Origin of the sequence: Bradyrhizobium sp. STM 3843, from assembly GCF_000239815.1 — a bacterium.
Taxonomy (GTDB): Bacteria; Pseudomonadota; Alphaproteobacteria; order Rhizobiales; family Xanthobacteraceae; genus Bradyrhizobium.
In genome coordinates this window covers 1-111,624 of sequence record NZ_CAFK01000024.1, presented here as the reverse complement: position 1 = coordinate 111,624, position 111,624 = coordinate 1, and the positions used below count along the sequence as shown (strand labels likewise).

The following is a 111,624-nucleotide window of genomic DNA, read 5'->3' as shown; positions in this document are numbered from 1 at the left end:
GCGTCAACCTGTCGGTCGACACCTCCTCGGTCGACATCATGACGATGTGCCGTGAGGTCGGCGCGCTCTATATCGACACCGTGGTCGAGCCCTGGGCCGGCTTCTATTTCGACAAGAAGATGGACGTCGAGAAGCGCTCCAACTACGCGCTGCGCGAGACCCTGCTCGCGGCGCGCCGCAAGAGCCCGGGCGGCACCACCGCGGTCTCCACCTGCGGCGCCAATCCCGGCATGGTGTCCTGGTTCGTCAAGCAGGCGCTGCTCAACATCGCGCGCGACACCGGCACCGAGATCAACGAGCCGAAGAGCCGCGAAGGCTGGGCCCAGCTGATGCAGAAGCTCGGCGTCAAGGGCGTCCACATCGCCGAGCGCGACACCCAGCGCTCCAAGAACCCGAAGCCGATGGACGTGTTCGTCAACACCTGGTCGGTCGAAGGCTTCGTGTCCGAAGGCATGCAGCCGGCCGAGCTCGGCTGGGGCACCAACGAAAAGTGGATGCCGGACAATGGCCGCTGCCATCCCGACGGCTGCGGCGCCGCGATCTATTTGCTGCAGCCCGGCGCCAACACCCGCGTGCGCTCCTGGTGCCCGACGCCGGGCGCGCAATACGGCTTCCTGGTGACCCACAACGAGTCGATCTCGATCGCCGACTATTTCTCCGTCCGCGACGGCGACAAGGTGGTGTACCGCCCGACCTGCCACTACGCCTATCACCCGGCAAATGACGCGGTGCTGTCGTTGCACGAGATCTTCGGCGCCACCGGCAAGATGCAGGAGAAGTGGCACATCCTGGACGAGCACGAGATCGTCGACGGCATCGACGAACTCGGCGTGCTGGTCTACGGCCACGCCAAGAACGCCTATTGGTACGGCTCGCAGCTCTCGATCGAGGAGACGCGCAAGCTCGCGCCCTACCAGAACGCGACCGGCCTGCAGGTCTCGTCAGCGGTGCTCGCGGGCATGGTGTGGGCGCTGGAGAACCCCAACGCCGGCATCGTCGAGGCCGACGAGGTGGACTTCCGCCGCTGCCTGGAAATCCAGACCCCGTATCTCGGCCCGGTGAAGGGCTTCTACACCGACTGGACCCCGCTCACTGACCGCCCCGGCCTGTTCCCGGAGGATATCGACACCAACGATCCGTGGCAGTTCCGGAATATTCTGGTGCGGTAAATTCCCTCCGCCATCGTGCCCCGCGAAGGCGGGGCACCTAGTACGCCGCGGCGGTCATGGGAATCGAGATGCTGGTGTTTACTGGATCCCCCGCCTGCGCGGGGGATGACGGCGGAAATCGAAGCTACTTCTTCTCGATCGGCGGGGCGACCTTCTCGGCCGGGGCCGGCGGCAGGGCCGGCTTGGCGCCCTCCTTCACGGCGGCAGGATCGGGCCGCGCAGGCTCGGGCGCCGGCGTGGTCGGCCGTGTGCCGCCCGGCTTCGATTCGGCCGGCGTTGGGGAGGGCTCGGGCGAGGCTGAGGGCGTCGCCTGCGCCATCTGATCGAGATGATTGGCATGGATCTGGGTTAGCGACAGCGCCGCCATGATGGCGCCGGCAACAAGCAGGCCGACACCCAGCAGCAACTCCCTGCGCAATCTCTGTTTGCTGTTCACTGAGGCCATGGGTCACCCACAAGTTGCTTGCAGGAACCAACGAATGACGGTCGGCGCGGTTCCCAATGGAAGCCGCGCCGTGATGCCTCAGACCTTCAACAGCCCGGCTGCGCCGTTTTCGTCGGAGAAAGCGAGCCAGGTGCCGTTGGCGTTCCAGGCCAGCGCCACGATCGGTGGGGTACCGTTGCGGCGCACCAGGATCTCGGCCCCATCGTGCATCCGCACCATCAGCACCGTGCCGTCCTCATAGCCGGCCGCAAGGATGTCCTGCTTGGGATGGCAGGCCACCGCCGTCACCTTGGCCTGTAGCGGCGCCAGCATCGCCGGCTCCTTGCCCATCGGGCCATCTTTGCCAACGAAGGGCCACATGATCACCATGTCGGCCCCGGAGGTCGCGAGAAACTTGCCGCCGCCGCCCCAGGCCATCGACTTCACCCGCGACGGATATCCGGTCATGCGCATGTGCTTGCCGTCGGCGAGACGCCAGCCATGCAGCGCCGGCTCATGCATCGCGGTGACCAGGAACTTGTTGTCCGGGCTGAAACTGACGGCGAGATGCGAGCCCGCCCAGGCCAGGAACTCCGGCGTGCCCGCCATATTGGGAAACCACAAGGTCGCGCCGTTGTAATGGGCGATCGCGAGCCGCAGGCCCTTGGGCGCGAAGGCGAGGCCGCCGACCGTGGAGGGGACCTCCAGAGACTTCTCCTCGCCCTTGGGCGAGCGGACGAAGGCGGTCTTGCCGACCGACCAAGCCACGCTGCCCTCACCATGCACGGCGACATTGTCGATCCAGCGCCGCTTCGGATCGGTCGCCAGCACCGCCACCTCGCCCTTGCCGTCGACCGCAACGACCTTGCCGTCGTCGCTGCCGATGACCATGCGCGCGCCGTCGGAGACGGCGGAGAGGATTCCGCCGCCGACCGCCTCGACCTTGCTGATCGCGCCTTCGAGATCGACGAAGGCGACGCTCTCCTCGGTGCCGACAAAGACGGCACGGTCGCCGAGATAATGTACGGCGCTCACGGCCATGCCGAGCGCGACCGGCTTCACCCGGTCGGTGACGGAGACGATGGATGCGGCCTCGCCGCCTGGCTCGAACGAACTCATCAGGTCACGATGCAGCGCTCAAAACCCTCGCGAATGGCCGCTTCCGGCAGTTCGCGACCGATGAAGACGACCCGGCTCTCGCGGGGCTCGCCCTCCTTCCACTTCCGCTGATGGTCGCCCTCCAGCATCATATGGACGCCCTGGAAGACGTAGCGATCCTCATCATCCTGGAACGCCAGGATGCCCTTGGAGCGCAGGATCTTCGGTCCTTCCGTCTGCACCAGCTGCTGCAGCCACGGCATGAACTTGGTCGGATCGAGCGGCTTGTCGGTGCGCAACGACAGGGACTGCATGTCCTCGTCGTGATAGTGCTTCAGCCCGTGATCATGATGATGGTGGTGGCCATGGTCATGATCATGGTGGTGATGATCGTGGTCGTGATCGTCCACCTCGAGGAAATCAGGCTCGATCTCCAGGATGCGATCGAGATCGAAGGCGCCGCGCTCGAGCACGTCGGCAATCGCCACCTGGCAACGCTCGGTGCGATGCAGCTGCGCGTAGGGATTGATGCCGCGAATCCGCGCCTCGACCTCGGCAAGCTCCGGCTTCGACACCAGATCGGTCTTGTTGAGCACGATGACGTCGGCGAACGCGATCTGGTTCTTGGCTTCCGGCGCATCCTTCAGGCGGTCGGCCAGCCATTTCGCGTCGGCGACCGTGACCACGGCATCGAGCCGCGCATTCTTCTGCACGTCCTCGTCAACGAAGAAGGTCTGCGCCACCGGCGCCGGATCGGCAAGCCCCGTGGTCTCGACGATGATGGCGTCGAACTTGCCCTTGCGGCGCATCAGGCCGTCGATGATGCGCACGAGGTCGCCGCGCACCGTGCAGCAGATGCAGCCATTGTTCATCTCGAACACTTCTTCGTCGGCGCCGACGATCAGGTCGTTGTCGATGCCGATCTCGCCGAACTCGTTGACGATGACGGCGTACTTCTTGCCATGATCTTCGGAGAGGATGCGGTTGAGAAGCGTGGTCTTGCCGGCGCCGAGATAGCCGGTCAACACCGTCACGGGGACTTTCTGGGAGGTCACGTCAGACATACTCACTCCGCAAAGTGCTCGCATTCAATAGGGATGGCTTGACTCATCGGGCCTCGCGGCCGAGCGCGCCGGTCAGGGCCCTTATATTGTGCCTGACCAAGGCAATGTAAGTGGGTGCCGCGCCGTTTTCCTCGCTCAGAGCATCGGAATACAGCGTCCCGCCGATCGTGGCCCCGGCCTCGGCGGCGATCCGATCGATCAACCGGTCATCATTGAAGTTCTCCAGGAACACCGCCGGAATCCGGTTGCGCTTGATGGTCTCGACGATCCCGGCCATGTCGCGGGCGCTCGGCTCGGTCTCGGTGGAGACCCCGAGCAGCGCGATGAATTGCACCCCGTACGCGTCGGCCAAATAGCCAAACGCATCATGGGTCGCGATCACCTTGCGCCGCTCCGGCGGAATCTTGTCGACCTCCGCGCGCACCTCGCGATCCAAGGCGTCGAGCTCGGTCAGGTAACGGTCGGCGTTGGCCTTGAAGATCGGCGCATCGGCAGGATCAGCAGCGACGAGCGCCTCGCGGATGTTCCTGACATAGATCATCGCGTTCTTGACCGACTGCCAGGCATGGGGATCGGCATCCGCGCCACGCTTGCGCACGGCGATGCCATCAGTGGCGGTGACGATCTTGGCCTTGGCTGCGGAGGCCTGCAGGAGGCGCGGCAGCCAGCCCTCGAGCCCGAGCCCGTTGACGACGAGCAGCTTGGCTTCGCCGACATCCTTCGCATCATGCGGCGTCGGAGTATAGACATGCACGTCGCTGTCGGGCCCGACCAGCGTGATGACATTGACCTTGTTGCCGCCGACCTGACGAACGAAGTCGCCGAGGATCGAGAAGCTCGCGACCACATTGAGGCGCGTCTGCGCACGCGCCGGTGTCGAGCAAAGGCCAAGCAGCGCGAAAATCAGGATAAGGTGGACATTCCGCATGACGGCATCACGCCTCGAGGTGGCGGCCCGGGAACAGCTGCGGCAGCACGCCGCCGACGCGTCCGAACAGCACCGAGCCGAGATAGATGAGCGCCGCGACCAGGATGATCGCGGGGCCTGATGGAATGCGCGTCTGGAACGACAGCACCAGCCCGATATAGCCGGACAAAATCGCGGCCGCCACCGCGATGCAGATCATGGGCGTGATGTCGCGCGACCAGAACCGGGCGATGCCGGCAGGCAGGATCATCAGCCCGACCGCGAGCAAGGTGCCGAGCGCCTGGAAGCCGTTGACGAGATTGACCACGATCAGCCCGAGAAAGATCAGGTGGGCCGGCGCGCCGGCCCGGCTCACCGTGCGCAGGAACAGCGGATCGACGCTCTCGATCACCAGCGGGCGATAGATCACCGCGAGCACGACGAGCGTCAGCGTCGCGTTGGTCGCCACCATCAGCAGCGTCGGATCGTCCATGGCCAGGATGTTGCCGAACAGCACGTGCAGCAGATCGATGTTGGTGCCCTTCACCGAGACGATGGTGACGCCGATCGCGAGCGAGGCCAGATAGAAGGTCGCCAGCGAGGCGTCCTCCTTCAGCCCGGTCGAGCGCGACACCAGCCCTGAGAGCAGCGCCACCGCAAAGCCCGCCACCAGGCCGCCGGCAGTCAGCGCGAACAGGTTCAGCCCCGAGAGCAGAAAGCCGATGGCAGCACCGGGCAGAATCGCATGCGCCATGGCGTCGCCCATCAGGCTCATCCGGCGCAGCATCAGGAACACGCCGATCGGGCCGGCGCCGAGAGACAGCGCGATCACAGCAGCAAGCGCGCGGCGCATGAACGCGAAATCGGAAAACGGCGCGATCAGGACATCTGAAATCATCATGCCGCTCGCGACGGAAGCTGGTCGGGCACGCAGGTCCGGGCCGTCTCGTCGAAAGCCTCGCACATCCGTCGCGCCTGCGCGAGATTGTCGGCGCTCAGCACCTCGGCCGTCGCGCCCCAGGCCACCGGCTCCCGCGCCAGCAGCAGCGTCTGCGGAAAATGCCCGCGTACCATGTCGAGGTCGTGCAGCGCCGCCACCACCGTGCGCCCCTCCTGGTGCCAGTGCTCGACCAGCCGCAACAGGTCGGCCGAGGTGCTGGCGTCCATCGCGTTGAACGGCTCGTCCAGCACGATCACGCGCGCATCCTGCAGCAGCACGCGCGCGAACAGCATGCGCTGCATCTGGCCGCCCGAGAGCGTCCCGATGCTGCGGTTCTCGAAGCCGGTCAGGCCGACGGCTGCGATCGCCTGCGCGATCCGCTTCCGTGCCGCCTTGCCGATGCCGCCGAACGGACCAACGGTTCGCCATAGCCCGGTGCTGGCGAAATCGAACACCGAGATCGGGAAGGAGCGGTCGATATCGGCGATCTGCGGCAGATAGGCGATGCCGCGCCGGTCCAGGCCGCCGGTGCTGATGCTACCCGCCAGCGGCTTGAGCAGGCCGACGAGGCCGCGGAACAGCGTCGACTTGCCGGCCCCGTTGGGACCGACCACCGCGAGCAGGCTGCCCGGGGCAACCTCGCCCGTCAGGTGGTGGACGGCCGGATGGCGGTCGTAGCCGAGCGTCACATCCTGGAATTTCAGCGGCACGGTCATTGGCATCAGCGCATCGCCAGCCAGACGATCACCCATAGCCCGGCACTGGCCGCCATGGCGGCGGCCAAGCGCGCTGCGACCGGCATCCGCAGGATCGACCACGGCGCGGCCTGCGCCGGATGCGGTGCTGCGGGCCCGTGGCTGTGCGGATGCGGGTGGGCGTGGGCATGAAGATCGCGTGAAACCATCAGCGGATGTTATATTATAACATTGCCGCTGTCCACGGGAGCTGACGGCCCGGCCGGAAAAACGCCGGCCGTCAGGTGAGATACCTGACCAGCGCAAGCGCGGCGAACAGGCCGGCGATCGACAGACCAACGGACCCGACCACATAGAGGGCCGCCAAGCCGACCGCCCCGCGCTCATAGAGCAGTGCCGTGTCGAGCGAAAACGCAGAAAACGTGGTGTAGCCGCCGAGGATGCCGGTCATCAAAAACAATCGCCAGTGCTGGCTGGCATCGCCCTTGAACGCCAGATAACCGGCGATCAGGCCCATTACGATCGATCCCGTGATGTTGATGATGAAGGTGCCGAACGGAAAAGCGGTGCCGAATGCTTTGGCGCTCGCCATGTTCACCGCGTGCCGCAACGAGGCGCCTGTGCCACCGCCGAGAAACACCAGCACATATCCGATGAGCTGCTTCACCTGAACCTCATTTCCATCACGTCGCCGGCCACGCCGAATTTCTCCATCAAAGGCGATCTACCGAGAAAAAATTTGCCGCACGCACGCGTCAGTGACAAGGACCGTTCTCTTCGGGAATTCTCTGTCAGCAAAAAGGGCGGCAAGACTGCCGCCCTTTTCCAGCTCGTGCGCTGTGCGCCGATCAGACCGTCTTGTCGAACAGCTCGTCGACATAATCCCAGTTGATGAGATTTTCGACGAACGCCTTCAGGTAGTCCGGGCGGCGGTTGCGATAGTCGATGTAATAGGAGTGCTCCCAGACGTCGCAGCCGAGGATCGGGGTGGCGCCGTGCACCAGCGGATTCTCGCCGTTCGGGGTCTTGGAAATTTCGAGCTTGCCGTTCTTGACCTGGAGCCAGCACCAGCCGGAGCCGAACTGGCCGACGCCGGCGGCGGCGAAATCGGCCTTGAATTTCTCGAAGCCGCCGAGATCCTCGTTGATCTTCTTCTCCAGACGACCCGGCACTTTGCTGTCGCCGCCGTCCTTCTTCATCCACTGCCAGAAGTGGATGTGGTTGTAGTGCTGGCCGGCATTGTTGAAGACTGCGGCATTCTTGCCGTATGAGCCCTTCACAATCTCCTCGAGGGACTTCCCTTCGAATTCAGTCCCCTTGATCGCATTGTTGCCATTGGTCACATAGGCCTGGTGATGCTTGTCGTGGTGATATTCGAGCGTCTCCTTCGACATATAGGGCGCCAGGGCTTCATAGTCGTAAGGGAGCGGGGGAAGGGTAAAGGTCATGGGGTGGTTTCCGCAACTTGTGGGAAGACGGGATTTAACGGGACCTCCTTATAGAAGGTTCCAAGAGTGTAAAACACTGTGATTTTGGAAAAAACGAGCCGCTTTGATGAGCATTGAGATCGAAGTCCTCAATGGCGACGCCTCCTGGAAGCTGGTCGAGCCGCTTTACAACGCGGTCTGGCCACCTGAGGTGGTGGCAACATTACCCTGGGCCGGTATCAAATTTGCCCATGCCGATCTCCGCGTCGTGGTGCAGGACGAGGCCGGCGATGTCGTCTGCCATGTCGGGCTCTACCGCCGCGTGATCACCTGGAACGGCCAGAAGATGAATGCCGGCGGCATCGGCGGAGTCATCACGCGCGAGGACGTCCGCAATCGCGGGCTCGCGACGCTCGTGCTCAACGCCGCCATCCAGACCTTCAGGCACGAGGACTCCGTCAATTTCGCAATCCTGTTCTGCGAGCCGTATCGTGCACCGTTCTACATGGCGCGCGGCTTCAAGCCATTCGACGGCGATGTCTATGCCGAGCAGCCAGATCGCGGGCGCGTGCGATTCGATGCGATTGGACCTTACGTCCACGACGTCAAGCGCAACGCGCCGACGCGCGGCACGCTCGATCTCTGCGGTCTGCCGTGGTGAGACATGACGAACGAATGACCTGGACACGGTGAGGTTGACGCGCACCTCATCGTGATGAGGTGGCTTTGGACAAACAGTCGCAGCCGGTTGCATGGCCGCAATTTGCTGTTATGGAACCCGTCTCAATTCCAGGGGGTATCATGACCGGCAAGCTGAATGTTCTGGGTCTTTCGATCGCTGCGCTGATGATTGTTGCGCAACCGGCCCTGGCTGCAGACGATCCGACCGGGACCTGGCTGACGCAGGCAGGCGACGCCAAGATCAAGGTCGGCAAATGCGGCGCCAATCTTTGCGGGAATGTGGTGTGGCTGAAGCAGCCGATCGATCCCGGCACCGCCAAGCCCGCAGTCGACGACAAAAATCCGGATCGCGAACTCGCCAAGCGACCGATCATGGGCCTGCAGCTCTTCATCGGCATGCATCCGGACGGCGCCAACAGATGGTCTGGCAAGATCTACAATGCCGATGACGGCCAAAGCTATGACAGCCACATCTCGGTCGCCGATCCCGACGCGCTCAAGGTCGAAGGCTGCGTCGGCGCGCTCTGCGGCGGCGAAACCTGGACGCGGGCGAAATAGGAGGATGACGGCAAGGCACAGCGCGACTACGCTGCCGCCGCAGCAATGATCATGGGGCTTTAGAAGGGGGCCGCAATGAAGGGAGCACGGACCGGCAGGACAGGACGTAGCGGGCTGTTGACCGTCGCCTGCATGAACATGGCCAAGACCGACCTGGGTGTCGAGCTCGACACCCTCACGCGGGCTCTGCAAAAATGCTATGATACGCATTTCCTGCCCGTATGGGGCTTTCCGGTCAGGCTCTACACGACCAAGAAGGCCAAGCCCTCCGACTGGCAGTTGGTGTTCCTCGACGATACCGACGATGCCGGCAGGCTCGGCTATCACAAGCTGACCAAGGGCGGTCAACCGGTGTCGAAAATCTTCGTCAGGACGGTGCTCGCCGCCGGCGAGTCCGTCAGCGTGACGGCATGCCATGAGCTGTTCGAGATGGTCATTGATCCGCTCGCCAACATATGGGCCGATGGCGCTGACGGGATCGAATACGCCTACGAGTTGAGCGATGCCGTCGAGGAGGATCGCTTCAAGGTCGACGGCATCGAGATGTCGAACTTCCTCTACCCGACCTGGTTCGAGCCGCGCAAACACCCGCCTGGCACCAAGTTCGATCACCTCGGCCGGCTCAAGAAGCCGTTCAGCATGTCCAAGGGCGGCTATCTCATCGTCAGGAAGAACGGCAAGGTAACGGAGCAGTTCAGTTCACCGGCGAAAGAGCGTCGGTTCGCGCAGGAGGATCGCGTCGGCCATCGCAGCGAGCATCGCAAGGGCGCGCGGGGCCGATTGATCGTCCCCCGTTCGAAACGCAAGGCGAAATGAGCCCACACGCCATCGGCGCGCTCAGCCGGTGGCTGCCTTCAGCGCGGTCGCGGCCGAGGCATAGCCGCCGCGGGCGCCATCGATGAAATGCACATGGTCAGGACGCAGCGCCGAGGGCGTGAAGCAGGTCATCATCGCCGCGTCCTGCCGGTGCAGCCCGTAGCGCACGATGCCGCATGAGGCGGCGTCAGCGAGCCGCGCGCTCAATGCCCGCGCCAGCTCCTCGGTGCAGTCGAGGATCATGCGCAACGCGTCGTCATATTTGCGGAAGTCGGAGTTCTCCACCACCTGCTTCGTATAGAGCGCCGGCTCGAAACCGCCGATGCGGATGCCGAAGCGCATGATCAGATAGACGAACAGCGTCCGCCCGAGGATGCGAACGCGACGTGCGAAAAGCGGACCGCCGCGCGATGCGCGGACCTCATAATCCAGCCCCTGCGGCGGCCATTTCAAGGCCGGCCCATCCGCCGGCACCGGCCGCCCCGAATCGGGGCTGTGCTCGACCAGCGTGATGATGTCCTCGATCACCTTGCGATACTCGCGCGGATCGGCGTCCTGCGCCGGCAGCACCAGCACCGACAGGATGAGCCCGCGCGCGGACGGGATCTCCTCGAAGCGGCAGGACAGGCCGGAGAGATCGGGCTCGATGCCCGGCGGGGCGGCCTGCACCGCGAATTCGCCGCGCTTCATCGCGGTCTCCGCCCAGCCGAGGCCACCGCCGGAGAACATGGCATAGGATAGATTGGCCGAAGGACCGTAACGCGCCACCCGCACATCCAGGCCGTGGGCGCGGATCGCCGCGACCGGGACCAATGCCACACGCATGGCCAGTCCCAGGTCTTCGCGCACCCAGCTCGCGGTCGCCGCCAGCGCGCCGCGCGCCCGCTCGACATCGTCCGGCCCCACCGCGAAGCTCGCGCCGTCGCCGCCGAACACGAATGGGAATTCCCGCCCCTCCAGGCCGTTGGTCACGGCCGCGATGACCGCCGCGCCGGCCATGTTGACCGCCTTGTAGCGCCTGTCCGCGATCGCCTTGGTCGAATCGACGATATCAGCCACGCCGACGGTCCAATCGTCCGGCAACGGCCGGTACAGCGACGGCTCCATCAACCGGGCAAAGCCGCGGAAGACCGGAATGGAGGCGTAGAAGTCGGCGGCGCTCTTGTTCGACATGGATGGATGATCCGTCTCCATTGCGTCCTCAAAGAGGAATTACGGCCGATGCTGTCAAGCGGGTTCAAGGCATGGGGATTTGAATCAAAACCACCCGACAGCAGATCCGAACTTTTGCGCAGGTGCTTGTCATCGAATTCTTTCCCCGGCCCTGCTAGGCTCGTGCGATGACACAGACCCCGCCCGTCCCGCAACTCTCCGCCCGCGCGCTGCAGATCGCCGACCGCATCAACACCGCGGGCTTCGAGGGCCAGGTGCTGAACGCGACACCGCTCGCCGTCCGCGTCGGATCGAGCGGCATTGCGGTGGTGTTTCGCTATGGCGTCGTCGTCTTCATCGGCATGTCGGCGGCGGAAGAGACCGAGTTTCTCGAGCGCCTGCGGCCGCGGTCGTTCGGGCTGATCGATCCGCCCGAGGAGGAGACCGCCAAGGTCCAGGTCGCGCGCGAGGCGGACGAGCCTATACAGGTGGGCGGCCCGATCGTCGTCAAGGAGTTTTCCGTGGAACGGCTGCTCATCGTCGCCGATGCGCTCGCCAAGAGCGTGGTGCTCGGCCGCGGCGAGCGCGAGGTCGCCAACGTGTTCGATACGATCGAGCCGTTTGCGCGCGAGCTCGCCGTGCAGGGGCGCAGCTCGCGCGGCGGCAAGGCGATGCTGAAGCTGCTCGGCGAGGCGCTGCTGGTGCAGCATCGCGTCTCGGGACGCGTCGCTGTCGGCGAGAAGCCCGACGTATTGTGGGACCGTCCGGACCTGGAGCGGCTCTACGCGCGGCTCGAGGACGAGTATGAGTTGAGCGAGCGCGCCGAGTCACTGAACCGCAAGCTGTCGGTGATCGCGGAGACCGCGACCACGCTCGCGGACATCATCGATACCAAGCGTTCGCTCCGGCTCGAGATCATCGTCGTGATCCTGATCGCCTTCGAGATCATCGTCACCTTCTACGAGGCCTATGCCCGCGGCGGGCATTGACGATCGCGGTCTCTGCCCTGGCAAAATCCTTGGTTGTATTGTCATACGCCGCACGTATCATCAGGGATCGTCTCAACGGCGAACCAGGTGGCAACATGAACGGTCTCGTCAAGGCTTATCGCCGCGCACAAAGGTCCGCGGCCGTCCCGGCGCTCGTGCTCGCCGGCACCATCCTGCTGCTGAACCCCGCGCCGGCCCGCGCGGCCTCGTCCCCCGTGACGCTCTGTACCGCGCTCGACATCTGCTACTGCGTCAATCCCGACTACCGCGATGCGATCACGGCCAATGTGGCACGGGTACGAAAGCTGATCGCGGACAACCGGGCCCAGGGCAAAGCCATCGGCTATCTCAGTGTCCCGCTCTCGCCGGCCGGCGGCGGCGCCTATCTCGTCAATTCCGACATGGCGAAAGCGACCGCCGAGCACGTCGGCAAGCGTTTCGGCGCGCGCACCGTCTATCTGCTCAATCCCGGCGAAGAAGGCAGCGCCGCCATGCAGGGCGCCAGCGGCGCCGACTACATGTACATGTGGACGCAGATCCTCGAAGGCGAGAGAGGCCTCGGCGAGGACTTCGATTTCTTCTACTTCTCCGGCCCTACCGACTTTGCCCGTTATTTCGAGCTGACCGGCACCGCAGATCTCGAAAGACTGGAAGCGTGGTTCGACGACAAGATCGCGACCAACCCGAAATACAAGGATGCGATCGCCAATGGCAGCCTGACCAAGGCCGGCTTCCGCAACTATTATGGCCTGCGTGCGTCGGTCGCATTCAGCTATGGTTCACACGACGAATGGAACATTGCGCGCCTGATCAATGACCGGCGGCGAGGCGCCGCGGACTTCGGCATTGCCAACCAGCTGGCGGTCTTATTCGACGGCCAGCCGGTGTCGCCGGGCGGCTATGAGACGCCGACGGCGTCCGGCGATGTCGGCCGCTGCATCAAATAGGACGCGCCGGCCCGGATAAAGGCGGAGGATCGCGTCGTGACGCTCGCTTACGGATTTACCAAGGCCAGGATCACGTCCGAGCCGCGCCTTACATCCAGCCGGCAGCATCACGAAATCCAGTATCACCTGCATGTCGGCATGCTGATCGATGATGAGGAATGGGATTTCGCCATCAATGTCGGCACCAATGACGCCGACGACCTCCTGAAATACAAGCTGGTCTTCGACTTCCGCCACCCGATCATCCAGACGCTCGCCGCCGGCGAAAGCGGCGTCCATGATCTCACCGGCCAGAGCACCCTGCCCGCCCTCGATTTCCTGCGCAGCGATCTCCTGACCAACACCGGGCGCTGGCGCGACAGCGATGTGATGGACGGCTCCGATGTCGTCGAACCCGTGGCCTCGTTGAAGCGGCTGCTGTCGCGTGCGCAGCAGGACAATCGCGACGTCTATGTGTTCGGCCGCTTCTACATCGATGGCAACGGCATCCACGACGTCCATATGAACCAGGGCTCGACCGGAGGCTACATCCACCATGTCGGCAACGATGCCAACGACCACAACGATATCTGGCAGGATGGCGCTGTCCTGGTCGATGTCGGCGAGCCGGAATGGGCGGCCTATTTCGCCGCCTTCAATCAGCAGCTGGTGCCGACCGACGAGCTCGGCAATCCGCTGCCCGATAGCAGCAGCATTTGATTCCCGTCCAACCGCTCAGTCACTCCAGCGCGCTGACATTCCAGGTCGCATGACGCACACCCGGCAGTTTGGCGAGCTCGGCGATAACGCGGTCGAGATCGCCCGGTTCGACCGCAAGCGGCACCAGCAGCGCCGTGATCTCGACATTGTCCTCGGAGCGATAGGCCACCTCGGTCTCCCGCACCGGATATTTCGCGGTCTCCAGCCGGTCCTCGAGTGCCTCCCGGATTTCCGCTGCGCTCAACGCATCGGTGCTCACAACGATCTCGTAATTGGCTTCCGAGTGCTTCTCGGTGAGCGGAATCCGATCGATGGCATTGACCAGCGGCCGCAGCAGCGTGTTGCCGGACAGCACGAACAGCGTCAGTGCCGCCGATTGCGCAATCAGGTCCGCGCCGGCACAGGCCCCGACCGCGGCGGAGGCCCACAAGGTCGCCGCAGTGTTGAGGCCGCGGATATTCTGGCCCTCTTTCATGATCGCGCCGGCGCCGAGAAAGCCGATGCCGGACACCACATAGGCGATGACGCGCACCGCGCCTTCCGCACCGGTGAGACGGTTGCCGATATCGACAAAGGCTGCGGCCCCGACCGCCACCAGCACGTTGGTGCGCAGGCCCGCGCTGCGCTGCCGATATTGCCGCTCCGCACCGATCAAGGTCCCGAGCACAAAGGCCGTGAACAGGCTGACCAGGGTGTCGAGGAAATCGTACAGCTGGAAGGTTTGCAGGAAGCGCATGCGGGGCCTGTTGCCGTCTCACTCTTGATGATGCGGCAACTCCCTAGCCGCGCCGGCCACCGTGATCAACCTCTTCGCCCCGGCAAGCGCCGGACATCGATGGCGACCGTCAAACATCATTGATCGGAATCAAATCCTGCCCCATCAACCCCATTTAGGCTGCCATGAGCAACAGACAGATGACGCCCGTGTCCGATACCAGAAAGGATCTCAGCCCTGCCGTCCGGGTGGGACATGATGCCGTCAGCGCGGTGAGGCTGTCGCAGGAGCTCACCGCCGATATCGATGCCTGGGCCGAAGCGCATCAGATCACGCGCGCCGATGCCATCCGTCAGCTGCTGGAGATCGGCCTGCGGGCGGCTGCGCCAGCAACGGCTCCACACGAGACCATACCCGACCCGCACGCGATCGACGCGATCGAGCGGATCGCCATCGCGCAGGTCGACCGGATGCTCGATCCTGATCTGCCTGCAGACGAGCGGGAACGCCGGATTCGGCGCCTGATCGAAGGGCCCCCGGAATTCTCCAGGGAGCGGATCGACCTGCCGAAGCCCATCAAGTAATCATCCGCATGACGGATTGCGCTCAGGCGAAGGCACGCAAGTCGGGCCTATCGGACGAAGCTGAGATAGGAAGCCAGCGCCTCGATCTCTTCCGGTCCCAATTGGCTCGCGACCACCGGCATCGGTGAACCTGGCGTCGAATGGTAGCCTTGCCCCCACTGCTCGAGCCGCGATCTCAGATAGGCATAGGAAAGCCCACCCAACCGAGGAATATCGCGCACACCCTCCGCGTTTGGCCCGTGGCAGGCATAGCAGGCGACGATATTGGCCTCCGGAATGCCTTCCATATAGACCGTTCGCCCTCTCGCTGCGGAGGCGCGGTTGCCGTCATTGGCGGGCTTCGGCTCAATCGTCGCAAAATATTGCGCAAGCGCGCGAGCCCGGTCCGGCTGGAGCGCGGCTGTGGCGCCCCACATGTATTGCTTCGAGAACGGCGCATCGCGAATATGATCGTGGAAGTCCCTGATCTGGCTTTCGATGTATTGCGGCCGCTGGCCGGCCAGCCTCGGCGCGACCATATAGCCTTGTCCTGATGTACCGTGGCACCACGTGCAATTGCGAACCTCGTCGTTGTCGCCGGCTCGCACCGGACCGATCGGAGCAAACAGCGCAAGCAGAAACAGAGCGAGCCAAAGATTCGACTGTTTCATGGTGCGGTACCTTCGCGCATCGCAGATCGCTCCTGAGGTCTGCACCTCATGTCGCCGGCCAGGGCCGTCGGTGATGATGGCAACCTCATCGCAGTTCACTGACATAAGCAGCAACCGCTTCGACCTGAGCCCGCGTCAGATTGTGCGCAGTCGGTGCCATAACCGCCGAGGTGTCCACCGCGGTGCCCTGTCCGCGTGCTTTGCTCCAACCGGACAATTGGCCAACCGTATAGGCGTAGAGCTGACCGGCCAGGCGCGGAATCTCGCTGTGCCCCCTGCCGTCGAGGCCATGGCAGGCCGCGCAGGCCGGCACGTTGCTCTCCGGCAACCCGTCCTCATAGATCCGCTTGCCGAGGCCAGACAATGCGCGCGGCGCGCCACCGAGCGGCTTCGGGTCGAGAGCCTGGAAGTGCGCGGCCAAGGCCGATATCATCGACGGGCTCAGCGCGTGGGCCACATTGGCCATAATCGGATTGGTTCGTCGTCGTTCGAGGAAGGCGCGAAGCTGGTTCTCGATATATTGCGGCTGCTGGCCGGCAAGGCGCGGCATCGGAAAATAGCCGTAATAGCCTTGGCCAGATAATCCGTGGCAGGTCTTGCAATATTGCAGCTTGGCTTCGAAGCCGCCCCGCGCAACTGACTCCTGCGTGCGATCCGCGGCCACGGCCGCCGCGGCCAACATCGTGGCTCCCCCGATCAGCCCCAGACGAATGCCCCTCATTGATCCGCCTCTGCGTCAGCACGCCGGATTGGGTCGCCCCTGCAGCTCACAGCCCGGCGCCCCAGATGTGGAAATTCAGCCCCACCTTGACGACGTGGATCGTCTGCCTGACGTCGACAGGTCCCGACAGAACGTTCACGGGATCCGACATCGTCACCGTGCCGTGGCCGAAGCGATAGTAGTCGTATTCGACGTTGGCCGACCAATGGTCCGCAAAGCCCCAATCCACGCCGCCGCCGACAGTCCAGCCGACGCGGTTTTCGGTCCCTCTGAAGGCGAACGGAACCCCGACGAACGAACCCGTGACGTCGTATTTGTCGCCGGCCAATGCCCCGCCGCCCTTGGCATAGAATAACAGATTGTCCGCGGCATAGCCGAAACGCGCCGTCAAGCTCGTCAGAAAGTCGGTCGTCGCCTTCACGCTGGCCGTATCGGGATTGCCGAGCGGCAGAGTAACGGACTTGGTGCTCTTCATCGTAGACCCTGAGGCCGCGCCCTCGATTCCCACGACCAGCGACGAGCTGAACTGATAGTCGCAGCCGATCTGGCCGCCGATCAGGACGCCGCTTGGCGTCGGGCTGACCGTTGTAACGCCCGTCGTGACCGGCGCGCCAGCGAACTGATCCTGCACGAGCTGAACAGGATCGGTGATGTCTTTGGTGGCGAAAGCACCGCCGAGATGCCCGCCGAGATAGCAGCTCGTCCAGTTGAAGCGCGCAGCGAAGCTCGCGGGTTCTTTCAGCGGCAGATCGGCTGCGACGGCGGGCCCTGCGAGAACGGCGGCGAGCGCCGCGATGCTGGGGAGACTGGCTCTTTTCATCGGACGTTCTCCTTGAACTGTGGGCCCCTTACATCGCAAACCAGGCGTGCAGGAATAGCGAATTGTTGTCGTGGGCTCCGACCGTGGTGCCGTTGAACTTGTTGTAGTAGTTGTATTGCAGTCCGATCCTGGCGTTGAACCAAGGCCACAGCGGCGACTTGCTGAGCCCGAAGGGAATGTAGGCGACCTCGGCGGTCCAGCCATCACTGTTCGGTGTCAGTGCCAGGCCGGTGGTTGCATCGATCCCGTAAAGCGTGGGGTCGGCCGTGCCCCAGATGTTGAAATACTGTCCGGTCAACACAATCCGATTGTCGCCGCCGAACGCCACCGAGGCCTGGAGCTTCAAGCTATTGACGAGATTCGTTGGATTGGCGGCCGCGAGCGAAGCAAAGCTTGCATCAAGCCGCTGGAATTCCCGGATATAGCTGCCACGCAAGGTCAGCCAGTAGTCGTCGCCTTGATACTGATACTGGGTATCGAAGCCCAAATCAGTGAATTTGTCGGCCAGTGGCTGCACGGCAGTCGACCAGGTCGCGAAGCTGGTGTCGACCCACGGATGGACTTCGGAATACATGCCGAACGTGCCGACCATCAGTGAATGCCGGCCCCAATGCGGCTCGAGCGCCACGCGCCAATATGGCGCAATACCGCCGATCTGTCCGACCCCGAACGGGTCGGTGCCGAGCGCGTTCTGCTGGCTGAAGCTGAGGGTCTTGTAGCCGGTGACCTCCAGATAGAGCAGGTCGTTGATCATCGTGTAGGCGCCAACGCCGCCAACATGTGCGGCGAAGGCGCCCTCAATCATGGTCTTGGTCGCCGGCGTGTTCGCAAGCGTCGATGCAGCGTAGGGAAAGCCCCAGGCCGGCGTCGTATTCCAGAGATCCTGGACCGTCGGATTGTTGTTAGCGGTGATACCGTAAACCAGATCGAGCGGCCCGAAGCTTGCCGTGCGGGCAAATCGCACGTCAGTGTTGTCCCACGTCCATGTGTGCCCGAAAGGATCACCAAAGCCGCCGGCCGGCACGGCGTTGTAGGTCACCTGCGCGAAAGCACCGATGTCCCTGGTAATGGCGCCGCCCCAGAAAACGCTGAAGGGCGACAGCACGGTGTTGTCGTTCGGGCTGTACGGATCGGTGGGCGGCGGAAGCGGCGCCTGCGTATGCGTAAAGCCGACGATGGCCATCATCGAGATCGGCGGAACATAGGTCTGGCTGTCGTCATGGACAGGCTGCGCCGTTGTGGTCGCCGCATAGCCGCGCAGCTTGTCGTATTCCGCTCGGACGCTCTGCGCCTCATTCGAGGAGAAAGGTGTGGTCTTAAACGGTCCGCCGCCCGCCGTGTAGCCAAGTAGCTTGAACCTTCGACCATACGGCGTCAACGCCGGGAAATCGGTATGGCAGGCGCCACAGGGCTGACCAGTCTGTCGCGCAAAGCTCGGTAACGCGTGGACCGGCGACGCAAAGGCGATAATGAACAGTCCGGCAACGAGCGCGGCTGCGCCGACAGCAAGCCATCTGCAAGCCCGACGATATCGCCCGCTTCGGCCCCGCAAGACTCGCGCTGCGCTCCCCATCCTACACGCTCCACGTGCACGCACCGAAACATGTCCCCTGCCGTGAGCTAACCGCGAGGTACTGAATGCGACTGTTCAAAAGAGAACAGCGAACAGAAATGCTTTCGTGTGATGTCTTTCTGAAACAAGACGGCCGCACGGCTCCGGCTGGGAGGCGTGCTGTCGGACTTCCGCTTTGCTCATCACGACAGCTCCCGGGGCCTGGAATGAGTTTGAGATCATTAGGACGCGCATTGCTGGCGGCGATCGTCATCGGCAGTTTCGCCACCTCCGCTCGCACCGAGGATAGTGGCGGAGGGGCGATTCCAAAGGCGGAGTTAGAGGCCAAGCTCAGCTACTGCAAAACCTGCCACGGCTTGTCGGGACAGGGCTTTCGCGGTGCGTTTCCAATGCCCCGCCTGGCCGGGCAGCAGCCCGACTACTTGATCAACCAGCTGCAAGCTTTCGTCGAGCGCCGCCGCACCAATCCGGTGATGTTCAATGTCGCGCATGTACTGAGCCCGGGGATGGAAAAGGCGCTCGCCGAACGTTTCCAGACTCTCAACCCGAAGCCACTTGGCGGCGGCTCGAAAGAGCTCGCGGGAGAAGGACAGCGCATCTACGAACAAGGAATCCCATCGGCGGAAGTACCGCCCTGCGCATCTTGCCATGGCGCAGATGCGAAAGGCGCCGAAGCCTTTCCGCGGCTCGCCGGCCAGCTTCATGATTACATCATCAGTAAACTCACAAACTGGAGCAAAGAGCGCGGCCAGGACAAGGCGAAGCCCGACAATTCGGACATCATGGCGCCGATCGCGCACAATCTCACGCAGGCGCAAATCAAGGCGGTTGCCGCCTATCTTAGTGACCTGGACTGAAGTCGGCGCTCACATCCGCACTCGTTGTGCGGCGCGACGACTAACGGCCTGCGCCGACTTCGTATGCTCTTGGGAACCGATCGACGAATGCCGGCAGCCGTTGGCGGCGACGCCGACTGACTTCAGGTCAGCTGCCCAGCACCGACAGCAAAAGCGTCGCATAGACTTGAATCCGACCGCGGCTGTCGTAGCTGATGAAGCCGCGCTCACGAAACTTATTCATGAAGGTGCTGACCCGCGATCGCGTCGTGCCGATCATCTCAGCTAGCGTCTCCTGGCTCAGGGACACCGGGACGGGCTTATCGTTGCCCTCACGAAGATCGGCCAGTCGCAGGAGCAACCGTGCCAGCCTCTCCTCGGTCGAATGCAACAGTTGGTCGATCAGGTCGCCTTCGAGGCGATCATTGCGGGAAATCAAATGAGACAGGAAGAACGCCGAAAATGCCGACTCCATATGCAGCAGTGACAGCATCGTGTCACGCGCGATCAAAGTCACCGCGCAGTCCTCAAGCGCGACTATATTCGCGGTCCTGACATTCGCTCCAGCTAGACAAGCCTCGCCAAAGAATTGGCCCTGCTGAAAAATCCCGACGATGGCCTCCTTGCCGACTGCGGACAGGATCGTTGCCTTCACCATGCCTCGCCGGACGTACCCGATGGAATCGCCTGGGTCGCCCTGCGTGAATATCCTCTCATTCTTGAGATAAGTCTCCAGCGTGACGCCGGTGCTCGTCCTTTCGAGGAAAGCTCTGGCATCAATCTCGTGAGTCAGGTTTTTATCAGGCCACGACATGCAGCCACCAAAATATCCAGCACCAAACTCTTGCTTCTCAAGCTCAGCTTTTCTCCGGCACCGCTTTCCTAGTCTCCGGCACCGCTTTCCTAGAAAAATTTTGACATCACACGGCCGGCCAGTATTGCGTTAGATCAATGCAGGCCTCAAGCCGCGCTGCGCTCGGCCACCGCCTCGTAGATGTCGTCCTCCTGCGCGGTATGCATGCGTACCAGGGTCTCGATCGCCTCGATGACGCGCTGGGCATCGCGGATCAGATAGCGGTCGATCTTCTCGGTCGGCAGGTCGTCGGCGATGCGCGCCAGAAGCCGCGCCAGATGCAGGATCTCACGATGGGCCCGGCTCATGGCGGAAAGCCCGTGGCTCTCCTGCAACAACCTCGCGAGCTTGGGATAGATCGCGCCTTCGTCGTCACGTTCGTGCGCGACCACCTGGTCCTGCACCAGCCGATTGGCCTCGGTGATCAGGGCCGTGGCCGCTTCGGCAGCCGCGTCGTCAAGGGCATCGACGATCGATCTCAGCCGGTCGAGGCCGCGGATCAGCGCCTGGTGGTCGTGGCGAAGCTCGCGCCCGACCTCGAGCGTGATATGCGAGGTGCGGCCGCGATAGGCCGGCCACAATGCTCGCAGTGCATTGAGGATGACGGCCACGTCGATCGCCTCCTGGATCAGCGCGGCCGGCACCGGCCGCAGCCAGCCGAGCGCCGCCGCGCCCATCGCGAGCAACGACAGGCTCATCCCGATGACGATGCTTTGCAGCGCGATGCGCCGCGCGCGCTGGGCGATCAGGATCGCCTCGCCGACCCGGTCGAGCCGGTCGGCGAGAATCACGACGTCGGCGGCTTCCGACGAGGCGCTGGCCCCGCGCGCGCCGAGCGCAATACCGACATCGGCGGCCGCGAGCGCCGGCGCATCATTGATGCCGTCGCCGACCATGATGGTCGGATGCAGGCGCTGTTCGGTCCTGACGGCCTCGACCTTGTCGGCCGGCACGCGGTCGGCGAGCACGGCGTCGAGATCCAGCGCCGCGCCGATCGCCTGCGCTGCTGCAGCGCGGTCACCGGTCACCATCACCATCCGCGCGACGCCTGCCTCGCGCAGCAGGCGAATGGCGCGTGGCGTATCGGCACGCAATTCGTCGGCGAGCAATAGCGCGCCGACCGGACGATGCTCGACCGCGACAAAGACGATCAGCGCCGAGCGCCAGGAGGCGCGACGGATCGCGCGGGCCGCCCACGGCGGCGCGCTTCCGCTGGCCAGGATCAGGTCGCGAGAGCCTGCGCCGATGCGCCGGCCCTCGATCAGCCCGTCGAGCCCCGAGCCCAGCGTCTCCCGCACCTGCTCCGGCACCTTGAGCCTGAAGCCACGCGCGAGGCCTGCCTGCACGATGGCATGCGCCACTACGTGATGCGAGGCCTGCTCGAGCGAGGCGCCGAGCAGCAGCACGGCATCGGCATCTTCGCCGGGCGCGGCTTCGACCGACAACAAGCGCGCGCCGCCGACCGTCAGCGTCCCAGTCTTGTCGAACAGCACGGTGTGCGCACGCGCGAGCGCCTCCAGCTTGCCGCCGCCCTTGACCAGGATGCCGCGGCGCGCGGCCTGGGCCACTCCGGCGATGAAGGCGACGGGCGCCGCGAGAATCAACGGGCATGGCGTTGCCGCGACAAGCACCGCGAGGCTGCGGGTCAGATCACCCGAGGCGAACCAGGCCAAGGCGGCAATCGCGAGGCTCACGGGCAGGAAGATCAGCGCATAACGGTCCGCCATCCGCACGAACGGCGCCTTCGCGGTCTGTGCCGCCGTCACCAGCTTGACGATGCCGGCATATGTGCTTTCGCCGGCGGTCGCGGTCACCGACAGGTCGAAGGTCTCGCCAGCGTTCAACGAGCCGGACAGGATCGCGGTGCCGCGCGGCTTGGTCACCGGGATCGGCTCGCCGGTCAGCGCCGATTCGTCGACAACAGCAACGGCCGATTCGATGATGCCGTCCACCGGCACGATCTCACCGGCGCGCACCATCAGGCGATCACCGATTGCGACATCGCCGACCGGCACATCCTCGATGTGATCGTCGGTCCGGCGATGCGCCTCGTGCGGGGCGCGGTCGACCAGCGCGCGCAGATCATGTTCGGCGCGCGCGACCGCAATGTCCTCCAGCACATTGCCGCCGGCATACATCAACGCCACCACGGCCCCGGCCAGCGGCTGTCGCAGCACGATCGCCGCGGTCATCGACACCAGGGCGATGGCGTCGACGCCGATCCGGCCGGCAAGAACATCCTTGATGATCGATACGACCAGGCCGGCGATCACCGGCACCGTTGCGAGCGTGAAGGCGAGATCGGCGAGTTCGGGGCGGCCCAGCGCGTGAGCGATACCGCCCGCGGCCAGCCCAGCGACCGCGATTGCAACGAGTGTCCACCGCAGAAGGCGCTCGACCATGACCGGCAGGTTCCGTGAAGATGACCTGCACTATCGCTGCGGAAGGCCGCCTCAGGCTTGACCGAAATCAACGGTTGAGATGCGGTTTCTGCGAACCGGACGCAGCTGAGTCAGGCGGTGTTCCCGGCGTCGACCGTGAGCACCGTGCCGGTGATGTTACGACCACCCTCGCCGAACAGATATTCGACCATCGCCGCGACATCCTCGGCCTCGGCGAGCCGGCGCAGCGCGCTGCGGCCGGCGATGCGCTGGCGCTGCGCGTCGTCCATGCTCTGCGTCAGCTCGGTTGCGATGAAGCCGGGCGCGACCGCGTTCACGGTGATGCCGAGCTTGCCGACCTCGCGCGCCAGCGAGCGGGTGAAGCCGTTGGCGGCCGCCTTGGTCGCCCCGTAGACGGAGAGGCCATTGTAGCCGGTGCCGGCGATGATCGAGGAGATATTGACGATGCGCCCCTCGCCCGCCGCCATCATGTGACGGACGACATATTTCGTCAGGATCATCGGAGCCAGCACGTTGAGCCGCACCAGCGCCTCGATCTCGGAATTGTGCATGGTCGCGAGCAGGCCCTCGGTGCCGAGACCGGCATTGTTGACGAGGCCATGGATCGGACCGAACTCATCGCGGACCGATTTGACGAAGGCCGGGATCGCCTCGACCGCGCTCAGATCGCAGGCGCGGAAATGAATGCCGCCGCTGCTGGCGCTAAACTCGGCGATCGCGGCGTTGAGCTCGGCGCTGTCGCGGCGCGCCACCGCGATGACGTCATAGCCGGCGCCCGCCAGGCGGCGCGCGATCGCAAGCCCGATGCCGCGGCTGCCTCCGGTGACCAGGACATTACGCATCGGTACGCGCCAGCTTGCCGGCCGCGGTCACATCGAGCGCCGGCACGAAGCGGATCATCGCCGGCACCTTGTGCGGCGCCAGGCTGGCCCGGCACGCGGCCACGATCTCATCGCGAAGGCCAGCCGCGTGGCTGTCGTCGCAGCCTTCGGTCAGAACCACGTCGGCGACGACGATGCCGCCGGTGATCGGGCTCTTGCGCGATTTGGCTCGCGCCATCCGCACCTCCGGATGGCGGTTGATGACCGCCTCGATCTCCTCGGGATGAACCTTGAGGCCGCCGACATTGATAATGCCGTTGCGGCGGCCGACGAAGTAGTAGCGGTCGCCGCGCAGCTCGACCATGTCGCCGGTATCGACGAAGCCATCCGCGTCGGTGAGAGCGGCGGCATTGCGGCCGACATAGGCCTGCGCGGCGCGCTTGGAGCGGATGCGCAACGAGCCGTCGACCACCTTCATGTCGACCCCATCGCGCCCTGGACCTTCCCCTGCACCGAGAAGACCAGCCGGAAAACCTTCGCGGCCGTCGTTGACGGCGAAGCCGACGCCGGCTTCGGTCGAGGCATAGGCATGGCCGATCGAGGCGTTTGGAAACGCCAGCGCCAGGCCGTCGAGCACGGCCTGGTCGGCGATCTCGCCGGACAGCCGCACATAACGCGGCGCAAAGCCGCTGGCCGCGCCGCTCATCAGCAGCTTGCGCCAATGCGACGGCGTGCCGGACATATGGGTGACGCCGCGCGCCTTCAACCGCGCAACATGATCGGCGAGCATCTCGTCCGGATCGGACAGCACCATGGAGCCGCCGCCGACGATCGCGCGCAGGAAGATCTGCAGGCCGCCATAGCGGCGGATATCGTAGAACGTGGCCCAGACCGGCGACGCACCCGGCGCCGGTCTGTCGCCGATGATCGCCCCGCACAGGCCTTCGAGGGTGTGGCGGACAATCTTCGGCACGCCCGACGTGCCCGAGGTCAGCATCAGCCATTCGGTCGCACGCGTCGTTTGCCCGCGGCACTCCACCTCTCGCGGCAGCCCGACTGCAAGCACGCGGTCGACGCCGCAATCCGCAAAGCGCTCCGGCTGGTCGGTCACGACAGTATCGATCTCGGCATCGGAGATGACACTCGCGAGGTATTCCGGCTTGAGGTCGGGCGGACACAGCAGCATGCGCCGTGCGACCCCATCGATCTCGATCATCGCAAGGCCTGCGAGCAGCTGGCCGGAGGTGGCGAGCAGCACCGCGCGCCCATCGAGCTCATTGCTTCGGCCGGCAAGGCAACTCTGAACGGTGAGATCGGAAAGCCGCAACAGATGCCGCGGATCGGAGATCGTGCGCCCCGTCAGTTCGGGACCGAGATGGTCGCGGAGCGCGAAGACCTCACGCGGGGACATTCTCATAGGCCCTGATGAAATCGCCCACGGTGTGCGGGAACACCGCATCTTCGGCGAGCGTGAACGGGTCCACGCCGAGATCGTCCTCCAGGCGCGCCACCAGGATCGCGAAGGCGAGCGAATCGAAGCCGGTTTCGTTGAGCGTCAGATCATCGGCGAGCGGCGGCAGCTTGACCTTCTGCTCCTCGGCAATCTGCTTCATCGCCGCGATGATCCTTAACCGTGCCGACATGAACGAACCCGCCTTTTCGCTAAATTTGCTGAAGCGGATGATAAAACGAAAAAGTGAAGGAAGGCGGAGCTCGACGCGATCTTTCCTCGCATTGGTAAATGCATTGCGGTCAGTATGAGTAAAATCCCGCTCGCCTACAGACGGATCGCGCCGGAAGCGATCCGCGCATAGGTGGCCGCGTCGAGCGGATGGTAGATTCCCGTCGCAGCGTCCCTGACAAACAGCGGATCGCGCAACGTCCCGGGATCGAACCCGTCCTGCATCAATTGCTGCTTCTTCTGCTTGAAGGTTTCGGTCGCATCGAGCGAGGCCGCGATGCGCAAGGCGACCGGCTGCGCATAGGCCGGCAGGCGGCGCGCCAGCTCGATCGCGAAGACCGCGAGATCGAAACGCTGATCGATCACCAGCGCGGCCATTCCGGCACGGCCATCCGCGCCCGGCACGGCCACGCCATAGGTGGCGGCTTCGACGACGCCGGGACATTGCAGGATCGCGGCATTGACTTCGCCGGTCGCGACATTCTCACCCTTCCAGCGGAACGTATCGCCGACGCGGTCGACGAAATAGAAGAAGCCCTGCTCGTCCTGCCGCATCAGGTCGCCGGTGCGAAACCAGGCGTCGCCGCGCGCAAAGACGTCGCGCAGGATCTTGTTCTCGGTCTCGCCTGCGTCGGTATAGCCTTCGAAACGGCCGCCGCCGGAATCGGCGGTGCCGATGCGCCCGATCGCCTCGCCGACTTCGCCGCGCGCACAAGCCACGCAATGCCCGTCCGCGCCGCGCATGACGCCGCCTGCCTCTTGATCGATCCGGACGATCGCAGCCGGGAAACGATGCGCAAGCAGTGATGGCACGCGGCCGATCGATCCCGCTTTGCCCTCGACATTGTAGAGCGAGAAATTGCCTTCGGTTGCGGCGTAGAATTCGAGGATCTGCGGGATCGCAAAGCGTGCCTGAAACGCCTCCCAGACATCGCCGCGCAGCCCGTTGCCGCAGGCGAGCCGCAGACGATGCGCGCGATCGAGCTGCGACGGCCCTGCCTTCAACAGATAGCGGCAGAGCTCGCCGATATATTGGAACAGCGTGCAATCGTGCCGAACGATGTCGGGCCAGAAGTTTCGCACCGAGAACTTCTCGACCAGCACGGCACTGGCCCCGGCGCGCAGCATGCTGCAGGGGGCGACGATGCCGCCGACGGAATGATAGACCGGCAGGCAATCGTAGAGCCGGTCGTCCGCCGTGGCGCCGGTCAGCCCGGCGAACCAGCCGCCCCAATTGAGGATGCGGCGATGGCTGATGCTCGCGGCCTTCGGCAGGCCGGTCGTGCCGGAGGTGTAGATCAAGAGCGCGCGGTCGTTGATGGTGACCTCGCGCCGCTCGGCCGGAGACAGCGCGCCGCCCTCGATCCGCGCGAGCGCAGCAGTGATATCGGTCGCATCCTGCCGGCTGCCATGGGTCCAGACCTCTGGCGCGGCCCGGAGCAGCGGTGCGGCCTCCTGATAGGCTGCGGCGAACGCGTCCGCGACGATCACATGCTTAGGGCTCGCCACATCGATGCAATGCGCGAGCGACGCTCCGACCAGGTTGGTATTGATCAACGCGACCACGCCACCGATGCGGCTGATGCCGAGCCACGCCGCCAGATAATCCGGGCGGCTGGGCATCATCAGGCAGACCGTCTCGCCCGGGGCGATGCCGGCAGCGAGCGCCCAGCGTGCATATTGGTTAATGCGCCTCGCAAGCTCGCGATAGCTGAAGCTCTCGCACGCGGAGATCAGCGCCGGCCGCTCCGGTGCCGCGAGCGCCCAATCGTCGATGACGTCGGCGAACAGCCGCGCCGGTTGCGCTTCAATCCGCGCGGTCAGCTCAATCGCGTTGAGCCAGGCCTTCGCCGCCGAGGGCTTTCCGCCCAGCCGCGGCCGGTCTGCCGACCGATCCAAGAGCCCAGAATTCATTGCCGACCACCGCCTGTCTCGGCTCCATATAAGCGGTCCGGCCTGCGCAGCCGTTAACCGGCAGGGTTAATCCAGACCGAGTCCACCGCACATGTTCCGATATGGGTCTTTTACGAAGTTGAGGGAAAATCGCGTGTAGGATGTAGATCGGCGAAACCTGCCAATGTGAAGGCTGGCATGCCCAAGGGATCGGTGACGGGATCGGTAACGGAAGCCGTCAAGGATGTGACACTGACCAGACGCGCCTGGCTGCGCTCTGCAGGCTGGTCCGCATTGGCCGTGAGTCCGCTCGCGCGCACGGTCGCGGCATGGGCGCAATCCTATCCGTCTCGACCGGTCACCTGGGTCATCCCCTTCGCGCCGGGCGGCGCGACCGACCAATTGTCGACCGGGCTTTGCGAGCGGCTGACGGCGCGGCTCGGCCAGCCGTTCGCGCTGCAACACCGGCCGGGCGCCGGCGGCAACGTCGCAACCCGCAGCGTGATCGAGGCCGCGCCGGACGGCTACACGATCCTGGCAACATCGACCGCCAATGTCATCGGGGCCTCGTTCGATCCGTCGCTGCCGTTCGATGTGACCAAAGATCTCACGCCGGTTGCCGGCATGGCCCGCACACCGCTGCTGCTGCTGGTCAACAATGACCTGCCGGTCCGTAACCTCAGCGAATTCGTCGGCTATGCTAAAGCCAATCCAGACAAGCTCAGCGTGACGACGGCCGGCCCCGGCACCGTCCAGCACCTCTCAGCAGAGCTATTCCGAAGCAAGGCCGGCATCAAATGGAACATCGTCCATTACCGCGGCTCGACTCCCGCTTTGGTCGACGTCGCCTCAGGCCACGTCCATGCCGCGTTCGACAACATCCCGTCCGCATTGGAGATGGTGAAGGCCGGCAAGCTCCGTGCAATTGCAGTGACCACCCAGACCCGATCGGACACTCTGCCCGACTTGCCGCAGATCACAGACATCCTACCCGGCTTCGATACGTCCGGCTTCTATGGGGTGGCAGTGCCACGTGGCACGCCCCGCCCCATCGTCGAGCTTCTCAACCGCGAGATCAATGCCGCCTTGTCTGATCCCGCGATCCGGGAACGCTATGCCGCGCTGGGCGCGATCCCGCTGACGGGCAATGTCAGCGAGTACGACGCATTGTTCGCGGCCGAAATCGCCCGCTGGCGCAAGATCGTCGCGCTGCTGGACGTCCACAAGACCGATTAGCCCGCAACGCCGTAGAGCACGAGCCGGTTGAGCCTCGCCGTGAAGGCGGCTGGATCCTCCGGCAGTTCGCCATCGAGAATCTGAGCCTGCTCCAGCAGCAGGAACGCCATGTCGTCGACCTTGGCCTTGTCGGCAGCGGCCTTGGCGATCGCCACCACCAGCGGGTGCCGCAGATTGATCTCGAGGATCGGCTTCGACCGCGCGCCGCGCGCCTGCTGCGACAGGATGCGCTCCAGCTCGCGATCCGGACCATGACTGCCGGCGACGAGGCAGGAGGCGCTCGTGGTCAGCCGGGTCGAGACCTTCACGTCAGTGACGCGCTCGCCGAGGCTCGCCTTGATCAGCGCGATGGTCTCGGCCTCGTCGGCGGCCGGCTTGGACTCATCCTCGGCCTTCTCCTCCGTGAGCGGAATCAGGTCAAAGTCGATGTCACCCTGGCTCAGCGACTTCAGCGGCTTGCCGTCATAGTCGAGTCGCGACGAGGTCCAGAAGGCGTCGACGGGGTCGGTCAACAGCAGCACCTCGATGCCACGCGCCTTGGCGGCCTCCAGCCGCGGATTGGATTTCAGTCGCTCGACGCTGTCGCCGACCAGGAAATAGATCTCGGTCTGGTTCGGTTTGAAGTCGGCGACGTATTGCTTCAACGACCGCCGCTCGCCCGCGGTAGTCGTGAAGCGTGACAGCGCCAGCAGCTTGTCGCGACGCTCGTAGTCCTCATAGAGGCCTTCCTTGATGACGGCGCCGAACGCGTCCCAGATCTTATCAAAGTTGTCGGCATCCTTCTCCGCAAGCTGCTCCAGCTCGCTGATGACGCGGCCGGTCACGGCTTTGCGGATTTGCGCCAGTTGCGGGTTGTTCTGCAGCATCTCGCGGGAGATGTTGAGCGGCAGATCCTCGCTGTCGATCACGCCGCGGATGAAGCGCAGGTAGGCCGGCAGCAGATCGGCATCGTCGGTGATGAAGACGCGCCGCACATACAGCTTCACCTTGCCCTTGCGTGCCGGCTCGAACAGGTCGAACGGCTTGGTCGAGGGCGCGAACAGCAGAACGGCATAGGAATAGCGGCCTTCGGCACGATAATGCAGGGTCATCGCCGGCTCGTCGAACGCGTTCGCGATCGACTTGTAGGCCTGCTTGTAGTCCTCGGCGGTCAGCTCGGACTTCGAGCGCTGCCACAGCGCGCTGGCGGAATTGATCTGGCGCGGCTCGCCTTCCTCGGGCACGAGCAGAATGGGAAACTGGATGTTGTCGGAATAGGCGGTGACGATCCGCTCGATCTCGTAGGCCTCGAGATATTTCTTGGCGTCATCCTTGAGGTGCAGCACGATCTCGGTGCCGCGGGTCACGCGCTTGGCGTCCTCCTCGGAGGCCGGCGCGATCTCGAAGCCGGCGCCGCCCGACGACGTCCAGGTCCACACCTCGTCGGTTCCGGCGCGACGGCTGATCACGACGATGCGGTCTGCAACCATGAACGCCGAATAGAACCCGACGCCGAACTGACCGATCAGCCCGGCGCCGTCTTTGGCCTCGGCGAGCCGCGAGACGAAGGCCTTGGTTCCGGAGCGGGCGATGGTGCCGAGATGCTCGACCAGCTCCTCCTTATCCATGCCGATGCCGGTATCGGCGACGGTCAGGGTGTCGGCGGCCTTGTTCGGGATGATGCGGATCTTCGGGGCCTCGCCGTCGCCGATCAGCTCGGGCTTCGCGATCGCCTCGTAGCGCAGCTTGTCGCAGGCGTCGGAGGCGTTGGAAATCAGCTCGCGCAGAAAAATCTCGGTCTCGGAATAGACCGAGTGCACCATCAGATGCAGCAGCTCGGAAACCTCGGCTTGAAAGCGGTGGGACACGGCGGCGGTGTCGGTCATCGTCATGCGTCTGCCCATGGATTGGAAGGTGCCGTCGATATAGCGCGACAACCATCGAGATCAAGCCTCGGGACCCACCCGCTCAGGCGAGACGACCGCGTGGAAATCAACCTGGCCAAGGATGTCTTCCGCGGCCGTCGCCTCCCGCGGGCTTCTCAGACAAGGCCTGGTACTCTGGAGACATGCCAGAAGCCTCCCTGCCGCCGGGCCGACCAGAAGACCATAGGTCAGCAGGAACTGCATCATCGCCGTCGCCCGGCTTGCCAAGCCCAGTGCGGCACCGAGCAGGAGCGCGCCCGAAGCGTCACTAGCCGCGGCCCGAACCGGTCGGTCAAGGCTTCCCAGCCGGAACTCGCCGTGCGCCCATGATCAGGCGGTGGAGGCCTTCTTTCGAGAGACGACAGCCTGCTTTCGCAGTTTTTGATCTGGATCAATGACTGACCTTGGCGCCTCTGGGCATCTTGTCCGATGGTCCGCCCCTCGCTCGACGCGCCTAATTAGTTGCATATGCAACAAATAACTTTCGCACTGCCGGTTTCATTGTGACAACATCATAATGTCACGCAAGCTTCACCGAACCGGCTTACGCCTCGCGCCGCACTTCACAACGGCACGGGGATTCGCATGGCGAGCTTCAACAAGACCCTGCAGACGCAACGCTTCGACGACTATCGCTACTATCATCAGAGCCGGATCAATCAGACGCTGCACCTGATCAGCGCCGTGATCTTCCTGGTCACCTACGCGCTCCTGTTCAAGGACCCGGCGCTGGCCGGCCTGATCGGATGGCTCGCGATGTTGACCCGACAGACCGGTCATTTCTTCTTCGAGCCGAACGGCTACGACGCGGTCAACGACGTGACCAACGAGTACAAGGAATCCGTCAAGGTCGGTTACAACCAGAAGCGCAAGATCGTGCTGCTGCTGGTGTGGGGCATGGTCCCGGTCATGCTGTTCTTCTTCCCGACCCTGTTCGGCCTGTTCGCCGAGCCCACCAGCCGGATGGACTTCGTCCGTCATGTCGGACTGCTCTGGCTCGCGGTCGGGATCGGCGGTGGCCTGTTCCGGGTGATCCAGCTATTCGCAATCAAGGACGTCCCGACCGGGGTGATCTGGGCGCTCAAGGTGCTGAGCGACCCGTTCCACAACATCGCGCTCTATTGGAAGTCACCTCTGGCGCTCGCCCGCGGCGAACTGATCGATCCGACCATCAAGGACGCCTCGCACTGGGGCGCGGCCGATGACGAGGTCGAAGCCGAGGAAGCGGCGCACCTGACCTGAGGGCACATTCATACCGCTTCCGCCGCCACCGGCGGCGGGAGTGGTGGCCCGCCTGAAAGCATCACTCTAGCATGGAACAACTCTCAATGTCTGCCGTTGCGGCTTAGTGCTGGTGGGCATCAGGAGCTTCTCCCCATGTGTGACTACAGCTTGCATACCGTTTCGTCCCGCGATGCCGAACTTTCGGACGTGCTGGTCTCCTGCCGCTTCCCAGGCACCGAGACCCGCGGCTTCTGCAGCAAAGAAGATCCTTTGACCGCGGTGTGCCTGCGTCCGGGTACCGAGCTCGCCTTCGAGGACGACGTTCGCATCAAGGGCCTGTTCTTCCGCCGCAAGGTCGGCGCGCAGCTGGCCCGTTTCCGCAAGGTCGACACCAACAAGCCGACCGAACATCACGACGCGCTGGAATTCGCCAACGGCCGGATCGTCAAGCTCACCGACCTCGCCACTGGCCAGCGCGCCCGCGTGCTGCAGCTGCCGGCCGAGCCGGCGACCAAGCGGACCGCCGCACCGATCACGATCGAGCTGCGTGCGACGCAGCCTTGAATGCCAAATGACGGCGCAAGCGTCAGGCGCGCGCCCATGATGGTGGCGCCTGGCGCGCGGCCCTGGCCGCTGCAACGCCGCAAAATGAATGGTTGGCGCGCCACGACGACAAGGACTGCCGCCGAATGCGGACGATCGCAGGCCACGTTCCCGCATCCGACGTCGCAGGGCCGTTCGCCGGCTGGACGCGTGAGCAGAAACACGTCGTCACGGCGAGCTTTCTGGGCTGGACGCTCGACGCGTTCGACTTCTTTCTGCTCGTCTTCGTGCTCAAGGACATTGCGGCCGAATTTCACACCGAGGTCTCTGACGTCAGCTTTGCCATCCTGCTGACGCTCGCGATGCGGCCGATCGGAGCGCTGCTGTTCGGCCGCGCCGCCGACCGGTGGGGGCGCCGGCCGGCCTTGATGGTCAACGTGCTGCTCTATTCGCTCCTCGAATTTGCCTCCGGCTTCGCGCCAAGCCTGACCGCGCTGCTCGTGCTGCGGGCGCTCTACGGCATCGCAATGGGCGGCGAATGGGGCGTGGGCGCCTCGCTCGCGATGGAATCGATCCCGCCGCACGCACGGGGTTTCGTGTCCGGCCTTTTGCAGTCCGGCTATCCAACCGGCTACTTCCTGGCCTCGATCGTCTATGGGCTCCTGTTTGCCGTGATCGGCTGGCGCGGCATGTTCATGATCGGCGTGATTCCGGCGCTGCTCGTGTTCTACATCCGTCGCAACGTGCCGGAATCCCCTGCTTTCGAGCGAAGCCGTACCGCAGAACGCACGAATGTGCTGCAGCTGCTGCGCCAGCACTGGCGCCTCGGCCTCTATGCCGTGGTGCTGATGACCGCGTTCAATTTCTTCAGCCACGGCACCCAGGACATCTATCCGACCTTCCTGGAGCTGCAGCACAAGCTTTCGGCGCATGAGGTCAGCCTGGTCGCGATCATCTATAATCTCGGCGCCATCTGCGGCGGATTGCTGTTCGGCGCGCTGTCCGAACGGTATGGCCGGCGCCGCTGCATCGTCATCGCGGCCATCCTGTCGCTGCCCGTCATTCCGCTCTGGGCCTATGGCGGCAGCATCGCACTGCTCGCGACCGGCGCCTTCCTGATGCAGTTCATGGTGCAGGGCGCCTGGGGCGTGATCCCGGTGCATCTGAACGAGCTGTCGCCATCCGACGCCCGCGGCACCTTCCCCGGCTTCGTCTACCAGCTCGGCAATCTCATCGCCTCGGTGAACGCGCCGCTGCAGGCCGGCATCGCGGCGCATTACGGCGGCAACTATGCGTTCGCACTCGCCGGCGTGGCTGCGGTGGTCGCGATCGTGATTGCGGTGCTCACGGCACTGGGGCGCGAGGCGCGCGGTATCAGGTTCGTGGATTGAGCAGCCGCTAGCGATTCCGCGTGCGATCCTGCTATTTCTCCCGCGTCTGTCACGCCCGGGGGATTGCAATGTGACCATCGCCACCATCTGCACCGCTTTGCTCGGCCTGCTGCTGTTCGGGCTTGGCCTCAATGTTTCGATCACGCGCAAGCGCCACGCCAAGGGCATCGGCCACGACACGGGGCCGACCGACCCGGTGCATCGGGCCGTGCGGGCGCACGGCAATACCGCGGAATATGCACCGTTCTTCGCAGTGCTGTTCCTGTGGTACGCCGCACATGGCGCACCTGCCTGGATCAACGCCGTGATCGTCGTTGCCACCGCTGCGCGTCTGCTGATCGTGGCGGGGCTGTTGTGGGGCGGGCCGCTGAATCAGGCCAACCCGCTGCGGGCCATCGGGGCGCTGTTCACCTACATTTGCGGACTCGTGCTCGCCGCCGCGCTCGTGGTGTGAGAGTACTGTTTCTCGACAGGAGCGGCATCAGACCAGAGGCTGGTCGCGACGCCTGCATCAGCCGGCTGGCCCCGCAGAAAAATCGCGACCGACGGCGCGAGCTCCGCTGTTGCAGCTCGATCTGCTTCAGCACGCAGGCCTGCAGGCGGCCTGCTGCTGTCTTGTCTTCACCACATCCCTCGGTTTAGTATCCTTTCGATTTCAGCGATTTATTGAGCCCGATGCGGCGCGAATGCTGCATCGCCAGCGCCCTTTCGACGTCACGTCGCGTGCCTTCGTGGCGGCCGCGCGCGACAATTGCCGGACAGTGCAATGGGTGTCTTGCAGCAGCATACCATTCTTTCGGTGGTCGGAATTGCCTTTGCGATCGCGGCGGTCGCCTGGTTGCAGCCGGTCACCGCTGGCGGCACCACCTTCGTCGTGGTCTGCGTGGTTCTGGTCGTCAACGCGTTTGGCGCCCTGTTCATCCGGCTTGCCGCATTGCTTCCTTCAGGACCGGCGCCACGCGCCGGACAGCTTCACGCCGGCCGTCGCAAAACCAAGGGGCGCGGCTGATGGGCAGACTCGCACAATTGGTCCTCGGCTGCTCCGTGCTGCTGCTTCTGGCAGCGCCGCGCCCCGGCCAGGCGCTGACCTGCGCGCCCGACGAGGAAGAGATATCCGGCACATGCGTGAAGCGCGCCTCTCCCTCGAGGCCTGCAGAGCTGCGCCCGCGTTTCGAGCATGAGTATCGTCCTCCTCCCATCGGCAATGCCATACGCGAAACCGGCGGCTCGATCGGGCATCTGCTACCTTTTGACGCCGGGGGCGCTGCATCACACACCACGGGCACGCTGACCGACGTTGGGCATCTGGTCCCGGTGCGCGCCTATCTGCGCAGCGCCGATATTCCGCCGCCCTCGATCGGCGCCTATGGCGTGGTCGCTTTCCGCGCGCGGCCGACGCCCGCAACCCGCAGCCGCCTGCTGATGGCCTGCACGTCCTTCGTCGCCTCCATCCCACCGCAAGCGTTGATCCCGAGCAGCGTTGCCGTCAGCGACCAGATGCTGACCATATGGCCGCTGGACAATCCGGCCGCGGCGGAGGCCGTCAGGGACGACTGCAACTTCGCGATCGACCATTACGACCTGTTTGGCGGCGACTCCGCGATCGCCGATGCCGAGAAGCAGGGCGCGACCTTCGGCGAAGACGGCCCGTTCCTGATCGGCTGGTCACCGTCGAACACGCGGGGCGTTCCGGACAAGCTGGTGCTGGTCGTCGACATGTCGCGTTACAACAGCCAGGACAGTTTCGATCACGCCTTCCTGTTCTGGAAGCAGAAGATCGTCGAGGATCCGGCGCTGTGGCGCAGCGGCTTTTCAGTGGAAGGCATCCGGCTCGCGGTGCGCGACTTCGCCGACGGCTATGGCGACACGATCCTGAAGGCCGCGGTCTCGCTCTGGAAGAAATAGCCGGACGGCAAACCGTGCCCGCGGGAATCACCACGACAGCGAGTGCGGTTCGGGTCAGGACACCGGCCAGGTCAGGCCAGCGGTTCGCCGAGCGTGTGCATCAGCCGGTTGGCCCAGCCGAAGATCGCGGCCGACAGCACCAGATCGAGTTGCTCCAGCTCGCTGAGCCCGACGTCCTTCAACTTGGCGGCATCATCGGCGCTGGCCTCGATCGGTGTCGTCGACAGCTTGGCGGCGAAGTCGAACAGCGCCTGGTGGCGCGGCTCTAGCCTTGCATTGCGCTCGTCGGCAAAGATCGCATCGACCACGTCGGTGCGCTTGGTCAGATTGAGAAAGCGCGAGGTGTGCACCGCGGTACAATAGATGCAGCGGTTGACGACCGAAGCAGCGGTCGCGCCGAGCTCGCGCTCCGCGGAGGCAAGGCCGTCCTTGCCGTACATGATCAGGTTGAACAGCGGCGAACGAACATCGAGCGATTCCGGATCGTGCGCCAGCGTCAGAACATAGGCCGAAACGCCCTTGTTGGACGGCGTGATCTTCATGGCCGCGCGCTGCTCCGGCGTGGCCGTCTCGAAATCGACCGGGGTCACGTAAGGCGACCATTCGGGAACCTCAGCCGTGAATTCGTGAACCGGCTTTTTCATCGCCCCTCGACCTCCTTCAAGAACGTCAAGCCGGCGATCACGCGCAGCTGGTAGTTCACGAAAGCCGCGAGCTCGGAGAGCCGGACGATGTCGGGCTCGCTCACGCCAGCCGCTTTCAACGCCTCGATGTCGCCGCGGGTGGCCTGCCGCGGTGCCAGCGTCAGCATGTCAGCGTGACGGGCCATCGCGTCCCGCCGCGGATCGCCGATTGAGCCGCCGGGATGCGCCAGCGGCGCGACCTCGGCATCCCCGCCATGCGCGAGGTAGCCTTCGTAATGCGCCACCAGCGCAGCGTTGCCGACGTGACGGCACATCCGCGCCGCCAGCGCCGCCCGCAGCGCGTGGCTCAGACCACCGGGCTCGCGCGGCACCAGCACGGCATCATGCGCCGCCTCGCTCAGGCGCAGCACCTCGGCGCGCACCTTGAGCGCCGCCCCGAGCTTGGAGTCCGGCGGCACGCCGGCAAGCTTTTCGATCAGCGTCGTCATGCATCTCCTCGCGAATGGCAGGGGTTGTCCGCATCCTGCACCGAGATGGTCAGCGGCTCGCCTGTCTGCAGGAAGGCCGTCAGCGCGGCTTCGTAAGGCGCGGGATCCAGCCCGCGCCCCGCGAGCCAACCCGGCTCGTAGTAGCTCTGGCGATAGCGCTCGCCGGAGTCGCAGATCAGCGTCACCAGCGATCCGCTCTGGCCGGCGCGGCGCATCTCCGCCGCCAGCCGGCACAGCGCCAGGAAATTGGTCCCGGTCGAGCCGCCGACCGCGCGCGGCAGCCGCCGCGTCAGCACGTTCATCGCCGCGATCGAGGCCGCATCCGGCACCTTCATCATGCGATCGACCACGCCCGGCACGAAGGACGGTTCGCAGCGCGGCCGCCCCACCCCTTCGATCAGCGACGGCCGCTCGCACACCCGCGCGCAATCGCCGCTGCAGAAGGCATCGAAGAAGGCCGAATGCTCGACATCGGCGACACACAGCCGGGTCGGATAGCGGCGGTAGCGCAGATAGCGCCCGATGGTTGCCGAGGTGCCGCCGGTGCCGGCGCCCATCACGATCCACTCCGGCACCGGGTGGCGCTCGCCGGCGAGCTGATTGAAGATCGACTCGGCGATGTTGTTGTTGCCGCGCCAGTCGGTCGCGCGTTCGGCGAAGGTGAACTGATCCATGTAGTGGCCGCCGAGGCGCTCGGCGAGCGCGGCCGCCTCGGCGTAGAGCGCGTGCCCATCGTCGATCAGGTGGCAGTTGCCGCCATAGTGCGCGATCGCCGCGATCTTCTCGGCCGAGGTGGTGCGCGGCATCACCGCGTAGAACGGCACGCCGATCATCTGCGCGAAATACGCCTCCGAAACCGCGGTCGAGCCGGACGACGCCTCGACCACCGGCGTCCCCTCGCGGATGTGTCCGTTGCAGAGCGCGTAGAGAAACAGCGAGCGGGCCAGCCGGTGCTTCAGACTGCCGGTCGGATGGGTCGATTCGTCCTTGAGATAAATGTCAATGCCCGCCAGCACCGGCACGATCAGCCGGATCAGATGCGTGTCCGCGGTGCGGCACTGGTCGGCTTCGATCGCCGCCACCGCATCGTCGGCCCAGCCGCGGCGGAAGCTCGGTCCGGCGGCAGCTTGGTGCAAGACGGAAGGGGGTGTCGACATGAGACGCAAGGGACCATAATACAATTTTCGCATCAAGGCTTATCTATCATTCTTCTGATGAATGATCCGGCAGAGGCCGGCTAAACTTTATGCTTCAAGCAAATGAACGCGGGTGCATAATACCTGGTATGCATGATGACGTGATCGACATCCGGCTGCTCGAGGCCTTTGCCGCGGTGATGTCCGCGGGCAGCATCACGGCCGCTGCAAAGCTGCTGGGGCGCTCACAGCCCGTGGTGACGCGGCAGATCCAGGATCTCGAGGCCGACGTCGGCTATCTGCTGTTCTCGCGCAACGGTCCGCGGATCACGCCGACCCCGAAGGGCGTGCTGTTCCACGCCGAAGTCGAGCGGCTGCTGCTCGGGCTGAAGCATGTCCGCGAACGCGCCGCGGCGATCGGCGCCGGCGCCCTGCCCGTGCTGAGTCTCGCCGCGATCCCGGCGCTCGCCGCAGGAATCGTCCCGGTCGCGCTCGCCGCCATCAATGGCGACCTGCTGCCGGGCCATGTTCACGTGCAGTCGCTCTCGGCGGAGAATGTCGCGCAGTCCGTGCTGTCGCAGTCGGTCGATTTCGGCCTGGCCAGCCTGCCGATCCAGCATCCCGGTCTCGACGTGCAATGGGTCTGCGAGGTGCCGTGCGTCGCGTGTCTGGCCGCCGACCATCCGCTTGCGAAGAAGAAAGTGATCCGGCTCAAGGATCTCCGCGGGCGCAGGCTCCTGACCATGGCCAATCCCTACCGGCTGCGGCGTCGCGTCGAGGACGCGCTGGAGCGCGCCGGCGTCAGGCCACAGGAGATGATCGAGACCAACGCCTCGCTGACCGCGGTCGCCATGGCCAAGCAGTCACTCGGCATCGCCATCGTCGAGCCGGTCGCGACCGCGAGCCTCGAGATCGCCGGCGTCGTGACGCGACGGCTCGACGTCGCCATCCCGTTCCTGTTCGCCGCGATTTCGCCAGCCGGACGCGAACTCACCCCGACGCTCGCCGCTCTCAACGATGCGCTGCGCGCAGCCGTGACCTTGATGCCCGGCGCGAGGCTGCACGAGGGGAGCGTCGCCTTCACTGATGCGAGCGACGACACTCCTCAATTCGAGAGAGCCGACCGATGACGATGCTGTCCCCCGACGCCGCGGGCCTCGCCGCGCTGGAAGCCCGCCTGCGCCAGGACCTCTCTTGGCTGGAGTGGCCGGCCAAATCATGGGTGCCGCGCCGCTTGGTCGATGGGCAGGAGGTGACCGACGTCGTAATCGTCGGCGGCGGCATGGCCGGGCTGGTGGCCTCCGCGATGCTCACCCGTTTCGGCGTCGACAATCATGTCGTGCTGGACCGCGCCAAGGCCGGCCAGGAAGGGCCCTGGGTCACCTATGCCCGCATGCTCACACTGCGCTCGCCGAAGGAATTGACCGGCCCCGCGATGGGCCTGCCGGCGCTCACCTTCCGCGCCTTCTATGAGGCGCAATACGGGCGCGAAGCCTGGCGGACGCTCGATCGGGCGCCGCGGACGCTGTGGATGGATTATCTGACCTGGTACCGCAAGATGCTCAATCTGCCGGTCCGCAATGAGGTTGCCGTCGCGCGCATCCAGCCGCGCGGCGATGACCTGCTGGCGCTCGACATCAGCGAGGCCGGTGCAGCGCGGCAGATCCTTGCCCGTCACGTCGTGCTCGCCACCGGGCGCGACGGTCTCGGCGGTCCCTACGTGCCGGAGATCGCTCAGCGGATCGATCGCCGTTTCTGGGCCCACACCGCCGACATGATCGATTTCGCGCAGCTCAAGACCAAGCGCGTCGCCATGGTCGGCGCCGGAGCCTCCGCGATGGACAATGCGGCCGTCGCGCTCGAAGCGGGTGCTGCGCGGCTCGATCTGTTCATCCGCCGCGCCGATATTCCGCGCATCAACAAGTTCACCGGCATCGGCAGCCAGGGCGTGGTGCACGGCTTTGCCGGCCTGCCGGATGAATGGAAATGGCGCTTCCTCGATCACACATTGAACGCGCAGACGCCGCCGCCGCGGCCCTCGGTGCTGCGAGTCTCGGCCTTCCCGCAGGCGCAGTTTCACCTGGCGAGCCCGATCACCGATCTCACTGAGATCGATGATCATGTCGTGGTGACCACGCCGAAGGGCCGTTACGAGATCGACTTCATCATCTTCGGCACCGGCTTCAAGGTCGACCTCGCGCTGCGGCCCGAGCTCGCCGAATTCGCGCCCCACATCCGCTTCTGGCGCGACCGTTTTCCGAGCCCAAAGGGAATGGAGAATGCCGAGCTCGAAACCTCACCCGATCTCGGCGAGGCTTTCGAATTTCTGGAGAAAGTGCCCGGCGCCTGCCCCGCTCTGTCGCGGCTGCACTGCTTCAACTATCCGGCAACGCTCAGCCACGGCAAGCTCTCCGGCGACATTCCCGCGATCAGCGAAGGCGCCGACCGGCTGGCGCGCGGCATCGTGCGGCGGCTGTTTGTTGATGACCGCGAGCGGCATTTCGAGAACCTGAAGGCCTTCGCGACGCCGGAGATCCTCGGCGACGAATGGCGCGATGCCGATGCCCCATCCGCGCCGCAGCCGGCCCCGCTCGACGCTTCAACCTGACCCCGAACCGAACAGGCACGCGCCCATGCAGACGACCAACAAAACGGCCATCGTCGCGGCAATCGCCGGCAATGCGATGGAATGGTACGACTTCACGGTGTTCGCGCTGATGACACCTGTCATTAAGACCCTGTTCTTCCCGGTCGATCCCAAGGTGCCCGGCAGCGAGATCAACGCGCTGCTGCTGACAACAGCGCTGTTCGGCACCGGCTTCTTCATGCGGCCGGTCGGCGGACTCGTGCTCGGCTATTTCGGCGACATCAAGGGACGCAAGGCCGCGATGACGCTCGGCATGGCGCTGATGGCGCTGTCGGTCGCGCTGTTGGCGCTGACGCCGACCTATGCCACGGCCGGCCTCGCCGCGCCGTTCATCGTGCTGATCGCGCGGCTGCTGCAGGGCTTCTCGGTCGGCGGTGAGTTCGGCACCTCGACCGCCTACCTGATCGAGGCCGCGCCGCCCGGCAGCACCGGCTTGTTCGGCTCGTGGCAGATCGGCGGCCAGCTGATCGCCAATGCGCTCGGTGCCACGCTCGGCGCCGGCATCACCCTGGTGTTCACGCCGGAGCAGCTCAATGCCGGCGCCTGGCGCATCCCCTTCATCGTCGGGCTGGCCATCGTGCCGATCCTGTTCGTGATGCGCGCCAAGATCGTCGAGCCGGAGGTGTCGTCCCGCATCAGGGCCGCAACACACAGAGAGGGCTTTGCGGCCGCGCTGAGATATCCGGGGCGCAACTATCTGATCGGCATGGGTATGGTGGTCGCCAGCGCCGTCTCGTTCTACGTCACCTTCGGCTACACCGTCACCTATGCCAAGGAGGTGCTCAAGCTACCCTTGATGCAGAGCTATCTGGTGCAGCTGATCGCCGCGGTGGTGATGATCGTCGTCGTGCCGCTCGCCGGCGCCGTGTCCGACCGCTATCCACGCAAGCCGCTGCTCCTGGTGTCGCTGATCGGTTATTTCGTGCTGCTCTACCCGCTCTATGCCTGGGTGATCGCGGCGCCCTCGATCGGCAAACTGCTGGTCTGCCAGATCGTGATCGGCTGCTTCGGCGCCTTCTTCCTCGGCGTCTACTGCACCGCGCTGGTCGAGCTGTTCCCGGTGCGCATCCGGTCCACCTCGCTTTCCATCGTCAACAACGTCGCGGTGCTGATCTTCGGCGGCTTCGCGCAGTTCTTCGTGACCTGGCTGATCGCGCTGACCGGCTCGCCGCTGGCGCCGATCTTCTATGTCATGATCGGCGTCGGCCTCGGGCTCATCGCCGTGATCGCCATGCGCGGCGATCCGCGCGAGATCATCGTGGAGACGCCCGCGCCCGCAACGCTTCCGCTGCGCACGCCAAACGGCTGAGAGGGCTTGCGATCCCGCCAACGGATCAGAGCACGCGGACTCGGCGCGGCCGCAGCAGAAGCACGACACCGAATGCGGCCAGCACTGCCGCGACGGTTGCGGCCGAGAAGGCCGCGAGCGGACCATAGGACAGGATCAGCTGCGCCACGACCAGATAGAACGAGACGACGCCGACCGCGCCGATGGCATTGCCCCTGACCACCCGCAGCGCATTGTCGCGGCCGCCTTCGAGATGCGCAAACAGAGTGAGCGGCCAGGCGATCACCGGAATCAGCGACACGACGCCTGAGATGTCGGGCCCGAGAATGCGCGCGAAGCTCGTCGTCAACAGCACCATAGCAGCCGCGGTGAGAAGCCGCACCGGCAGGCTGATCGCCGGGCCTCCATCCGCGACCCGCGGCGCCCCAATCTCCTCCTTGGTGAGCCGCAGCAGAATGGCCACCGTGATCAGGACGACGGCAACCGCAAGCACCGGCGACTGCAGCCCAAGCAAGGCCCAGGCAGACGCACAGAAAACGACAAGGCTGAGCATGCAGGCCGATGCGAGCGTGCTGACGCGCGTCAGCACCGCGTAGGCAACATAGCCGGTGAGCACGGCCGCCAGCCCGGCCAGCGAGGCGATCGCCGCACGCTGTGCGAAAGCCGTTCCCTGCTCGACCGCGAGATACACCGAGATCGGCCCGGAGGTCAGCGGCAGGCCCGACAGGAGGCCGCCGATGAACGTCCCCCATTGCCGCGCGGCGAGCGAAATCGCCAGCATCATCAGCGGGGTCACCGCAAGCTTGATGGCGAGCATCATGTCCGCATCCGTCGCACCACCCATCCGGTCCTGCCGACTTCATGACGCGACCTGATGAGCGCGGCAAGGGAATGCGCTCCATCATCAGCGCAACCGCGTCATGCGCGATCGCGCGAGGCCGATCACGGCGCTGATACAAGGCGACCGTGATGACCGCGACGGAGCGCGCGTGCTCGCTCAAGCCAACAGCAGGTCGCCGGGGCCAAAACCGGCTCGCGCCCCACGCTGATATCATTCTTCCTTCAGTCGCAAGTGCTCCACAAAAATCCCTCAGGTTGCAGCTAACGCTTTCTTGTCGCGAGCAACGCGTCGGATGCGGGTCAAGGAGTCCTTGAGATCCCATGAAGCCGCGCAAACGAAGCGTTCACGCCCCATTCAGTGCTCCGTGCCTATGCCATCCCCTTGGCGGAGGGCGACAGTCGCGGGCAGGACGAGAACTTGGATCGGTGGACGATTTCGACAAAATGGCGCTCGTGGTCGACTGGCTCGACGCCTGCAGGAACCGTAAGCTCGACGTCCTGCTAGATCTCTATGATCCGAGCGCCAGCCTCGAATGCCGCTGCGACCGCATCGTCATCAGCGGCCGCGCTGCGCTGTCAGCCTATTGGCAATCGAAGCTGACTGCAGCGGCTCCGGAGGCTTTCGTTCTCGAAGAGATTTCCCCCTTCGGTGAGCGCATCCTGCTCGACTGCTCCGATTTCGAAACCCGCCGCGTGCGCATCGCGTTCACCTTCGACGCACGCGGAAAGATCGCGCACACGGACTGCCGGCCGGCACCGACATAGCTGCATCAGGCTGCCGGGTCAGGCCGCCTCTTGGGCGAGCGGCAGACGGCAGCGCACCACCGTGCGACCACCGTCGCGCAGCAGTGCAAAGCTTCCGTTGAGCGCCCGGACGCGCTCGTCCATGCCGCGCAAGCCGCGGCCGAACGGGCTGTCGGGTGGAAAACCTTCCCCATCATCGGCGACCTCGATCGCAACCTCCGCGCCGGTGATTTCGGCCGCGACATCGATCGCGCCCGCATGCGCATGCCGCAGAACATTGGTCACGCTTTCCTGGATGACGCGGTAGGTGGTCAGCGACAGCAGGCCGTCGATCTCGTTCAAGCTTGCATCGATCCTGCAGCTCAGCTTGAGCCGCGGCGCCTGCGCCTGGACGTTGCCGAGCAGCGCACGGATGCTTTGCTCCAGCCCAAGCTCCTTCACATGGAGCGGGCTCAGTCCTTCGAGAATGCGGCGGCTGACCTGCTGAAGGTTTTCCGCGGCCTGCAGAATGCCGTGGACGGCAGAGGCAGCCTCGGGATCATCGGCGACGCGGTCGGAGAGCGCGGTCGCGTTGGCGCGGATTGCGAACAGCAGCGGCCCGAGCTCATCGTGCAGTTCCTGTCCGAGGTCGTGGCGCTCGTCGTCCTGCACCGAGACCAGCTTTCGGATCAGACCGCGGTTGTCGAGGCTGAGACGCTTGAGCGTGCTGGCGAGCTGGTTGGCCTCCTTGCAGCTCCTGCGGATTTCCGGCGGACCCGCGACCGGGGTCAGCGTATCGTAGTCGCCCTGGCGCATGCGCGTCAGTCCCTCCTGCAGCCGCTCGAGCGGCCGCAACGCCGTGCCGGTGGTGAAATACACGCTCAGCGCCGCGATCAGCATCAGCGCCGACCCCGAGCCGACGATCGCCAGGAACCCGACATATTTCTCGAAGATGTCCGCCGAGAGGTCGGGCGTGAACAAGAGGTCACCGACGTGATCCTTGCCGATAGAGATCGGATAGACGGCACCGAGCTCGGGAATGTCCAAGAGCGCAATGAACCAGCGTGGCACGTGGGAAGGAACGATCATGGCCGGCCGATCGGAGGAATGGCCTACGGATCGAAAGGCGATCGTCTTGCCGGATCCGAGCGCACTGGAGAAGGCGGCGAGCGTCCGCTGCGGCTCGCCCGATGTCGCGAGCGCAGCGTTGAGGGCTGCAGCAACAGCCTGTGTGGCTGCTGCCTGCTGGCCGGTTTCATACTCGAACTGATCGGGCGACACGATCTTCAGCGCAATACCGCCGAGCACCAGGGCCGCCAAGATCATCGCGAGCATCGGCAGGAACAGCCGTGCCCGCAGCGACAAATTTTCCCATGTTCTGGACAATGCCAACTCCCCTGGAAGCGAGTTGTACTTTCAAGTCTCGGCAGGACTCCTATGTTAGCTGGGAACGAGGACACCGTGCAGGATTCACCGAAGCCAGCCATCAGAGTCTTGATCGTCGACGACCATCCGGTGGTCGTGCAGGGCTGCCGTTCGCTGTTCGCATCCGACTGCTCCGTCAAAATCGAAGAGGCCGGCGATGCCAATTCCGGCCATCGCGCCTTTCTGCAGAAGCGGCCTGACGTGACCATCATCGACATCAAGCTGCCGGATCTGTCCGGCTTCGAGCTGATGCGACGGATCCGCAAGGATGATCCGGATGCGAAGATCATCATGTTCAGCATGAACGATGATCCGGCCTTCGTCGTCCGCGCGGTGGAAATGGGAGCGCAAGGTTATGTCTCGAAGGGGGACGACCCGCGCCTGTTCGTGAAGGCTGTCCGCCGCGTCGCCGACGGCGACAAGTTCATCTCGCCTCGTCTTGCCGAGGCCGTGACGTTTTCGGCCGCCGCGGTGAAGGCCAGTCCGTCGACGCAAATGAACGGACGGGAGCTGGAGATCCTCCGCATGCTCGGCCGCGGCGACAAGATCATCGAAATCGCGGACGCGCTCGGCGTTTCCTACAAGACGGTGGCCAACACCACCTCGCTGCTCAAGCAGAAGCTCGGCGCCAAGAACCATTCCGACCTCGTACGTATTGCCGTCGAGATGGAACTGGACTGACCGCCCACGTCGACCGAAGCTGGCGATCGGGCTGGCCGCGCCCGCGACGCGGCCAGCCCGTCGCCGAAGCCGCAGGCGTCGGGGCAATAATGCGACGCCTGCAGCAACGGGTGACGTGGAGTGCCGTTCATTGATGCCCTGCACGGCCGAACCTACCAGCGCGACCAGGCCCAGCCGTCGCTGAGCTGATAGGTCGCAATGCGGCGTTGGCTTTCCCGGACCGCGACACGCGACGGCAGCCGTGCTCGCCGGCGGGAGTGTTCCGGAGCCTTTTGCGGACGCGCTGGCGGAGCCACCGCTTCAGCCTGTCGCGCGGGGACCGGTTTATCCGCCGCGGGCGCCAGCACCGGATCGACCTCGTCATTGGCAGGAAACGCCGCGGCGATCGGCATCGTGGTGTCGAACTTGACCGCTGCCGGCCATTTGTTGTCGCTGTGGATACGGATGATCGTTCGATCGATGTCGCCATCAGCGGTCTGCTGCGCGGGTGTCGGCAGATACCAGTCGGCGACAAACAGCAGCGCCAGCAGAATGCCGCCCGCAAAGAGGAGATAACGAACGAGGGGCATGACCCATCACACGCGCGGAAGCTCATTCCGCGGCGCCTCAACGGCAGGATTTGAAGGAAGGCCGGTGATCATTCCAAGGCGCGGCTGCAACACCTTCGCGGCTGCGACACTTAAAGGATCATCGGAACGAAGGTCTGATCCGTGGCGCAGGGCGGGATGCCGCCCCACGCAGCTCCGAAACGGGCGGTTACCAGCTCACCCATTTGTCGTCGCGCCAATAACCGCGACCTTCATGCTCCCGGAACGTGTACCTCTCCGTCGGCCCCCACCGCCAATTGTCCTCATGGACAATCACGCGCGCCTCGGGCGGATATTCATGGACCTCGTGCGTGTGCCAGCACACGTTTCCGGTACAGACGATCGCTGCAGATGCGCTGATCGCGGAGGCGGCCAGGAAAGCGGCTCCGATCGCGGCGCCGGCTGCGGCCTTTGTTAAGCTTCTCATCTCGTATCTCCTCGCTTCGATGAACGCTGCCCCATCGCAAACGGGGAATGCCCGGACGCGTTCCGACGCGAAGGGAAAAAGTCGGGAAAAGCTGGCAATAGATTCGGGAAGAACAGGAACCACAGGCCGGGTGCCGCGTTGTCCATTCGCTTCAAGACACAATCACGTTCCCGTTGCTCCGGCGCAGACCCACATGCGCCGGAGCTTTTTTTATCGTCCGCCGCTCAAGGCGGGGTGAGGGCAACCGTTGTGATCGGAGCCAGCTCGAATGCACGCGCGGAGCGGTATTCAATGAAACGCTGTGCGGCGACGATCATCCCGATCGCAAAGATCGCCGCGAGCGACGCATTGGCCAGTTGATGCATGACGCCCATCTGGAGACTTCCTTTGCTCAGGTCTCAGCACAAACAGGCCAAGCCATTCGCAGTTCCAGACTTCGGGAAAAACCGGCAAATTCATTTGAACACGATCGAACCCGCGTGAGCGGCCGAGGCCACGATACGAACTAACACCCGCTTGGACGTCAGGCGATGGCAGTGAGATGGCGCCGCACCGAGTGATCGAACTTGGGCTTCGCGTCTGCGGCGATATTGCGGTCCCACCACGCGCCGTAGATGCGATCGAAGGCCAGCGGAGCAACCACGTCGGCGATGCGGCGGACCGCGGCGGTCCCCAGCGGGACATAGTTCGGATAGGAATACATGAAGCTGACATGGCGGCGATTCATCGCCACCATCGCGATGTCCCCGACGAACAACGCGCCTCGTCCATCGGCGGCGGTCTTCCAGTGCAGCACCGTGGCTCCCGGGAAATGACCGCCGGTACGGTACAGGACAATGTCCGGGGAGAGCTGAATGCTGTCGCCCGACCACGCCACGATCGAGGGGCACGGCCGGGTGACAAAGGCACGATCGTCACCATGAAGATAGATCGGCGCGCCGGCAAAGGCCTCGCTCCAATCGGCGACTGCGCCATAGAAATGCGGATGCGAGACTGCGATCGCCTTCAATCCGCCGAGCGAGCGCACATGGCCGATCGCCGCGTCGGTCGCGAGCGGCACGCAATCCCACATCACGCAGCCGTCGCTCTCGCACAGCAACAATGCGCGCTGGCCGATCGCGAAACGTGGCTCGATCTGCAAACCTGGGACACCGAGATCGTCCCGCCAGATCAGCCGGTGCCCCCGCAACATCTCCTCACGACTGAGGAAGCTCTGCCCACTCCAGTTCACGAATTGCCGCTCGTCCTCGCAGATCAGGCAGGCGTCGGGTGGCGCGGCCGTATCGGGGAACTGTGCGCCGCATTGGGAACAGGTCCAGAGGGGCATGGATGATCCGGATCGAAACAGAGGGCAAAGCCGCACCCGCGGCTAACGCCGCCACTCTATCACCGCACGCTTCCGCCACCGAGTCGATCGGAATTCGAATGCGCGGCTCTAGGAACTGGACTTCGCCGGCCCTGTTGGCAGGGTCATCGCGGACGGCGATGCGGGAAGACAGCCATGGGCGCATCGCCCCCCAGTCGAACCGCTTAACAGGAGAGGCGCGCAATGACCGATCCGAATGACGATCGCCCGGCATTCGACCGCCGGCGTGGACGCAATGCCACCGGCTGGATCATCGCCCTCGTCTGCGTGATTGCCGTCGTCGTGGCCGCGATCTACTACACCAACCGGGACAGAACGACCGCCTCCAACCAGAACGGCTCATCGCCGGTGACCACCGGGTCCAGCAAGAGCAGCCCCACCCCGGCGAACAAATAGTCCCTCCCCGATGGGCGGCCGGGGTTCAGATCCTTCTCGACCATGCGCCCCTATGTCGCCGGCCCGTCGGCATATGGACGCATCAGACAGCGATGGCCGCCTGGGTCAACCAGGCGGCCTCGTGTTGCTGGCAAGAGTTTGAAGCGTCCGCCCCCTACCTGCCGGATAACGCGAGCAGATCGAACTTGTAGTTGACGCCCACCAGAACCGTATGCATCTGCGATTTCAGGCTGACGACGTTCGGACCTCCGGCGAGCGCGGCCGCGCCCGTCAGCGGACCCGTCACACGGCCGAAATCCGCATAGTCATATTCGGCGAATGCCGACCAGTGCCGGTCGAACATCCATTCGACGCCGGCTCCGACCGTCCACCCGGTACGATCAAACGACGCAGTCGCCGATTGGCCGGAGCCGTTGTTGACGACCGCGACGCTCGTTCGCGTCCATGCCGCACCGCCCTTCAGATAGGCCAGGATCGCGGGAGTCACGAGATAGCCCGCCCGCACCGTGGCGGTGTAGAGGTTGTTCGCCGTCGTGCTGGTCGCGAGCTGCGGCACCTGGGGGATGGAGCTGAACGAGTTGATCTTGGCAAAATCCGCCATCGCCTGGATGCCGACGACGAAGCGATCCATCTGGTAATCGCAGCCGAGCTGCAAGCCGCCGATCACGTCATCGCCATCGCTGGAGGTCGCCACCGGTGTTTGCAGCAGCAACGGCTGGACCGCCGCAGCGCTAACAGTGTTGCCCTGGGCGGGAGGCGGGTTCGGCTGCTGCGCCTGCCCTCCGCCATTGTTGTTCGGCGGAGGATTGTTCTGCGGCCATCCGGGCTTGTTCGGAGGAACAGGCTGCCAGGCGTGTCCGCCGTGATCGTGCTTCGGCCACTGATCTTTTGCCCATTCGTCTTTGGGCCACTTGTCTTTCTGCCAGCCGTCCTTCTGCCAGTCGTGCTTGTCATAGGCCGGCTGCTGTTGCCAGCTGGAGCTGCCCGACTTGTCGTAGTCGGCGTATTGTCGCGTTTGCGGCCAGCCGTAGCCGCCATGTGCGTCGTGCCCGTCCTGCCGCAGCCACGTCGACCTGTCATACGCGCCATCCGCGTGCTGCTGCTGCCAGTCGTGACCGCCTGACTTGTCATGGTCGCCGTATTGCCCGATGTGTGGCCAGCCGTAGCCCAAGTCCTTGTACGAGTCCTTGTCGTAGGCGTGTTGCTGACCCTGCCACGGCCAGTCATGGTCGGCGTGCTTGTTGTGGTCGTAGTTTGAACCAACCTGTGGCCAACCGTAGCCAGCATCATGGTCGTGGCCATCGTGCTGATCGTAGTGCGACCACTTATGGTCCGGGTATTTATCGTGGTCGTGATGCTTGCCGTCCTTCCACCCGTCATGATCACCGTGCTGGCCGTGACCATGGTGGTGGTAGGGCGGCTTCCATCCACCACCGTTCCCGTTCTGATTGGTCGGCGGCGGCGTGGTCTGCTGGGTCGACCCGCCAGCCGTGTTGGTGGTGGCTGGCTGCTGGGCCGACGCAACATTGGTGTTGCCGCTCTGGCTCAATGTCTGCTGCTGGCGTGACCATCCATAGCCGACGTTGACGCCGGCATGACAGCCGCTCCACCTGTAGGCGAAGACGCTGGTCGACGGCGGGGGAAGTGGGGGAGGCAGGGCGAGATCGGTCGCCCATACTTGATTGGTACTCGCAGCGAAAGAAGATAGGCACAGGCACACGCAAACTACGCGACGCATCGAACTCACAACTCCTGAACACGTGCCGCACGAAACGACGAACGCATCAGGAGCGTCAGATTATGTCGCGAACTAATTCGAAAAATGTCAAACGCGTGGGATGCGATTTGACGAGGCTGACGCAACAACATTCGGTTGTGAGTGTTGCATTGGAGCTGCAGAGTCCCGACGGAAGGAAGTAGTTCGCACTCTCTTCTGCAATGGACGTTGACGACGCATTCGTCAGCTAACGCGCATCTTTCGCGGACATATCCTGAAAGTAGTGCGACGTTGGAGACTTCAAAAAAAGGCCAACACCGGATGCGGCAACCCGCTCGCGCGCGAGCCATACATCTTCAGGTAGAGGACATATCGACTGCGAGGGATCGGAGATGTACGCCGGTGTCGCGGGTCAGGCGCGTCGAGGCATGTCTGAGTTGAGATTTCGATGCGAGGTCTTTGTGACTTGCTCAACGCGTTGCGACGCACATCGACATCGACGGCACGAACCATCTCGCTGCGCGCTGACGACGGCCCGGCTCGGCATTCATCCGGCAAGAATGCGAAGGATGAGTCGCGGCTGACGCATCGGGCCGCGCCCAGCGTAAGCTCACGCCAGCGAGCCCCTCCAACTGCATTATGCCGTGATCGCGACGCGCCCTCGCCGCGCGGTCGCGCGGCTTGTGATCATAGTGCGGCGAAGATGGTGCATTCGTTTGGCCGAGCAGCTTCACGATGACAAACATCGCGCGGGTCTGCGGCGGAGTCCTGCTCCGTCGCAATCAGGCAAGTTCTCGACGGCGGTTGGCGCACCCGCGGCCAGCGCCTGCGACGTCCAGCGCAGCAGCATGTTGGAGAGCGGCTCAAGCGCGCGAGCCGTCAGGTTATCTGCCGGCGTCCGCGGCGCGTCGCACGCTGTCGCGCATCCTCGCCGCTCTGGAGCACGAGGGCCCAGCGACGGCGAGGACTCCACAAGCGCCTGCGCCTCGCCGCCCGTCCGGCTCCCGATCAGCGCGGGCTGGACGCGTCAGCCTTAGTAGAAGGTATGGATGCGGTCGAGATTGGCTTGCTCTAGCCGGCCCGCGCCTGGGCGTCAGCGGCTTTGGCTTGCCCCAGTCATCTATAGGCGATGGGATCAGGTTTGATCACCATCACGCTACAAGTTCTTGTTCTGAGCATGATCTCCGCGCAAACGCGTTCCGCGTTTGTCGCCAGGGAGAACCGCTGCGCACCTTTCCGGATCATGGTCCCAGGTGACGAGCGGCACCGTTCGACGGGCTATTGCTCCGCCGCCAGGCGGACGATCTGGCGGCCGCCATTCATGTCGCGAAGCTGGTTGACGTAGTCCTCGGGACGTGTCCAGCGGACCGGGGTCTTCAAACCCATGAACTCCGCGATGCTGCCGATGAACGACGTGCAATTCGCCGTCTCGGCGTTCCACACCGGCGAGTCCGCCTGCAGTTTCTTGATGTAGGCGAACACCCTCTTGGCGTCGGCTTCGTTCAGGTAGACACGGTAGCTCGCCGTCAGATAGTCCGGGTCGAGATCGCCATAGCTGGCGCCGGTCTCGGACGGCACGAAGGTGAAATAGCCGAGCATGTAGGCCAGCGTGTCGCCGGCCGGCGTGAGCCCCGCCACATCGACCGCGCGCTCACTGGTCTTGCCGTACCAGACGAAAGCGTGGCCCCAGCTCGCGGCAGTGCGCGCTCTGAAGTCGACATAATAAGGCCCTTTGGCCTCGCGCGCGCGCCGTTCAGGCGCACTCGCTTTGGCCTCATGTCGGCTTGGGGCGTGCATCGGCCGCGCGGACGCCGTCTGCACGCCGCAAGACAGCAGCAGCGCTGCAATGGAAATTCCGACCAAGCACGAACGCTGCATGGCAAGCACGCCCCAAGATAGATGATAGTGGGCCAGGAGACTGGCCGGGCTCAGTAAGCGCGGCGAACCACGGGGCCGGCGACAACCGGGCCTTTGCCAATCGGCGCTTTGCCGATGGGGGACTTGCCAATCGGAGCTTTGCCGATTGGCATCTTGCCGACGGCGGCTTGCTCATAAACCGGCTGAGGGTGCGGCAGGTCCGCAGCATGCGCCACGGTTGCCAGCGCGAGCAGGGCGCCCGCGGCAATCACGAATGTCTTCACGCAACATCTCCTCGAGGTTGGACATGGCCCCAGCCCCTCCCCGATACCGTGACCATGCACGGCGGAATGCGTCGAGAGTGGGGCAATCGCGAGTTCGTGGCGTGACACAGCCGGCAAGTGCGACCAATATGTCACACGACGGGTTCCATTTGCGCACTTTATTAGTGCGCTTCATTGGTGCGCTTCGCCCAGGCGGCAGGTGCGCCGCGATGATCAGGGATTGCGCCGGGAAAACGACACGGCGTAGGCGCCGTTCCGAACGTCGATCATCGGATCATCGGACTCCTCGATGCCGTCGGTGAGCTGCCCCGGCAGGAACAAGAGCTTCTTCTGCGCCTCGTCGCTATCGGGCACAGCCTTGTCGATCGTCAGCACGCCGAGCTCGACCAGCTTGCGGTCGTCGGGCCAGGGCTTGGCCGGATCCTTGGTGGAGTCGCCGGCCGCAGCGAGCTGGGCCTTGAAGTGAAACGTCACCGGCCCCTGCTTCAACCGTGCCGGCAGCTCCTGCATCAGGAAGTCCGGCGCCCGCTTCGCAGCCTCAGCCTTGTCCAGATGCACCACCTTGTCGGGCACCATCTGATAACGGATGGCCTGCCGCTCGCCCGCCTTGTTGACGAAGACGAACGCATTGATGCCGAAATAGGCCTCGTCGGCAAAACTGTCCGGCGTGGCGACCGTGCCGAGGGCGGCCGGGACGGTCGGGTGGCTCGCAAAGAACTGCTCGACTTTCGTCGGCTTGGCCGCATCAGGCGGGCTCTCCGCAATCGCCACCAGCAGGTCGCGAAACTCCTCGCTGGTCGACACCGGGAAGAACTTGAGCGAATTGATCACAATGTCGGTGTCGCTGCCGTCAGGCAGATGAAACTTCACCGCCATGCCGTGCGGATTGGCGTCGTCGGAGCCGTCGGGCAAATTCGGCACGCCCGTGGAGTCCGAAAAGCGCACCGTCACCGGAACCTCGGTGCCGCCGAACAAGACCGCCCGGCTCAAGCCGGCGGCGTCCGGAGACGCCTTGAAATGTCCCTCGACCACAACGCCCTTGGCGTGATTGGCGCGGAACCCGGCATGGACTCCGAACACCTTGTTCATCTGGTTGACGAGCTGTTCCTCGAGCGGCGCATCCTGCGCCAGTGCAATGCCGGGCAAGGCCAAGCCAAACCCCACCAGCGCGGCAACGACTTTGCAATTCGTCATTTTGCAATTCGGCATGAGGAGCTCCTCCTGTCACCAGTGCCCAACATAGCACGACAGCTCGGCGACATGAGCGACTTTCGTCTGCGCAACTCTCGGGCGCCTCATGAGCAGGGTCGCCGATCATTCGGCGGCCCCCGTGCCTCACGCGCTGCGCAGCGCGTGAGGCCGGATCGCGCGAGCGACCTACTGACTCTGACTGGAGACGACGCGAGGGCCGGAGCCGGGCGGCAGGCAGGTGAAGGTCACTTCCCTGCCCGGCGTAGCCGCCACCGCGCGCAGTGCGGCGTCCGTCGCTGAACTCCCGTTGGCTGCCGTGAAGATTTGTGACGCCGGGGCGTACAGATAGCTCACGACGGCTCCGTTGGCGACGACGCTCGCCACCAGATCGCACTCGGTCACCTGTCCGCCCAGCGCCAGCGAGGTGAACGGTGCCCCGGCGCGCTGCTCGAGCAAGGTGACGCGGGCCGCGGCGGTGGCGAGGTTGACGTTGCTCAGCGTCACCTGCTGTCCGACGATGGGAGCGAGATCGCTGTCGAACGCCAGCACATATTGCTCCACATCGCGCCGCGTGGCGTCGGGGTTGATCAGCGGGAAGCCGCTGTTGAGCGTCGGATTGAACACCAATGCATTGAAGAAGCTGAAGATGGTGTCGACAGATCCCTCGTTGGTGAAACCGAAGCCGCGGATCTGCGGCCCCATATTGCCGGTATCCCGTCCGTTGAAGAAGTAGACCGCCGGCATGCCGAACATGCCGACCTTGGTGTACATGTTGCGCAGGTGCGGGATCTTGAAGATCTGGTCGATGCCTTCGAAGCTCGCATTGGTGCTGGTGCCGAACTGGCCTTTCGACGGGTCGAGCGCGTGGCAGCCGTTGCAGGTGAAGGCGGACAGACCGAGGACCTTGCCGAGGCCCGGCACGTCGAGACCGTCGGCGGGACGCTGGCCGCTGTAGAACGCCGCGCCCCGGCTTTGCGATGCTGTCAGCGAGTTATCCAAGTTGCGCACCGGATTGGGCGGCAATTGAACCTGCAGCGCGAAGTTGGTAAAGGCCTGCATCTGCGCCGCGGTCGGTGCATTGGCAGTCCCCAGCAGTCCCTGGAACGCGACCTGGAAGTTGTTGAAGGACAGGTTCTCATCGGTCGCATTGACGCCGAAGACGCCGTTGGCGCGGTCGCCACGCCAATGCATCGCGCCCGCATGGGCGAGGCCACGCAGGGTCTGCGTGGTCATCGGCCCTTTCATCGGATGGAACACGTTGACGGCGTTGGTGCCGTTGAGCGGCGTGGTCACGCCGAACAGCAGCTTACCGAGGTCGATCGAGAGCTGGTCGCCAAGATTGACCGGGATCGGGTTCGACGTCACCTTGCCGCTGGGATTGCCGAGATCCCAGGCGAGCTCGTCCTTGTCGCCGAACGTATGACAGCTCGAGCACGACGCCTCGCCGTTGCTTCCGAACGGGCGGGCATCGTAGAGCATCGGCCGGCCCTGGACCACCGAGGCTGGCTCCGGATTGGTCATGGCAACGCTCGCGACTTCGCCGCGCGACCCGAGATTGACGACCTTCACCGCGTTGTCGAAGCGGGTCAGGGCGTAAAGCTGGTTGCGGCTCTGGTCGAGCACGACGCCGCTCGGTCCGCCGCCGCTCAGCGAGATGTAGTTGGCGCTGGCGATGGTCGGATCAAGGCTGTTGCTCTCCAGTGCCGCGGTGTCGAGCACGCCGATCTTGCTGGAGCCGAACGCGGCCACGTAGAGCGTGCGTCCGTCGGCCGAGACCGTCATGCCGGTCGGCGTCGCCAGGCTGTGCTGCGCCTGACTGGGGTCGAAGCCCGAATCTCCCGGCAGCAGGCCGTAGTTGATGTGGCTGTTGAGATGAACGGGCGTAACCGACTGGCCGGAGACCACGGTGATGCGCGACTCCGCGAGGTGGCCGGTCACGGCGTGTCCGGCGCTCCGCGTCGGATCTTCGAAGCGAACCTGGTTCTCTGATTCGGTGTTCGACACATAGAGATGACCGCTGACCGGATTGGCCACCATGTTGAACAGAGTGGTGCCGACATGGGCCACGGCGCCGGTCTGCGTCAGCGCATTGGCATCGATGGCAAACACGTCGGTGTCCGGCAGGCTGAAACGCACCGAGTTGTCCCAGACCCGGTTGAGCTCATCCTGCCAATGACCGGTCGTGTTGTTGAACTTGACGATCTCCGACACTTTTGGCGCGGGCTCCCCTGAGGTGTCCGCGGCCGGGCCGAGGTTGCCGCCGGGGCTGATCGAGAGGTCGATCAGCAAACAACCCTGCCTGGGGTTGAAGCCGTCGCAGATCCGCCCCTCGTTGATCGCCGTGGTCTGGTTGCCGGTCTCGAAACCCGCGACATAGACCGTGTTGCCATCCGGGCTGACCGCGAGCGCGCGCGGCGTGTCGGTGAAGAAGCTCATGATCCGGACCGGCGTTCCTCCCATCGTGGCGCCGAGGTTGTTCGGATCGAACACCCAGACGTCGGCACGGGGGACGCCCGGCGTGGTGAGCTGCGGGTCGCCGGCGCCGGGAACGTTGGCGATCGACGGATCGGTCCGCTGCTGGCCGCGGTGCGCGGTGGTGATGAAGGCAAGCCCCTTGCGCCCGGCAAAAACGATGTCACGCGGCTCGTCGCCGACGAGTAAGGTGCGCACCACGTGAGGGGTGCCGACCAGCGAGACGATGCTGATGCTGTCCGACAAATGGTTGACGACCCAGACCTCGGTGTCGCTGCGGGCGGCCACCGCCACCGGCTCGAGGCCGACCGGGATGTGAGCGGTCTGTGTCAGTGCGCCCACGCCGATCTGGTACGCCTCCAGGGTTCCGTTCGGCGTATTGACCGCGAACAGCGTGCTGCCATCGGGCGATGTCGCCAGTGGCCGGACTTGCCCGCTTTCGAAAGTGATGAAATTCGGCGGCGAGGCCGCGCCGGCAGAGCTCACCAACAACGGCGCCCCCAGCAGCACGCTCGATGTTGCGATCGCCAGCGCAAGGGCCCGTCGCGTCGCGCCGATCAGCGGCCGCAAAGACTGTGTCATGACCTTGATCTCCCTCACCCATTTTTTTGGTTTCGGGGCAGGACCCTGGTCTCGATGATGTTGAAGCAAGTTTCCGCCCCACAACCAGACATAGCAGGCCGAGTCTGATCAGTCACTCACAAAAATGATCACTTGGTTTTTTGAATTCGCACGCGCAGGCCGACGGTCTTCACAAATTCATCATGCATACGGATTGGCGGCTTTGCGGCGCTGCAACGAATGCGCGCCGTCTCTGCGGCAGGCGACGCGGAGAACTATGCGGAAAATCTACGCGGCATCAGGGTCGTGCCCCCACAATCCGGTCGACAGCACGTCGATGAGGCGTTCGATCGCCTCCTGCTCCGGCAGGCCGAGGTGCTGGTTGCCCAGCATGTGCCGCTCGATCACGAAATAATTGTAGAAGAACAGATAGATCGTCGCCAGCACGAAGGCCGGGTCCTGCCCGCACCATCCAGCGCGGCGCTTCGTGCGGTCGAGCACGGGACCCAAGAGATAGCGGAACTGGGCCGGAATGTCATGAAACAGCGCGGCGAAATGCCGGTTCTTGAACTCGATGACGTCGATGAACATCAGCAAAAGGAACGCGGCCTCGTCATAGACGATGGATCGCACTGCGGTGGCGAGCAGCCGCAGGTCACGGCGCGAGAACGGATCCTCGAGCAGCAGGATGACCTGACGCGTGAAGGCGAGCATGCAGGCCTGGTAGTTGCGGACCAGGCTCTCGAAGATCTTCTCCTTCTTGGGATAATAAGTGTAGATCGCCCCCTGCGAGACGCCGGCTCTGTCGGCGATGTCGCGAATGTTGGTGCCGTGGAAGCCCTGGGTGGTGAAAAGCGCGAGCGCGGCGGCCTCGATCGCCAGCTGATTGTCATCGGGCCGGTCGGGAGCGATCTGTGGCAGGAACAGCATCGGCACCTTGATCCTGTCCCTACCCTTGTCCCTGCCTTTGCGGCCCGATTGAGACGACATGGTCGGCGGCGAATGCCATAACCGGCCGCAGAGCAGCCGGATGAACTCGATCCGGTCCCGCGCCGCCTCCTCGAGCAGTTGCGGCCGGGCGCGCGTGTCGTCGGCCTGGCGCAACGCAGCGCCATCGATGCAAGGGAGCCGCGACCACAAGCCGCCGAACAGCAGATCGACAAAGCGCTTGATCGCCAGCTCGTTGCTGACGCCCAGATGCTGGTTGCCGCGCATATGCTTTTCGATCAGGGCGAAATGGAAGAAGTAGTGATAGACGGCAGCCAGCACGAACGCCGGATCGTGTCCGCGCCATCCAGCCCGGCGCTCCGCCGCCGTCAAGGCCGCCCCGACCATCGCCCGCATCCGCGCCGGGAGATTGTCGAATGCGCCCTGGAAATGCTGGAATTTGAATTCGATCACGTCGATCAGGACCAGCAGCAGAATCTCCGGCTCGTCCTGCATCTTGGTCCAGATCGCCGACGCGAACGCCCGCAAATCGCGCTTCGAGAGCGGGTCCTTGAGCCGCCTGACCGTGGTGTCGATGAAGTGGTCGAGCCGTGCGCGGTACTGTCGCGCCAGTTCGCCAAAGATCGCCTCCTTGCTGGGATAAAAAGTGTAGATGGCGGCGGAGGAAACGCCGGCCCGGTCGGCAATCTCGCGGGTGTTGGTGCCGTGAAACCCTTGCGTCGTGAACAGCGCCAGCGCCGCCCGTGCGATGCGTTCGCGCTGGTCGGACGGCGGTGGATGGCTATCTCGGCGGGACCTTGTGCGCTTGTCAGTCATTAAAAATTGTCAGTCATGAAAACGAATGCTCGGTCGTGCCCTGATGCGTCGGGGGCAGTCACACGCGATGCATGCATCATATCCCTACCTATACGCACCATGGATGCGTAACCGCAATGGCGCCGCGCGCTGCCCTATCGAATGGCGGACTACGGTCCGCCGATCTTGCTGCATCACAAGCGCGAGACATCGCCAACTTCACCGTCATTCCGGGGCGATGCGCTAGCATCGAACCCGGAATCTCGAGATTCCGGGTTCAGCCCTCCGCGCAAAATGGCTTTGCCATTTTGTCGCGCGGGCTGCCCCGGAATGACGCTCGTGACGCACTAAGACTCATCCCCCGACGCGCTCACATCGCGACCATCCTGAGACGATCGCTAACGAAAGATATGCCACCATTCGTCTCCATCGCCCCGCTTGCGGTCCGAAGCGGAATGTCACTATGGTAGACGCGCATGACCCGTGTCTTCATCCTCCGCGAGGCCTCGTTCCGGATTTGGGATCCGTTGCACATTCGGCCGGTCCATTGGGTCGGGCGCGATCACCGCGCAGCATAGACTGAGGGAGCATCACCTGTGTCCGAACCGCAAAGCTTCCCCATCGACAAGATTCGCATTCCCGAGAAGATGCGGCACGCGCTCAAACCCGAGATCGTTGAAGAGCTGGCCGAGAGCATTCTGGAGGTCGGACAACGCGAGGCCATTCTCGTCCGCCGTGAAAAGGACCACTTCGTTCTGGTCGAGGGCCTGCATCGGCTGGAAGCCTGCAAGGCGCTCGGCGAAGGTGCGATCATCGGACAGCTGATCTCAGCCGAGGCGGCCCGCCAGAGAGACCTCCCGCCTGCACCCATCGATCCCGAACGCGAGAAGATGGAGCGACTGAAAAAACTCCGACTCGAAAAAGAGGCCGCAGAGAAGCTCGCCAACACGTCAAGAGCTGTCTCAGACGCGGACGCTGCGACGCGCCGGCGCGCGCACGCGGAAACAACGAGCCGGAGCAAACTCACTGCAAACTCGAAACCATCGCGTCAGGAGCGGGGATCACCACCCAGGACATTGTCGGACTGGATCAAGCAACAAGAACGCAGTGGCGGTCGCTATTGACCGTCCACGGCGCGACCGGCCTGTCCCTGTCCTGCCCCTGAGTTTCATTCACAGCAGCCCGTGGGATCGCGCCCGATCATCCGCGCCAGCACGTAACTTATGTTAAAGAACTTGGAGCTAGGGTCACGCTTGCCAGCAACTGACACAAGGCTGACCTCCACGGGCAATGGACGCTTCCTGGTTCGGTTTGCAGGACATGGGACGAGATGTCGCATGTTCCAGCCAGAGCAGGTTACCGATTTGACTGAGTAACGGTCGCCTTCCGACCGTCGCTCCGTATTTGCACGGGCCTCGCATTAATAACAATTAGCATCTGGTTCCATAGGGTTCCACGCAATGGCTGTTGGGCTGCTTGCGTGTGCACCAGGGTATCCCCGTGCGACCGCTCTCCCCGCGCCTTACCGATGCGCCCGTGGAGACTGCTATGTCATCTGCACTACCCGTCCGCCTCAAACTGACGATCGGCATCAAGATCTATGCGTTGATCGGCCTGAGCTTCATCGGCCTGATCGGCCTTGCCGCCTTCAACTCCAGTGAGCTCGCAGCCAGCCTCAAGCAGCAGAAGCAGCTGGAGCTTCAGCATCTCACCGAGCTTGCCCTCAGCATTTTCGCCGAGGAGCACGCCGCCGCACAAAAGGGAACGATCTCGGTCGCGGACGCGCAGAAGCGGGCGCTGGAGCGCGCCTCGCAGCTGCGCTATGGCGGCAACGAGTACTTCTTCGTGACCGACATGACCGCGCGGATGCTGATGCATCCGATCTCGACCAAGCTGATCGGCCAGGATGTCTCTGACATGAAGGATCCGAACGGCAAGAAGCTGTTCGTGGAGATGATCGATGTCGTGCGGCAACATGGCCGCGGCTTCGTCAATTACGACTGGCCGAAGCCGGGCTCCGAGGCGCCGCAGCCCAAACTCACTCATGTCGCGGGTTTCGCGCCCTGGAATTGGCTCGTCGGCACCGGCGTCTACATCGACGATCTCTCGGCACAGACCTGGGCTTCGACCCGGCAGTCCTTGATGGCGGCCGGCCTCGTGCTCCTGATTCTGCTGGTGGTGTCGACGCTGGTCGGACGCGGCATCACCGGACCGCTGCATCGGATGACTGCGGTGATGAAGAGCCTCGCCGGCGGCGATCTCGACGTCGAGGTGCCCGGGGTCGGACGCGGCGATGAAGTCGGCGAGATGGCCGGCGCCGTCGAGGTGTTCAAGAGCAACGCGGTCGCGCGTCACGCGCTGGAGGCGGAGCAGAAGGAAGCCGAGCAGCGGGCGCTGGCCCGCCGCAAGGCCGACATGTACAAGATGGCCGACGACTTCGAGGGCGCCATCGGCGAAATCGTCGAGACGGTCTCGTCGGCCTCGTCCAAGCTGGAAGTGTCGGCGGACACGCTGAGCAAGACGGCGGTGCGCGCCGGCGAGCTCGCGACCGCAGTCGCGGCCGCCTCCGAGGAAGCCTCCACCAACGTGCAGTCCGTCGCCTCCGCCACCGAGGAGATGACCTCCTCGGTCACCGAGATCGGCCGTCAGGTGCACGAATCGGCGCGCATGGCCAATGAAGCCGTCGAGCAGGCGAAGCGGACCAACGAGCGGGTGAGCGAACTCTCGCGCGCAGCGAGCCGCATCGGTGATGTCGTCGAGCTGATCAACAGCATCGCCGGGCAGACCAACCTGCTGGCGCTGAACGCCACCATCGAGGCCGCGCGCGCCGGCGAGGCCGGACGCGGCTTTGCCGTGGTCGCCGCCGAGGTGAAGGCGCTGGCCGAGCAGACGGCCAAGGCCACCGATGAGATCGGCCAGCAGGTGGCCGGCATCCAGACCGCGACGCAGGAGTCGGTGCAGGCGATCAGGCTGATCTCCGGAAGCATCGAGCGGCTGTCGGAAGTCTCTTCCACCATTGCCGCCGCGGTCGAGGAGCAGAATGCCGCGACCAAGGAGATTTCGCGCAACGTCCAGCAGGCTGCGCACGGCACCCAGCAGGTCTCCGTCAACATCACCGACGTCCAGCGCGGCGCCACCGAGACCGGTTCGGCCTCGACCCAGGTGCTGGAAGCGGCCCAGGGGCTGTCGACAGACAGCAACCGGCTGAAGCGCGAGGTGAGCCGCTTCCTGCAATCGGTCCGCGCGGCCTGACAGGCCCGCAACAAAGCCTACTCAACGAATTGCCAAGACCAACAAATCTCAACGAGTTTGAATCCCTGTCATGATGACCTTCCTCGACTTCCAGCCCCGCAACGCGCTCCTGAACCACAGCAGATCGTTTGCACATCGTTCTGCGATCACGCTCGCCCTTTTGGTCGTCACCCCGCTCCATGCCGCACCCGGCGACAATCTCACCGCGGTGCGCGACCTCAGCGGCAAGGTCGGTCCGATCGTCGGGTCGGCCCTCGCCTGCAGCGACATCTCCCGTCCCCGTATCCAAGCCGTCATTGGCAAGTTCCAAGCCGTCATTCGCGACGCCTCGAACAGCCAGGCCGATCGCGATGAGACCACGCGGCTGTTCGACCGCTCCATCGCCGACGGTCGCCAGGCGGTGGCGAACGGGCGCCAGGACTGCCGGCGCGCCGAGCTCCAGCTCGCAGACCTCGAACGATCGATTGGCGCGCCGGTCGCCACGGCCGGCGCGTTGCCGGACGCCGCGACCGGACCGCGCTCCGCCGCTGCAGCCGGCGCGACGAGCGCGACGCCTGCTCAGCCGGTTCGCGGCGTCACGGACCGCGAGATCACGTTCGGGAGCGTCGTGCCACTGTCCGGCGCAAACAAGGAATCCGGTCGCCTGCTCAAAGTCGGCATCGAAGCCGCCTTCAACCGCGCCAACGAAGCCGGCGGCGTCAATGGGCGCATGCTCAAGCTCGTCGTCGCCAACGACGACTATGATCCGAACCGCACGCTCGACGCCATGAAACAGCTCTACGAGAAGGAGCAGGTGTTCGGCTTCATCGGCAATTTCGGGACCGCTACGGCGGCCGTCGCGATCCCCTATTCACTCGAACGCCGGGTGCTGTTCTTCAGCCCCTACACCGGGGCCAACGTCACGCGCCACGATCCGCCGGACCGCTATGTCTTCAACTATCGTCCGAGCTATGCGGAAGAGGCCGATGCGCTGGTGCGCTATCTGGTGAAGCTGCGCCGGGTGCCGCCGCGCCAGATTGCGCTGTTCGCGCAGGACGATTCCTTCGGCGATGCCGGGTTTGCCGGCGTGGCCAAGGCGTATCGCGCGCTCGGCCTCAACGACGCCGCGATCCTGCGCGTCAACTACACCCGCAACACGGTGGATGTGGAGCCCGCGATCAACCAGCTCAAGGCGCAGAAGGTGCCCGTCCGCGCCGTCATCATGGTCGCGACCTCCCGCGCGGCAGCGAAGTTCATCGAAAAGGCGCATGACGCGCTTCCCGGTGCGGCCTTCGTCAATGTGTCGGCCGTCGGCGCCTCGGCATTGGCCAACGAACTCACGCTGCTCGGTCCGCAATACGCAACGGGGGTCATCGTGACCCAGGCCGTTCCCGCCGTCTCCGGCTATTCGAGCCTGGTGCTCGACTACAAGGCCGCGCTGGCGAAACATTTCCCCGGCGAGCCGGCGGACTACACCTCGCTCGAGGGTTACATCGAGGCGAGCATCCTGATTCAAGCCCTGAAGAACGCCGGTCAAGAGCTCAACACCGAGCGATTGATCGATACGCTCGAATCGATGCGCAACATCGATCTCGGTCTCGGAGCCCGGCTCAGTTTCGGCACGGCCGAACATCAGGCCTCGCACAAGATCTGGGGTACGGTGCTCGACGGGACCGGCACCTATCAGCCAATCGAACTGGAATGACCGGGGTCGCCGGCGCAGGCCGACCGACGGCTCCCTACGACGCGCGACCCATCGCGCAAAACTGAAAGCTGCGTAAGGTGGGCAAGGCGCCGCCATCAGGCGGCGCGTGCCCACCACCCCGCACACTCTCTCGCAGCGACGGTCGCCATTGACTGTCCGCCGCACGACCGATCCGACCGGACCTACTACCGAAATTTCGCTCCGCGATACTTGCGAATTTGTCGAGCAGCACCAGTTCAGAAGCGAGCGCCGTACGGCTGTTCTTTATAGTACCTGACTCACGCGCGCGGGCGCTGACTGAGTTTGTAATCCGGTGCAGGCACGCCCATTGGCTTGTAAAAGCATCCGACCATCAGGACCGGGACGCCTCGGCTTGCAATCTCGATTAACCGTCCATTCTGCGGAGAGTCATGCAGCTCCGACGTGACGTGTGCTAGTCCTTTGTTGGTGACCCGAAAGATCGCGACGAGCGCACTCTCCGCTTCATCCCTCGGACCGGGATAGCGGTCCGCCGCATCGTCGACTGTTACCATCTTGAGAGGGACTCCAGATGGTGTGTTGAATTGTTCAATGCCAATGTCGCTTGTGCGACGGCTGCCGACATTGCCGAGACGCCCATCTCTCTTTACGCAAAGGCCTAAGAACTCTAGCAATGCACGGCAGTGCATCAGCCCAGCTTCGATAGCGGGATTGGTGAAGCCCTGCAGAGTACCTTCCACCACCAGCTTGCCGTCAGCATAAAGCTCCATAGGCACCGATCCAAATGTGGAGCTAAGATTAAGCGCCAAATTGAGAGTCTCGATTGCATGCATACGAGCGGGCAGGAGTTCACTCAAAAGCCGATCACGATTCACGATTGATCCTCAAGAAGAGTTGGACAAGTGAGCTGCAGGGATGAGGCAGCCGGTCACGTCGATAAGATTCGACTAGGCGCTAGTCGCGTTTAGGACGCAGCCAGACCGCAAGATCGCTTTGCACACACTCAAATCTGACCTCCCTTTTCGGCTTTTTCGATGTAGCTCTGGATTGCTTTAAGCGTCTTCAGGATGACCGCTATTCGGTAGTCTTCAACGCCTTCTTGGAGCGAGCTATGGACCTCGTCCACGGCCGATAGGATGTCCTGAAGGTCGAATTCGCGCACTTTGAACTTCGTCGAACGTCGCGTTGATCCGCCCAACGCGCTATAAGTCTACATGAACAGGCGATACGGGTAGACGTTTCCCGGTAGATCAGGCACGTTCGCGATGGTCCGAACCAACCTCTGTGAGTACCGTATACTTACAGGTACGGGATCGTACAGCGCGTCGTTGTTCCAGTCCATCTTGGTTAGGGCGAGCGCCTCGTGGGCGGTCAGTTCAAGTGAACCTCTACCGGCGTGTCGGATGAGCTGCAGCGGCTTGGGGATGCTCTTCTTGCCCTGGTAATAGTCGCCTTTGCTCGACACCTGGGGTGCGTTGCCGGCCACCCACACCAGCGCTGAGTTACCTGACCGCACGACTACAGTCCCTCGCGGAACCGGATAGCTCGAAGGCTTGGTTGGCGCGTGATCGCGAAAGCGACGAGGCCTCGCCTCGCGCGGAGGGGGCAAGAAAGCCCGGTCCCCTGGGAGAGCACGGAGCAGCCGTTAAGACCATCGCGCAGGGAAGGCCGGTTGTTCGGCCAATCCTGTGGTGACTGCCGCCTGCTTTTCTTGTTGCAGGCGGGCCATGGGTGCGGCCTGCACCCGGCCTTCCCTGCGCCCTCCTCATTGAAGGGCGCCCATCTGGCAAAGCTCGGACGCGCGATCGCGCCGCGGGGCTGCGAAGTCGCGCCGCCAGACCAGATATCGAGGGAAAAGCGCCTGACATGGCGCGCGCTCGGAATAAAGCTCTTATGGGATTGAGATGCAACGTTTTGGTTGGGCCAAGCAGAGAACCAGGCCAGTTGCTAGGCACCCAATGCGCTGGCGAGAGCGACAAAGCTGTCCGCGTAGACATCGAACCAGGTCTCCGATGCGGTATCAACGGTCCCGCCCGGGCCGAATTCCAATTCGCGCGCCACGAATGCAGTGCGCATCCCGAACGCGCGCGCGGCTTTGAGATCGTATTTGTGGCATGCGACCATCAAGATCTCCCCAGGCTGGTAGCCGAGGTAATCGACTGCGAGCTGGTAAACCGCAGGAGCCGGTTTGTAACTCTGTGCAAGCTCAGCCGTCAGCACAGCGTCAAACGGCAGGCCGGCATGCTTGACCACCGCGACCACCGCGGCCATGCCCGCATTGGAAAGGGTGGCCGTGACGAAGCGCCGTCGCAGTCGCGTCAGCCCTTCGACGCTGTCCGGGAGTTGCGGTGACAGTGCACTTAACTAGAACAGACCGCCGACGTAGAAAGCTCTCCTGCCACTTCCGGCTTGGCTCGACATCGCCCCTGCATCCAAAACATACCCAAACTGCCCGTCGTGCTAGTTTGCCGCACCACGTCGGGCAAATTGCGGCTTGCACCGTCGGGCAAATCAGAACGATCATCTTCGCCGTCTCGCGCTCACTGGAGGGGCGTTTCGCGATCGTCACGGACCGTGGAGCGTGGGATGCGGTGGCCGCATCGGGTCGCAGTGCGCGTTTCGCGTGCGGACGAACGACCCGGTCGCGGACGGTCAAGCCGTGTGGTCTCGACACCCCGACGCTGGTGTCCCGCGCAACGCGCCTTAAAGGCGCGTGATCGCGAAAGCGATGAGGCTTCGCCTCGCGCGGAGGGGGCAAGAAAGCCCGGTCCCCTGGGAGAGCACGGAGCAGCCGTTAAGACCATCGCGCAGGGAAGGCCGGATGTTCGGCCAATCCTGTGGTGACTGCCGCCTGCTTTTCTTGTTGCAGGCGGGCCATGGGTGCGGCCTGCACCCGGCCTTCCCTGCGCCCTCCTCATTGAAGGGCGTCCATCTGGCAAAGCTCGGACGCGCGATCGCGCCGCGAGGCCGCGAAGTCGCGCCGCCAGACCAGAGATCGAGGGAAAAGCGCCCGATGGCGCGCACTCGGAATAAAGCTCGTATGGGATTGAGATGCAACGTTTTGGGTGGACTACGCAGAGAACCCAGCCAGTTGCTAGGCTCGCAATGCGCTGGCGAGAGCGACAAAGCTGTCCGTGTAGACATCGAACCAGGCCTCCGATGCGGTATCAACGTTCCCGCCCGGACCGAATTCCAATTCGCGCGCCACGAATGCAGTGCGCATCCCGAACGCGCGCGCGGCTTTCAGATCGTATTTGTGGCATGCGACCATCAAGATCTCCCCAGGCTGATAGCCGAGGTAATCGACTGCGAGCTGGTAAACCGCAGGAGCCGGTTTGTAACTCTGTGCAAGCTCAGCCGTCAGCACGGCGTCAAACGGCAGGCCGGCATGCTTGACCACCGCGACCACCGCGGCCATGCCCGCATTGGAAAGGGTGGCTGTGACGAAGCGCCGCCGCAGTCGCGTCAGTCCTTCGACACTGTCCGGCCAGGGATCAAGCCGGGTCCAGATTTGGTTGAGCTCATCTCGCTCGGCCGGCGTGAAGGCTGCCGACAGTCCCTGGCGTTCCAGCAGCGTATCCAGAGCTTCGCGATAGATGCGGTCCACACGCAACCATGGTCGGTGACCCGCGATGACGTGGTCGAGTGCTTGGCGGTAGAGATCGCGCCATTCAGAGGACAGGGCAGCCCAATCGATATCCAGGCCCTTGGCCTGGTTCAAGGCATGACCCACGCGCAGGATAGGCTGGTAGAAATCCACGCACGTGCCCTGAACATCGAAGGCGAGCGCACGAACCGCTTCCAGGGCCCGGTCATGTCTCGCAAAAACCCGTTCCGTCACGGCTTCCCTCTCCGTTCATCTCATGCGGCCAGGTGGCCCGGATCGTGCGCCATGGCGCAACATCGGATCGACGACGGGTTGTAGGGATGGAATTCTCCGAAGGGAACAATCGCATCCGCGAAATGGTGACACAGTGTCACGTTGTGACTGCGACCTCCGCCGATTTGTCATCTTTGTGTGTGCGCGGCCTGGTCGCGCATGTCGGTGCACGAGCGGCGGTTGAGAGGTTTGAAGATGAGCAAAGGCGGCACGCGGCGCCGGCGCGCTCTAACCCTCGGCGGGGGGCAGAAATCCGCTCAGCGCTTTCGCTTCGGCCATCAGGGCCTCAATCGCAATCCGGATCGCCTGCTCGTCGAAGCGGGTGCGGATCGAGGACACCGACAGCGCGCCGCGGAGCTTGCCGTGCACATCGATGACCGGCACAGCTGCAGCGGCGACTTCGGGGTCGCGTTCGCCTGCAGACAGATGAAAGCCCCTGGCGCGGATGGCTCGGCTGTCGGGGTCGTCGCCATTGCCGAAAGCGACGAGAACGCGTCCTGCAGCGCCGCGGTCGATCGGAAGCCGCTGGCCCTCCTCGAGATGGTGCCGCACCGACCGTGGCGAGTTGAGCCGGTAGAGGCAGATGCGTTCGTTGCCGTCGGCGATGTAGAACGAGGCGGTCTCGCCGGTCGCATCGACCAGGCGGCGCAAGCATGGCCTGACCACATCGCCGAGATCGAGGCTGCGCTGATACAGCGCGCCGAGCCGCCACAGCTCCTGTCCGGGACGGAACAGGCGATCGGCGCCTCGCACCAGGAATCCCTCGGCTTCGAGCGTCGCGGCCAGCCGCAGCACCGTGCTCTTGTAGAGATCGGTCGCGTCCGCAATCTCGGTCAACGACATCGCTGCACGATCCGAATTGAACGCCTTCAGGATCGCCAGCGCACGCGCCACCGCATCGACACCCGTCTTGGCCAAGCCCGCTTCCCCATGAGTTCTGCTGTACAGAACAAATATTGAAAAGGACGGCCATAGTCCATCAAAAACGATGAAAGCCAATTCTGTAGAACAGAACCCGCTTGACTCGCCTGATCGCTGCTGCCATTGAGTTGCACGTATCAGAATAAGTTCTGCGGGATGAAACAAATGGATGAGCGGCCCCCGCTGGCGGTGGACCTCAGCAATGTGATGATCCGCTTCGGCGACTTCGTTGCTGTGCGGAGCATGGATCTCGCGGTCGGCGAGACCGAGTTCGTTGCGGTCGTTGGACCGACCGGCTGTGGCAAGTCCACCATTCTCAACACGGTCACCGGATTGCTGCGGCCCTCAGCCGGCGATGTCCGCATTTTTGGCAAGGCGCTCGCGGGACTCAACGAGCAGTCCGGCTACATGCTGCAGCAGGACGGCTTGCTGCCGTGGAAGACCGCCGAGGACAATGTCGGGCTCGGCCTCGTCTTTCAGGGCAAGCCGATCACGGACGCGCGCGAGAAGGCGCGCGTCTGGCTCGCCAAGGTCGGGCTCAAGGGCTTCGAGAAGCGCTACCCGCATCAGCTCTCGGGTGGCCAGCGCAAGCGTGTCGCGATGGCCCAGACCCTGATCATGGAGCCGCGGATCGTACTGATGGACGAGCCTTTCTCGGCGCTCGACGTCCACACCCGCCGCCTGATGCATCGCATCCTGCTCGAACTCTGGCAGGCCGACCGGCGCTCGCTGATCTTCATCACGCACGATCTCGACGAGGCCATCACGCTGGCGGACCGGGTGGTGGTGATGTCGGCCGGCCCCGGCAGCCGCATGGTCGGCGACGTCAGGATCTCGCTGCCGCGGCCGCGCGACGTGTCGGCGCTGCAGACCACCGACGAATTCATGGCGCTCTATCGCGAGATCTGGTCGCTGCTCGGAGCCGAAGTGGAGAAGAGCTATGCCACGCAGGCTTAAGATCCTCCTCACCCAGCTCGCGATCGTGCTCGGCGTGATCTGCTTGTGGGAGGCAGGCGTCCGTGCCGGGCTGATCGATTCCTTCTTCTTCCCGGCTCCATCGGCGCTCGCCGCGCGGATCGCCGAATGGGCAAGCAGCCAGGATTTCTGGACGGATGTCGCCACCACGCTGGCGGAAACCGTGCTGTCCTTCATCGCCGGAATCGGCATCGGCACGGTGCTCGGCATCTGGCTGGGCCTAAGCCCGTTTGCCGCTGACGTGGTTCAGCCTTTCATCAAGATGTTCAACGCGATCCCGCGCATCCTGCTCGGGCCGATTTTCGTGATCTGGTTCGGTCTCGGCCTGACCTCCAAGGTCGCGCTGGGCGTGACCTTGGTGCTGTTCGTCGCCTTCTTCAACACCTTCCAGGGTATCCGCGAAGTCAATCCGGTCGTGCTCGCCAATGCCCGGCTGCTGCGGGCATCGCGTGCCTCGCTGCTGCGCCACGTCTATCTGCCCTCGGCCACCACCTGGATCTTGTCGAGCCTGCGCGTCTCGGTCGGCATGGCCGTGATGGGCGCGGTGGTGGCCGAATATCTCGGCTCGTCCGCCGGACTGGGCCACCTGATCGCGCAGGCCGAGGGCGTGCTCGATGCCACCGGCGTGTTTGCCGGAATCGTCGTGCTGTCGGCCTTCGTGGTCGCGCTCGATGCCATCGTCGACCGGATCGAGAAACGCCTCTTGGTCTGGCGGCCGGCCCATGTTCACGAAGCCTGATCGATACCGGGGAGGATAAAAAAGATGCGCGTCGCAACTCGCCTGTTTGCCGCAATGCTGGCCGTCGCCCTATCGGGCGCCGCCGCCCATGCCGCCGAGCCCGAGAAGCCCAAGCTGAAGCTTGCGGTCGGCTCACAGATTCTCAACTACATGCCGCTCGAACTCGGCGTGAAGCTCGGCATGTTCAAGGAGGAAGGGCTCGACGTCACCGTCGAGAATTTCCAGGCGGGTGGCTCCAAGGCACTGCAGGCGCTGATCGGCGGCTCGGTCGACGGCACGGTCGGCTTCTATGACCACACGATCCAGATGCAGGCCCAGGGCAAGGAGATCACCTGCGTCTTCCTGCTCAACGAGACGCCCGGCGTGCTGCTCGGCGTCCGCAAGGATCTCGCCGACCAGGTCAAGACCGGCGCCGATCTCAAGGGCCTCAAGCTCGGAATCACCACGCCCGGCTCGTCGACCGACACGATGGCGCGCTTCTACCTCAAGAAGTCCGGGTTGACGCCGCGCGATGTCAGCATCATCGCGGTCGGCAGCGGTGCTCCCGGCATGGTGGCGCTCGAAGCCAAGACCATCGATGCGCTGGTCTATTTCGATCCCACCGCGACGCTGCTGGCGCGCAAGAACTCCGCCAAGCCGCTGTTCGATGCACGGACGATCGATGGCTCGAAACAGGCGTTCGGCGGCGCCTATCCCAGCGCCTGCCTCTATCTGCCCCAGGCGTTCATCGACAAGAATCCGGAAACCACGCAGCGCATGGTCAATGCGATGCTCAAGACCCATCGCTGGATCCATTCGGTGCCGACCGAACAGCTGGTCGATGCGATCCCGGCCGGCTACAAGACCGACAATCGCGACGTCAACATAGAGATCCTGAACGCCTCCAAGGCCCTGTTCTCGCAAACCGGCCTGATGGATATCGAAGCCGCCAAGGTGCCGCTCGCAGTGCTGAGCGATTACGACCCCAAGATCGCCGCCGCCAAGATCGATCTCACCAAGACCTTCACCAATCGCTTCGTCGAACACGCGGCGCAGCAGCTGAAGTAATCGACCGCGCGCGTCGCGCCACACGCGAGCGCTGCGCGAGAAGGAAGTTCATCATGTCCCTGCCGCTCAACGGCGTCCGTGTCCTCGATCTGTCGAACGTGCTTGCGGGTCCGTTCTGCGGCTATCACCTCGCGCGCCTCGGCGCCGAGGTGATCAAGATCGAGAACCCGAAAGGCGGCGATCTGGCGCGGCGGCTGGGCGCGGATGCCGAGCGCGCCGAGCGACTGCAGGGACTGTCGTTCGTCGCCGTCAATGCCGGCAAGCAGTCGGTCGCGCTCGATCTCAAGTCCGAGGCGGGACGTGATGTCTTCCTGCGCATGGTGGATCAAGCCGACGTGCTGCTGGAAAACTTCCGCCCCAACGTCATGAAGCGGCTGGGTCTCGGTTTCGAGGTGCTGAGCGCGCGCAATCCGCGCCTGGTCTATTGCGCGATCTCAGGCTTCGGCCAAAGCGGGCCATGGGCGGGCCGCCCGGCCTATGACCAGATCGTGCAGGGCCTGTCGGGCGCGATGAGCGTCACCGGCGATGCGCAATCGGCGCCCTTGCGTACGGGGTTTCCGATCTCCGATACCATCGCCGGCCTGACCGCAGGGTTTGCGATCTCATCGGCGCTGGTCGAGCAGCGCCAGACCGGCCGCGGCCGCTTCATTGACGTCTCCCTGCTCGAGGCGACCCTGGCCGCGATGGGCTGGGTGGTCTCCAATCATCTGAATGCAGGCGTCGAGCCGCAGCCGATGGGCAACCAGAACTTCACCGCTGCTCCGTCTGGCACGTTCCGGACAGCGACCGGGCCTTTGAACATTGCCGCCAATGAGCACAAGCAATATCACGCGCTGTGCGACATTATCGGTCGGCCCGATCTCAAGACCGATCCGCGCTTTTCGCGCCGTGACCTGCGCAAGCTCAATCGGAACGCGCTCAATGACGAATTGAACGAGAGTCTGCAGTCGCGCTCCGCCGAAGAGTGGGAGGCGGCATTGAACGACGCCGGCGTGCCGGCCGGGCGCGTGCTCAGCGTTGCCGAGGTGTTGCAAGAGAAGCAGCTGCGCGACCGCCACTTCGTTGAGACCCTGCCGGCGGAGCCGGGGGCTGCGCAGCCGCTGCGGGTGACGCGGCCGGGCTTTCGCCTGGACGAGGACTACCCGGCCCCGTCCCAACCGCCGGTGCTCGGCGCCGATACCGAACGATGGCTGGCGCGGCTCGGCTATTCCTATGCTGATATCGAGGACCTCGTCGCAAGCGGTGTGGCCGGCACACCCAATCATGGCGCCGCTTACTGGTCGGGACTGCGGGCGCCGAGGGGCGGCGCGGAGACATGAGCAGTCGCACGAAAGCCGCATCGCTGCGCGAGGGCCCGCGGCAAGAAAGGAAACGACCATGACGGAGCAGGATGCGCTGGCGCAGGCCGCGCGCTGGTGGCGGACATCGATCTGCGACATCGCACCAGGCCGCATCGCCTATCGCGGCTATCCGATTGAGGAGTTGATCGGCCGAATCTCGTTTCCCGCTATGATCTGGCTGATGCTGCGCGGAGATCTGCCGACGCCCGCCCAGGAACGTCTCCTGCAGGCGGCCCTCGTCGCCTCCGTCGATCATGGCCCTCATGCGCCCTCGATCGCGATCGCGCAGATGGCGGTCAGTTGCGGGCTGCCGCTCAACGGCGCCATGGCGTCGGCGATCAACACGCTCGACGATGTCCATGGTGGCGCCGGCGAGCAGGCGGTGGCGCTCTACGACGATGTGCTACTACGCGCCGAAGCGTTGGAGATCGACGCAGCAGCCGCCGAAGCCATTGACCATTTCACGACGACGCACAGCAAATATCTGCCGGGCTTCGGCCATCGCTTCCATCCCGTCGATCCGCGCGCCGCTCCCTTGCTGGGGCTGGTCGATCAGGCCGTGTCAGACGGTGCCGTCAGCGGCCGCTACGCCGCAGCCGCGCGCGCGATCGAGCGTGTGATGCAGGCGCGCAAGGGCAAGCTGATCCCAATGAATATCGACGGCGCCACCGCCGTCATCTATGGCGAACTCGGCTTCGCACCGCCGCTCGCCCGCGGCATCTTCTGCCTGTCGCGGGCGGTCGGCATTCTCGCCCATGCCTGGGAGCAGACCGGCCGCAAGGATCGAAACAAGGGGCCGATGCCGAAGCAGTTCGGCTACAAATATGAGGGCGAGCCCCGCCGCGGCCTCGACGCGACCTCATCATGATGTATCTCGATGCGCCTCCTCGCCTGATCGAGACACGCCTGTTCTCCACCATGCCTGCGGAGTTCCGAAGGAGCGGCGTCCGCTCGGGCTGGGCGGATGCAAACAAGAGTGGACACCCTGTAGACAGCTTCATCGAGGGGCCGGCCTTCGACCGGGATGGACATCTCTATCTGGTCGACATTCCCTTCGGCCGCATCTTCAAAGTGGCGCCCAACGGGACGTGGTCGCTGGTCATCGAATATGAAGGCTGGCCGAACGGCCTCAAGATCACCGCCGACGGTCGCATCCTAGTCGCCGACTACATGAACGGGCTGATGGAGCTGGATCCGGCGCGCGGCACGATCCGTGCCCTTCTCGGCCACCATAATTCGGAGTCCTTCAAGGGTTGTAACGATCTTCACATCGGATCGGCCGGCGAGATCTTCTTCACCGATCAGGGCCAGACCGGATTGCACGATCCGACCGGCCGGGTGTTCCGGCTGAGCCCGGATGGCCGGCTGGATAAGCTGATCGCGAACGGGCCGAGTCCGAACGGTCTCGTGCTCGATCCCCATGGCGCCGTGCTGTTCGTCGCGATGACGCGCGACAACAGCATCTGGCGCGTCCCCTTGATGCGCGACGGCAGCGTCGCCAAAGTCGGACGCTTCGCCTCCTTCTTCGGCACCAGCGGGCCGGACGGCCTGGCGCGCGACAGCAAGGGGCGTCTGTACGTCGCGCACGCCTCGCTCGGCCATGTCTTCGTGCTGGCGCCGAACGGCGAATGCATCGCGCGCATCAGATCCTGCGCCGGTCCCACCTGCACCAATATCGCCCTCGATGAGGCCGGCAAACGACTGATCGTGACGGAATCATCGACCGGATCGCTGCTGGTGGCGGATTGGCCAGAAGATCTCTAGCACCGCTGCTCTTCTTCGCCATGCTGCCGAAAGAGCTCGAGCAAGCGCTTGCGCATGATCATGCCGGGACGGTCGGACGGCATATGCATCTCGATCTTGCGGCCCATATCGACGATGGCGTCGGGATCAGTCGATTCCAGCATGTCGCGATCTTCGGCGATGATCGCGGCATCCCAGTCGATCAGCTCCTGCGTCGAACAGTCGACCTCGGTGTCGTTGCGGAACAGCAGCTGAACGACCTGGATCTGTCCATCGGAGATCGGCGTCGCGCAGTTGAAGATGATGTGACGGATACCTGAAGGATATTCCATGTCGAGACGACGGCAGAACGGCATGAACCATTTGTTGCGTTGGTGCCGCCTGGTCATCGGCTCCTTCGTGCCGGTGATCCTGTAGGCATTGGGCGGGTTTCGAACCGTGATGATGGTCTCGGCATCGAAGCCGGCATCAGACTCGACGATCTCGTACTTCTCCGGCTTGGGCTGGTTGATGTCGCCGAAGGTCCCCTTGTGAACGAAGGCGAAGTGGGCATTGTCGAAGGAATTTTCCATCAGCCGCAACGCCGCCGTGTTCCATTTGTCATAGAACTGATTGATGCGGCGATAGCCCGGCATATCGTCCTCGGGGATCGAGGGGATGTCGCTCAGGGGCTCATCGAGGGCCACCCAGACATAGCCATAGCGGGCCGTGGCACGGAACGAGCGCGCCTTCGCCTCCGGGACAGGCTGCTCGAACGGAAACTGCGGGATCATCACCAGCTTGCCGTCGCGGTCGTATTCCCAGCCGTGATAGCCGCAGACGATGTTGCCGTTGTTGCACCAACCCTTCGACAGCTTTGCGGTGCGGTGGCAGCACCGATCTTCGAGCGCGGCGGGCTCGCCCTTGGCGTCGAGGAACAGCACGATCGGCTCGCCCAGCAGGGTGAAAGGCTTCGGACCATCCTTGAGATGATCGACCGGCATCAGCGCATACCAGAACCGGCGCAGCACGGGCTGCTTCGTGCTCAACATGACTTGTCCTCCCTGAGCCTATGCGGCCAGGCGCGTGATGACGCGCGCGGCATCGGTTTTGAGCTTTTGCAGGTCGAGCCCAGGGATGCCGCCATCCTCGACGACGATACGGCCGCCGATCAGGAGATAGCGGAGTTTCGGCGAGCCGCCGCAGGTCACCGGCGCAACCAGAGGATCATGCATGCCGAAATGACGGGGTTCATCAAGATTGAAGATGGCGATATCGGCCTGCTGCCCCGGCGCCAGCGTGCCGACGTGGGGCATGCCGAGCACACGGGCGCCGCCCGCGGTTGCCCAGTGCACGACGTCCTCCGCCGTCACGGCGCCCGCACCCTTCACTGCCCGATGGGTGTGCCAGGCGCTGTGCATCTCGCAGAGCATGTCAGCGGCTTCATTGGAGGCAGCCCCGTCGACGCCGAGCGAGACCGCACCGCCGAGGCGCGCCATCGCATCGGCGGGCGCGACACCCGAGCCGAGGCGGCAGTTGGATTGCGGACAATGCGCCATTCCGGTGCCGGTGCTCGCCAGGATCCGCACCTCCTCCTCATCGAGATGCACCAGATGCGCGAACCATACGTCCTCGCCCAGCCAGTCGTGATCGGCCAGCCAATGTACCGGACGCTTGCCGTGGACGGACATGCAGAACTCGACATAGTCGGCCGTTTCCGACAGATGGCTGTGCAGCCGCACCCCCATCCGACGCGCTGCCGCGATCACTTCGCGCAGTTCGCCAGGATCGAGCGACCAGGTCGGCGTGGTCGGCGCCAGCGCAACCCGTGACACGCTATTCGGCGACGAATCGTGGAAGCGCTGCGCGCACGCCTCCACCGACTGCAACATGCGATCGAGCGTTTCAACCGGCATCGCTGCAAATCTGTCCGTATCGACGTGGCGCGCCGTGGTGCCGCCACCGCGGCAAAACACCAGGCGAATGCCAAGACTGCGCGCGACGTCGAAGATCACCTGAGCCGGGTCGAACCGGAAGGTGTCGCTGAAGAGATAATGATGGTCGGCGACCGTCGTCGTGCCCGACAGCAGCAGCTCCACCAGTCCGATCCGGGCCGCGACCGCGAGCGCCTCCTCGTCGAATTTCGACCAGAACCGATAGGGCACCGCGCGCAGCCAGCCGGCCAGCGGCAGGTCGATCCCGGAGCGTACGCCCTTCAAGACGCTCTGGAACAGATGATGATGCGTCGAGACCAGACCGGGATAGACCACGCCGCCCCGCGCATCGAGCCGTTCCTCGCCCGGCTCCGGCGCGAGCGCGCCGATTGCAACGATCACACCGTCACGGATGCGAATCCGGCCAGTGGTCCGCATTGCGGCGCCGGGCAGGCCGGTGAAGATGCCTGCAGCATTGTCGATCAGCATCGCGGTCATGTCTCGGTCCTGGTCTCACTCTCGTGCCAATTCGACAAAGCCAGTTGCGACAGCCCGACCATGGCCGCGAACAACAACACCCCGGTCAGCGTGATCAGGAACAGCGCAGCAAACATGCGGGGAATATCGAGGGAGAACCCCGCATCCAGGATTTCGTAGGCGAGCCCCGACGAACGACCACCAGTGCCCGCAACGAACTCCGCGACCACGGCCCCTATCAGCGCGAGGCCGCTCGATATCCGCAAACCGCCGAAGAAATAGGGCAACGCGCCGGGAATGCGCAGCTTGACCAGCGTCTTGAAACGGCTGGCGCGATTCATCCGAAAGAAGCTCGCAAGTCCGGGGTCAACGCTGCGCAGGCCGAGCGTCGTGTTCGAGATGATCGGAAACAGCGCCACCAGCGTGGCACAGATGGTCAGCGACAGCTGGGTGTTCTTGACCAGGATGATGATGAGCGGTGCGATCGCCACCACTGGCGTCACCTGCAGGAGCACAGCGTAGGGAAACAGGCTGACTTCGATCGCCCGGCTCTGCACGAACATGAAGGCGATCAGCGTGCCGAGAATGACGGCCGCCACGAATGCCTGCAGGGTCACGCGCAAGGTCACAAGCAGCGCACGGAGCAGCGAGGGACCATGTTGCAGGAAGCTGCTAAAAACGTCGCTCGGCTTCGGAAATAGATAGACGGGAACGGCAGCTAGCCGAAAACCGATCTCCCAAACCGCGAACAGCACGACCCCGACCGCAAGCGGGGCTGCGATACACACGAACGTCTCGGATTCGAACAGCGGCTTCACTTTTGCCCTCCCCCGGCCGATTGCAGGGACGCCTCGGCGAGCCACGTCGACAATTCGCGGCAATAGGCTGAAAATTGGGGACTATCGCGAAATCCCTGATCGCGTGGCTGCGGATGATCGATGGTCATGACGCGGAAGATGCGCCCCGGATTGGCGGCCATGACGATGATCCGGGTCGAAAGGAACACGGCTTCGTAAATCGAATGGGTGACGAACACCGTGGTCAGCTTGCGTTCCCACGACAGATTGACGAGATCATCGTCGAGCCTGTTGCGCGTGAACTCGTCGAGTGCGCCGAACGGCTCGTCCATCAACAGGAGATTTGGGTTCGTGACCAGGGCACGGGCGATGGAAACGCGCATTTTCATTCCACCGGAGAGCTGCCTCGGAAAATGCCGGTTGAATGCAGAGAGGCCGACGCGCGCAATGGCATCGGCAACCTTCGGATCCGCGATGGCTCGCGGCATATTGGCGAACTCGAGCGGCAAGCGGACATTGGCCTCGACCCGAGCCCAGGGCATCAAGGTCGGCTCCTGGAACACGAAGGCGAGGCGTCGGCCCTCCTTCCCCACTTGCGCGAAATCGCCGCGCCACCACAACAGCCGGCCATCGGAGGGCTCGATGAGATTGGCGATCAGCTTGAGCAAGGTGCTCTTGCCGCAACCGGATGGACCGATCAGGGTCAGGAATTCGCCCTCGGCGATGGCAAGGTCGATCGGCGCCAGGCCGCGCGCACCGTTGGCAAAAACTTTCTCGGCAGACAGGACCTCGACCGCCGGCGGCCGGTCATCAGCGATCGTCTGCTTTGCCCTCTCGTCGAATGTCTCAACGGGCAACAGCGCCGCCATCTCAGCTTCCCTTATTTCAGACCGATCTTCAGGTTCCTGACGAACCGGTCATCGAACGACTTCTGCCAATCCACCTTCGGATCAAGCAGGCCGCCGGCGACCAGAAAATCGTAGATCTGCTTGTATCGGTCGGCCGTGATGATGCCGACACCGAGCGTTGCGGCGTCGCCGCGGTCGATGGCCTTCATCTGCTTCATTCGCTCGATCGCGAACGCGAGCTGCCCGTCCGTCATCTTCGGGTTGTCGGCCTTGATCAGCGCATTTCCGGGCGCGGGATCCTTCATGTAGTCGTACCAGCCTTCCAGCGAGGCCTTGACGAACCGCTCCACCACGCCGGGCTTTTCAGCGATCATCTTCTCGGTCGTGACGATTGTTGAGCCATAAGGCGGATAGCCGCCATCGGCGAGCAGGAAGAACTTGACCTTCTCGTGTTGCTGCTCGGCCTGATACGGCTCGGACGACGGATAGGCCTGCTGGGCCACCGTCTTGTCGGCGAAGAAGGGCTGCAGATTGAAGGTATAGGGGCGGATCTGGTCGTCGGTATAGCCGTATTTGGTACGCAGCCAGGGCCAGAATGTCGTGCGCGCCGATCCGGCAATCAGGATCGGCTGCCCCTTGAGCGCGCCGAGATCGGCGACGTCGTCATGGGCCATGATGCCCTGCAGGTCGAACTGGAACGAGGAAGCGACTGTCACAAGCGGCAGGTTCTGCTCGCGTCCCTTGAGAACCTGGATGTCGTAGCCCATCATGAAATCGGTATCGCCAGCCAGCAGAAGCTGTGAGCCGTTCACCTGCGGGCCGCCCATCTTGATCGTGACATCCAGGCCGGCCTTCTCGTACAGCCCGGTCGCCTTGGCCTGGTAGAACCCGCCATGTTCGGCTTGCGCGAACCAGCTCGTCAGGAACGTTACCTTGTCGGCAGCCCGCGCCGGCGTGAAAGCGGCGGCCAATGCTGCGCTCGCCAACAGACCGGCTGCGATCATTCTGGACAGAGTTTTCACAGCCATACTTATGCCCTTCTGCATCTCGCCGGCGCCGACCGGCGAGCAGTGTCCTGAGAGACTTCCGAGCTTTTAGGATGCCTAAGCAGACTGTCACCTCAAAGCATTTTAATTCGAGCAATCTGTTGCCTTTCGAGCAACGCCCCTTTCGTGTGCAGTTGACTTCGGCCGACGAGATCGATCGCGCTCCATCGACCCATCCCCTTCGCAACTCCCGGTCCATTAAGCAGAGCCGAACATGGGCTTGGCAGGAACGTATCCAGTATTCCTGCGCATCTTGTTGCCCGCGCAGCGATGCTGATTTCATGGGCAACTGGCTGCCAGAGATAGGCACAAGGTGGCTGCGAGGGCGAAGGGCCTCGTGCCGGTGACCAAGTCGTCACCGGCACCGAGTTCGTCAGAACTTCATGGTGACGCCGGCATAAACCGTCTCTTCCGCGCAGCTGTTGTTGCTGCTTCCTTTGAAAAGACAGCTTGAGCTGCGATTATGATCGAGGCCGAACTTGTTCTGCCAGTAGCGGTACGCAACCCAGAGATCGACGAAGTGGGCGTAGCGCGGTCCCCAGAGTGCCTTGCTCGCATCGAATGTCAGCCGAATGGGCTCCGAGTTCAGCGTCACTACAGTGGGCGTGCTGACGACCGGGTTCTTCTCGTAACCTTTTGGTCCCTGCCAGGCGGCTCGGCCGCTGATCGACCAGAACTGCATGTTCTCCGGCAAGAAGCCTAGATCCATGTAGTAATTGGCTTCGACCGACCAGGTGGGATCGAAACTTCGCTCGCCGTCGGTGAGACAGGTGGCGCCGGCCGCGGGATAAGGAATGCCAGCTCCGAAGAGGCCGCATTGTGCGAAGGCGTTGCGGCTGGAATATTCCCAGTAAGCCAGCGGCGCGACGTTGAAGTAGCCCTTGTAAGGCAGGTCAAAGGCAAACTGCAGACCGGCCACGACGGCGCGTTTGGAGTTCGCCAAGAAGCTGTTTTCCGTGTTTGCGTCCATGCCGACGTCGAAAGAAATGTTGTGGAGCGGCCCGATCGCAAAAGCCTTGGTGTTGAATATCTCGTTCCACCCGAAAGTCGAACGAAACAGACCATAAATTTCAGTCATCCCGGCGCAACTGGCCGGCAAGCCGGATACGCTGCTCACGATGGCGCCGGACGAGTTGGTAAGGCACGGATTGGCCGGATCGTTATGATCCGACTTCATCATGGAGACTGAGAGGAAATTGGTACCATACGCCCAGATGTCGAAATGCGTGAAAGCGTAGACCTGCTTCGCCGTGGTACCGTTGACGCTTCCGTTCGGTCGAACGCTGAAAAGACCAGGATCAGTTGCCTTTGGCATCCACGCATATGTCAGGCGGTCATCGACCACGAGAAAGAACGGAAGATAGGGCGTCTTCTTGACGGACTTGACCGCCAGATCGTCCGCGCGGACAAAGTCATTTGCAGTCAGAGCAATCAGCGACAGAGCCGCCGCAGTCAGGAATCGTCGAAGATCGAACATTGAGTGTGCCCCTGGTTTGACAAGCGGGCGCTCGCAACCGTTCGCAGCGACGGCTTCGTCGCCACGGCTTCCGATCGAGCATTTTACAAGGAGCGTCCCCCGACGACTGCGTCCTCGCCCGTCCTCAAGATGCACAGGCAGGCTGTCGCCTAGAAGCATTTTGATTCGAGCAATGCGTTGCCTTTCAGATCACGCGCGAATATTTGCTGACATGCTGCACCAACATTGCTGATGCACGACAACGTCCGCCGGCGGCGTCGAACACGTAGCTGATCTGTTCGTTAGTAGCAGGCTGCATGGTCAATCGCGTCCACGCGCGCGGCGTGATGCGCTTCGCGAGACGCGGCTAGAACCGGCTCATTTCCCGCGCTACCTTTGCAAGAAAGCGCCTGCGCTTCTCCGCGGTCGCGACGTTCATGTGGTAAAGCGCGTAATAGCGCACGCGCGCCTTGCCGCCGGTGAACCACGGCAGATAGCGCTTGATGATCTTGCGCGGCGGATCGGCCATGCCGATCGCCTGCCAGCGCGGCCGGCCATAGGTCGCGATGCCCGTAATGCGTTCGATGTGTTGCAGCATCGGCTTCGCATGACCTGGATCTGAGAGATCGAGCGCGATGCCCGGGCCGAACATGCGGTCGAACCAGCCTTTGAGCATCGCCGGGGGTCCGAACGACCAGGTCGGAAACTGCACGATCAGCGCGTTCGCCGCCATCAGGCGCGCGGCATAGGCCTCGTTGTTGAGCCGGTTGCGCACGGGATCGTGGTAGTCGCGGCGGCGCTCCGCGTTCAGGACGGGATCAAACCCCTCGGCATAGAGATCGAGCAGATCCACCGTATGCCCGGCCCGGGCGAGCCCGGCGAGCGCCTCGGCTCGAATGGCCGCATGGAAGCCGTCGGCGAGCGGATGGCAATACACGTAAAGTACGCGCATCGCTCATCCCCTCGCGCTAACAAAGCTCCGCATCTTGCCGGGATTGAGCAGGCCGTGTGGATCGACCTCATGCTTGAAGCCGAGTTGGTCCGCATCGGCGCGCTTGTAGCGGCTGCCGTCCTCAATCGTGAACACGTGTGGATTGGCGATGAAGACACCGCGCTCCTCGTGCAGACGGATGATTTCGTTCAGACGGTCCGCATCGGTGAAGCGGATCACCGGCAAGCTGCTGCACGTGACCCGGCCGCCAAAGCGAATGAATTCGAGGTGCTGCAGGGCCTCATCCGGAAACAGCTCGCGCATCTCGGCGACCTTTTCCAGCACACGGTCATGAGGGTAGAGACATTGCAGGTAGGTCACGGAGCGATCGCTCTTCAAGACCTGCAGCGTGGTGTGATTCCAGCAATATTCATAGAGCGGGACCCGGCTCGGGCTGTCATCGGTCGGCGTCTCCAGCGTGATCGTGCCGCGGCCGCCGAGAAGCGACCTGAAACTCTCAAGAGACGGCGCGGCGATCATCGCCATCAGCACGCTCTTACCCTCGGGGCAATGCGGCTTCAGCGCGCCAAAATAGGAGGGCAATGGCCAGGTGATGGGCGAGAGAACCTTCTTCACGATCCCATCGGCGAGAGCAGCCTCGTAACCGAACGCCGCAGCTTCGATGAAATCGTCAAAGGCGACCACGACGTCGATCCAGTTCCACGCCGGCGCCAGCGGCATTTCCAGCGCCGTGATGATGCCGGTGGTGCCATAGGCGCGATTGACCTTCTGTGCGGCGTCGCCACGCAATTCGATCACGCGCGGCTGCTCCTCGAGGGTCACGATCCGCGCTGCCAGAATGTTGCCCGGCTCCCGCAAGCCGCCATAGGTCACGGATCCGATCCCGCCCGACCCGCCCGCGACAAAGCCGCCGATCGTCGCCATGCGCTTGGTCGATGGATGCAGCCGCAGCTCCCACCCCTCGGCCTGCGCTGCGGCATCGATCGCATTCATCTTGGCGCCCGCGCCGACCCGGACGGCGCCCGGCTTGATCCATTCGATGGTTTCAAGCCCCGAGATATCAAGGAGAACACCTCCTTCGAGTGGCACAGCCTGCCCGTAATTGCCGGTCCCTCCTCCACGCACAGTGACCGGCACCCGATGGCGGGCGCAGACGGATGCGATCCGAATCACGTCGTCCTCGTTGCGGGGCAATGCGATCAGATCGGCCGACTTGCCATCGAGCTGCGCATTCAGGATGGGGCTATACCAGAAGAAGTCACGCGACCTCCGGCGCAGGACCTTCTGTTCGGTGACGACCGGAATGTCGCCGAGATCGGCCACAAGCCGGTCCAGCGCATCGACTGCGACATCGCTCATGATCGGTCACACCTGGATGGAGGCTGGGCGAGTTCAGACGCAATGACCTCGGATCTGACCACGAAGCCAAAGCACTGGTTAACATTGTAGATCGTTGCGGCCATGCAGTAGTCGGGCGACGTCGTGGCGGCACAGTCCTCCAGAAGCACGCAATCGTAGCCTCGGAAATTCGCATCCTGCAGGGTGCAGAGCACGCACTGATCGGCGTTCACGCCCGCGAACAGCAGCGTGGTCACGCCGAGATTGCGAAGAATGCTGTCGAGCTCCGTGTCCTGGAATCCGGACATCCGGTACTTCGCGACATGGATGTCGGTGGGCGCGACCGGAAGCTCATCGACAATGGCCGCCGACCAACTGCCCCGCTCCAGCACCTTTGCCCCCGAGCCCGGCAGCGCGTCACCCAGACCAATGCCAACGCCGCTCGGTTTGTAGACATGCAGCAGCGACGGGCTGAGGTTGAGACGGTCGGGCCGATTGCCCCAATTGAGCCAGATGATCGGCACCGAAGAGCCGCGCAGCATCGGAACCAACCGGCGCAACGGCGCGATCGGACGGCGTGCCGGCGCGATATCGACGCCGATGTGCGCCAGCCAACCTTCGGAGTGGCAGAAGTCGTTCTGCATATCGACGACGACGAGCGCAGTGCGGGCAAGGTCGAACGTGATCAGCTTGCCCTGCGCCTGGACCGTGATCGGTCGTGGCAGGACCACTTGCCGCACCAGATTGGCGCGCTCGTCGGAAACCATCCAGCTATTTGATCCGGTCGATCCGAGCGGCAGCAAGCCTTCGTCGTTGACGGCAGGATCGGTCGATACCGCGTCCATGGATCAGAGCCCTTGCAGAACGCGGATATCCTCCGCGTCGAGCTCCACCGGCTCGCCGCTGCGGATCAATTCGGAAAAGCCCTCGTTGGGCGTCATCACGGTAAGCGTGTAGAGCTTGCCTGGTCCCGTATTCTCGATGACGTGCTCGGAGCCGGGATGCAACAAGAGCGAGTCCCCTTTCTTGATCGGCAGAACCTTGCCGTCGCAGCGCGCGACGCCCACCCCGTGCAACACGTGAAAAAACTCGTGCGCGGAAGCATGTTCGTTGGGCGGCGTCGCCCCACCAGGTTGGAAAATCTCGATGACGAAGATGTTGCCGATCCGGTCCGTCACCTGATCGAACAGGACTGCGAAATAGTTGGTGTCCTTCGGCGAAATGCGAAAGGCTTTCGCACGCGTGAGTTCGGCAACGCTGAACGACATATGATGATTTCCTTCGACCGTGCGCGTGTCGTCATCACGCATGTCGCATGCCCCAACGTCACTTCAAAGCGCTTTAATTCGACAGACCCGTTGCCTTTTCGGCAACGAAACGCCATCCTTCGCAATCCATTGGGGGCAAGGATGCTTCACAGCCGGCTGCTGAACTATGTCGATGAGGTCGCCCGTACGGGCTCGATACGCAAGGCCGCGGACCGTCTGAATGTCGCAGCGTCGGCTATCAGTCGCCAAATTCTGGCACTCGAAACCCAGCTCGGAACGCCGATCTTCCAGCGTCTTCCCAAGAAGCTGATCCTCACCGCCGCCGGCGAAGTGCTGATCGGACATGTTCGTCAGACGCTCAAGGAGCTGACCCGCACACAGATCAAGATCGAGGAATTGAAGGGCCTGCGTCGGGGCGAGATCACAGTGGCGATGATGAGCGGTCTCGCCTCGAACCTCGTCCCCAGTACAGTCAAGGAATTTCGAGCTGCCAATCCGAGGGTCAAGCTCAATCTGACGCTGTTCAATACGGGAGCGGAGATCCAGCTCGCCGTTGCCAATGGTGAAGCGGATCTCGGCATCGGATTCGACTTCGGCAAGGACAGCAGCCTGAAAGTCCTGGCCCGAGGCGTCGGTCGGCTCGGCGCAGTCATGGCGCCCAATCACCCGCTGGCCAAGCGAACCAGCATCCGCCTCAGCGATTGCACCGATTACCCGCTGGTCATCGCCGACAGCACCAGTGCGATCCGGCCCTATCTCGATACGGCTTTCGCCCGCGTCGCGATCGACCTGCAGCCGGCGATCGAGACGAACTCGATCGAGATCATGCGGCACGCTGTCATTTTGAACGACGGGATCACGTTTCTGACGCCGTTCGACGTCGAGTCTGAGCGGCGTGCCGGGCGGCTGACCTATGTGACCATTCGAGAGCTCTCCCACGATACTCAGGCGCTGATGCTGATCGGCCATATTCGCGGGACCAGCGCGATCGCGAGCGTGTTGGCAGAGATGCTGAAGGCCATGATCAGGGACGTTGCCGAGTAAATGGCGGCCACCGGTGGCGCGCAGGGTAATGATGGCAGCCGTCTACGGACCACATCGCGTTGCCGAAAGGGCAACACAACAAGCTAAATTAAGCGCTTATCATGCCCGTGCGGATGGCTGACACTGGGACCGTCTGAACGCGTTGGCGCAAGCGTGGGGGGCACCAAGATGCGCAGCGACCCGGCCGGAACGGAAAGCGACTGAGATGAAGCTGAAATCGCACTGGTGGTGGGACCTTTCTACCGAGGACTTCGGTCGCCTCGACATGGAGAAGATCGTCGCTGTCCTGCCGGTCGGCGCCGTCGAGCAACACGGACCACATCTGCCCGTCCGCGTTGACACCGCCATCGTTGACGGCATCATGCAGCACGCAGTTGCGCGGATGGCCGACGACTTTCCGGCGCTCATCCTGCCAACCATGTCTATCGGAAAATCGAACGAGCATTCCGCGTTTCCAGGGACGTTGGCGCTGTCGGCGGAAACGCTCGGGCGCCTTTGGTACGAAGTCTGCGAAAGCGTTCACAGAGCCGGAGTCCGCAAGGTCGTCTTCGTCAATTCGCACGGAGGACAGCCGCAAGTCATGGAGATCGTCTGCCGCGAGCTCCGTGTCAGGCTGGGAATGCTCGCCATCTCCTCGCAATGGTCGCGTTTCACAGACATGTCCGACCTTTTCACCGCGACCGAGCGCAAGCACGGAATCCATGCCGGAGAAATCGAGACCAGCGCGATGCTCTATCTTCATCCCGGTCTGGTCGACATGACCCTTGCGGAGGATTTTCAGTCTCTGTCCCACACCCTGGAGACGGAATGCGAAATCCTGATGCCGGAGAGCCACGCAGTCGGATTCGGTTGGCAAATGCAGGACATCAACCCCAAGGGAGCATGCGGTAATGCGGCCCTCGCAGATGACAAGCGTGGCCAACAAGCGATCGACCGCGCCGCCAATCGCCTGATCAAGCTGATCTCCGAGGTCGATAAGTATCCGCTCTCTCGCATCAGGACGACAGCGGCCTCGGCGCCGCCGATCAAAGATTGAGTCTGCGGCAGGCCGGCGATTCGAACCGTTCGCATCTAAGAGTTCACTTCGACGAAGTCCGAACAGATGTCAGCAAAATCTATCCAGCTCCCGGTCCTTCCGCCTGAGATCGAGACCTTGACGTTGAAGGACGGCGCACGTCTCGATGCGGACGTCTATCGCCCGGCGGCGCCGGGATCCTACCCGGTTCTGCTTCAGCGCCAGGCCTACAGCAGGCGCATCGCCTGCAGCATCTGTTATGCGCATCCTGCCTGGTACGCCGCACACGGCTATATCGTCGTGGTGCAAGACGTCAGGGGACGCGGCACGTCGGAGGGGACATTTCGACCAGGCGAAACCGAAATCGAGGACGGCGCCGAGACGGTTGAATGGGCGGCGCGTCTCGATGGTGCGAACGGCGACGTCGGGATGTACGGCTTTTCCTATCAAGCCTACAACCAACTGCTTGCGGCTGCGGGCGACTGCCCGTCGCTGAAGGCGCTCGCGCCGGCGATGGGCCCTTGGAATCCGGCGCACTGGGCCTACGAGAACGGCGCCCTCCAGATGAAGCACATGATCGGCTGGGGCATTCAGATCACGGCCGAGGCCGCACGACGCGCAGGCGACGACGAGGCGTTCAGTGTCCTTCAGGCCGCCGGAAGCAACCTGCCGTTCAATGGGCCGGTCGCGGCGATGCCACAGCTATTGCAGAAGTACCGGCATTATTCACACGTCATGGACTGGCTCGAAACCCCGGTCGATTCACCGTATTGGCACCGCATTTCGCCCGTGACACATGTCGACGCCATTCGCGCCCGCCATCTGCCGATGCTGTTCGTCGGTGGCTGGTTCGACCCTTTCCTGCCGGCGACAGTCGAGTCCTTCCAAGCTCTCGCAACCAGCAGCGAGGACATCAGACTGATTGTCGGACCCTGGATCCACTTCCCCTGGACGCGAAAGGTGGGCTCGGTCGACTTCGGTCCCGAGGCGCAGCGCAACGTGGACATCGATCACATCCGGTTCTTTGACCGCGTCCTCAAGGGCTCGCCGCGTGAAGCGGAACACCGAAGGATCGAGCTTTTCGACATGGGCCTGAAAACATGGCGCCAATACCAAGACCTACCTAATACCACGCAGGCCCTGTTGCTGGGCGGCACGGGTCGGACATCGATGGACCCTCAGGATGGCTCCCTTGGCCTTCGTCAGGCCTCGGATGACCATGTCGAGCATATCGTTCATGATCCCTGGCGGCCCGCACCGACCACCGGCGGCTACTATGGCGTGCCGACCGGGCCAGTCGACCGCCGGATGACCGATGAACGCGGCGACGTGCTCACCTTCACGACGCAAGCCCTCGAGACTTCGATAGAGATCGTTGGCGAACCCGCGGTCGAACTCGACTTGAGCTGTGATCGCCCCAGCTTTGATCTTTCATGTATTCTTTCGGTCGTGACCTCAGATGACAAAGTCTTCCAGATTTCCAGCGGATATGCGCACTATCGCAAAGCGAGGGCCGGTCGATATCAGCTGAAGTTGGCCACTACGTGCGCGACGCTCAAGAAGGGCGAGCGGCTGCGTCTCTCCATCGCGGGCGCGGACTATCCGGCGTATCCCGTCAATCCGGGAACGGGCGAAGATCCGGTGATGACCCCAAAAACGCATGCCGTCGTGACCACAATTGCGGTCCATCATGGTCCATCACGGGCTTCCCTTCTCCGGCTGCCTGTCGGGTCCGCTTCAGACATCGGTTCCGACAGATATCGGGCCGGCTCTTAGGCATTCGTGTCGGCCCTTGCCGGCGTCTCGAACGTTCGCAGGTGATCGATCGTGCCTGCCGCAGCTTTGACGACAGCGTACAGGCAACAATCGTGAGTATCAGCGTTTCCGCCCGGTCAGCTTGCCCCCGGTACGAAGCGCGCGCGATCCGTCATTCGTCCAGCAGATCCAAGAACTGTTCGACCCTTCGCAAGGCATGCTCGCTGCTCCGTCCGGCAAAGATGATCCGATTGCCGTCGCGCTGCAGCGAGCGTGAATATGACTTCCGGAGCTTCCCCGCGAGCATCGTTGCGGCAATCGCCTCCGGTCCGACATCAAGACGCATGATCCCCCGCTCCCTGCAATTGACCCTGAGCTTGGCGACAGCGAAAAAATTGTTAGCCGCAGGCGGCAACTTGCCGAACCGGCGGTGCGTTTCATCCTCGAGCTCCTCCAACTCCTCATCACTTCGGCACCGAGCAGCTCGAGCATAGATTTCAAGCCTGACCGCCTCCGACTGCACATAGTCCGAGGGAAGCAGCTGGGCGATCGGCAAGTTCAGCTCCGGGACCCAGAGTGCGCACATTCCGTCGCGATCTCCCTCCAGGGCAAGGGTCAGCAGATGGCCGTAGAGAGTCGGACCGAACACCTGCATGTGACCGGACTGTCGATCCGAGAGCATGTCGCCGCCGCCACGGAGGTCGAGATCGCGCGCGCTGATCGCAAAACCCGCGCCCGGGCGATTCAGCTCCTCGAGAACGGCTAGCCGCTTTTCCGAGCGGTCGGAGCCGCCCTCCGTCAGAAAATGCGCAAACGCCCGGATACCGCCGCGCCCCACCCGCCCCCTGAGCTGATGCAGTTGCGCCAAGCCAAATCTTTCCGGCCAGCACACCACGATGGTGTTTGCACGCGGGATGTCGAGCCCGCTTTCCACGATGTTGGTCGCAAGCAATACGTCGGCCTTGGCTTCGACGAATTCCATCAACCTCTCGTCGATCTCATCTGCAGGCAGCTTGCCGTGAATCGTGATGATACGTAGTTCAGGCGCCAGCGAGTGGATATTGGCCAGCATGGGATCCAGATCCTGGATCCGGGGACAAATGACGAAACTCTGACCGTTGCGCCTATGCTCGCGGACCAGGGCAGCGGCGATCGCAATGTCCGAAAGCGGCGCCACCTTGGTGACGACCGGAACACGATGAACCGGCGGAGTTGCGATCACGCTGAGATCCCGCAAGCCGGTCAAGCCGGCTGCAAGTGTGCGGGGGATCGGTGTCGCGCTCATCCAAAGCCGGTGACCGTTCTTGTTGAGACCCGACAGCATGGCTTTTTCGGCCGCCCCGAAATGCTGCTCCTCGTCGATGATGATCAGGCCAAGATCGGCAAACTTCACTTCCTTCGCTGCCAGCGAGAGAGTCCCGACGACAACCTTGAGCTCTCCGCTCCTGAGTCCCTCTCTCACCTGCCGCGCCTCGGCAGCCGACGCGACCCGCGACAGATTTCCGACCTCGATGCCGAGCGGCGCAAAGCGCTTGCGGAACGTTTCGACATGCTGTCGTGCCAGCACCGTCGTCGGCACGACGATCGCAACCTGCTTTCCTGCAAGCACGGCGGCCGCCGCTGCGCGCAATGCCACCTCGGTCTTACCGAAGCCGACATCACCGCAGACGATACGATCCATCGGGTGCCCCGAGGCAAGGTCATCCAGGACGTCGCGGATGGCTTTGGCTTGATCGGGGGTGGTGAAATACGGAAAGCGGGCGACGAACTGTTCATAGCTGGCAGGGCGCGGCACGAGCTTCGCTGCCGGGCGCCGCCGGCGCTTGCTCATCTGCTTGGCGAGCTCCTTGGCGACGACGTGAACCTCGGTCTCGGCAGCAGCTCGCCGCGGCCGCCATGAGCTGCCGTCGGCCTTATCCAGCGAAGTGTCTCCGAGCTCAGCAGCGTACGGCCAGGTCAGGGCCAATTCCGCGAGAGGCACCAGAACGGCGTCGTTTCCGGCAAACACCAACCTGACCATCTCGCGCGCGGAGAGATCTCCCGTGCCCATTGACCGCAAACCGCCAAGGCGGGCCAGCCCGCGTTGCAGGTGGACGACCACGGATCCGAGTTCGGGCAGGTCCACCGCATCGAAGCCTGGCGTCCATGCCCAGTTCGCCGGTTGCGGTTGATGCGCCCTGCTGCCGAGCACGTCGGCAGCAGTGATGACCACGAGCGGCCTCCTTCCGGGAACGACAAAGCCGGCATCGAAGCCGGCCAGCATCGCGGCCTCCCGCCTGCCCTTCGCTGTCGCCTGCGCCCAATCGGGGACGCATTCGGCCTTGACAGCGCTCATCCGGGCCATGAGACGCAAATCTGCGTCCACCGCGGCGACGAACAGCAGACGTGCGTCACCACGCTGGGCTTCCTCGATAAACGCTCGCAGCGCCTTCCGCGGAGAAGCTTCCTTGTAGAACTCCGGCGTCGCCCGATACGGAGCAGTCGGGGGCAGCAGGGCGATCCTCTTCGCCGCTTGATCCCATTCGCGCTGGCTCAAATATGCGCGATCACGCTCGCCAGAGGCGGCCGCATCCTCGATCGTGCTCAGCCAAGTGTCGGCGTTCCTGGGCACAGCGGTGTCGGCAATCCACTTGGCGCGCGCGCAGTAGTCGAAGAGGTCAGCCTTTTTCGGAGCACGGTCCTTGAACGCCAGGCGCTCGGACATTGGATCGATCAGGAGCTCTTTGTGTTCGGAAATCACCTCCTGATCCATCGGGTTGAAGGCTGCGATCCGCCGTATCCTGCCTCCGGAATGCTCGATTCTGAAGGGGCCGAGCGCGCCGGCTGGAAAGATCTCGAACGTATTGCCGTGAAACAGAACGCCACCGGGATAGTCTGGACTGTCGTCCAGATCATATCCGAGAGCACCAAAGCGGACCTGGAGATCGTCTTCGGAATAGACGCCCCCGGTGCGAAGCGGCAAGCCGATTCGAGACCAGTTCGCCGGCAGCGGCAAGCGCTCCATCATTGCTTCCGCCGTGGTGATCAGCAGGATCGACTTCTTCGCGCCGGCGAGACGTCTTAACGTGGAGCTCCGCCTGCCCGCGATATCACGTGACGGCTCAAGCTGATCGAATGGCAGCGTGTTCAAACGCGGGTAGACGAGCACATCACACGTTGGCTCGATGACCTGGATGATGGAACCCAACCGCTCGGCCCGGCGCTCATTCTCGGCGAGAAACACAAGACCGCTGCGGCCCGACGTACGCCACTGGGTCACGAGATGCAGTGCCAACATCCCCAATGGAGATGAGGAGGAAACGCCGATTCGGGCTGGCGCCGCCTTCTTAGGTGCAGCGGAGGCCTTCTTCCGCGGAGCAGCCTTCTTTGGTGACGTGGAGTGCTTTGGTGAAGCGGTCTTTCGCTGCGCTGGGCTGCGAGGGGTACGAAGAACAGAGGGCAAGGGGGTCTCATGCGTGATCTGCAAACGCCAGGGAACCCCCCAGCGAATCTGCCCCGAGCTTTAACGGATTCGGTCGTTCAAAGGGACCCAAACTTCGGGGGGCTTGATCACCGCGTTGGCTTGAGCTCGAAGGTGTCACCAAGCAGCATCAGCAGCGCCACTCGCATCCCCGGAAAGCGGCGCGCAAGCATGAACAATCCGCAGACCGACCGATTGCAGCCGTTCCCCGCAAAAGCAGATCAGCGCATGTGGTATTCCGCCTGGGTTCTTGGTGTCGGCTTCGCGTCTTGCTCGCCATCATGAACGCATTGTCAGGGTGGACCGAAGATGTGCGATGCGCCAACAACGAAGCACACCACTGAGATGGCCTCGCTTGCCGAAGCTGAGACGCTGCTCAACCTGCCCTGCCTGTTTGACCGCGTCATCCTCATGTTGGTTGGAACGCTTTATCCGCCGCTTCTGGCAGATGCCACGCGACGCGTTAGCCACCTGTCGGTTGGCCTTGCGTTCTGCGCGATGAGCGCAGGTGTCGTTCGCCGCGTCGGATTCGTTCCGTGCTCCAGCTGGCTTCGATGGCTGTTCTCCGCTTGCGAACAGGTTCAACGCACGTAGGAGCGTGCGGCACGGGGCCAGGGCTCACGACGTGAGCTCGCTGGATAGCGGTTTGCAATCTCGCTGTCGTCTCCCCGGTTTGACTTGGCGCAATGACCAACAGAGTCACTCACGCCATCTTGTTCCGGAAACATGAACTGAGGGTGGCTCAATGATTAGGACGGTGTTGCTGGCGGCCGCCATCGTTGTCGCCTCTGCAACCTCGGCGCTCGCGCAGGGCACTAGGGTTGTCTCAGCCCAATGTGCGACCGACATTCAGACCTTCTGCGCGGGTAAAGGGCACGGTTCGGGCCAGACCCGGAGCTGTCTGGAGGCCAATCGGGACAAAGTGTCCGCCGATTGCCGTCACGCGCTTGATACGACCGGGCCAGGGCGAGGCAGACGTTCCAACCGATAGGGATCGAGGACCACTCCGGGAGCGCCTGTAGACTTGATCCGAGCATTTGCATCTGGCAGGTCGGCCAGCGGCTGCTCTATTTTCGGCTGGACGCGACTGGAATGCGCAAGGAAGATTGGACCAAGGCGTTTCCGCCGCTGCAGCAGTTGCCGCCTGAGACAGTCGAGCGACTACGCGCCGGGAGCCTGCTCGTCGAACTGCCTGAAGGCAGCCGTATCTTCGGGCCAGGGCAGGCCCCGGAGTCCTTCCTGCTGCTGCTCGCAGGGACGATCCGCGTGCAGCAGACCTCGGAATCCGGCCGTGAGATCGTGCTCTACCGGGTGCACGCCGGCGAGAGCTGTGCGCTGACGACGGCCTGCCTGATGGGCTACGAGGAATATCAGGCTGAGGGGATTGCAGAGACCAAGGTGCGGGCGGTTGCGATTCCACGGCTGCTGTTCGATGATTTGATCGCAACCTCACGCGCATTCCGGCAGTTCGTGTTCACGGCCTTCAGCCGGCGAGTGACCAATCTGTTCCGGGTGATCGAGGAGGTTGCGTTTGAGCGCATCGACGCCAGGCTCGCGCAAAAACTCCTGGCACTCGCTGGGAACAACGCGCAGATCGTCGCCACGCACCAGGAGCTCGCCAACGAGCTCGGTAGCGTCCGCGAGGTGATCAGCCGCCAGTTGAACGAGTTTGCGCGGCGCGGCTGGATCAAGTCACTGCGCGGGACCGTTGAAATCACCGAGAAAGCGGCACTGTCCCGGCTGGCTCAGCACAGTTGATCCGCCAGATATGAACACCTGCCCGCCTCGGTGACTTAGTTACATACGGAAGGCCGGTCGCGCCCTAGGTTTTCGCCCATCACGGAGCAATGGGAGCGCCAAATGGCACAGAATATCGGAAAACTCGACCGGACGATCCGCGTCATCGTCGGGGCGGCCGTCCTCAGCTTGGTCTTCGTCGGACCCAAGACGATGTGGGGCCTGTTGGGGCTGATTCCTCTTGGCACCGCACTGATCGGGTGGTGCCCGCCCTATGCGATGCTGGGAATCAGCACCTGCGGAACGAAATCAAGCTCAGCGACATAGCGATTCGCATCTCGTCTGGCGGTGCGGCCGAAAGACGGCCGCATCGCCGGTTGAACTGCCTGAAGCAAGAAGCGTCCCGACCGCCTCGATCCAACAGTGGAGGAGATAATGTCCTACCCCATCGATACCGGCGTAAAACCGAAGGTGGCGGGCTTCTTCGATCCCGACACCAGCACGATCAGCTATGTCGTGCAGGATCCGCAGTCGGCGTCATGTGCGATCGTCGATCCGGTGATGGACATCGACTATGCGGCCGGCCGGATCAGCTTCAAGTCCGCAGATATTGTAATCGATTATGTCAGAACCAACGGGCTGACGCTCGAATGGCTGATCGAAACGCACGCCCATGCCGATCACCTCTCGGCCTCGCCCTATATCCAGGAGAAGCTTGGCGGAAAGATTGGGATCGGCGACCATATCCTGACCGTCCAGGAGACGTTCGGGAAGGTCTTCAACGAAGGCACGGAATTTCGCCGGGACGGCAGCCAATTCGACCGGCTGTTCAAGGACGGCGAGACTTATACGATCGGCAACATGACCGCTTTTGTGATGCACACGCCAGGACACACGCCCGCTTGCGCGACGCATGTGATCGGCGACGCAGCATTCGTCGGTGATACGCTGTTCATGCCTGATGGTGGGACCGCTCGGGCGGATTTCCCGGGCGGCAACGCGCGGACGCTGTTTCGCTCGATCCGGAGGATCCTGGAGACGCTGCCGCCGGAAACCCGACTGTTCATGTGCCATGACTACGCGCCAGACGGACGGGACGTCCGGTGGGAGACGACGGTGGGCGAAGAGCGGGCCGCGAACATCCACGTCCGCGACGGCGTGACCGAGGACGAGTTCGTCGCCATGCGCGAGGCGCGTGACAAGACGCTTGGAATGCCGCGGCTGATCATTCCCTCGCTTCAGGTCAATATCCGCGCCGGGCACCTGCCCCCGCCCGATGCGAGCGGCAAAACGTTCCTGAAGGTCCCGATCAATGCTCTCTGAGGTGATGCCGGCTTACCCTCAGCGAGCCCCTGCGGCCCGCCACGTCAGGCAACTGCCCGATGCCGCGCGGCTACGACATCGGGCAAAATTAGCGCGTGGATTTCAGGTGACCTGCCCGCCCCGCGCGCGCCAGCCGCTCATCCCGCCGGCGTAGTGGCAGACATCCTGCCGACCAGCGGCAAGCGCGCTCCGCAGCGCCTTGGCCGACCGGCCACCTGCCTGGCAGATCAAGACAACGGACTTGCCTTGCGCAAGCCGCGCAGGATCGAATTGCGATAGAGGATGATTGATCGCGCCAGGAATATGCCCGCTCTTGAACTCATGCGGCTCGCGGACATCGACGATGACACAGCTCCGCTCCTGACGGGCTCGGACCAGTTCGTCGTGCTCGATCACCGGCACGCTCGCCGAGCCCATCAGCTTGTTCAAAAATCCAGACAGCATCGTTTCGACCTTTCTCTTGTGCGGACGCCGACGCCGCGAAACGCCGTCGGCGTGCTCGTCCTGGCCTAGTTCCGCCTTTGCTTGGCCTCAGTGGATTCGACCCAGAGGAAGAACGCGCCGGCCAGAATGGCGAGCGCCGCGAACCAGACCGCATCCGGCACGCCGGTGAGGTCAGGCAGTCGCAACTTGCCGAGCGCCCAGACGTTGAGAATATGCGCCTTGAGCCAGTCGAAGCTCAACGCATAGAGAATGGCACCCGCAATCATTCCTAGCGCGCCGACGGCGGCATGAACGCTGCCGGTCGCAATGGCGCCGAGCGCAGTGCCCGGACAATAGCCATAGACGACCATGCCGATGCCGAACAGCGCCGCGCCGAGCGCGACCGCAAGCATGTTGGCATCCTTGACGTAGTACTTGGTGTTGCCGGTATCGACCAGCAGCAGCACGCCGACGCCTCCGACCACGATCGCGGTGCCCATGACTTTGAGCACGGTGAAATCACGCAGGCGGAATTGATTTTCGATCACATTGCAACTCGTGACTTTGCCACGTTGCAGCAGAAAGCCGAATACAGTCCCCATCAGAAGCGGACCGAGAACGCTTGCCAGTGCGGTCATGATCTCATCCTTTCACGATTTGCGGAACATGATGCGCGACACCAACAGGCCGGTCGCAAACATCACGACGAGGAAGAGCCAACTGGACACCGCAAGCTGCAGACCACCGGAGATGCCGTGCCCGCTGGTGCATCCGCCGGCCAGACGCGCGCCATACATGATGACGATGCCGCCGAGGAAAGCCGCGATGAACCGTTTGAGGACGGACGGTCCGAAGCGCTCCTTCCAGACCTCAGGCACCAACTCCAGCCGCCAGGTTCCCGACAGGATCGCAGACAGGAAGGCACCAAGCGGAATGCCGACCAAAAACCAGACCCCATAGTCCCACTTCAGCGGCATCGACTTCCAATAGCTGTTCGCGGCGACTGCATCGGTACCCATCACCGGAATCGCAAACAGTGAAGCCACGCGCGAATAGGCCGTGGTGACGCCCAGAGGATCTCCAAACGCCGCAAATGCCACCCAGCTCAGAACGCCAATTCCGGCGCCGACCAGATAGGGTGACCAGTTGATCCATCCGGACTTCTTGGTATCGCGGACTATGACGTCCGTCATCATCGTCATAGCAATGTCCTCCCTGCCTCTGGCAGCCTCCTTGCTGCCGTCCCGGCATTATATATTCATATCTTCGAATTTGTGAAGATAATTATGATGCCGCACGGCCGGCGAGATCGCCGGCCTGCTGTGCCGGTTTCCGGGACATGGTCCACCGGTCGACCACGAGATCGGTCATCACCGCCCCGATCCACATTCCGCCCAGCACCAGCCAGGCGGTCAGCGCGAACACGGAAGCTCCGGTGACGCCAGCGCCGACGGCGCAGCCTCCGGCCAGCATCGCACCGAACCCCATCAGCACGGCGCCAACCAGATAGCGCCGCATCCCGCGTCCGTCGAAGAAACCCTCGAGATTCAGCTCATGGGCAAGCGCGGCTGCCGCGAACGACCCGAGAAAGACTCCGGGTATGACGCCGAGATCGAAGTCGGGCCTCAGATGCGGGCTCGCAAGAACCTGCATCAGCAGCTCGGCCGATGGGCCGCTGAAGGTGAGACTCTTCAACGTCACCGGCGCAAAAGAGGCCTGGCCGAGCTGGTAGGTGAAGAGCCAACCCGCAACCACGGCCACACCGGTCGCAACGGCAGCCAGGGTCACACGCAGCCCGATCCGGAACCGCGCGACACCTGCGAGCCCTGCAAGCAGCCAGAGCAGGCTGAAGCCAAGCTTCTCGGGCGTGCCGCCGCCGATCACGCTCATGATGTCGCGGGACGGGCCACCATCGACCAGCCAGAGACTGGTCAGCCACTCCCGTGCTGGCGCAAGCAGGCCACGATAAGCCGATTGTGCCGTCACTGCGAACACGAGCCCCGACAGCAGCGCCCGCAGATTACCGTTGGCCGACAACACCAAGAGCCGGCTCGCGCAACCGCGCGCCAGAATCATGCCGCAGCCGAACATCAGCCCCCCGATCATCGCGCCGGAGATGCTGCCCTGCTGCGCGAGCTGGCGCGCTTCGGAGACATCAAGCAGGCCTGCCGCGACGAACGCCTGGGTGCCGAGCAGCGCCGAGGCGAATGTCAGCAGCCAGACCGTCAGACGTGCTCCGCCCTGCCCGCGCGAGAATTCGATCGTCGCGGCTCGCAAGCAGAACCGGCTGCGCTGCGCGAAGAAGCCGAACAATCCTCCGACCAGAAGCCCGCCCAACAGCGAGACGAGCTCTTCGCCGAGGAGATCGACCGCTTCATTGAGCAAGGGAATGCCTCGTGCTTGCGCTTGCCGGCTACGGGCGCAGGTAGGCGTAGCCGTCCTGCTGCAGCTCCGTCAATCGGACGACGCCGCCCTTCTCGGCGACGATAAACCCATCTGTCAGGTCGTCGAGCTTCACGCCCTGCGCCTTCATGGTGTTGGCACAGGCCTCGAGCGCCGTTCCGCCTTTGATCAGACGAGCCGCGAGCTCCGCGATGTTGGGCTCGATGGAAATCGCGTGGAAAGCACGCAAAGCCGGCCCGTGCACAACCAGTCGGATGTCGGCCTTGCCGGGTCCGCCGGTGCCGTCGATATGGTTCTGGATGTTGCCGAGCACGAACAGCACGCGGTCTTGGTCCGACAAATGGTACGCAACGCGTTGCCGCGGCCGTTCGGGACCGGCCGCCTGGGCCCGGTTGGCGCCCAGCACGCCAACCACGGCCGCAAGGCCCGCGCGCATGATCGATCGTCGTTCCATGACATCCTCCTGACGCGCCGCTCTGACCAAGCTTCCGCCACTCAAGGGCGCACGATAGTCCAGTGCTTTTCCGCCAAATCCATCATAGTGGCAACACCCGTCTCGACCACCGTGACTCCGGGCAGCAGCGGGGGCGAGGCACCTTCCTTGCGAGCAAGCGTCTCGAGCGTGTTGCCGCAGGCAACGAAACTGACGTTCGGCATCGACTTGGCAAAGCCCGTGAGGCGCTCCTTGACCGGCGAGCGGTCGGCCAGCATCATGTCGAGCCCGCCGTTGAAGGCGACGACGACGATGTCGACCTCCTCGCCCTGGCCGGTATAGTGGCGCGAGACATTTGCCGCCACGTCGAGCACGGCATGCATTTTCACCGGGTCATCATCGCTGATCTGAAGCACCAACCTATGCGGTTCGGTCGCCAGAAGCGGTCCAGCGGTAACGATCAAAAGCCCGGCGGAGATGATCGCCGAAATAAGACCCCGACGGCTTTGGGTCCTTCCGGTCACTCGACCCCTCGGGATTTTCCCTCCTTGGCATCCTCTGGCGTGACGTCGACCGCGGTCGCGCGCCCAGTGATCTTGACCGGCGCAATGCAGTCCTTCATGCACGGGTCCTTCTGCCAGAACGCCTTTTCACTGGTGGCGCGGTCGTCCATGATGAAGCCGGCTTCGTTCGGCATCTTGATCGAGGCAAGGTTCTTGTTGTTGAGCTCGAAGTTCTGATCGGTGACGACGTCGTTGAGGTACAAGACGTAGGCGACGAGCGAATAGTAGTCGTCGACACTGAGCGTCTCGGCATTGCCGAACGGCATCGCGTGCCGCACATAGTCGAACACGGTCGACGCATAGGGCCAGTAGGATCCGACCGTCTTGACCGGATTGTCGGCCGTCAAGGATCCCTTGCCGCCCGCGAGCACCGGCCAGCGGCCGTTGCCCTCGCCGAACTCGCCATGGCAGGTCGCGCAATTGTCCATGAACAGCTTCTCGCCCTGAGCCACGGTGCCCTTGCCGACCGGCAATCCCTGTCCGTCAGGACGCACATCGATATCCCAGCCGCGGATCTCCTCCGGTGTCGGCGCCCGACCGATATCGTAGTGCGGAGCCGGTTTCGCTTCGCCCTTCAACTCGGTTGATCCGCCCGCGAACGCGGCAGACCCACTCAAGCAGGCCAGCACAAACGCAACGACAAGCTCAGGCGACTTCAACATTCTCGACCTCACCGTTGGCCTGCACGTGCCAGGTCTGGATGCCATTGTTGTGATAGATGGAGTTGTAGCCGCGCACCTTGCGCAGCTCCGCCTTGGACGGCTGCACATAGCCGGTCTCGTCCTGTGCGCGCGACTGCAGCAGCAGCGGCTGCCCGTTCCAGTCGAACTCGTAGTAGAAGCGGGTCAACGCCTTGTCGAGCACCGGACCGTCGAGCCGCGCCGGCCACCAGTTGCGTCCGCCATCGAGCGACACATCGACCCGCTTGACCTTGCCATTCCCAGACCAGGCGAGACCGGACAAAACGGTGAAGCCCTTGCCGTGCTTGATCGGCGCCTGCGGACTGGGATTGGTGATCACGGATTTCGTATCCATCACCCAGGTGAAGCGCCGCGCCTTTCCGTTTGGCAGCAGGTCGGTGTATTTCGAGGTTTCCTCGCGGGTCTGCCAGGGTTGATCGCCGACCTTGATCCGGCGCAGCCACTTGACCCAGAGATTGCCCTGCCAGCCCGGCACGACGAGCCGCATCGGATAGCCCTGCTCGGGATAGAGCGCTTCGCCATTCATTTTGTAAGCAACGATGCAGTCGTCGAGCGCCTTCTCGATCGGCAGGCTACGATCCATCGCGGCCGAGTCAGCACCCTCGACCAGCAGCCATTTGCCGTTGCTCTTGACGCCGACCTCCTCCAGCAGCGTTCGCAGCGACACGCCGGTGTACTGCACGCAGTGGACCATCCCGTGGGTGAACTGACAGCCGTTCAGCTGAGCCCCGCGCCACTCCATGCCGGAATTTGCCGCGCATTCCATGAAATGGATGCGGTTGACGCGCGGATAACGCTTCAATTCGTCCAGGGTCAAGATCAACGGGCGCTCGACGAGGCCGTGGATCATCAGGCGATGATCGGCCGGATCGATGTCGGCCATGCCGCCATGATGCCGCTCGAAGCACAGGCCGTTGGGCGTGATGATGCCCTCGAGCTCATGCAGCGGCGTGAAACTGACTGAGGATTCACGCGAAGCCGTCAGCCATTCGACGTCGCGCCGGATCACGTCCTTCTCGAATTTCGACGGCTTGCCATAGGGGCGCACGGCGACGCCCTCGCCGAGCGATCGCGTCCACTCCGGCACGTTCGGCGGCTGGTTCGCCGGGTTGCCGCCGGCGCGCGCCGCTGGCGCAAGCGCCGATGCTGCGAGTCCGCCGGCTGCAGCGAGAAAGCCGCGCCGAGATTGGCGAGCAATCGAGGTTGATTGAATCTTGTTGTCCTTGGACATCGTCCTCTAAACTCCGGTGACTTTGACGGCGCGGTTGGGTTCGAGACGAATGGTCTTCTGCCGCTGCAAATAGGAGGACACGACCTCCCAGATCGGCGGCCCCTGCGTGCCTTCATTGACGCTGGCCCAGCCAGCGACCTGATATTCGCGCGACGGATCGATCGCAGCGCCGGTCTTGATCAGCCGCATGTCGGAGATGCGTTGCCCCTGCGGCTTGTTGATATCGATGGCGTAAGACATGCCGCCGATGCGCACCATGTCGCCTCCCTGCTGATAATAGGGATCGACATTGAACAGGTTGTCGGCGACATCCTCGATGATCTCCTTGAGCCGCGCTCCGGTCATGCCCATGCGGTACACGGCGGGATAAGTGATCGCGGTCGCGTTGGTCACATCCTCGAAGGTGATATCCTGGCCCGGCATCACCGTGGTGCCCCAGCGGAAGCCGGGCGATAGCGCGATCTCCGCGTCGCGCTCCTGCAGCAGCGCCTGGCAGATCAGATCGTCGAACGTACCGTTGAAATTGCCGCGGCGATAAAGCAGCGTCTCGGTGCGGCCCAGCGCGCGGCCGAGCTCGGCTGCGAACGGCTTGCGCACCTCGGCGATCTTGGCGGCCATCTGTGCGTCGGGCGTGATGACGTCCGAGAACAGCGGAATCAGCTTGTAGCGGTAAGCCTTGACCTCGCCGTCCCTGACGTCGAGATCGAGCCGCGAGACGAACTTGCCGGACGAGCCGGACGCGATCAGCAGGGTCTTGCCGACCTTGACCGCCTCCGGGAGCGCATCATGCGTGTGGCCGGTGAGGATGACATCGAGGCCCCTCACGCGGCTTGCGAGCTTACGATCGACATCGAAGCCGTTGTGAGAGAGCAGCACCACCAGATCGGCGCCCGCCTTGCGGGCCTTGTCGACCTGCGCCTGCACATCCTCCTCGCGTACGCCGAACGACCAGTTCGGGATCATCCAGCGCGGATTGGCGACAGGCGTATAGGGAAACGCCTGGCCGAGAACTGCGATCTTGGCGCCGCCGCGCTCAATCGTCGTGGACGCCTCGAAGGCAGGCTCGTTCCATTCGGTATCGCGAATGTTGAGGCCAAGGAATGGGAAGCCGAGTGCATCGACGGCCTGCTTGACGCGTTCGGTGCCGTAGGTGAACTCCCAATGTCCGGTCATCGCGTCCGGCTTCAGGAGCGCCATGCAGTCGATCATGTCCTGGCCGCGGGTCTGCAACGACGACCACGAGCCCTGCCAGGTGTCGCCGCCATCAAGCAGCACCACCCGATCACCACGTTCGGCGCGGATTGCCTTGATCACAGTTGCGGCCCGATCGAGCCCACCGATCTGCCCGTAGGTTTTGGCCAGCGCCTCGAAATCCTCCGAGGTCAGCGCGTAGGCGGCCGATGAGCCCGGCGCGACGCCGAACCGCGCTAGAAAATCGCGGCCGGTTATATGCGGCGGCTGGCCTTTGGCATCGCCAACGCCGAGATTGGTCGACGGCTCCCTGAAATAGAGCGGCATCAGCTGGCCATGGATGTCAGTCACATGCACCAGGGTCACGTTGCCGAGCGGCTCGAAAGCCAGGAGCTCCTTCTCAGTCAGCTTCTGCTGGGCGAAAGCCCGCGTCGCAGTGCCGCCGGCTCCGGCCGCCAGCGCGGCGGTCGCAAGCGCAACCTGAACGAACTCGCGACGTGAAATCATCGCTCTCTCCTTACGACCGGGGGTTAGTTGCGGACCGAGGGCGTCTCGACCGGAAGGCCGATGCCGCGCCACGCCACATACAGTTCGAGTGCAAGGAATTCGTCCGACAGCGGCTTGTACGGCACTCCACGGACGTCGAACATGCAGCCTTCGAACCGCTCATGGAGCGGGATCAGCCGCTGGTCGCGCAGCCGGTAGGTGGGAAAGCCGTTGCTCTGGCCCTGGCTCAGGAAATCCGCCCGCAGGAACTTGCCGTTGTTCTGCTCGTGACAGGACGCACAGGCGAGATCCAGCTGCCCGACGCGCGTGTAGTAGATCTGCTTGCCTTTCTCGAACCATGGCGACATCGGGCCGTCGGTCTTCACGGTCACCGGCATGCCGCGCGATTGATTGCGAACAAAGGCCGTCATGTCGGTGAGCTGCTGCGACTTGAAAGCCCAGGGCTCAGCCTTCATGTGCTCGCTGCGGCAGATGTTGATCTGCTGCTCCAGATTGACCGGCTTGTTGAGCTTCTCGCTCCACTTCGGCATTGCCGCGCCGACGCCCTTCATGCTGGTCTCAGCGTCGCCGTGGCAACTCATGCACGATTTGCCCTCACTGCCTTCGACCGTCTTCCACATGTCCGTGGCGCGCTCGATCGCCAGGAATCCCGGATTCTCCAAGTCATCGTCCTGCAGGGCGCGCGTCTCCTTGGAGCGATACTCGTAGCCCGAGATGATGGTCTTGAAGACGTGACCGGGAGGCGCCGGAATGCCTTTGCGCTCGGCCTCCTGGCCCGACGCGGCAAATCCCGACAAGACCAGCGCAACTGCAGTCAGCAGGGCAAGTGAATCATAACGCGCGACCATCCGTCCCTCCCGTGGCATTCGGACGTCAGTGAAATCAGGCTTTGAGCGTGATCTTTTCTTCCGCCGTGATCACCGTGCCGTCGTCATCAGTCCAGGCAAACTTGAACGTGCCGGCTTCGTCGACCCGGGCGTCGAACTGGATGTAGGGGTTGGCGGAGATGGCCGGCTCGAGCGCACAGGCAAACACTGCCTTGCCGTTGAACTCGCAGGTGAACTTGTTGATGATCTTGCGTGGAATCGTCTTGCCCTGCGCATCCTTGCGCTGCCCCGATTCCATCAAATGCGACACCAGGGTCTTGATCTGGATGATCTCGCCCTGCTTGGCTTCCTTCGGAAGCTTGATCCGCGGCCTGTCTGCCATATTGTCCTCCCTGTTTTAGCCGCCGCAGCCGCCGATAGTGACCTTCACGGTCTTGCGCTCGGTGAAGAGCGAACCGTCGCTCATTTTTGCCACCGCGATGACGTTCTGGGTCTGCGCGAGCCGGATGCGAATCGATGCTTCGGCCTTGCCGGACAGCGGCGAGAACATCAGTGTGGCGACGCCGCCATTCGGATTGCCGTCGGCTACGAACAGAACTTCCTTGACGTAATTATCCGCGGTCATCGGGCTGTCGACCGTGAGCGATAGCGGCACGGTGTTGCCGTTCTCCGCGATCTCGGGAAGATCGAGCGAGATCTTGCCGCTTGCCGCCTCCTTGCCGCCGGTGAATTTCTTGATCAGCTCGGCCGCGTCATTACTTGGCTCGGCATCTGCGGTCATCGGCATCAGCGTCAGGGCGACGAGACCGCCGCCAAGAAGAAACGCCTGTCGTCTGTTGATTGCGCCCATGCATCCTCCTCAAAAGGCGGTTATTTCAACGTCTCGAGAAACGCGACCACATCCTCGACCTGCGCAGCAGTGAGGATCGACTTGCCGACAAATTCCGGCCTGACCCGGTTGAGCCCCTCGTTCCGGAAGAACGCAGGCATGACAGTGTCGGCGAATATCAGCTTGGGATTGGCAACGATCAGGCGCAGCTGCGCCTCGCTGTAGCGCCCAGCCACCCCATCGAGCGAAGGACCGACCTCGCCATGAAATTCTTCAGATTTCAGGCTCGATACCTGATGACAGGCGAGACAGTTGCCGAGCGTCCGGTTGAGAAACACTTTTTGCCCGGCTTCGGCGCTGCCGGGCGCGCCCGTCAGTGACTTGGGCAGCGCGCCATCGACGACGTCGAGCTTGATGGGCTCTTCGGCCTGCGCCGCAACGGCGAGCAGCAGGCACCCCAAAACGGCCGCAAGCGGGCTCCGCATGTTTCCACCCTGATGCGAGGCTTCCCTCGCCCTGATCGATGGGCTTACGACCCATCATATTCACAAATTATGATATGAGAATGAATCGGCTGTCAAGACGATTTGTGTGCGGCGATGCCGTCAACCTCTCGACGCGGAAAGATATTCGAGAAACGTGCCGTGCTGATAAGCCTGCTCGCGCACGAAGCGGAACATCGCGAGGAAATGCCTCGGCTTCAGATAGCCGGGCGCACGTGCCACCTCGCGCGCCATCGGCTCTTTCTGCGCGAGGCCGTCGGACGAGGACGGAAAGAACTGGAACGTCGGCGTGAAGCGAATCGCGTATTTTTCGGCGAGCTCCTTTTCGCTCGCTTCCTTGCCATCGAAGTCGACGACCTTCCTTGAGCCGATCAGATTCAGCTGCAGCACCTGGAAATTGGCGCGGATGTAGCTCGCGATCTCCTGATCGGCGAAATTGACGAGGTGCGTTTCGCGACAATACGGGCAGCCCCGCAGCTCCCACATGATGGCGAGCCGCTTGCCTTCGGTCGCGGCGGTCTCGAGATCATCGCGCAGATCGAGAAAGCTGCTCAGGAACCATGGCTCATGATAGAGCCCGTCATCGCCGAGCACAGGCTCGGCTTTCGCCGGCAGTTGGGCCGCAGCAGCGATGACCGCGGGCGCCAGCGCGACAAACGCCCGGCGCGTCATTCTCGTCTGCGAAGCTGCCGATACATTCATCCGCTTTACCGAAGCCACGACCTTACGCTACATAATATTCAAATATTAAAATGTGAAAAGGACATTCGATGCTGCATCGCGCCATCATCCTTGCCTTGCTCCTCTGGGCTGGTTGGGGCTCGTGCATCAATGCCGCTGAGACGCCGGACCCGGCCGGGACCATGCAAACGGTCATGGCCAGCCTTCGCGCTGCAGCGAGCTATGCGCGCACCAGCAATCTCGCGCTGGCGCAGGTCGAGCTTGGTGACGCAAGAGGTGCTTGGGACAGTTGGCTCGGCAGTTTCTCCGATCGGCCTGCACCCTACCCGTCTTCGGCCTTGCACGGCCTGCTGATTGCCGGAAAAGACAATCTCGCGCGGGCAAGTGACGCGCTCCGTGCCGGCGACAGCTCGGGTGCAACATCCGAAATTCTGGCATTGCGCCGATCCATTCGAGAACTGAGGCGCGAGGCAGGACTGTTCGAGCTGAACGACTGCGTGTTCGATCTGGCGGCGCCGATGGAGCGGCTACGATCTGCGGCCGTGCGGTTCGGCGAGGCAAAGGCCGGCGCTGAAGAGGTTAAGACTGCTGGCGTGGCTTTGCGCAATCACCTGCAGCGCTGCAACGGCCTTGCCTCGCCCGAGATCGCCAGCGAGGCCGAATTCCGCCGGTTGATGGACGGCGCGATCTCGAGCGCCGGCGAGATCGGCAGTGCGGCGACAGCGGGAGATGCCGGCCTCGTCCATCGCTACCAGATCGAGCTGCAGTCCTTCGTCAACCTGCTCGACTTTCGCTTCGGCTGATCAGCCGATGGTCGAGAGCGCCGGAAACTGCTCGAAGATCCATTCCGAGATGCGCGGGATCACGCCAGATAGAAACGCGATTCCGGTCAGGACCAGGAAGCCGCCCATCGTCTTTTCGATCAGCGCGAGGTGCGGGCGCAGGCCCTTGAGCACGGTCATGAACTGTCCGGTAAAGGCTGCCGCGATCAGGAATGGAACGCCGGTACCGATCGAATAGGCCGACAGCAACAGGGCTCCCTTGCCCACCGTTGCCTCGGCTCCGGCCATCATCAAGACAGCCGCAAGAACCGGTCCCGCACAGGGGCTCCAGCCGAAGGCGAACGCCAGCCCCATGACGAACGCCCCGAGCAGCCCGGCCGGCTTCTGCGCAAGCTGAACCGTGGCACTCCGATACAGGAGCGGGATCTTCAGTAGCCCGAGAAAGTGCAGACCCATGGCGACGATCACAGCGCCGGCGATGACCCCGAGCTGAGCGAGATGGCTGGAAATGAAGCGGCCGAATACCGACGCTGTGGCCCCAAGTCCGACGAAAACCAGCGAGAAGCCGGCGACGAAGCACAGCGCCGAACGGATGGTCTGCCGCCGATGGCTGGCGCTGAGTTCGCCGCCTGCCTCGACCGACACGCCCGCCATATAGAAGAGAAAGGGCGGGACCAGTGGCAGGATGCAGGGTGAAAGGAAAGACAGAAGGCCCGCCAGGAACGCGGCCCCGATCGTCACATCCAGATCCATGTCCTTACAGCCCTCCCCTGGTACATATTCGAATTTAATGATAGATAGAGGACCAAGTCCAGGGTGGTCCGATGCTCCACAAAGTTCTTCGATTTGCCGTTGCCGCACTGGCCGCGTTCTGGCTGCCGGCCCAAGCCTTTGCCGCAGAGCTCGTGATGTTCGAGCGCGCCGGCTGCACCTGGTGCGCACGCTTCGACGCCGAGATTGCGCCGGTCTACGCCAAGACGGACGAAGGGCGGGCCTTGCCGCTGCGCCGGGTCGACCGCGACAAGCCGCTTCCGGACGATCTCGCGGCGATCGACCCGGGCGCGTTCACGCCGACCTTCGTGGTCGTCGACCAGGGTCGGGAAATCGGTCGAATCAGAGGATATCCGGGCGACACTTTTTTCTTTGGGCTTCTCGGCCGTATACTGATCGCCGCGCCAGCGCTTCAGGCCCGCTCTTGAAGGGAAATTAGGAGATCACGACCCCATGCCGCTTCCGAAGCTCAAGGACATCGAAACCTCTGCCGAACTTGAGCAGATGATCGAAAAGGCGCGGGAAGCCAGCGAGATGCTCAAGGCGCTGTCGCACGAATCGCGCCTGTTGCTGCTCTGCATCCTCGCGGAGGGAGAGAAGTCGGTCACTGAACTCGAGCAGTTCCTCGGCGAACGGCAGTCGACGGTCTCGCAGCAATTGGCCCGCCTGCGGCTGGACCGGCTGGTGACGACGCGGCGGGACGGCAAGACGATCTACTACAGCCTGGCGAGCGACGATGTCCGCAAGATCCTCACCGCCATCTACGACGTGTATTGCGAACCGGTGCGCAAGCGAAAGCGCTAATATAACCCGGATGCGACGCTGGATTCCTTGCCGCGGGTGGCGCAGAATGGCGGAAGACAAGCAAGGACATCCGGGGGAATGTTCAGCCAATCTGCCATGATGTTCGCCTGTGGCCTTATTGCCGGTGGCGTGCTTGGCGTCGCAGGACGCGCGGGACGCTTCTGCACGCTGGCGATGCTGGAAGATGCCTTCTTCGGCTCGGATACGCGCCGGCTCAAATCATTCACGTTGGCGGCAGCCGTTGCGCTGGTCGGAACCCAGCTTCTCTCCGCTTTCGGCTTCGTCGACCTTGCTCGTTCGATCTATCTCATCCCATCCATTCCGCTTGGCGGCGCCATCCTCGGCGGCCTTCTGTTCGGCATCGGCATGGCGCTGGTCGGCACCTGCGGCTTCGGAACGCTGGTCCGGATCGGCGGCGGCGACCTGCGCGCCGTCGTGGTCTTCCTTGTGCTCGGAATTTCTGCGCTGGCAGCGATGCGCGGCCTGACCGGCTACCTGCGTCTCGCGCTGACCGAACCACTGTCGTTGCGCCTGCCTGAAGGCATGACCCAGGCGGCGGATTCGCTCTTGTCATTTGGGCTGGGCCGGCTGGCGCAGCCGATCGCAGTTACCGTTGCGGCTGTCGCGCTCACGGCCTGGTCGCTCGCGGATGGGCAACTTGTGAAGTCGCCACGGCTGTTGCTTGCGGGACTCGGCGTCGGGCTTGCGGTCGTATTCGGCTGGTTCGCCACGGGCTGGCTCGGCAACGATGATTTCGACCCGGCGCGTCTTGCCTCTTTGACCTTCGTCGCTCCGCTCGGCAACACGGTACTTTATATCGCCACCATGTCGGGCGCCCACGCCGATTTCTCGATCGGCTCGGTGGCCGGCGTGATCCTCGGCTCCTTTCTCTCGGCGATATTTTCGCGGCGCTTCCGTTGGGAAGCCTGCGACGACGCGCGTGAGTTGAAGCGCCACATGACCGGCGCGCTGTTGATGGGGACTGGCGGAATCATGTCGATGGGCTGCACCATCGGTCAGGGCCTCTCCGCATTTTCCACGCTGGCCGTCTCAGCCCCGATCACGATGCTCGCGATCGCTTGTGGCGCGCGCGTCGGCCTCGAATACACCATGACGGGTGAGTGGCGGCCGGCGCTGCGCAATCTGCTGAGCGTGCACTCCTGGTCGACCAAATAGGTAGGACGCGGCAAATTGGCGTACTCTTCCTCAGCAGAGGGTGACGAGCCTTCGCCCAGCTCTGGAGGGAAGCCAACGGGGAGCTGCCGACCGACCGCTCCAAGCGAGATCGTCAGGTCGATGATTGCCGGAGTCTGCGGCAGCATGGCCCACCTGCTGCTGATGTCCTTCAAATCCTGGTCGGGACTGCTTCCCTCGTTCCAGCCCTATGAAAATCTGCAAGCCACGCTCCACCAGATCACGGGAAGCTCGGTCGATCCGATCGTGCCCTGGGCTCTGTCTTTCCTGAACGGTTCAACCATCGTCGGCGTGGTCTTCGGTCAGCTCTATCGATGGCTGCCGGGCTCCTCCGGCGAAACCAAAGGCGCGGTTTACGGCGTCCTCGGTTGGCTCATCATGGGAATCCTGTTCTTCCCTATGATCGGTCTCGGCGTCTTCGCCACTGCCACGGGGCTCGGCATCGCTCCCGCCCTGTTCTCGCTTGCCATGCTACTCACCTATAGTGTGGTTCTCGGCAGCGTCTATGGTGCGCTCGATCGCGCCGGCCGCTGAATGGCCTTCTCACTCTACCACGTCGATCGGGACGCGCGCTGCATCATGCAGCTCTCACGCCCTCGATGAACCTTCTCACTTCCAGCTTCAGTCGGGCGCTGTCGCCTGCCAGTGACTTCGCGGCCGACAATACCTCGGCGGCCGCAGAGCCGGTCTCGACGGCGCCGCGCTGCACGTCGGTCACGTTGGAGGACACCTGCTGGGTGCCCGAGGCCGCATGCTGAACGTTGCGCGAGATCTCCTGGGTGGCCGCGCCCTGCTGTTCAACCGCCGCAGCAATGGTCGATGAAATCTCCGAAAGCTTCTCGATTGTCGTGCCGATCTCCCGGATGGCGCCGACCGACTGCTGGGTCGCGGCCTGAATGCCGGAAATCTGCTGACCGATCTCGCCGGTGGCCTTTGCCGTCTGCTCCGCCAACGCCTTGACTTCCGACGCCACCACGGCAAAGCCGCGCCCGGCATCCCCGGCACGGGCCGCCTCGATGGTGGCGTTGAGGGCAAGCAGGTTGGTCTGCCCGGCAATGGTGTTGATCAGCTCCACGACGTCGCCGATCCGTGCCGCCGCCTTCGACAGTTCACCGACTTGATCGTTGGTCTTGCGCGCCTGCGCGACCGCCTCGTTCGCCATCCGGGCTGAGTCTTGGACCTGGCGGCTGATCTCTGTGACCGATGCGGACAGCTCCTCGGTCGCGGAAGCGACGGATTGCACGTTGGCAGACGCTTCCTCGGAGGCAGATGTCACCGCAGTCGCCAGCTTCTGCGCGCGATTTGCTGTGTTGCTCAGGCCGTCGGCGTGACCTTCAAGCCCGTTCGATGCCGTCGAAACCGTCTCGACGATCTCTGCAACCACGCTTTCGAAGCGCCTGGTCATGTCATCCAACCGCTTGGCGCGCTCGATCTTCACCCGCGCATCCGTCGCCGCCTCGTCATCGGCTGCCTTCTTGGCGATCAGCGCAGTCTTGAAGACTTGCAACGCATCCGCCATCGTGCCGATCTCCGTCCGTTCGCCACGATGCGGGATCTCAGTCGCGAGATCACCCTGGCCCAGCGCCTGCATCGGCCGCAGAATGGAGGCGATGGATAGAGTGATGTCGCGGACGAACCAGAAGCCGACGACGATGCCGGCCACGACCGCTGTCACGATAATCGCGGACACCATGGTGAATGACTGCGCATAGCCCTGCGCAGCGTTCCGGGTCTCGGCTTCCGCACCTTGATTGTTGAGGTCGATCGCCTTCTTGAGATAGCCGTCAGATTCATTGGCTACGCTGCGGACGGTCTTACGAAACTGTTCGCTTGCCGCGCGCGCCGCGTCGGCGCCTCCCTTCCGGGAGATGTCGAGCACATCGGCCGTCGCCCTGACATATTCGTCCCAGCTTTTCGACCAGTTCTCGAACAGCGATCGCTCCTCGGCAGACGAGATCAGGACAGAATAGGCTTGGCGCGCGTCCGCAATGGAGCCCAGCGTGGCTTTCATGTTCTTTTCGAGCATTGCCCGCTCGTCTGGGCTCTCAGCCGTCATATAGGCGCGGAGCTGCGCTCGGTTGAGATTGATGTCCGACCGCAACTCACCGAGAACGCGGACGCTCGGCAGCCAGCTGTTGGCGATCTGCTCGGTGTGCGCGTTGATCACCTGCATGCCGTGGACCGCCATCGCGCCAAGCAGCGCCATGGCCACCAGCAGCAGCAAAATGACCGCCACCATCTTTCCGCGAATTGAGAGCTGCGACATCAATTTAGCCCAATGGGGTTTATGAGCGACTGCTTGCTACAGCTGGCCCGGATCCGACACTAGCCATCAAAGCTCGCCGAATGGTTAAGATCCAGTACCATACCACCGGTCGTTGCTGTGTCCGGCTTCGACGCAAAGATGTCAGCTGTTCAATGATCTCCGAAATACACGGATTTCGTTCAGGTGTTAGCACAACGATTTTCGACTTCTTCCGACCTGTTACGAGCGTTTCGCGCGGACGCGTCAGGCAGGCGCGTGCTCGCGACGGCCTGTGATCGGCTCCGCCAGCATGCGACGACAACACCTGTGGTCCATGCGGAAGTTCGTGCTCGGCCCGCGGGCCATGCGAGCGCACATGTCGACGTCAGGATCGCGGGGCAACATCGGCATTCAATGCACGCTCTTAACTCCACAGAGGTGTCAGCGCGGCAAGATATCGTGCTCTTCCGCATCCGCTTCGATCCACCAAACGTCTCTCTGACGACAGCAGACGGGCGCGCGGTGCGAACGGCGGATTAGGCTCCGCCAATCCGACCTACGCGCTGTCCGTAAGTCCCCGACACGACACGCGGCGACGGCGTCGAGCGGGCGTGCCTGAACGATCCCGGCATGGTCCGCTTCCCGTGCCGTTACGCGCCTGCGGAATCGCGCAAGGAGCGGAACTGGCGAGATCAGAACTCGTTCAGAATAGACGCTCGTCCTTGCCCGGGGCATCGGACCAGGATTGCACCGTTTCGTCCCTGCCACTATCCTTGGGGCCGGACATGCGCTGGCCCGCATCCAACAGGAGCGCCCCATGCCGACCGCGAGCTTGGCTCCCCTGGACGAGACCATCGGAATCGCGGAGCTGACGCGCGATCCCTATCCGATCTATCAGCGCCTGAGACGCGAAGCGCCCGTGTTGCGGGTCAAGTCCGTGGGCCGGACGTTCCTCACCAAAGCGGCTGATACCAAATACGTGAAGGACAATGCGGCGCTGTTCTCGTCCAACGACCCGAACACGCCGATGAAGCGGGCCTTCCTCGCGCATACGCTGATGCGCAAGGACCACGACGAGCACCGGGCCGAGCGCATGGCGATGATGCCGGCCCTGATGCCGAAGACGATCGAATCCGTCTGGGAGCCGCTCTATACAACATTCGCCGCAGCGTATCTCGACCGGCTGCCGCGCGGCGAGATCGTCGATCTGTTTCCCGCCCTCGCCGGACCGCTGGCCGCGCGCATCCTCGCGCATGTGATGGGCGTTCCGGACGCTGATGATGCGGACATGCAGCGCTGGTCGCAGACCCTGATCGACGGCGCCGGAAATTTTGGCTGGACGCCGGGACCGTTCGATGCGACCGACGTCGCCAATGCCGAAATGGACCGATGCATCCGCGCCAACGCCGGGCGCGTGCGGCGTGAGCCGGATTCGTCCGCGCTCTCCTTCATGGTGAACGCGAAGAACCCGATTCCGGAAAGCCAGATCATCGCCAACATCAAGATCGCGATCGGCGGCGGCATCAACGAGCCGCGCGACGCCCTTCTGACGATCCTCCATGGCCTCCTGACCAATCCGGAGCAGCTTGCCGTCGTGCGCGAACAGAACAAGTGGCGCTCCGCCTTCGAGGAAGGGGTGCGATGGGTGGCGCCGATCCAGGCGAGCTCACGCCTCGTGATGGAGGACACCGAGATTCGCGGCTGCCTGATCCCGAAGGGCGACACCGTGATGACGATCCAGGCCTCGGCGAACCGC

The 111,624-nt window shown here is 63.6% G+C and carries 114 protein-coding genes (1 of these 114 only partly in view); 45 read left to right on the top strand and 69 right to left on the bottom strand.

Annotation, left to right across the window (positions count from 1 at the left end; all coding sequences use genetic code 11):
- Window positions 1-1,169, top strand: the 3' portion of a protein-coding gene (locus BRAS3843_RS04145) for a homospermidine synthase (RefSeq protein ID WP_008967473.1). Its footprint begins 256 nt before the window's first position; only the last 1,169 of its 1,425 coding nucleotides appear in the window; the start codon falls outside the window, past its left edge; its stop codon occupies window positions 1,167-1,169.
- A 124-nt stretch (window positions 1,170-1,293) separates the two neighbouring features.
- Here the strand turns inward: BRAS3843_RS04145 and BRAS3843_RS04140 are convergent, their stop codons facing one another.
- The 9 genes from BRAS3843_RS04140 to BRAS3843_RS04100 all read right to left on the bottom strand — a co-directional run bounded on the left by BRAS3843_RS04140 (window position 1,294) and on the right by BRAS3843_RS04100 (window position 7,745).
- A complete protein-coding gene (locus BRAS3843_RS04140; RefSeq protein ID WP_008967472.1) occupies window positions 1,294-1,614 on the bottom strand; it encodes a hypothetical protein in 321 nt (106 codons plus the stop codon).
- Window positions 1,615-1,692: 78 nt separating this feature from the next.
- Complete coding sequence (locus BRAS3843_RS04135; protein WP_008967471.1) at window positions 1,693-2,712, bottom strand: WD40 repeat domain-containing protein; 1,020 nt, start codon at window positions 2,710-2,712, stop codon at window positions 1,693-1,695.
- Window positions 2,712-3,755 (bottom strand): GTP-binding protein, encoded by a 1,044-nt coding sequence (locus tag BRAS3843_RS04130; protein WP_035980768.1) that lies wholly within the window; start codon window positions 3,753-3,755, stop codon window positions 2,712-2,714. Before BRAS3843_RS04130 ends, BRAS3843_RS04135 begins: the two co-directional genes overlap by 1 nt.
- Before the next feature lie 43 nt (window positions 3,756-3,798).
- The gene (locus BRAS3843_RS04125; RefSeq protein ID WP_008967469.1) at window positions 3,799-4,683 is read right to left on the bottom strand and encodes a metal ABC transporter substrate-binding protein; all 885 of its coding nucleotides are present in this window, start codon (window positions 4,681-4,683) and stop codon (window positions 3,799-3,801) included.
- Window positions 4,684-4,690: 7 nt separating this feature from the next.
- Window positions 4,691-5,560 (bottom strand): metal ABC transporter permease, encoded by an 870-nt coding sequence (locus BRAS3843_RS04120; RefSeq protein WP_035980792.1) that lies wholly within the window; start codon window positions 5,558-5,560, stop codon window positions 4,691-4,693.
- Complete coding sequence (locus BRAS3843_RS04115) at window positions 5,560-6,318, bottom strand: ABC transporter ATP-binding protein (protein WP_008967467.1); 759 nt, start codon at window positions 6,316-6,318, stop codon at window positions 5,560-5,562. The genes BRAS3843_RS04120 and BRAS3843_RS04115 overlap by 1 nt, the downstream gene beginning before the upstream one ends.
- A 5-nt stretch (window positions 6,319-6,323) precedes the next feature.
- Complete coding sequence (locus BRAS3843_RS04110) at window positions 6,324-6,506, bottom strand: hypothetical protein (protein ID WP_035980766.1); 183 nt, start codon at window positions 6,504-6,506, stop codon at window positions 6,324-6,326.
- Between the two features lie 71 nt (window positions 6,507-6,577).
- Window positions 6,578-6,964, bottom strand: a complete 387-nt coding sequence (crcB, locus tag BRAS3843_RS04105; protein ID WP_008967466.1) for a fluoride efflux transporter CrcB — start codon at window positions 6,962-6,964, stop codon at window positions 6,578-6,580.
- A gap of 181 nt (window positions 6,965-7,145) precedes the next feature.
- Window positions 7,146-7,745 (bottom strand): superoxide dismutase, encoded by a 600-nt coding sequence (locus tag BRAS3843_RS04100; protein WP_008967465.1) that lies wholly within the window; start codon window positions 7,743-7,745, stop codon window positions 7,146-7,148.
- A gap of 106 nt (window positions 7,746-7,851) precedes the next feature.
- Here BRAS3843_RS04100 and BRAS3843_RS04095 point away from each other — a divergent pair, with 106 nt between their 5' ends.
- The 3 genes from BRAS3843_RS04095 to BRAS3843_RS04085 all read left to right on the top strand — a co-directional run bounded on the left by BRAS3843_RS04095 (window position 7,852) and on the right by BRAS3843_RS04085 (window position 9,779).
- The gene (locus BRAS3843_RS04095; RefSeq protein WP_008967464.1) at window positions 7,852-8,385 is read left to right on the top strand and encodes a GNAT family N-acetyltransferase; all 534 of its coding nucleotides are present in this window, start codon (window positions 7,852-7,854) and stop codon (window positions 8,383-8,385) included.
- Window positions 8,386-8,525: 140 nt separating this feature from the next.
- On the top strand, window positions 8,526-8,963 hold the full coding sequence (locus BRAS3843_RS04090; protein WP_008967463.1) for a DUF2147 domain-containing protein: 438 nt from the start codon (window positions 8,526-8,528) through the stop codon (window positions 8,961-8,963).
- A gap of 75 nt (window positions 8,964-9,038) precedes the next feature.
- Window positions 9,039-9,779, top strand: coding sequence for a hypothetical protein (locus BRAS3843_RS04085; protein ID WP_008967462.1), 741 nt, complete (start codon window positions 9,039-9,041; stop codon window positions 9,777-9,779).
- Window positions 9,780-9,800: 21 nt separating this feature from the next.
- On the opposite strand, the gene BRAS3843_RS04080 is transcribed toward BRAS3843_RS04085, so the two are convergent.
- The gene (locus BRAS3843_RS04080; RefSeq protein ID WP_008967461.1) at window positions 9,801-10,952 is read right to left on the bottom strand and encodes a DUF3095 domain-containing protein; all 1,152 of its coding nucleotides are present in this window, start codon (window positions 10,950-10,952) and stop codon (window positions 9,801-9,803) included.
- Between the two features lie 167 nt (window positions 10,953-11,119).
- Between BRAS3843_RS04080 and BRAS3843_RS04075 the strand changes: the two genes are divergently transcribed.
- From BRAS3843_RS04075 to BRAS3843_RS04065, 3 genes are all read left to right on the top strand, one after another.
- Window positions 11,120-11,920 (top strand): RMD1 family protein, encoded by an 801-nt coding sequence (locus tag BRAS3843_RS04075; RefSeq protein WP_008967459.1) that lies wholly within the window; start codon window positions 11,120-11,122, stop codon window positions 11,918-11,920.
- Window positions 11,921-12,015: 95 nt separating this feature from the next.
- Window positions 12,016-12,867 (top strand): hypothetical protein, encoded by an 852-nt coding sequence (locus tag BRAS3843_RS04070; protein WP_244425113.1) that lies wholly within the window; start codon window positions 12,016-12,018, stop codon window positions 12,865-12,867.
- A gap of 36 nt (window positions 12,868-12,903) precedes the next feature.
- Window positions 12,904-13,566: a DUF2278 family protein gene (locus tag BRAS3843_RS04065; RefSeq protein ID WP_008967457.1), complete on the top strand. Its 663-nt coding sequence runs from the start codon at window positions 12,904-12,906 to the stop codon at window positions 13,564-13,566.
- 19 nt (window positions 13,567-13,585) lie between these two features.
- Here the strand turns inward: BRAS3843_RS04065 and BRAS3843_RS04060 are convergent, their stop codons facing one another.
- Entirely contained in the window at window positions 13,586-14,302 is a 717-nt protein-coding gene (locus tag BRAS3843_RS04060; RefSeq protein ID WP_008967456.1) for an MgtC/SapB family protein, read from the bottom strand.
- 179 nt (window positions 14,303-14,481) lie between these two features.
- On the opposite strand from BRAS3843_RS04060, the gene BRAS3843_RS04055 reads away from it, so the two are divergent.
- A complete protein-coding gene (locus BRAS3843_RS04055; RefSeq protein WP_008967455.1) occupies window positions 14,482-14,865 on the top strand; it encodes a hypothetical protein in 384 nt (127 codons plus the stop codon).
- A 47-nt stretch (window positions 14,866-14,912) separates the two neighbouring features.
- On the opposite strand, the gene BRAS3843_RS04050 is transcribed toward BRAS3843_RS04055, so the two are convergent.
- From BRAS3843_RS04050 to BRAS3843_RS04035, 4 genes are all read right to left on the bottom strand, one after another.
- Window positions 14,913-15,515, bottom strand: a complete 603-nt coding sequence (locus BRAS3843_RS04050) for a c-type cytochrome (protein WP_008967454.1) — start codon at window positions 15,513-15,515, stop codon at window positions 14,913-14,915.
- An 85-nt stretch (window positions 15,516-15,600) separates the two neighbouring features.
- The gene (locus BRAS3843_RS04045) at window positions 15,601-16,236 is read right to left on the bottom strand and encodes a c-type cytochrome (RefSeq protein ID WP_244425112.1); all 636 of its coding nucleotides are present in this window, start codon (window positions 16,234-16,236) and stop codon (window positions 15,601-15,603) included.
- 46 nt (window positions 16,237-16,282) lie between these two features.
- On the bottom strand, window positions 16,283-17,056 hold the full coding sequence (locus BRAS3843_RS04040) for an outer membrane beta-barrel protein (RefSeq protein WP_008967452.1): 774 nt from the start codon (window positions 17,054-17,056) through the stop codon (window positions 16,283-16,285).
- A 28-nt stretch (window positions 17,057-17,084) separates the two neighbouring features.
- The gene (locus tag BRAS3843_RS04035) at window positions 17,085-18,434 is read right to left on the bottom strand and encodes a cytochrome C (RefSeq protein ID WP_244425111.1); all 1,350 of its coding nucleotides are present in this window, start codon (window positions 18,432-18,434) and stop codon (window positions 17,085-17,087) included.
- Window positions 18,435-18,835: 401 nt separating this feature from the next.
- On the opposite strand from BRAS3843_RS04035, the gene BRAS3843_RS04030 reads away from it, so the two are divergent.
- Window positions 18,836-19,486: a c-type cytochrome gene (locus tag BRAS3843_RS04030; protein WP_085966906.1), complete on the top strand. Its 651-nt coding sequence runs from the start codon at window positions 18,836-18,838 to the stop codon at window positions 19,484-19,486.
- A 127-nt stretch (window positions 19,487-19,613) separates the two neighbouring features.
- On the opposite strand, the gene BRAS3843_RS04025 is transcribed toward BRAS3843_RS04030, so the two are convergent.
- The 6 genes from BRAS3843_RS04025 to BRAS3843_RS04000 form a co-directional block, all read right to left on the bottom strand.
- Window positions 19,614-20,279, bottom strand: a complete 666-nt coding sequence (locus BRAS3843_RS04025) for a Crp/Fnr family transcriptional regulator (RefSeq protein ID WP_008967449.1) — start codon at window positions 20,277-20,279, stop codon at window positions 19,614-19,616.
- A 146-nt stretch (window positions 20,280-20,425) separates the two neighbouring features.
- On the bottom strand, window positions 20,426-22,720 hold the full coding sequence (locus BRAS3843_RS04020; protein ID WP_008967448.1) for a heavy metal translocating P-type ATPase: 2,295 nt from the start codon (window positions 22,718-22,720) through the stop codon (window positions 20,426-20,428).
- Window positions 22,721-22,830: 110 nt separating this feature from the next.
- Entirely contained in the window at window positions 22,831-23,562 is a 732-nt protein-coding gene (locus BRAS3843_RS04015) for an SDR family NAD(P)-dependent oxidoreductase (RefSeq protein WP_008967447.1), read from the bottom strand.
- The gene (locus BRAS3843_RS04010) at window positions 23,555-24,952 is read right to left on the bottom strand and encodes a fatty acid--CoA ligase family protein (protein WP_008967446.1); all 1,398 of its coding nucleotides are present in this window, start codon (window positions 24,950-24,952) and stop codon (window positions 23,555-23,557) included. The genes BRAS3843_RS04015 and BRAS3843_RS04010 overlap by 8 nt, the downstream gene beginning before the upstream one ends.
- On the bottom strand, window positions 24,939-25,184 hold the full coding sequence (locus BRAS3843_RS04005) for an acyl carrier protein (protein WP_008967445.1): 246 nt from the start codon (window positions 25,182-25,184) through the stop codon (window positions 24,939-24,941). The genes BRAS3843_RS04010 and BRAS3843_RS04005 overlap by 14 nt, the downstream gene beginning before the upstream one ends.
- A gap of 134 nt (window positions 25,185-25,318) precedes the next feature.
- Window positions 25,319-27,136 (bottom strand): long-chain-acyl-CoA synthetase, encoded by a 1,818-nt coding sequence (locus BRAS3843_RS04000; protein ID WP_008967444.1) that lies wholly within the window; start codon window positions 27,134-27,136, stop codon window positions 25,319-25,321.
- Window positions 27,137-27,313: 177 nt separating this feature from the next.
- Between BRAS3843_RS04000 and BRAS3843_RS03995 the strand changes: the two genes are divergently transcribed.
- Window positions 27,314-28,351 carry a tripartite tricarboxylate transporter substrate binding protein gene (locus BRAS3843_RS03995; RefSeq protein ID WP_008967442.1) on the top strand — a complete coding sequence of 346 codons (1,038 nt, stop codon included), beginning with the start codon at window positions 27,314-27,316 and terminating at the stop codon, window positions 28,349-28,351.
- On the opposite strand, the gene htpG is transcribed toward BRAS3843_RS03995, so the two are convergent.
- On the bottom strand, window positions 28,348-30,222 hold the full coding sequence (gene htpG, locus BRAS3843_RS03990) for a molecular chaperone HtpG (protein WP_035980786.1): 1,875 nt from the start codon (window positions 30,220-30,222) through the stop codon (window positions 28,348-28,350). The genes BRAS3843_RS03995 and htpG overlap by 4 nt on opposite strands.
- 618 nt (window positions 30,223-30,840) lie before the next feature.
- Between htpG and BRAS3843_RS03980 the strand changes: the two genes are divergently transcribed.
- From BRAS3843_RS03980 to BRAS3843_RS03955, 6 genes are all read left to right on the top strand, one after another.
- The gene (locus BRAS3843_RS03980) at window positions 30,841-31,497 is read left to right on the top strand and encodes an Mpo1-like protein (RefSeq protein ID WP_008967439.1); all 657 of its coding nucleotides are present in this window, start codon (window positions 30,841-30,843) and stop codon (window positions 31,495-31,497) included.
- A gap of 135 nt (window positions 31,498-31,632) precedes the next feature.
- Window positions 31,633-32,043: a hypothetical protein gene (locus BRAS3843_RS03975; protein ID WP_008967438.1), complete on the top strand. Its 411-nt coding sequence runs from the start codon at window positions 31,633-31,635 to the stop codon at window positions 32,041-32,043.
- A 125-nt stretch (window positions 32,044-32,168) separates the two neighbouring features.
- Entirely contained in the window at window positions 32,169-33,413 is a 1,245-nt protein-coding gene (locus BRAS3843_RS03970; protein WP_008967437.1) for an MFS transporter, read from the top strand.
- Between the two features lie 70 nt (window positions 33,414-33,483).
- A complete protein-coding gene (locus BRAS3843_RS03965; RefSeq protein WP_008967436.1) occupies window positions 33,484-33,867 on the top strand; it encodes an MAPEG family protein in 384 nt (127 codons plus the stop codon).
- A 312-nt stretch (window positions 33,868-34,179) separates the two neighbouring features.
- Window positions 34,180-34,422, top strand: a complete 243-nt coding sequence (locus tag BRAS3843_RS03960) for a hypothetical protein (protein ID WP_008967434.1) — start codon at window positions 34,180-34,182, stop codon at window positions 34,420-34,422.
- The gene (locus BRAS3843_RS03955; RefSeq protein WP_008967433.1) at window positions 34,422-35,318 is read left to right on the top strand and encodes a hypothetical protein; all 897 of its coding nucleotides are present in this window, start codon (window positions 34,422-34,424) and stop codon (window positions 35,316-35,318) included. Before BRAS3843_RS03960 ends, BRAS3843_RS03955 begins: the two co-directional genes overlap by 1 nt.
- A 71-nt stretch (window positions 35,319-35,389) precedes the next feature.
- Here the strand turns inward: BRAS3843_RS03955 and BRAS3843_RS03950 are convergent, their stop codons facing one another.
- The 3 genes from BRAS3843_RS03950 to BRAS3843_RS03940 are packed head-to-tail and all read right to left on the bottom strand — an operon-like array spanning window position 35,390 to window position 37,607.
- A complete protein-coding gene (locus tag BRAS3843_RS03950) occupies window positions 35,390-35,962 on the bottom strand; it encodes a peroxidase-related enzyme (RefSeq protein WP_008967432.1) in 573 nt (190 codons plus the stop codon).
- Window positions 35,959-36,450 (bottom strand): hypothetical protein, encoded by a 492-nt coding sequence (locus BRAS3843_RS03945; protein ID WP_008967431.1) that lies wholly within the window; start codon window positions 36,448-36,450, stop codon window positions 35,959-35,961. Before BRAS3843_RS03945 ends, BRAS3843_RS03950 begins: the two co-directional genes overlap by 4 nt.
- Window positions 36,447-37,607 (bottom strand): PLP-dependent cysteine synthase family protein, encoded by a 1,161-nt coding sequence (locus BRAS3843_RS03940; RefSeq protein ID WP_008967430.1) that lies wholly within the window; start codon window positions 37,605-37,607, stop codon window positions 36,447-36,449. Before BRAS3843_RS03940 ends, BRAS3843_RS03945 begins: the two co-directional genes overlap by 4 nt.
- 128 nt (window positions 37,608-37,735) lie before the next feature.
- Here BRAS3843_RS03940 and BRAS3843_RS03935 point away from each other — a divergent pair, with 128 nt between their 5' ends.
- From BRAS3843_RS03935 to BRAS3843_RS03925, 3 genes are read left to right on the top strand one after another with little or no spacing between them, the layout of a single operon-like run.
- Complete coding sequence (locus BRAS3843_RS03935; protein WP_008967429.1) at window positions 37,736-38,716, top strand: LysR family transcriptional regulator; 981 nt, start codon at window positions 37,736-37,738, stop codon at window positions 38,714-38,716.
- Window positions 38,713-40,194, top strand: coding sequence for an NAD(P)/FAD-dependent oxidoreductase (locus tag BRAS3843_RS03930; protein WP_008967428.1), 1,482 nt, complete (start codon window positions 38,713-38,715; stop codon window positions 40,192-40,194). The genes BRAS3843_RS03935 and BRAS3843_RS03930 overlap by 4 nt, the downstream gene beginning before the upstream one ends.
- Window positions 40,195-40,219: 25 nt before the next feature.
- Complete coding sequence (locus BRAS3843_RS03925; RefSeq protein WP_050886348.1) at window positions 40,220-41,542, top strand: MFS transporter; 1,323 nt, start codon at window positions 40,220-40,222, stop codon at window positions 41,540-41,542.
- Between the two features lie 25 nt (window positions 41,543-41,567).
- Here the strand turns inward: BRAS3843_RS03925 and BRAS3843_RS03920 are convergent, their stop codons facing one another.
- Window positions 41,568-42,341 carry a hypothetical protein gene (locus BRAS3843_RS03920; RefSeq protein WP_139024718.1) on the bottom strand — a complete coding sequence of 258 codons (774 nt, stop codon included), beginning with the start codon at window positions 42,339-42,341 and terminating at the stop codon, window positions 41,568-41,570.
- Window positions 42,342-42,787: 446 nt separating this feature from the next.
- Here BRAS3843_RS03920 and BRAS3843_RS03915 point away from each other — a divergent pair, with 446 nt between their 5' ends.
- Entirely contained in the window at window positions 42,788-43,126 is a 339-nt protein-coding gene (locus tag BRAS3843_RS03915; RefSeq protein ID WP_008967425.1) for a hypothetical protein, read from the top strand.
- Between the two features lie 18 nt (window positions 43,127-43,144).
- On the opposite strand, the gene BRAS3843_RS03910 is transcribed toward BRAS3843_RS03915, so the two are convergent.
- Entirely contained in the window at window positions 43,145-44,470 is a 1,326-nt protein-coding gene (locus BRAS3843_RS03910; protein ID WP_008967424.1) for a histidine kinase, read from the bottom strand.
- Window positions 44,471-44,545: 75 nt separating this feature from the next.
- On the opposite strand from BRAS3843_RS03910, the gene BRAS3843_RS03905 reads away from it, so the two are divergent.
- Window positions 44,546-45,190 carry a response regulator transcription factor gene (locus BRAS3843_RS03905; RefSeq protein WP_008967423.1) on the top strand — a complete coding sequence of 215 codons (645 nt, stop codon included), beginning with the start codon at window positions 44,546-44,548 and terminating at the stop codon, window positions 45,188-45,190.
- A 152-nt stretch (window positions 45,191-45,342) separates the two neighbouring features.
- On the opposite strand, the gene BRAS3843_RS38765 is transcribed toward BRAS3843_RS03905, so the two are convergent.
- The 4 genes from BRAS3843_RS38765 to BRAS3843_RS03890 all read right to left on the bottom strand — a co-directional run bounded on the left by BRAS3843_RS38765 (window position 45,343) and on the right by BRAS3843_RS03890 (window position 47,531).
- Window positions 45,343-45,759 carry a hypothetical protein gene (locus BRAS3843_RS38765; RefSeq protein ID WP_008967422.1) on the bottom strand — a complete coding sequence of 139 codons (417 nt, stop codon included), beginning with the start codon at window positions 45,757-45,759 and terminating at the stop codon, window positions 45,343-45,345.
- Between the two features lie 187 nt (window positions 45,760-45,946).
- The gene (locus BRAS3843_RS03895) at window positions 45,947-46,204 is read right to left on the bottom strand and encodes a hypothetical protein (protein ID WP_008967421.1); all 258 of its coding nucleotides are present in this window, start codon (window positions 46,202-46,204) and stop codon (window positions 45,947-45,949) included.
- 224 nt (window positions 46,205-46,428) lie between these two features.
- A complete protein-coding gene (locus BRAS3843_RS41310; RefSeq protein WP_175361080.1) occupies window positions 46,429-46,578 on the bottom strand; it encodes a hypothetical protein in 150 nt (49 codons plus the stop codon).
- A 149-nt stretch (window positions 46,579-46,727) separates the two neighbouring features.
- On the bottom strand, window positions 46,728-47,531 hold the full coding sequence (locus BRAS3843_RS03890; protein WP_008967420.1) for a hypothetical protein: 804 nt from the start codon (window positions 47,529-47,531) through the stop codon (window positions 46,728-46,730).
- 222 nt (window positions 47,532-47,753) lie between these two features.
- Between BRAS3843_RS03890 and BRAS3843_RS03885 the strand changes: the two genes are divergently transcribed.
- Window positions 47,754-47,966, top strand: a complete 213-nt coding sequence (locus BRAS3843_RS03885) for a hypothetical protein (RefSeq protein ID WP_008967419.1) — start codon at window positions 47,754-47,756, stop codon at window positions 47,964-47,966.
- Between the two features lie 154 nt (window positions 47,967-48,120).
- Here the strand turns inward: BRAS3843_RS03885 and BRAS3843_RS03880 are convergent, their stop codons facing one another.
- The 6 genes from BRAS3843_RS03880 to BRAS3843_RS38760 form a co-directional block, all read right to left on the bottom strand.
- Window positions 48,121-49,515, bottom strand: a complete 1,395-nt coding sequence (locus BRAS3843_RS03880; protein WP_050886346.1) for an outer membrane beta-barrel protein — start codon at window positions 49,513-49,515, stop codon at window positions 48,121-48,123.
- A 1,446-nt stretch (window positions 49,516-50,961) separates the two neighbouring features.
- The gene (locus BRAS3843_RS03870; protein WP_008967415.1) at window positions 50,962-51,561 is read right to left on the bottom strand and encodes a hypothetical protein; all 600 of its coding nucleotides are present in this window, start codon (window positions 51,559-51,561) and stop codon (window positions 50,962-50,964) included.
- 50 nt (window positions 51,562-51,611) lie between these two features.
- Window positions 51,612-51,824: a hypothetical protein gene (locus tag BRAS3843_RS03865; protein WP_008967414.1), complete on the bottom strand. Its 213-nt coding sequence runs from the start codon at window positions 51,822-51,824 to the stop codon at window positions 51,612-51,614.
- 213 nt (window positions 51,825-52,037) lie between these two features.
- Complete coding sequence (locus BRAS3843_RS03860) at window positions 52,038-53,018, bottom strand: catalase family peroxidase (protein WP_035980758.1); 981 nt, start codon at window positions 53,016-53,018, stop codon at window positions 52,038-52,040.
- 183 nt (window positions 53,019-53,201) lie between these two features.
- Entirely contained in the window at window positions 53,202-56,069 is a 2,868-nt protein-coding gene (locus BRAS3843_RS03855; RefSeq protein WP_008967412.1) for a hypothetical protein, read from the bottom strand.
- 267 nt (window positions 56,070-56,336) lie between these two features.
- Window positions 56,337-57,812 carry a TetR/AcrR family transcriptional regulator gene (locus BRAS3843_RS38760; protein ID WP_008967411.1) on the bottom strand — a complete coding sequence of 492 codons (1,476 nt, stop codon included), beginning with the start codon at window positions 57,810-57,812 and terminating at the stop codon, window positions 56,337-56,339.
- Window positions 57,813-58,387: 575 nt separating this feature from the next.
- On the opposite strand from BRAS3843_RS38760, the gene BRAS3843_RS03845 reads away from it, so the two are divergent.
- From BRAS3843_RS03845 to BRAS3843_RS03835, 3 genes are all read left to right on the top strand, one after another.
- Window positions 58,388-58,915, top strand: coding sequence for a ParB N-terminal domain-containing protein (locus tag BRAS3843_RS03845; RefSeq protein ID WP_008967410.1), 528 nt, complete (start codon window positions 58,388-58,390; stop codon window positions 58,913-58,915).
- 424 nt (window positions 58,916-59,339) lie between these two features.
- Window positions 59,340-61,043 (top strand): cache domain-containing protein, encoded by a 1,704-nt coding sequence (locus BRAS3843_RS03840; RefSeq protein WP_008967409.1) that lies wholly within the window; start codon window positions 59,340-59,342, stop codon window positions 61,041-61,043.
- Window positions 61,044-61,113: 70 nt separating this feature from the next.
- A complete protein-coding gene (locus BRAS3843_RS03835; protein WP_008967408.1) occupies window positions 61,114-62,727 on the top strand; it encodes an ABC transporter substrate-binding protein in 1,614 nt (537 codons plus the stop codon).
- A gap of 278 nt (window positions 62,728-63,005) precedes the next feature.
- Here BRAS3843_RS03835 and BRAS3843_RS03830 read toward each other — a convergent pair whose 3' ends face one another.
- The 5 genes from BRAS3843_RS03830 to BRAS3843_RS03810 all read right to left on the bottom strand — a co-directional run bounded on the left by BRAS3843_RS03830 (window position 63,006) and on the right by BRAS3843_RS03810 (window position 67,504).
- Window positions 63,006-63,476 carry a hypothetical protein gene (locus BRAS3843_RS03830; protein ID WP_008967407.1) on the bottom strand — a complete coding sequence of 157 codons (471 nt, stop codon included), beginning with the start codon at window positions 63,474-63,476 and terminating at the stop codon, window positions 63,006-63,008.
- Window positions 63,477-63,709: 233 nt separating this feature from the next.
- The gene (locus tag BRAS3843_RS41305) at window positions 63,710-63,868 is read right to left on the bottom strand and encodes a hypothetical protein (protein ID WP_008967406.1); all 159 of its coding nucleotides are present in this window, start codon (window positions 63,866-63,868) and stop codon (window positions 63,710-63,712) included.
- Between the two features lie 785 nt (window positions 63,869-64,653).
- Complete coding sequence (locus tag BRAS3843_RS03820; protein WP_083841306.1) at window positions 64,654-65,061, bottom strand: HAD-IA family hydrolase; 408 nt, start codon at window positions 65,059-65,061, stop codon at window positions 64,654-64,656.
- Window positions 65,062-65,800: 739 nt separating this feature from the next.
- Complete coding sequence (locus tag BRAS3843_RS03815; protein ID WP_008967403.1) at window positions 65,801-66,547, bottom strand: haloacid dehalogenase type II; 747 nt, start codon at window positions 66,545-66,547, stop codon at window positions 65,801-65,803.
- A 267-nt stretch (window positions 66,548-66,814) separates the two neighbouring features.
- Complete coding sequence (locus tag BRAS3843_RS03810; protein WP_008967402.1) at window positions 66,815-67,504, bottom strand: IclR family transcriptional regulator; 690 nt, start codon at window positions 67,502-67,504, stop codon at window positions 66,815-66,817.
- A gap of 168 nt (window positions 67,505-67,672) precedes the next feature.
- Between BRAS3843_RS03810 and BRAS3843_RS03805 the strand changes: the two genes are divergently transcribed.
- Genes BRAS3843_RS03805 through BRAS3843_RS03780 form a run of 6 tightly spaced genes read left to right on the top strand, consistent with a single transcriptional unit; the run spans window position 67,673 to window position 73,372 of the window.
- The gene (locus BRAS3843_RS03805) at window positions 67,673-68,464 is read left to right on the top strand and encodes an ABC transporter ATP-binding protein (protein WP_008967401.1); all 792 of its coding nucleotides are present in this window, start codon (window positions 67,673-67,675) and stop codon (window positions 68,462-68,464) included.
- Window positions 68,448-69,221, top strand: a complete 774-nt coding sequence (locus BRAS3843_RS03800) for an ABC transporter permease (protein ID WP_008967400.1) — start codon at window positions 68,448-68,450, stop codon at window positions 69,219-69,221. Before BRAS3843_RS03805 ends, BRAS3843_RS03800 begins: the two co-directional genes overlap by 17 nt.
- Before the next feature lie 24 nt (window positions 69,222-69,245).
- On the top strand, window positions 69,246-70,268 hold the full coding sequence (locus BRAS3843_RS03795) for an ABC transporter substrate-binding protein (protein WP_008967399.1): 1,023 nt from the start codon (window positions 69,246-69,248) through the stop codon (window positions 70,266-70,268).
- A gap of 53 nt (window positions 70,269-70,321) precedes the next feature.
- Window positions 70,322-71,587 (top strand): CoA transferase, encoded by a 1,266-nt coding sequence (locus BRAS3843_RS03790; RefSeq protein WP_008967398.1) that lies wholly within the window; start codon window positions 70,322-70,324, stop codon window positions 71,585-71,587.
- Between the two features lie 58 nt (window positions 71,588-71,645).
- Window positions 71,646-72,476 carry a citryl-CoA lyase gene (locus tag BRAS3843_RS03785; protein WP_008967397.1) on the top strand — a complete coding sequence of 277 codons (831 nt, stop codon included), beginning with the start codon at window positions 71,646-71,648 and terminating at the stop codon, window positions 72,474-72,476.
- Entirely contained in the window at window positions 72,476-73,372 is an 897-nt protein-coding gene (locus BRAS3843_RS03780) for an SMP-30/gluconolactonase/LRE family protein (RefSeq protein ID WP_035980753.1), read from the top strand. The genes BRAS3843_RS03785 and BRAS3843_RS03780 overlap by 1 nt, the downstream gene beginning before the upstream one ends.
- On the opposite strand, the gene BRAS3843_RS03775 is transcribed toward BRAS3843_RS03780, so the two are convergent.
- The 10 genes from BRAS3843_RS03775 to BRAS3843_RS03730 form a co-directional block, all read right to left on the bottom strand.
- Window positions 73,369-74,382 (bottom strand): aromatic ring-hydroxylating dioxygenase subunit alpha, encoded by a 1,014-nt coding sequence (locus BRAS3843_RS03775; RefSeq protein WP_008967395.1) that lies wholly within the window; start codon window positions 74,380-74,382, stop codon window positions 73,369-73,371. The genes BRAS3843_RS03780 and BRAS3843_RS03775 overlap by 4 nt on opposite strands.
- 18 nt (window positions 74,383-74,400) lie before the next feature.
- A complete protein-coding gene (locus BRAS3843_RS03770) occupies window positions 74,401-75,762 on the bottom strand; it encodes an amidohydrolase family protein (RefSeq protein WP_008967394.1) in 1,362 nt (453 codons plus the stop codon).
- Complete coding sequence (locus tag BRAS3843_RS03765) at window positions 75,759-76,559, bottom strand: ABC transporter permease (RefSeq protein ID WP_008967393.1); 801 nt, start codon at window positions 76,557-76,559, stop codon at window positions 75,759-75,761. Before BRAS3843_RS03765 ends, BRAS3843_RS03770 begins: the two co-directional genes overlap by 4 nt.
- Window positions 76,556-77,407 carry an ABC transporter ATP-binding protein gene (locus tag BRAS3843_RS03760; RefSeq protein ID WP_008967392.1) on the bottom strand — a complete coding sequence of 284 codons (852 nt, stop codon included), beginning with the start codon at window positions 77,405-77,407 and terminating at the stop codon, window positions 76,556-76,558. The genes BRAS3843_RS03765 and BRAS3843_RS03760 overlap by 4 nt, the downstream gene beginning before the upstream one ends.
- An 11-nt stretch (window positions 77,408-77,418) precedes the next feature.
- Window positions 77,419-78,414, bottom strand: a complete 996-nt coding sequence (locus tag BRAS3843_RS03755; RefSeq protein ID WP_008967391.1) for an ABC transporter substrate-binding protein — start codon at window positions 78,412-78,414, stop codon at window positions 77,419-77,421.
- Between the two features lie 391 nt (window positions 78,415-78,805).
- Window positions 78,806-79,909 carry a hypothetical protein gene (locus BRAS3843_RS03750; RefSeq protein ID WP_008967390.1) on the bottom strand — a complete coding sequence of 368 codons (1,104 nt, stop codon included), beginning with the start codon at window positions 79,907-79,909 and terminating at the stop codon, window positions 78,806-78,808.
- Between the two features lie 346 nt (window positions 79,910-80,255).
- Window positions 80,256-80,840, bottom strand: coding sequence for an NAD(P)H-dependent oxidoreductase (locus BRAS3843_RS03745; RefSeq protein WP_008967389.1), 585 nt, complete (start codon window positions 80,838-80,840; stop codon window positions 80,256-80,258).
- Between the two features lie 3 nt (window positions 80,841-80,843).
- The gene (locus BRAS3843_RS03740; protein WP_008967388.1) at window positions 80,844-82,199 is read right to left on the bottom strand and encodes an FAD-binding oxidoreductase; all 1,356 of its coding nucleotides are present in this window, start codon (window positions 82,197-82,199) and stop codon (window positions 80,844-80,846) included.
- Window positions 82,196-83,023 (bottom strand): cysteine hydrolase family protein, encoded by an 828-nt coding sequence (locus tag BRAS3843_RS03735; RefSeq protein ID WP_008967387.1) that lies wholly within the window; start codon window positions 83,021-83,023, stop codon window positions 82,196-82,198. Before BRAS3843_RS03735 ends, BRAS3843_RS03740 begins: the two co-directional genes overlap by 4 nt.
- A 3-nt stretch (window positions 83,024-83,026) precedes the next feature.
- Window positions 83,027-83,356: a cupin domain-containing protein gene (locus tag BRAS3843_RS03730; RefSeq protein ID WP_244425110.1), complete on the bottom strand. Its 330-nt coding sequence runs from the start codon at window positions 83,354-83,356 to the stop codon at window positions 83,027-83,029.
- On the opposite strand from BRAS3843_RS03730, the gene BRAS3843_RS03725 reads away from it, so the two are divergent.
- The 3 genes from BRAS3843_RS03725 to BRAS3843_RS03715 all read left to right on the top strand — a co-directional run bounded on the left by BRAS3843_RS03725 (window position 83,258) and on the right by BRAS3843_RS03715 (window position 87,281).
- Entirely contained in the window at window positions 83,258-84,490 is a 1,233-nt protein-coding gene (locus BRAS3843_RS03725) for a LysR family transcriptional regulator (protein WP_244425109.1), read from the top strand. The two genes, BRAS3843_RS03730 and BRAS3843_RS03725, sit on opposite strands and share 99 nt — an antisense overlap.
- 205 nt (window positions 84,491-84,695) lie before the next feature.
- Window positions 84,696-85,526 carry a creatininase family protein gene (locus BRAS3843_RS03720; RefSeq protein ID WP_008967384.1) on the top strand — a complete coding sequence of 277 codons (831 nt, stop codon included), beginning with the start codon at window positions 84,696-84,698 and terminating at the stop codon, window positions 85,524-85,526.
- A 117-nt stretch (window positions 85,527-85,643) separates the two neighbouring features.
- Window positions 85,644-87,281, top strand: a complete 1,638-nt coding sequence (locus BRAS3843_RS03715) for a CocE/NonD family hydrolase (RefSeq protein WP_175361079.1) — start codon at window positions 85,644-85,646, stop codon at window positions 87,279-87,281.
- A 151-nt stretch (window positions 87,282-87,432) separates the two neighbouring features.
- Here the strand turns inward: BRAS3843_RS03715 and BRAS3843_RS03710 are convergent, their stop codons facing one another.
- Window positions 87,433-90,537, bottom strand: a complete 3,105-nt coding sequence (locus BRAS3843_RS03710; RefSeq protein ID WP_008967381.1) for a DEAD/DEAH box helicase — start codon at window positions 90,535-90,537, stop codon at window positions 87,433-87,435.
- 528 nt (window positions 90,538-91,065) lie between these two features.
- Between BRAS3843_RS03710 and BRAS3843_RS03705 the strand changes: the two genes are divergently transcribed.
- The 5 genes from BRAS3843_RS03705 to BRAS3843_RS03690 all read left to right on the top strand — a co-directional run bounded on the left by BRAS3843_RS03705 (window position 91,066) and on the right by BRAS3843_RS03690 (window position 93,780).
- Complete coding sequence (locus BRAS3843_RS03705) at window positions 91,066-91,314, top strand: cyd operon YbgE family protein (protein WP_008967380.1); 249 nt, start codon at window positions 91,066-91,068, stop codon at window positions 91,312-91,314.
- Window positions 91,315-91,465: 151 nt separating this feature from the next.
- Window positions 91,466-91,711, top strand: a complete 246-nt coding sequence (locus BRAS3843_RS39335; RefSeq protein WP_008967379.1) for a cysteine rich repeat-containing protein — start codon at window positions 91,466-91,468, stop codon at window positions 91,709-91,711.
- A 101-nt stretch (window positions 91,712-91,812) separates the two neighbouring features.
- The gene (locus tag BRAS3843_RS03700; protein WP_008967378.1) at window positions 91,813-92,478 is read left to right on the top strand and encodes a Crp/Fnr family transcriptional regulator; all 666 of its coding nucleotides are present in this window, start codon (window positions 91,813-91,815) and stop codon (window positions 92,476-92,478) included.
- 102 nt (window positions 92,479-92,580) lie between these two features.
- Complete coding sequence (locus BRAS3843_RS03695; RefSeq protein WP_008967377.1) at window positions 92,581-92,784, top strand: DUF2892 domain-containing protein; 204 nt, start codon at window positions 92,581-92,583, stop codon at window positions 92,782-92,784.
- A 108-nt stretch (window positions 92,785-92,892) separates the two neighbouring features.
- Entirely contained in the window at window positions 92,893-93,780 is an 888-nt protein-coding gene (locus BRAS3843_RS03690) for an MBL fold metallo-hydrolase (RefSeq protein ID WP_008967376.1), read from the top strand.
- Window positions 93,781-93,882: 102 nt separating this feature from the next.
- Here the strand turns inward: BRAS3843_RS03690 and BRAS3843_RS03685 are convergent, their stop codons facing one another.
- From BRAS3843_RS03685 to BRAS3843_RS03620, 14 genes are all read right to left on the bottom strand, one after another.
- Complete coding sequence (locus BRAS3843_RS03685) at window positions 93,883-94,224, bottom strand: rhodanese-like domain-containing protein (protein WP_008967375.1); 342 nt, start codon at window positions 94,222-94,224, stop codon at window positions 93,883-93,885.
- 65 nt (window positions 94,225-94,289) lie between these two features.
- Window positions 94,290-94,841, bottom strand: coding sequence for a YeeE/YedE thiosulfate transporter family protein (locus BRAS3843_RS03680; protein ID WP_008967374.1), 552 nt, complete (start codon window positions 94,839-94,841; stop codon window positions 94,290-94,292).
- A 12-nt stretch (window positions 94,842-94,853) separates the two neighbouring features.
- The gene (locus BRAS3843_RS03675) at window positions 94,854-95,396 is read right to left on the bottom strand and encodes a YeeE/YedE thiosulfate transporter family protein (RefSeq protein ID WP_008967373.1); all 543 of its coding nucleotides are present in this window, start codon (window positions 95,394-95,396) and stop codon (window positions 94,854-94,856) included.
- 91 nt (window positions 95,397-95,487) lie between these two features.
- Complete coding sequence (locus BRAS3843_RS03670; protein WP_008967372.1) at window positions 95,488-96,588, bottom strand: YeeE/YedE family protein; 1,101 nt, start codon at window positions 96,586-96,588, stop codon at window positions 95,488-95,490.
- A gap of 28 nt (window positions 96,589-96,616) precedes the next feature.
- The gene (locus tag BRAS3843_RS03665; RefSeq protein WP_035980749.1) at window positions 96,617-97,060 is read right to left on the bottom strand and encodes a DsrE family protein; all 444 of its coding nucleotides are present in this window, start codon (window positions 97,058-97,060) and stop codon (window positions 96,617-96,619) included.
- Between the two features lie 41 nt (window positions 97,061-97,101).
- Window positions 97,102-97,521 carry a hypothetical protein gene (locus tag BRAS3843_RS03660; protein ID WP_085966908.1) on the bottom strand — a complete coding sequence of 140 codons (420 nt, stop codon included), beginning with the start codon at window positions 97,519-97,521 and terminating at the stop codon, window positions 97,102-97,104.
- Between the two features lie 38 nt (window positions 97,522-97,559).
- Entirely contained in the window at window positions 97,560-98,309 is a 750-nt protein-coding gene (locus BRAS3843_RS03655; protein WP_008967369.1) for a cytochrome c, read from the bottom strand.
- Window positions 98,248-99,534 carry a sulfite dehydrogenase gene (gene soxC, locus BRAS3843_RS03650; protein ID WP_008967368.1) on the bottom strand — a complete coding sequence of 429 codons (1,287 nt, stop codon included), beginning with the start codon at window positions 99,532-99,534 and terminating at the stop codon, window positions 98,248-98,250. Before soxC ends, BRAS3843_RS03655 begins: the two co-directional genes overlap by 62 nt.
- Before the next feature lie 6 nt (window positions 99,535-99,540).
- On the bottom strand, window positions 99,541-101,232 hold the full coding sequence (gene soxB, locus BRAS3843_RS03645; RefSeq protein ID WP_008967367.1) for a thiosulfohydrolase SoxB: 1,692 nt from the start codon (window positions 101,230-101,232) through the stop codon (window positions 99,541-99,543).
- A gap of 23 nt (window positions 101,233-101,255) precedes the next feature.
- Window positions 101,256-102,080: a sulfur oxidation c-type cytochrome SoxA gene (soxA, locus tag BRAS3843_RS03640; protein WP_008967366.1), complete on the bottom strand. Its 825-nt coding sequence runs from the start codon at window positions 102,078-102,080 to the stop codon at window positions 101,256-101,258.
- A gap of 34 nt (window positions 102,081-102,114) precedes the next feature.
- Window positions 102,115-102,441 (bottom strand): thiosulfate oxidation carrier complex protein SoxZ, encoded by a 327-nt coding sequence (gene soxZ / locus BRAS3843_RS03635; RefSeq protein WP_008967365.1) that lies wholly within the window; start codon window positions 102,439-102,441, stop codon window positions 102,115-102,117.
- Window positions 102,442-102,456: 15 nt separating this feature from the next.
- On the bottom strand, window positions 102,457-102,909 hold the full coding sequence (soxY, locus tag BRAS3843_RS03630; protein WP_008967364.1) for a thiosulfate oxidation carrier protein SoxY: 453 nt from the start codon (window positions 102,907-102,909) through the stop codon (window positions 102,457-102,459).
- 20 nt (window positions 102,910-102,929) lie between these two features.
- The gene (soxX, locus tag BRAS3843_RS03625; protein ID WP_008967363.1) at window positions 102,930-103,373 is read right to left on the bottom strand and encodes a sulfur oxidation c-type cytochrome SoxX; all 444 of its coding nucleotides are present in this window, start codon (window positions 103,371-103,373) and stop codon (window positions 102,930-102,932) included.
- A 120-nt stretch (window positions 103,374-103,493) separates the two neighbouring features.
- Entirely contained in the window at window positions 103,494-104,063 is a 570-nt protein-coding gene (locus BRAS3843_RS03620; RefSeq protein WP_008967362.1) for a thioredoxin family protein, read from the bottom strand.
- Between the two features lie 203 nt (window positions 104,064-104,266).
- On the opposite strand from BRAS3843_RS03620, the gene BRAS3843_RS03615 reads away from it, so the two are divergent.
- Window positions 104,267-104,875 (top strand): hypothetical protein, encoded by a 609-nt coding sequence (locus BRAS3843_RS03615; protein ID WP_347379565.1) that lies wholly within the window; start codon window positions 104,267-104,269, stop codon window positions 104,873-104,875.
- Here the strand turns inward: BRAS3843_RS03615 and BRAS3843_RS03610 are convergent, their stop codons facing one another.
- Window positions 104,876-105,607: a cytochrome c biogenesis protein CcdA gene (locus tag BRAS3843_RS03610; protein ID WP_008967360.1), complete on the bottom strand. Its 732-nt coding sequence runs from the start codon at window positions 105,605-105,607 to the stop codon at window positions 104,876-104,878.
- 71 nt (window positions 105,608-105,678) lie between these two features.
- Here BRAS3843_RS03610 and BRAS3843_RS03605 point away from each other — a divergent pair, with 71 nt between their 5' ends.
- The 4 genes from BRAS3843_RS03605 (at window position 105,679) to BRAS3843_RS03590 (ending at window position 108,157) form a co-directional block, all read left to right on the top strand.
- Window positions 105,679-106,053 carry a thioredoxin gene (locus tag BRAS3843_RS03605; protein WP_008967359.1) on the top strand — a complete coding sequence of 125 codons (375 nt, stop codon included), beginning with the start codon at window positions 105,679-105,681 and terminating at the stop codon, window positions 106,051-106,053.
- A 25-nt stretch (window positions 106,054-106,078) separates the two neighbouring features.
- Entirely contained in the window at window positions 106,079-106,429 is a 351-nt protein-coding gene (locus BRAS3843_RS03600) for a metalloregulator ArsR/SmtB family transcription factor (RefSeq protein ID WP_008967358.1), read from the top strand.
- A gap of 78 nt (window positions 106,430-106,507) precedes the next feature.
- On the top strand, window positions 106,508-107,605 hold the full coding sequence (locus tag BRAS3843_RS03595) for a YeeE/YedE family protein (protein WP_008967357.1): 1,098 nt from the start codon (window positions 106,508-106,510) through the stop codon (window positions 107,603-107,605).
- Between the two features lie 108 nt (window positions 107,606-107,713).
- A complete protein-coding gene (locus BRAS3843_RS03590; protein ID WP_035980769.1) occupies window positions 107,714-108,157 on the top strand; it encodes a DUF6789 family protein in 444 nt (147 codons plus the stop codon).
- Window positions 108,158-108,200: 43 nt separating this feature from the next.
- Here BRAS3843_RS03590 and BRAS3843_RS03585 read toward each other — a convergent pair whose 3' ends face one another.
- Entirely contained in the window at window positions 108,201-109,889 is a 1,689-nt protein-coding gene (locus tag BRAS3843_RS03585; RefSeq protein WP_008967355.1) for a methyl-accepting chemotaxis protein, read from the bottom strand.
- A gap of 796 nt (window positions 109,890-110,685) precedes the next feature.
- Here BRAS3843_RS03585 and BRAS3843_RS03580 point away from each other — a divergent pair.
- Window positions 110,686-111,624: cytochrome P450 (locus BRAS3843_RS03580; protein ID WP_035980745.1), on the top strand; the 939-nt coding region annotated here is incomplete at its 3' end.

Excerpts from the sequence above, each read along its gene's own strand:
- BRAS3843_RS04140 (WP_008967472.1), bottom strand. The coding sequence starts at position 1,614 with ATGGCCTCAGTGAACAGCAAACAGAGATTGCGCAGGGAGTTGCTGCTG.
- BRAS3843_RS04135 (WP_008967471.1), bottom strand. The coding sequence starts at position 2,712 with ATGAGTTCGTTCGAGCCAGGCGGCGAGGCCGCATCCATCGTCTCCGTC.
- BRAS3843_RS04130 (WP_035980768.1), bottom strand. The coding sequence starts at position 3,755 with ATGTCTGACGTGACCTCCCAGAAAGTCCCCGTGACGGTGTTGACCGGC.
- BRAS3843_RS04125 (WP_008967469.1), bottom strand. The coding sequence starts at position 4,683 with ATGCGGAATGTCCACCTTATCCTGATTTTCGCGCTGCTTGGCCTTTGC.
- BRAS3843_RS04120 (WP_035980792.1), bottom strand. The coding sequence starts at position 5,560 with ATGATTTCAGATGTCCTGATCGCGCCGTTTTCCGATTTCGCGTTCATG.
- BRAS3843_RS04115 (WP_008967467.1), bottom strand. The coding sequence starts at position 6,318 with ATGACCGTGCCGCTGAAATTCCAGGATGTGACGCTCGGCTACGACCGC.
- BRAS3843_RS04110 (WP_035980766.1), bottom strand. The coding sequence starts at position 6,506 with ATGGTTTCACGCGATCTTCATGCCCACGCCCACCCGCATCCGCACAGC.
- BRAS3843_RS04100 (WP_008967465.1), bottom strand. The coding sequence starts at position 7,745 with ATGACCTTTACCCTTCCCCCGCTCCCTTACGACTATGAAGCCCTGGCG.
- BRAS3843_RS04095 (WP_008967464.1), top strand. The coding sequence starts at position 7,852 with ATGAGCATTGAGATCGAAGTCCTCAATGGCGACGCCTCCTGGAAGCTG.
- BRAS3843_RS04090 (WP_008967463.1), top strand. The coding sequence starts at position 8,526 with ATGACCGGCAAGCTGAATGTTCTGGGTCTTTCGATCGCTGCGCTGATG.
- BRAS3843_RS04085 (WP_008967462.1), top strand. The coding sequence starts at position 9,039 with ATGAAGGGAGCACGGACCGGCAGGACAGGACGTAGCGGGCTGTTGACC.
- BRAS3843_RS04080 (WP_008967461.1), bottom strand. The coding sequence starts at position 10,952 with ATGTCGAACAAGAGCGCCGCCGACTTCTACGCCTCCATTCCGGTCTTC.
- BRAS3843_RS04075 (WP_008967459.1), top strand. The coding sequence starts at position 11,120 with ATGACACAGACCCCGCCCGTCCCGCAACTCTCCGCCCGCGCGCTGCAG.
- BRAS3843_RS04070 (WP_244425113.1), top strand. The coding sequence starts at position 12,016 with ATGAACGGTCTCGTCAAGGCTTATCGCCGCGCACAAAGGTCCGCGGCC.
- BRAS3843_RS04060 (WP_008967456.1), bottom strand. The coding sequence starts at position 14,302 with ATGCGCTTCCTGCAAACCTTCCAGCTGTACGATTTCCTCGACACCCTG.
- BRAS3843_RS04055 (WP_008967455.1), top strand. The coding sequence starts at position 14,482 with ATGACGCCCGTGTCCGATACCAGAAAGGATCTCAGCCCTGCCGTCCGG.
- BRAS3843_RS04050 (WP_008967454.1), bottom strand. The coding sequence starts at position 15,515 with ATGAAACAGTCGAATCTTTGGCTCGCTCTGTTTCTGCTTGCGCTGTTT.
- BRAS3843_RS04045 (WP_244425112.1), bottom strand. The coding sequence starts at position 16,236 with ATGAGGGGCATTCGTCTGGGGCTGATCGGGGGAGCCACGATGTTGGCC.
- BRAS3843_RS04040 (WP_008967452.1), bottom strand. The coding sequence starts at position 17,056 with ATGAAAAGAGCCAGTCTCCCCAGCATCGCGGCGCTCGCCGCCGTTCTC.
- BRAS3843_RS04030 (WP_085966906.1), top strand. The coding sequence starts at position 18,836 with ATGAGTTTGAGATCATTAGGACGCGCATTGCTGGCGGCGATCGTCATC.
- BRAS3843_RS04025 (WP_008967449.1), bottom strand. The coding sequence starts at position 20,279 with ATGTCGTGGCCTGATAAAAACCTGACTCACGAGATTGATGCCAGAGCT.
- BRAS3843_RS04020 (WP_008967448.1), bottom strand. The coding sequence starts at position 22,720 with ATGGTCGAGCGCCTTCTGCGGTGGACACTCGTTGCAATCGCGGTCGCT.
- BRAS3843_RS04015 (WP_008967447.1), bottom strand. The coding sequence starts at position 23,562 with ATGCGTAATGTCCTGGTCACCGGAGGCAGCCGCGGCATCGGGCTTGCG.
- BRAS3843_RS04010 (WP_008967446.1), bottom strand. The coding sequence starts at position 24,952 with ATGTCCCCGCGTGAGGTCTTCGCGCTCCGCGACCATCTCGGTCCCGAA.
- BRAS3843_RS04005 (WP_008967445.1), bottom strand. The coding sequence starts at position 25,184 with ATGTCGGCACGGTTAAGGATCATCGCGGCGATGAAGCAGATTGCCGAG.
- BRAS3843_RS04000 (WP_008967444.1), bottom strand. The coding sequence starts at position 27,136 with ATGAATTCTGGGCTCTTGGATCGGTCGGCAGACCGGCCGCGGCTGGGC.
- BRAS3843_RS03995 (WP_008967442.1), top strand. The coding sequence starts at position 27,314 with ATGCCCAAGGGATCGGTGACGGGATCGGTAACGGAAGCCGTCAAGGAT.
- htpG (WP_035980786.1), bottom strand. The coding sequence starts at position 30,222 with ATGACGATGACCGACACCGCCGCCGTGTCCCACCGCTTTCAAGCCGAG.
- BRAS3843_RS03980 (WP_008967439.1), top strand. The coding sequence starts at position 30,841 with ATGGCGAGCTTCAACAAGACCCTGCAGACGCAACGCTTCGACGACTAT.
- BRAS3843_RS03975 (WP_008967438.1), top strand. The coding sequence starts at position 31,633 with ATGTGTGACTACAGCTTGCATACCGTTTCGTCCCGCGATGCCGAACTT.
- BRAS3843_RS03970 (WP_008967437.1), top strand. The coding sequence starts at position 32,169 with ATGCGGACGATCGCAGGCCACGTTCCCGCATCCGACGTCGCAGGGCCG.
- BRAS3843_RS03960 (WP_008967434.1), top strand. The coding sequence starts at position 34,180 with ATGGGTGTCTTGCAGCAGCATACCATTCTTTCGGTGGTCGGAATTGCC.
- BRAS3843_RS03955 (WP_008967433.1), top strand. The coding sequence starts at position 34,422 with ATGGGCAGACTCGCACAATTGGTCCTCGGCTGCTCCGTGCTGCTGCTT.
- BRAS3843_RS03950 (WP_008967432.1), bottom strand. The coding sequence starts at position 35,962 with ATGAAAAAGCCGGTTCACGAATTCACGGCTGAGGTTCCCGAATGGTCG.
- BRAS3843_RS03945 (WP_008967431.1), bottom strand. The coding sequence starts at position 36,450 with ATGACGACGCTGATCGAAAAGCTTGCCGGCGTGCCGCCGGACTCCAAG.
- BRAS3843_RS03940 (WP_008967430.1), bottom strand. The coding sequence starts at position 37,607 with ATGTCGACACCCCCTTCCGTCTTGCACCAAGCTGCCGCCGGACCGAGC.
- BRAS3843_RS03935 (WP_008967429.1), top strand. The coding sequence starts at position 37,736 with ATGCATGATGACGTGATCGACATCCGGCTGCTCGAGGCCTTTGCCGCG.
- BRAS3843_RS03930 (WP_008967428.1), top strand. The coding sequence starts at position 38,713 with ATGACGATGCTGTCCCCCGACGCCGCGGGCCTCGCCGCGCTGGAAGCC.
- BRAS3843_RS03925 (WP_050886348.1), top strand. The coding sequence starts at position 40,220 with ATGCAGACGACCAACAAAACGGCCATCGTCGCGGCAATCGCCGGCAAT.
- BRAS3843_RS03920 (WP_139024718.1), bottom strand. The coding sequence starts at position 42,341 with ATGATGCTCGCCATCAAGCTTGCGGTGACCCCGCTGATGATGCTGGCG.
- BRAS3843_RS38765 (WP_008967422.1), bottom strand. The coding sequence starts at position 45,759 with ATGCCCCTCGTTCGTTATCTCCTCTTTGCGGGCGGCATTCTGCTGGCG.
- BRAS3843_RS03895 (WP_008967421.1), bottom strand. The coding sequence starts at position 46,204 with ATGAGAAGCTTAACAAAGGCCGCAGCCGGCGCCGCGATCGGAGCCGCT.
- BRAS3843_RS41310 (WP_175361080.1), bottom strand. The coding sequence starts at position 46,578 with ATGGGCGTCATGCATCAACTGGCCAATGCGTCGCTCGCGGCGATCTTT.
- BRAS3843_RS03890 (WP_008967420.1), bottom strand. The coding sequence starts at position 47,531 with ATGCCCCTCTGGACCTGTTCCCAATGCGGCGCACAGTTCCCCGATACG.
- BRAS3843_RS03885 (WP_008967419.1), top strand. The coding sequence starts at position 47,754 with ATGACCGATCCGAATGACGATCGCCCGGCATTCGACCGCCGGCGTGGA.
- BRAS3843_RS03870 (WP_008967415.1), bottom strand. The coding sequence starts at position 51,561 with ATGCAGCGTTCGTGCTTGGTCGGAATTTCCATTGCAGCGCTGCTGCTG.
- BRAS3843_RS03860 (WP_035980758.1), bottom strand. The coding sequence starts at position 53,018 with ATGACGAATTGCAAAGTCGTTGCCGCGCTGGTGGGGTTTGGCTTGGCC.
- BRAS3843_RS03855 (WP_008967412.1), bottom strand. The coding sequence starts at position 56,069 with ATGACACAGTCTTTGCGGCCGCTGATCGGCGCGACGCGACGGGCCCTT.
- BRAS3843_RS38760 (WP_008967411.1), bottom strand. The coding sequence starts at position 57,812 with ATGACTGACAAGCGCACAAGGTCCCGCCGAGATAGCCATCCACCGCCG.
- BRAS3843_RS03840 (WP_008967409.1), top strand. The coding sequence starts at position 59,340 with ATGTCATCTGCACTACCCGTCCGCCTCAAACTGACGATCGGCATCAAG.
- BRAS3843_RS03835 (WP_008967408.1), top strand. The coding sequence starts at position 61,114 with ATGATGACCTTCCTCGACTTCCAGCCCCGCAACGCGCTCCTGAACCAC.
- BRAS3843_RS03830 (WP_008967407.1), bottom strand. The coding sequence starts at position 63,476 with ATGGAGCTTTATGCTGACGGCAAGCTGGTGGTGGAAGGTACTCTGCAG.
- BRAS3843_RS03805 (WP_008967401.1), top strand. The coding sequence starts at position 67,673 with ATGGATGAGCGGCCCCCGCTGGCGGTGGACCTCAGCAATGTGATGATC.
- BRAS3843_RS03800 (WP_008967400.1), top strand. The coding sequence starts at position 68,448 with ATGCCACGCAGGCTTAAGATCCTCCTCACCCAGCTCGCGATCGTGCTC.
- BRAS3843_RS03795 (WP_008967399.1), top strand. The coding sequence starts at position 69,246 with ATGCGCGTCGCAACTCGCCTGTTTGCCGCAATGCTGGCCGTCGCCCTA.
- BRAS3843_RS03790 (WP_008967398.1), top strand. The coding sequence starts at position 70,322 with ATGTCCCTGCCGCTCAACGGCGTCCGTGTCCTCGATCTGTCGAACGTG.
- BRAS3843_RS03785 (WP_008967397.1), top strand. The coding sequence starts at position 71,646 with ATGACGGAGCAGGATGCGCTGGCGCAGGCCGCGCGCTGGTGGCGGACA.
- BRAS3843_RS03780 (WP_035980753.1), top strand. The coding sequence starts at position 72,476 with ATGTATCTCGATGCGCCTCCTCGCCTGATCGAGACACGCCTGTTCTCC.
- BRAS3843_RS03775 (WP_008967395.1), bottom strand. The coding sequence starts at position 74,382 with ATGTTGAGCACGAAGCAGCCCGTGCTGCGCCGGTTCTGGTATGCGCTG.
- BRAS3843_RS03770 (WP_008967394.1), bottom strand. The coding sequence starts at position 75,762 with ATGACCGCGATGCTGATCGACAATGCTGCAGGCATCTTCACCGGCCTG.
- BRAS3843_RS03760 (WP_008967392.1), bottom strand. The coding sequence starts at position 77,407 with ATGGCGGCGCTGTTGCCCGTTGAGACATTCGACGAGAGGGCAAAGCAG.
- BRAS3843_RS03755 (WP_008967391.1), bottom strand. The coding sequence starts at position 78,414 with ATGGCTGTGAAAACTCTGTCCAGAATGATCGCAGCCGGTCTGTTGGCG.
- BRAS3843_RS03750 (WP_008967390.1), bottom strand. The coding sequence starts at position 79,909 with ATGTTCGATCTTCGACGATTCCTGACTGCGGCGGCTCTGTCGCTGATT.
- BRAS3843_RS03745 (WP_008967389.1), bottom strand. The coding sequence starts at position 80,840 with ATGCGCGTACTTTACGTGTATTGCCATCCGCTCGCCGACGGCTTCCAT.
- BRAS3843_RS03740 (WP_008967388.1), bottom strand. The coding sequence starts at position 82,199 with ATGAGCGATGTCGCAGTCGATGCGCTGGACCGGCTTGTGGCCGATCTC.
- BRAS3843_RS03735 (WP_008967387.1), bottom strand. The coding sequence starts at position 83,023 with ATGGACGCGGTATCGACCGATCCTGCCGTCAACGACGAAGGCTTGCTG.
- BRAS3843_RS03720 (WP_008967384.1), top strand. The coding sequence starts at position 84,696 with ATGAAGCTGAAATCGCACTGGTGGTGGGACCTTTCTACCGAGGACTTC.
- BRAS3843_RS03710 (WP_008967381.1), bottom strand. The coding sequence starts at position 90,537 with ATGTTGGCACTGCATCTCGTGACCCAGTGGCGTACGTCGGGCCGCAGC.
- BRAS3843_RS03705 (WP_008967380.1), top strand. The coding sequence starts at position 91,066 with ATGGCCTCGCTTGCCGAAGCTGAGACGCTGCTCAACCTGCCCTGCCTG.
- BRAS3843_RS39335 (WP_008967379.1), top strand. The coding sequence starts at position 91,466 with ATGATTAGGACGGTGTTGCTGGCGGCCGCCATCGTTGTCGCCTCTGCA.
- BRAS3843_RS03700 (WP_008967378.1), top strand. The coding sequence starts at position 91,813 with ATGCGCAAGGAAGATTGGACCAAGGCGTTTCCGCCGCTGCAGCAGTTG.
- BRAS3843_RS03695 (WP_008967377.1), top strand. The coding sequence starts at position 92,581 with ATGGCACAGAATATCGGAAAACTCGACCGGACGATCCGCGTCATCGTC.
- BRAS3843_RS03690 (WP_008967376.1), top strand. The coding sequence starts at position 92,893 with ATGTCCTACCCCATCGATACCGGCGTAAAACCGAAGGTGGCGGGCTTC.
- BRAS3843_RS03685 (WP_008967375.1), bottom strand. The coding sequence starts at position 94,224 with ATGCTGTCTGGATTTTTGAACAAGCTGATGGGCTCGGCGAGCGTGCCG.
- BRAS3843_RS03680 (WP_008967374.1), bottom strand. The coding sequence starts at position 94,841 with ATGACCGCACTGGCAAGCGTTCTCGGTCCGCTTCTGATGGGGACTGTA.
- BRAS3843_RS03675 (WP_008967373.1), bottom strand. The coding sequence starts at position 95,396 with ATGACGGACGTCATAGTCCGCGATACCAAGAAGTCCGGATGGATCAAC.
- BRAS3843_RS03665 (WP_035980749.1), bottom strand. The coding sequence starts at position 97,060 with ATGGAACGACGATCGATCATGCGCGCGGGCCTTGCGGCCGTGGTTGGC.
- BRAS3843_RS03655 (WP_008967369.1), bottom strand. The coding sequence starts at position 98,309 with ATGGCATCCAGACCTGGCACGTGCAGGCCAACGGTGAGGTCGAGAATG.
- soxC (WP_008967368.1), bottom strand. The coding sequence starts at position 99,534 with ATGTCCAAGGACAACAAGATTCAATCAACCTCGATTGCTCGCCAATCT.
- soxB (WP_008967367.1), bottom strand. The coding sequence starts at position 101,232 with ATGATTTCACGTCGCGAGTTCGTTCAGGTTGCGCTTGCGACCGCCGCG.
- soxA (WP_008967366.1), bottom strand. The coding sequence starts at position 102,080 with ATGGTCGCGCGTTATGATTCACTTGCCCTGCTGACTGCAGTTGCGCTG.
- soxZ (WP_008967365.1), bottom strand. The coding sequence starts at position 102,441 with ATGGCAGACAGGCCGCGGATCAAGCTTCCGAAGGAAGCCAAGCAGGGC.
- soxY (WP_008967364.1), bottom strand. The coding sequence starts at position 102,909 with ATGGGCGCAATCAACAGACGACAGGCGTTTCTTCTTGGCGGCGGTCTC.
- soxX (WP_008967363.1), bottom strand. The coding sequence starts at position 103,373 with ATGCGGAGCCCGCTTGCGGCCGTTTTGGGGTGCCTGCTGCTCGCCGTT.
- BRAS3843_RS03620 (WP_008967362.1), bottom strand. The coding sequence starts at position 104,063 with ATGACGCGCCGGGCGTTTGTCGCGCTGGCGCCCGCGGTCATCGCTGCT.
- BRAS3843_RS03615 (WP_347379565.1), top strand. The coding sequence starts at position 104,267 with ATGGCCAGCCTTCGCGCTGCAGCGAGCTATGCGCGCACCAGCAATCTC.
- BRAS3843_RS03610 (WP_008967360.1), bottom strand. The coding sequence starts at position 105,607 with ATGGATCTGGATGTGACGATCGGGGCCGCGTTCCTGGCGGGCCTTCTG.
- BRAS3843_RS03605 (WP_008967359.1), top strand. The coding sequence starts at position 105,679 with ATGCTCCACAAAGTTCTTCGATTTGCCGTTGCCGCACTGGCCGCGTTC.
- BRAS3843_RS03600 (WP_008967358.1), top strand. The coding sequence starts at position 106,079 with ATGCCGCTTCCGAAGCTCAAGGACATCGAAACCTCTGCCGAACTTGAG.
- BRAS3843_RS03595 (WP_008967357.1), top strand. The coding sequence starts at position 106,508 with ATGTTCAGCCAATCTGCCATGATGTTCGCCTGTGGCCTTATTGCCGGT.
- BRAS3843_RS03585 (WP_008967355.1), bottom strand. The coding sequence starts at position 109,889 with ATGTCGCAGCTCTCAATTCGCGGAAAGATGGTGGCGGTCATTTTGCTG.